This window comes from Pacificimonas pallii, assembly GCF_019204005.1.
Classification (GTDB): domain Bacteria; phylum Pseudomonadota; class Alphaproteobacteria; order Sphingomonadales; family Sphingomonadaceae; genus Pacificimonas; species Pacificimonas pallii.
The window spans coordinates 1-113,914 of record NZ_JAGSPA010000001.1; the positions used below are offsets into that span (position 1 = coordinate 1).

The following is a 113,914-nucleotide window of genomic DNA, read 5'->3' on the forward strand; positions in this document are numbered from 1 at the left end:
GCGGAATGATCTCGCCATAGCCATTCGATGCCGTCAGCGGAATGATCTCGCCATAGCCATTCGACGCCGTCAGCGGAATGATCTCGCCATAGCCATTCGACGCCGTCAGCGGAATGATCTCGCCATAACCATTCGACGCCGTCAGCGGAATGATCTCGCCGTAACCATTCGACGCCGTCAGCGGAATGATCTCGCCATAGCCGTTCGATGCCGTCAGCGGAATGATCTCGCCATAACCGTTCGATGCCGTCAGCGGAATGATCTCGCCATAACCGTTCGATGCCGTCAGCGGAATGATCTCGCCATAACCGTTCGATGCCGTCAGCGGAATGATCTCGCCATAACCATTATTATCTAGTGGAATAATTTCGCCGTATTCATTCATATTTAGTGGAATAATTTCACCATAAGCCGCAGCGGAAGTGGCGAAGAGAGCTGCGGTCGCAGCAGTAACAATTTTAGCAAGTTTACGCATGACAGACGTCCCCGATTAGAGTTAACGGATAATTAACTCAACAACGTCTTAATGGCAAGAGGGGTTCCGAGTCGCTCCCGGTTAACCATTTGAGGTATTTGGAAGCGGCGGCTTTCTCTGCAGGAATCCGCTGGACTTCAGCCGCTTAGAAGAGACCGAGTATTTCGCTGGTGCAAATTGGCACGCGATTCACAAGCGCTCCCCAATTGTCTTGTCTCTGAATGGCCTATTCTTGCTACCAGAAGTTGGCGGCGCGCGTGAAGCCGGCACCATGTCCATCCAGGGCTTTCAAATGGCGCTGCTCGCGGACATGCTCGACAAGCTCTTCGAGTGGCATCGGCCGGCCGGTCAGGTAACCCTGCACGCGGTCGCAGCCCATGACACGCAGCAGCGCGAGCGCCGCCTCCGTTTCGATGCCTTCGGCAGTGACTTCCATGCCGAGACCGTGTGCCAGGTCGATCGACGAACGCATGAGCATGGGGTCATTGTGGCTTTTCGTTAATTCTGCCGAGAAAAGCCGGTCGATCTTCAGCTCCTTGGCCGGCACGCGTTTCAGATATGTCAGCGACGACATGCCCACGCCGTAATCATCGATGGACAGGTTGATACCGGCATCGACAAGCCGTTCCAGCCCCTCAAGAGCCGCATCGGGATCTTCGATAATGGCCGTTTCGGTAATTTCGAAAGCGACATTCCCGTGCCGGGTTTCAAGCCGCTTGATCGCCTCGGCGATGAACCTGGGATCTGAAATCAGGCCAGCGCTGATATTGACGCTCATGTCGACGTGCAGACCCAATTGCATCATCCTGCGCTGATCGATGACAGCGCGTTCGAGCGTCCACCAGGTCAGCGTCAGAATGTCGCCGCTGCGCTCCGCCAGCGGGATGAACTGGGCGGGACCAACCGCACCGCGCACCGGATGCGTCCAGCGGATCAAGGCCTCGACACTATCGACTTCATTCGTGCGGCATTTCATCTTGGGCTGATAGTGAAGCGAGACTTCGCCATTATCGAATCCGTGCCTGAGGTCCGCCAGCAGATCGCGCTCCGACCTGCGGAGCATCGCGGGCATCAAAGACGCGAAGGGCGCCATCCCCGCTTTCCTTCCCGCGCGCCGACCCGCGGCTTTCGCGATGGCGGCGTCGCTCAGCGGCAGCATCGCCGTTACCTCTTCCGCACCGATATCCTCTACATATCTTCCACCCGAAACGAGATGGACACCCGATGAAATGATTTTCCGCTCCACGTCCGCATCATCGATGGAAGCACACATGACGCGGCGACCGAGCAACGCATTGGCGTCGGCGCGCCATGCCAGCTTCGCCGCGGTCCATCCGGCAGGCAGCATCACGGCATCGGCATGGGCGCGCCGTCCAAGATCGCCATTGACGCGGATGAGAATGCCCTCACGGCGCAAAAGCGAAAGGCCCGCAGCCGTGCGCGACCAGGGGCGCAGGGCAGAGAGCGGAACAATGATCTCCAGCCGTGGAAACAGATCCCGGTCTACCCCCGAAAGCCACCTGCCCAGAAGTTTCGGCCTGCGCAGAAGGGCGCGCGGCAATCGCATGCCCAGCCGCAGCGCTGTCCAGCCAGCGGCGTCGGCAAAGGCGCGGCGCGAGGTCGCGGAAAAGGTGCGGAAACTGCTGTTCGCGGGAACAATGATGTCGACGCCCGCCAGGCCGCCATTGCGCGCATCCAGCCAGGGCCGGTAATTCAGCGGCGCGATGTCCGCGCCGACATCCTTGAAAAGCAGGGACGCACGGTGGTCGTCATGATAGTGCAGAACGAGACAGATCGCCGATCCCGCGGCGATAAACGCGCTGATTTCCGGATAGCCCGTCAAGGCCGCCATGATGATTGCGAGATTGGCAACCAGTGTCAGCACAAGATAAGCGCGCGGGATGGACGAGACGAGCGTCATGAAAACTCGCTACGACGTGCAGGTTAAAGAGAGGTAAGGATTCGCCCGCGGATGGCCCCGGGCAGTGGAGTTCGTTTGGGCAGGCAAAGGCAGCACTGGATGCGTGCGTTCAAAATGGTAGGAGCATGAGCCATGGAAAACCAATTCGACCTTACCGACGAACAGCGCGCCATTCAGGAAACGGCGCGCAAGTTCACAGCTGACATGATCACGCCGAGCGCGGCGGAATGGGATGAAACCCATCACTTCCCCCGAGAGGTGGTGAAGGCCGCCGCGGAGCTTGGCTTTGCCGCGATCTATGTGTCCGAAGATTCGGGCGGAATCGGCCTTGGGCGACTCGAGGCCGCGCTGATCATGGAGGCGATGTCATATGGCTGCGCCTCGACCAGTGCGTTCATATCCATCCACAATATGGCATCGTGGATGATCGACCGCTTCGGCAGCGATATCGTGAAGGAGAAATATCTTCCCGACCTTATCGGCTGCGACCGAATCGCCTCTTACTGCCTGACGGAGCCGGGATCTGGCTCCGATGCCTCGGCGCTGAAAACCACCGCCGTGAAAGACGGCGATCACTACATCCTGAATGGTTCCAAGCAGTTTATTTCCGGCGCCGGCGAGAATGAGGTTTATGTCTGCATGGTCCGCACGGGCGAAGCCGGGCCGAAAGGCATTAGCTGCGTCGTCGTGGAAAAGGACATGCCCGGCGTCAGTTTCGGTGCGAATGAGAAAAAACTTGGCTGGCATTCGCAGCCGACCCGGCAGGTGATTTTCGAGGATGTGCGGGTGTCGGCGGAAAATCTGGTCGGGGCGGAGGGCGAAGGCTTTCGCATCGCCATGATGGGTCTGGACGGCGGGCGGCTCAACATCGGTGCCTGCTCGCTGGGCGGGGCGCAGCGCTGCCTGGACGAAGCCATCAATTATACCAGGGAGCGCCAGCAATTTGGCAGGCCCATCGCCGAATTCCAGAACACGCAGTTCATGCTGGCCGATATGGAAACCGAATTGCAGGCCGCCCGCATGCTGCTCTACGTCGCCGCCGCAAAGGTCACCGCAAACGCCCCCGACAAGACCCGCTTCGCCGCCATGGCCAAGCGCCTGGCGACTGACACAGGGTCAAAAGTCGTCAATGACGCACTGCAGCTGTTCGGCGGCTATGGCTATTTGCAGGATTACCCCATCGAACGCTTCTGGCGCGACCTGCGTGTCCACTCGATCCTTGAGGGCACCAACCAGATCATGCGCATGATCGTCGGGCGGGACATGTTGCGGCAATAATCGAAGACCCTGATAATGACATCCGGCGCCATGTGCGGTTTCTTGTCTTCGCGACCCGCGTTTCGGCACATGCCGCTCGATCACATATATTCATTCCCGTTCCTTGTTTTAGAGAAGTCAAGATTATGACCTATGACACGATCAAGGTAGAGCGGCGCGGTGCCGTCACGCTCGTTACGTTCGACAGGCCCAAGGCGCTGAATGCGCTTTCCAGCGCGGTGCTGGCCGACCTGACGGAAGCCTTTGCCGCCTGTGATGCGGATGACAGCCAGCGCTGTCTGGTCCTGACGGGCAGCGAGAAGGCTTTCGCGGCAGGGGCGGACATCAAGGAGATGGCCCCGCAGTCGTTCGGTGACATGTACGGGTCGAATTTCTTCGCGGGCTGGGAGGCCGTGACCCGCACGCGCAAACCGTGGATCGCCGCGGTCGCGGGCTATGCGCTTGGCGGCGGCTGTGAAGTCGCGATGATGGCGGACATTCTGATCGCCGCCGACACCGCCGTCTTCGGCCAGCCGGAAATCAAGCTGGGCGTTATTCCGGGCATGGGCGGATCACAGCGCCTGACGCATGCCATTGGCAAGGCGAAGGCGATGGAGATGATCCTGACGGGCCGCAACATGAAGGCGGCCGAGGCGGAAGCCTCCGGCTTGGTCGCGAAAGTCGTTCCCGCGGATTCGCTGATCGACGAAGCGATGAAGATGGCGGAGACCATCGCCGCGATGCCGCCGCTGGCCGCGATGGCCGCGAAAGAAGCGGTGAACGGCACCTATGAGATGACGCTGGCGCAGGGCATCAATTTCGAACGCCGCGTTTTCCACGGCCTGTTCGGCACGGAAGACCAGAAAGAGGGCATGGCGGCGTTCAGCGAAAAACGCGCCGGAGACTTCAAGGGACGGTGAAGGGAAGCGTCCCCCATGTCACGGGGGAACTGGGGATGCCGCTGCGGCCTAGACCGCGCAGGGCGCGCTCCTGATCGTATAGTCGCTGCCCCAGCGGCGATACCCGCGCAGGCCGACGTCGATGTGGAATTTCTTCAGCTGGTAGATACCAAGACCGGCAGAGAGGTCGGCACCGCGCGCGTCGTGCCAGGCACAGAGGTGTTCGATCATATCGTCGCGGCTGAGCGCACCGATAGCAAAGACGTCGAATGCCCCGAATTCGCGGTGAACGCTGCGCGCCGCGCCGCCCGCACATTCGTTGAGCGTCGCATGGCGATAGCCCGATACGATCGACACCGGACCGATGCGCGGCACGATTTCGGTCTTCAGCACTTTGAGGCTGCGGAAAGCGCCGTCCCAAAGCTGCCTGTCAGGCAAGGCAAAGGGACTGGCCCGACATGAACGCCATGACAGCGCGGTCCGCAGGATTTGATAGGTGGGCACGACGCCCAGAAGGTCGCGTTTCGCCAGTTCCTCCTCGAACAAGCGGACCCGTTCCCGGTTGCCCGGTTCGCGCAGCCAGACGGCATATTCGTCCGCGCCCGGCTCCGCCGCCTGGGCCGCGCCCGACAGGCGCGCGCCGGAAATATCGCTGAAAGGCTGGCAGAGCGCCATCACCAGGCCTATTGTCATCAAAAGCCGTTTCATGTCGCATATTCATAGCGACCAAAGCTGAATGGGACAGGAACAAATGACAATAATCGCTTTCATCGGACTGGGGAACATGGGCGGCGGCATGGCCGCGAACCTGGTGAAGGCGGGTCATGACGTCCGGGCTTTCGACCTGTCGGACGATGCCCTGGCGGTGGCCGCCGCCGCCGGGTGCACGCGCGCCGCATCGGCGGCGGAGGCGGTGCGCGGTGCGGACGCCGTCGTCACCATGCTGCCAGCGGGCAGCCATGTGGCGGCTGTCTACAAGCATGACGTCTTTCCGGCGGCGAACCCGGACACGCTGCTCCTCGACTGCTCGACCATCGATGTCGGGACCGCGCGCAGTGTCGCGGGCGCGGCCGGGACAGCAGGCTTTCCGATGGTGGATGCCCCGGTGTCGGGCGGCATCGCGGCGGCGGCGGCGGGCACGCTGACCTTCATGGTCGGCGGCAGTCCGGGCGCGTTCGCGCGGGCGGAGCCGATCCTGTCCGCCATGGGAAAGGCCGTCATTCACGCCGGCGATGCCGGTGCGGGCCAGGCGGCGAAGATCTGCAACAATATGCTGCTGGGCGCGACCATGGCGGCAACCTGCGAGACGCTGGCGCTGGCGCAGAAGCTTGGTCTCGACCCGCAGACATTTTATGACATCGCCAGTGTGTCATCGGGGCAGAGCTGGTCGCTGACCTCCTATTGCCCGCTACCCGGCGTTGGCCCGGACAGTCCGGCGGACAGGGGCTATGCGGGCGGCTTTGCGGCTGCGCTGATGCTGAAAGACCTGAAGCTGGCGGCGGAAGCGGCACGGTCGGCCGACGCGGCGACGCCGATGGGCGGCCTGGCCAAGGAACTGTATCAGATACTGGTGTCCGCAGGCGAAGGCGCGCGCGATTTTTCCGCCATCATCGAAATGCTGAACGGTAGGCCCGCCGGACGGAAGCACGACTAGCGCGGCGATGTGAAGGTCGCGACGCGCCACAGATAGAAGGCCACCATCGCCGCGATCACGGCGAGCGACACCGGTCCCAGATACTGCTCGATCGCCTGATATTCGCCGCCCAGCTGATATCCGAGCCATGCGAGCGCCGCGTTCCAGGCGGATACGCCGATGAAGGTCAGCGGCAGAAACACCCTGAGCGGCATCGCGAAAATGCCCGCCGGGACGGATATGAGCGTCCGGATGGTCGGCACGCAGCGGCCGATCATGATGGCCCAGCGGCCGCCATGTTCGAACCAATAGTCGATGCGGTCGAGCTCTCGCACACCAATGGTGAGCCAGCGTCCGTGGCGCAGGACCAGTTCCCGCAGGCGCTCCTGACTGAACCAGCGGCCGACATAATACCAGAAGGTCATGCCGATCAGGGACCCGAGACTGCCCGAGACGATCACACCGGTGAGCGACAGGCCATTGCCCTGCGCCGCCGCATACCCCGCCAGTGACATGATGACCTCTGATGGAATGGGCGGGAACAGGTTTTCCAGAAACATCAGAAAGGCGATGCCGGAATATCCCGCCTGCGCGATAAGCTGTTCGATCCAGTCGGTCATTGCATGTCTCTTATGCTGGCGAAACCGGTGCGGCGGCGCCGACCTCGGGCCGTACTTCTAGCGATTGGCCTTTTGCCGCGATATCATTAACATGTGCGCGGTGTGCGTTTGGCTTCCCCCGGTAAAATGACACGGACCGCAGTGCCGCCCGGCGCGTCGGCGGTTCACCCTGTGCGCTTTCCCTGGGCCGCGCCCCTGATCGACTCGCTCGTGCGGGTGGACGGTGACCGCCTGCTGTATCGCGAGCCATTTTTTGGCGGCGACGTTGACGAAGCCGCATTCGCCGAGCTGGTCGCCTTCTGGCGCCGTTTGCAGAATCAAAACCGCGATATTGCGAAGACGGCGGGCATCCGCGCGTGGAAGCGCGAAACCATAAGCCGTTTTCTCTGGCATGACGGTGCCAAGGCAGGTGGCCGCCGCGCCATATGGCCAAGCCGGGCCGATGCTGAACCGGGTGACATACAGATCGAGGACGGCTTCATCCGCTCGCGCGGCCTTGGCGCGGAATTGAATGCGCCGCTGTCCATCGTGGTCGACGGGCGCGGCATCTATTACGATCCCTCCGGCCCGAGTGACCTGGAATATCTGCTGGAGCATGAGGACATCGGCGCGGCGCTCCGCACGCGGGCTGCGCAGCTGGCGGCGCGGATCGTCAGGGCCGACATCATCAAATATGGCGCGCGGGGGGAACCCGTGGATCTGCCGAAAGGCCGCCGTCTGATCCTGGTGCCGGGGCAGGTCGAGGATGACCGCTCGGTCAGGCTGGGCGGCGGGCCCCTCCAGAGCAATGCGGCGCTGCTGGCCGCCGTCAGAAACGCGCGGCCGGATGCCTGCATCGTCTTCAAACCGCATCCGGACGTCGAGGCCGGGCTGAGGTCAGGCGGGCCAGCACCCGGAGAGGCTGCGCAGCTTGCCGATATCGTCGTGCGCGATGCGCGGCTGACGTCGCTGTTCGCTGCCGTCGATGAAGTGCACACACTGACCAGCCTGACGGGGTTCGAGGCGCTGCTGCGCGGCCTGCCGGTGACGACATATGGCGTGCCATTCTACGCGGGCTGGGGGCTGACCGAGGACAGGGGCGCGGTGCCCGCACGCCGGACGCGGCGGCGCAGCTTGAACGAACTGATCGCGGCCACATTGATCCTGTATCCCCGCTATCTTGACCCCGTCAGCGGCCTGCCCTGCCCGCCCGAAGTGCTCGTCTCCCGGCTGGAGGGACAGGTGCCGACGCCGGTGACGGCCCTGACGCGCATCCGCCGCGCGCAGGGCAGGGTCACGGCGGCACTGAGGAAGCGGGCATGAGCGGGCGGCGTTTCCTGTTCCTGCAGGGGCCGCAGGGCGCGTTCTTTCGCAGGCTGGGCGCGCGCCTGTCGGCGGAGGGGCACAGGGTGCTGCGCATCAACCTGAATGCGGGCGACCGGCATGACTGGCCGCAGGGCCGCAGCGTCAGGTCCCGGCCTGAACGCTGGCCCGAAGAGGTCGCGGCGATCATGGCCGAACAGGGAACCACCGACCTTGTCCTCTACGGCGATTGCCGCCCCGATCACCGGCACGCCATCGAGGCGGCAAGGCGCAGAAATGCAGCCATCCATGTCTTCGAGGAAGGCTATTTCCGCCCCGGATTCATGACGCTGGAACAGGGCGGCGTGAACGGGTATTCGCCGCTGCCGCGCACGCCCTATGCCCTGCGTGCCCGCGCCGTTCAGCTATCCGCAATGCCCGCTGCGCCAGACCTGCCACCCTCGGGGCGAGAGAAGAGCTGGGGTACGTTCATGTATTATGCGCGCGCGCATATCGGGGCCGCGTTCCGGCGCTATCCATATCGCGGCTGGCACCGGGGCTGTGCGCCGCTGACCGAAGCGGCGGGATATTCGCGCCGCTGGCTGCGCCGGAAACGGGATGCGCACCTGACCGCGCAGGCGCGCGCGGCATGTGCGGGAAAGCGCTATTTCGTGCTGCCAATGCAGATGGATATGGACTTCACGCTGCGCACCCATTCGCCTTATGGCGGAATGACGGCGGCGCTGGCGGCGATCCTTCAGGATTTCGCCGCGAATGCGCCCGCAGACACATATCTGATCGTGAAGGTCCACCCCCATGACAATGGCCGCGTCGACTGGCTGCCGCAGGTGAAGGGCGCACGGATATTCTATTCCGCCGGCGGCGACCTGTCCGCCATGCTGGCACATGCGGCGGGGCTGGTGACAGTCAACAGCACGTCGGCGCTTGAGGCGCTTCAGCGCGGCGTTCCGGTGAAAGCCATGGGTACGGCGATTTACGATATTGCGGGCCTGACGCATGGCGGGGACCTGGCCAGTTTCTGGCAGGCGCCGGAGACGCCGGATGCCGGGCTGTACCGCGCCTTCGAAACGGTCGTGAAACACGATGCGCTCGTCGCGGGCGACCATGGCAGCGAGGCCGGGCTGGCGATCCTTGTCGAGGGGTCCGCCCGGAAAATCCTTGCCCCCGCGCGCGCATTCCCCGGCGATGAGAGGCTGTCGGCATGACGCAGCGGACCCTGAAGCGGCTGGGACCGGGCAGCAACGTCCTGACCCTGCCCGGTGCGCCCGGGCGCATGCGGGCCGCCCTGGCGCCTGCCCGTGGCGGGCCGCGCTTTCACCTGGACCTGTCCCGGCTGATGTCGCGCGTGCACCACCCGGCGCCGACCGGCGTCGACCGGGTCGAAATGGCCTATGCGACGCACCTGCCGCAGCTTCTTGGCAGTGATCTTGGCTATGTCGCGCGCCATCCGACGGGACTGTTCGGTGCCCTGCGCCCTGACGATGTCGCGCGCTTCCTCGACCGTGAGCAGGCGAAATGGGCGGGTGTGAGGGCTGCGGGATCGGGACACACGCTGAAAACACTGGCGGGTGCCGTGCCGCGCCTGGCCCCGCCCGGGCGCGGCGGGACGATGATCCTCGCCTCGCCCAGCAATCTGCACAATCGCGCACGTTTTCGCGCCATGAAGCGCAGCCTGGATGCGCGGCTGGTGGCGCTGGTGCATGACCTGATCCCGCTGACACATCCGGAATATGCCCGGCCCGACGGCGCAGCGAAACATGCCGCGCGCATGGAGACATTGCGGCTGGAAGCGGACGCGCTGGTAACGAACAGCGCATCGACGGCCGCAGCGCTTCACGCCTTCTGGGAAGCCGCGGATCACCCACCCATTCATGCGTCCCGGCTGGGCGTGGACATCCCCCGCCCCGGCGAGCCGACCACACGTGCCCGGCCCTATTTCCTGTGCGTCAGCACAATTGAGCCGCGGAAGAATCACCTGCTGCTGTTACAGGTCTGGCGGCATTTCGCGGAAACCCGCGCGCCCGAGGATATTCCCGAACTGCTGGTCGTGGGTCGCCGGGGGTGGGAGAATGAGCACATTCTGGACCTGCTGGAGCGCGGCCCCGCAACGCGTCCGCACGTGCGGGAGCTTGGGCCGCTGGCGGAGCCGGAACTGACGGCTCTGATGCGCGGCGCGCGCGCGCTGTTGATGCCCAGCTTTGCCGAGGGGTTCGGCCTGCCCGTCGCCGAAGCGCTGGCCGTGGGCACGCCGGTCATCGCCAGCAACCTGGCCGCGCATCACGATGCCGGCGGCGAGGTGCCGGAGTTCCTGAGCCCGCTGGACGGCGACGGCTGGGGCAGGGCGATCCTGGACTATATGACGGACGGCCCGCGCCGCGAAGCGCAGCGGGCGCGCATGGCGGACTGGCAGGCCCCGGCATGGGACGCGCATCTTGACACTGTCATCGCCGCCGCAGAGGCCGTGATGGCATGAATGTGATGACCCTGAACGACGCCTTCTCGATCCAGCGCAGCGTCGTTGGCGCGCTGATCATGCGGGAATTGCACACCCGCTATGGCCGCGACAATGTCGGCTATTTGTGGCTGTTCCTGGAGCCTGCGCTGCTGTCGCTGCTGGTGGCGCTTATCCACGTGGGCAACCCGAACAGCCCGGCAACGTCGATCGATCCCGTCCCCTTCGGCCTGATCGGCTATACCACCTTCATCATGTTCCGCGCCCTGTTCACGCGCGCCGATGCCGTGATCGAAACCAACACGCCGCTGCTATATCACCGGCAGGTGACGATCTTCGACATGGTGCTGGCACGCGGCCTGCTGGAGCTGGCGGCGACGATTGTCGTGCTCGCGGTGCTGCTGGGCGCGGCGACGCTGGCGGGAGCGGCGATGCCGCCTGCCCGGCCGCTGGCGCTGCTGGCGGGACTTGCCTGTCTGTGGATATGGTCGTTCGGCCTGTCCCTGCTGGTGTGCGCGGCCACGAACGAGAACCGCCTCGTGACCAAGTTCGTCCATCCGATCAGCTATATATTGCTGCCGCTTTCCGGCGCGTTCTACATGCTGGAATGGCTGCCGCAGCCATATCGGGACATCATGTCATGGTTCCCGATGACGCAGATGTTCGAGCTGATCCGGCATGGCCAGTTCGCGGGCGCGGAGGCGACCTATGTGCAGCCGGTCTATCTGGTGTTTTCCTGCATGGTCGTGCTGTTCCTGGGCCTCCTCGCCGTTCGCGCGGTTCGCAGACATGTGCATATCGGTTAAGGGCAGACGCGATGGACACGCAGACCCCGCCCTATTTGCTGACCGAAACCGAGGCACCGCCGCGGCGCAGCTGGGCGCGGCGCAACCGCTGGTTCATCGCGCTGGTGCTGGCGCCGACCGCCCTGGTCGCCGCGTGGCTGTTCCTGTTCGCGGCGGACCAGTATCGAAGCGAAACGCATTTCCTGATCCGTTCGTCGGACCCCGGCGGTTCGGGCATCGAAGTCGGCGGCCTTGCGCAGATGATCGGCATGGGCGGTGTTGGCGGACTGGGCGGCGGCAGCGGCGATGCGATCAGTGTCGCCGACTATCTCGATTCCCACGACGCCGTGGCCGCCGCTGATGAAAAGCTGGATCTGGTGAGCATTTTCCGCGCGCCGGAAGCCGACATGATCTCGCGCCTGTGGTCCGCCGACCCGGAAGCCGAAACACTGCTGCGGCACTATCGCCGAAAGGTGGGCGTCGATTACGATGTCGACACGGGCATCACGACGCTGACGGTGCAGGCCTACAGGCCAGAACATGCGCAAACGCTGGCCGCGACGCTGCTGGAACTTGGCGAAGAGCGCGTCAATGCGCTGAATGGCGCGCGCGAGACCGAACTGGTTGAGAGCACGCGTGCGCGGCTGGACGAGGCGAAGGCCGAGCTTGCCGCTGTCAATGGCCGCATGGCGCAATATCGCCGCGACGAACGCCAGATCGACCCGGCCCTGTCCGGGAAGGCAGGCACGGAACTGGTCGCGGCACTGCGCGGAGAACTGGCGTCGCTGCGCGCGCAGGAAGCAGCGATGGCGGGCGTGTCCCGCGACAGTCCGCAGCGCGTCGCCATGCGCCGCCGCATCGCCTCTGTATCGGGCGCGGTCACCGCCGCCGAAGCGCGCCTCAGCGGTACGGCACAGGGCGCAGTCGCCGCCGGAATCGGCATATTCGAAACGCTGCGCATGGAGCAGGAACTGGCAGCGCGGCGCTACGAGATGACAGCCGCCATGTATGACAAGGCGCGCGCCGATGCGCTGCGGCAGAATCTGTTCCTGGAGCGCGTTGTGCAGCCGAACCTGCCGGAACGCGCGCTCTATCCGGAGCGGTTCACCATCACGCTGACGCTCCTCTTCGGGCTCGCGCTGGCCTATGGAATTGGCTGGCTGATCCTGGCGGGCGTCCGCGAACACGCCGCCTGATTGCCGGCGCGGACAGGCGAATCTTGCCAAATGAGCGCGTCGTCGCCATATGCGCTGACGGAAGTCGGGCGGGTGCGGCACTCGCCAACCCGGTCAGGTCCGGAAGGAAGCAGCCGTAACGAATTCGTCGCAGGTCGTTCCGGCTTCCACCCAAAACGCAGCATGAGGCGATTGGCCCGCTGCACCTCCGGCTCCGCCGGTAGCGCTTGCCAAACCTGTACCCCGATCATCCTGAGCGCAGTCGAGGGACGCACCATGGTATCGCAGCAGCCTGAGTGCGTCCTTCGACTGCGCTCAGGATGATCAGGTTTTTTTTGGGGGGGGGTGCCTCATATGCCTAATCGGCCAACGAAGCGCTGACATTCCCGCGCCAAGCGCCTACACTCTTGCCATGTCCGACTTCAGTCTCGAATCGCCGCCCGCAGACGACGCGCCGCAGGAATATCGCGTCCTGGCGCGGAAATACCGCCCGACGCGTTTCGCCGACCTGATCGGGCAGGATGCGATGGTACAGACGCTGGGCAATGCGATTGCCAAGGACCGCATCGCGCATGCTTTTTTGATGACCGGCGTCCGCGGGGTCGGGAAGACCTCGACAGCGCGCCTGATCGCAAAGGCGCTCAACTGTATCGGCCCGGACGGTCGCGGCGGCCCCACCATCGATCCGTGCGGTGTCTGTGAACCCTGCAAGGCGATCACCGAGGGCCGCTTCATCGACGTCGTTGAAATGGACGCCGCCAGCCATACCGGCGTCGACGACATGCGCGATGTCATCGATTCGGTACGCTATGCCGCCGTTTCCGGCCGCTACAAGATCCATATTATCGACGAAGTCCACATGCTGTCGAAAAGCGCGTTCAATGCGCTTCTGAAAACGCTCGAAGAGCCGCCCGACCATGTGAAATTCATCTTCGCCACGACCGAGCTCAACAAGGTGCCCGTCACTGTCCTGTCGCGCACTCAGCGCTTCGACCTGAAGCGCATTCCCGCCGACCTGCTTGTCAGCCATTTCGCCGGCATCGCGGAAAAGGAAGGCGCCGGGATCGAGGAAGACGCGCTGCGCCTGATCGCCGCCGCTGCCGAAGGCTCGGTGCGCGACGGACTGTCGCTGCTGGACCAGGCGATTGCGCATGGAGCCGGGGAAATTACCGCCGAGGCCGTGCGCGCCATGCTGGGCCTTAGCGACCGGGGCCGCACGCGCGCTTTGCTTGCCGCGGTCCTGACGGGCGATTCGCAGGCGGCCTTGACCGAACTGAATGCGCAATATGAGCTGGGCGTCGCGCCGGATATGGCGATCGAATCCCTGCTGGAAACCGTGCACGCCATTACGCGCGTGCAAGTGGGCGCGCAGGTCGATCTCGTCATGTCGGCGGAGGGCCAAGAACAGCTTGGCGTGTGGGCGAACGAAATGAGCGCGGCGACGCTGCACCGGTTCTGGCAGCTGCTGCTGAAGGGCCTGGAAGAAGTGAAGCGCGGGACGATGGCCCTGCAGACGGCGGAAATGGTGCTGCTGCGCCTCATCCACGCCGCCGGCATGCCCGATCCCGGCGCCCTGATGCGCGCGCTCGAAGAAAAAACGGTGGATGTGCCGCTGGTCCGGAGCGAGCCGCCTTTGCCTGACGCGACACCGGCGCGCGCGTCGGCAAGCGCACCGGTCAGCGGGGCGACGGCTGACGACCTGAGCGTTTCCCCAGCGCCGCCGGAATATTCACCGCCGCTGGAAGCTTCCCTGTCCGCGCCAGCCCAGACCGCGATGATCAGCGGGAAACCGGTACCGGCGGACTACACGGCGCTGGTCGCGGCGGTCGAGATCGACGAGCCCATGCTGGGGGCCTGGTTATATGATGACGCCGCGCCGGTGACATTTGCGGGCGGCGAACTGGTGCTGACCGGCAAGCGCAATCCGGGGTGCATGGCCAGCCTCAACGCCTGGATGACCACCCATTTCGGTGACAGGCTGACCGCGCGTTTCGAGGATGGCGGCGACGCGATGACACTGCATCAGCAGGATGAGGCGCGCAGGGAAGCGGAGACGGCCGCCGTCCTGGCCGATCCCAATGTCCAGCGTGTGTTTGCCGCGTTTCCGGATGCCGAACTTACCGACTATACGCTACAGGACACCAATTCCCGCGGGGACGAACGAAGGACAGCCCGATGAAAAACATGGACGACATCATGCGCGCTGCGCAGAATGTGCAGGAAGAACTGCAAAAGGCGCAGGCGAAACTGGATGATATCCATGTCGAGGGACAGTCCGGCGGCGGGATGGTCATCGTCAAGGCGACCGCGAAGGGCCGCATCACCGGCGTTACCATCGACCCGTCCCTGATCGTTCCCGGCGACAAGGAAATGCTGGAAGACCTGATTGCCGCCGCGTTCAACGACGCGAAGGAGAAGGCCGACCGCGCCGGTCAGGCGGAAATGGAGAAGATGTCGAGTGCCCTGCCACTGCCGCCGGGCTTCAAGCTGCCATTCTGAGGGTCAGCGGGCGCGTCGATACTGCACCCGCATGAATTCGCGCCAGCCGTCCTCGGTCAAAACCCAGTCGGTGACGATCAGCGTGCCGTCCTCCCCCATACGGTATTCCGAACGGCCACGCTCGGTTTGCGCCTCGCCCCAGTGCGTTATGAGGGTGCGATCCTGCCAGACCGCGTGTAGCGGGTGAAGTGAACCGTTGGTGTCGATCCAATATCCGGACAGATCGTCATCGCCCATCCGGTAGACGCCCTGTCCCATGAAAAGCCTGGCGCCGCCGTCCGCCGCGCGCACGTCATATTCGAGGTTCATCTGCGTTTCGTGGAGGCCCGGCATCCAGCGAAGCGTGCATTTCGCGGGCGTCCCCCACGCGTCGCAGTCCGAATGCCAGTCTCCCGTCAGTGCTTTCGGGCCGTCTTCCGCCGTCTGGGCGACACCCGGGACCGCCGCCCCCAGAACGAGCGCGAAAGCGACTGCGCGAGCCGTGTGAAGAATTGTCATTTCGATTCCTTTTCCTTCGGTGATGCGATGCGGCAAATCGGGACATGTATGTCCGTCCTTAGCGAGGCTTCGGCGGTTTCGCCGGGGTCGTCGACATAGTGAAACACCGTCGGACGATCGGCGAGGATCAGGTCGCTGCGACCGAGAATCATGCGGTAGATGATGTCGACTGTACCCGGGAGCGCCCGGTAGCTACCGATGTGCCGGGCGCGCAGATGCTCGCCGCCCGCGACAGTCATGGCCTCCGCGCCTGCCGGAACGGCCGCGTCACCCGCGCGCAGCCGAAACCCGCAATCGAAGACGGGCCTGCCGTCGACGCCGCCCTCCAGATCGTCATGCGCGCGGCCGATAATTGCGGTAACGCCTTGCGTGCCGCCAAGCGCGCTCGCCAGCGCGGAGAAAGTGCCGGCGACATCGGGATAGAGCGCCTCGGTCCTGACGGCGACGATTTCAAATGGATCGAAGCGTGCAATTTCAATCGCCAGCAGGCGTGGCCCCGCTTCACCGCCTGCCATCTCGACATGCGCGAGCCGTTCGACGAGCCGGGCGAGGATATGAGGTTCGTTTCGCAATTCGCTTGCCGTCTTGCCCGTCTGCATCTTCAGCGCCTTCGCAAAAGACTGGCTGGAGCCATAGCCCGCCAGAAAGGCGGCGTCGGTAACGCTCCGCTCCCGCCGCTGCAGCGCGTTTGTGCCGCGTGCCAGCCTTAATCGCGCGAGAGCCTGGGCGCAGGTCTCGCCCGTCACAATGCGAAAAACGCGGTGAAAGTGGAATTTCGAAAAGGCCGCCGCGCCGGCAAGTTCGTCGAGGCTGGGCGGCGCATCCTCGTCAGCCATCCGTGTCGACATCAAATCGACAGCACGTTCGATCCTGTCCCTGACGTCGCTGCGCATAGCCGTGCCTACCTTACCATCCTGCCGAAGGGCAGCATAACACCCGTTCGCACCGCGCGGCGTGTCCGGTCTTGCGCTTTGGCTTACATGCCCAGGCAGCTGTCCTGCCCGTCGCCATCGACGATCGGGATCCAGCGTTCGATGCGGCTGGCGTAGCGCGTCGTATAGGGGCCGGGGTTCGACGCACTGCGGCCGACGGGGTCGGGCAGGATGGCAGCCAGGCGCGCGGCTTCGCGGCGGGTCAGATCCTTCGCGCTCTTGCTGAAATAATGACGGCTGGCGGCCTCGACCCCGTACACGCCGGCATCGAATTCCGCGACATTCAGGTACACTTCCATGATGCGGTGTTTGCCCCAGGCCAGCTCGATCAGTCCGGTGAAATAGGCTTCCAACCCCTTGCGGACCATATTGCGCCCGGGCCAGAGGAAGACGTTCTTCGCGGTCTGCTGGGATATTGTCGAGGCACCGCGCAGCCGGCCGCCCTGCTCGTTCTTCTGCATGGCCTTTTCGATGGCCTCGACATCGAAACCCCAATGTTCACAGAATTTCGCATCCTCCGCGCCGATGACGGCGCGCGGCATATTGGGGCTGATCCGGGACATGGGCACCCAGTCCTTCGTCACGCCGGTGCCGCTGGTCCAGTCCCGGACCATGATGCTGGTCGCCGGAACGGGGACGAACCGGTAAATTCCGGCCCAGACAAGCGTGAGGAGAAAGACAGTGAGGATCATCTTGCCGAGGAAACGAAACGGCCGGAAGCCGCGCTTTCTGGCACGCTTGCCCGCCGATCGCCGTTTACGTTTTGCCATTGAAACTCTGTCCCTGCCCACCCGTCATTCCCGCGCACGCGGGAATCCAGTCAGGGGGGTGTCGCCTCTTGGGATCGATTCCGCAACTGGATTTCCGCGTGCGCGGGAATAAGTGCAACACTCCGAGCTAAATCATCCTGAGCGCAGTCGAAGGATGATTGGGGCTGGAATTTTGCGGCTGGGCATTCCCCGCCGGAACAACAAGAAGCCCCGCCGGTGCGTTTTGCACCGACGGGGCGTTTTCGTTCACGTCAATCGCGGTCTATGCGACCTCGAGCAGATTCCGTTCCTCGGCCAGCTCGGTCATCGCTTTCTGAAGCTTTTCAAACGCACGCACCTCGATCTGGCGCACACGCTCGCGGCTGATGTCGTAAACCTGGCTCAGTTCCTCGAGCGTCTGCGGGTTTTCCGTCAGGCGCCGCTCCGTGATGATATGCTTTTCGCGGTCATTCAGCGTGTCGAGCGATTCGGCCAGCAGGGCGGAGCGCACATCGGCTTCCTGGGCATCGGCGACAATCGCGTCCTGTAACGGCTCGTCATCTTCCAGCCAGTCCTGCCATTCCGAATCGCCTTCGTCGGCGCGCAGCGGGGCATTCAGGCTGGTGTCGCCGCCGCGCATCATGCGGCGGTTCATGGAAATGACCTCTTCTTCCGTGACCTTCAGATCAGTGGCGATCTGCTTCACGTCATCAGGGTGCATGTCGCCATCTTCAAAGGCGTCGATCTGGCTTTTCATACGGCGCAGGTTGAAGAACAGTTTCTTCTGCGCGGCGGTTGTGCCGATCTTCACCAGGCTCCACGAGCGCAGGATGAATTCCTGGATAGAGGCGCGGATCCACCACATCGCATAGGTCGACAGGCGGAAGCCCTTGTCGGGCTCGAATTTCTTGACGCCCTGCATCAACCCGACATTCCCCTCGGAAATCAGGTCGGCCGTCGGCAGGCCGTAACCACGATAGCCCATTGCGATCTTCGCAACGAGACGCAGATGGCTGGTCACCATGCGGTGCGCCGCCTCGCGGTCGCCATGTTCCTTGTAGCGCTTGGCGAGCATATACTCTTCCTCTGGCGAAAGCACCGGGAATTTCTTGATCTCGCTCATGTAGCGATTGAGCGACGTGCCGCTGCCGATGGCAGGGATGGTCGCGGGGACAGTTTTGTTCGCCATATTGGCCTAACTCCTATTTTGCGGACCCTATCAGGCATCCGCGCCTAATTTCACGTTCGTCCCAAGATACGGCGACGATACATGGTCTCACTCATATTAATGAACGGATAGCGCCGCCACGAGTTCCTGCATATCGCGGGGAAGCGGGCTTTCGAAAGACAGTATTTCTTTACTTGAGGGATGCTCAAATTGCAAGGATTTTGCGTGAAGGGCCTGCCGCTCAAAGCGCAGCGCAGACAATAGCTTTCCCTGAGAACCGCCACCTTTTCCACCATATAGCGGGTCACCAAGCAGCGGAAAGCCTTTCGCCGACAGGTGGACGCGGACCTGATGCGTGCGGCCCGTTTCCAGCCGGCATTCGATCAGTGCGGCATTCCGTAGCGGCTGGATGGTGCGGTAATGCGTCACCGCGTGCTTGCCGCGGCCATCTTCAAGCACCGCCATCTTCTTACGATTCTTTGGCGAGCGGCCTATATTTCCCTCGATCCTGCCCGCGGGCGGCACCGGACGATCGCGCGTGATCGCAGCGTAGAAACGGCCAACGCTATGCGCGGCGAACTGCGCGGCAAGCGCCATGTGCGTCGGTTCCGTTTTCGCGGCGACCAGCAATCCCGACGTATTCTTGTCGATCCGGTGCACGATGCCGGGCCTGCTGACACCGCCAATGCCGCTCAGCGTTCCGCCGCAATGGTGCAGCAGAGCATTGACCAGCGTACCATCGGGATTGCCCGCAGCGGGGTGAACCACAAGTCCCGCCGGCTTGTCGATGACGATCAGGTCGTCATCTTCATAGACCACTGTCAGGGGGATATCCTGCGGCCGCGCGCGCGCCGGCGTCGGCGCGGGGATCGCGATGTGGAAGCGTTCCCCGACCTGCACCTTTCGCGAGGCGCTGCGCTCCGGCCCGGACGCCCCGGTGACCGCGCCTTCCTTCAAAAGGGCCTTTAGCCGTTCACGGGACAGTTCGGGCACGGCAGCGGCCAATGCCCGATCGAGCCGTTCCCCGGCGCTGCCCAGGGGGATGGTGATTTCCAGGTTCGACTTGTCAGATGGCATAGGGCAGGACTTCGGGCATGGAATGGCAAATCGCAAGGGAAGCTCTGCAGGTCGCGCGCGATCATGCCGTCAGTGCGTACCCTGACGAGGCGTGCGGCCTGCTGCTGGGGCGCGTTGGAGACGCCGAAGGGGTTCAGGTCATTGTGGAAACACGGCCCGCGCAAAACATCTCTCCCACGCCCCGCCGGGCATTCGAGATCGATCCTGCGGCCCTGTTCCAGGCTCAGCGCGGTGCGCGGCAGGGCGGACCGCGGCTTTTGGGATATTATCATTCCCATCCTGACGGCGACCTGCAGCCATCGCCGCGCGATGCCGACGGCGCCGCGCCCGACGGCATGCTATGGCTGATCCTTGCAGGCGAAAAACATGCCGCATATCTTGCCGGACCTGCCGGGTTGCATAACAGGTTCTTAACCATCAGCCTGCATGAAACAGAGGGATAAGTCAGCTGGCACAGGGCATCGTCAAATGGTTTGATCGCAAAAAGGGCTTCGGTTTCATCAGACCCGATCTCGGCGCGATCGATGTATTCGTACATGTATCGTCCCTGTCCAGCGGAGACGCCGAAGCCCTGAAAGAAGGCGATCGCGTCCAGTTCGAACTGACCCAGGCACGCGATGGGCGGGTCAGCGCGTTTGACGTTACCATGGTCGCCGCCGCCTGAGCTTCGTATAGCCGGTGAGGGATAAAAACCGTTTCGAGTGCGTTTTGATGAAGTAGGACCGCCCTTGCTTCCTCCCCCGGGAGCAGGGTTCTTGAGGAGAAACCGACATGAACGCAGCTGAATTTGCCAGTCTGCTCTGTTCTCGACTGTGCCATGATCTGGTGAGCCCCGTGGGCTCGCTTTACAATGGCGTCGAACTGCTGGCGGACGAAACCGATCCGGACATGCGGGCCCGCTGCATGGAAATGCTGGCGGACAGCGCGCGGCAGACAGCGAACAAGCTGAAATTCTTTCGCCTGGCATTTGGCGCTGCGGGCGGCTTTGGCGACAATATCGACACGCGCGAGGCACAGGCCGCGCTTGAGGGCCTGTACGCCTCCGACAAGCGGGTCGAGGTGAACTGGTTGATGGAAGGCCACGCGCTGCCCAAGGGCGCCGTGAAAATGCTGCTCAACCTCGCCATGATGGCGGGCGATGCGCTGCTGCGCGGCGGCACGTTGCAGATCGCCAGCGAAGCCCAGGGGGACAGGATTGAAGTCGCCGTCCGCGCCGAGGGGCCGCGGATTCTCCTGGATGAAAGCCTGAAAGCCGTGCTGACCGGAGACAGCGATGTCGATAATCTGACGCCGCGCGCAGCCGGAGCCTATCTGGTGCACCTGCTGGCGCAGGAGTCGGGTACGGCCGTGCAGATTTCGGAGACCGAAGGCTCGCTGGTGTTCGGTGTGACGCTATCCGCCTGACGATCATCGCCGCTTGAGCGGACAGGCCAAAGAGGTCGCCGTCTCCTAACTTCATCTTAACCATCCCTTGCGCAAGACGACCTGGCAAAGACTGGGACAAACATGCGAAATGGATGATCTGTTACCTGACTTCCTGGTAGAGACGGCGGAAAACCTTCAGCAGGTCGATAATGAGATCGTGCGCTTCGAGCGCGAGCCGTCGGACGTGGAGGTACTCGCCAATATTTTCCGCATGGTGCACACCGTGAAGGGATCGTGCGGCTTCATCGGCCTTCCGCGTCTGGAACAGCTCGCCCATGCCGCCGAAACGCTGCTTGGAAAGCTGCGTGACGGTACCCTGAAGGCAAATCCGGCCATCGTTACCGAAACGCTGGCTGCCATTGATGCGATCCGCATCATCACAGCGGCGCTTGCAGAAACCGGCAAAGAGCCTGAGACCGACAACGCCGAACTGATCAACCGACTGGAAGCCCTCGCGCGGGGCGAGACTGTGGATGGGGCACCAGCCGAGGCACCGACCGCCGCCGCCAGCAATGACATGGCATCGCAAAGCATACGCGTATCCGTCAGCCTGCTCGAGGAACTGATGACCAGCGTGTCGGAACTGGTGCTGACGCGCAACCAGCTCATGCAGGAACACAAGCAGGCCGGTCATGACGAAATGGACCCGCCGCTTCAACGGCTGTCGGCGCAGATCTATCGCCTGCAGGACAGCGTGATGCGCACGCGCATGCAGCCGATATCTGGGGCGTGGAATGTCCTGCCGCGTATTGTGCGGCAACTTGGCATCGACCTCGACAAGTCCATCGACCTGGTAATGGAGGGCGGCGAAACCGAGCTCGACCGGCAGATGCTGGAAATGATCAAGGACCCCCTGACCCATATGGTCAGGAATTCGGGCGATCATGGCATAGAAACGCGTACCGCGCGTCTTGCCGCCGGCAAGCCGCCCGCAGGGACCATCCACCTGTCCGCGGCGCAGGAGGGCGGACATATCACGATTGACCTGTCGGACGATGGCTGCGGCCTCAATCTTCCGAAGCTGAAGGAAAAGGCCGTCGAGCATGGCGTCCTGACATCGGCGCAGGCGGACGAAGCGTCCGACATGCAGCTGGCGCGCCTCATCTTCATGCCCGGCATGTCGACGGCGAAGGAAGTCACGCAGATCTCCGGGCGCGGCGTCGGCATGGACATCGTCCGCGCGAATATCGAAAAGATCGGCGGCACCATCGAGGTCGATACCAAGATGGGCGAAGGCACGCGGTTTCGTATCCGGATCCCGCTTACCCTCGCCATCATGCCCGCGCTGATCATCGGCGTGGGGCCTGAAAAGGCGCGCGCGCATTTCGCCATTCCCCAGATCGCGGTGGCGGAGCTGGTGCGGACGGACGCCGACAGCGAGCACAGGGTCGAGACGGTCGCGGGTGCCCGCGTGATACGCCTGCGCGGCCGGCTGCTTCCCCTGATCGATCTTGGCCACACGCTCGGCATGCCGGGCGGGGCGACCGATCACGTTCTCATCATCCGCGGGGCCGGTAATGAATATGGCGTCCTGGTCGATGAGGTCTTCGATACCGAAGAGCTGGTGGTGAAGCCGGTTTCCCACCCCCTCGCTGGTCTTAGCCTTTATGCGGGCAACGCGATCCTGGGCGATGGTCAGGTGATCATGATCCTTGACGCCAACGGTCTCGCCGAGGAGCTTGGCAGCGAAACGCAGCGCGAAGCGGATGCGCTGGCGAATATGGATCAGGAATCCAAGGCGCCGCTGCCGATCGCGAAGGACGCGATCCTTATTTTCAAAGCCGGCGGAAGGCCGCATCCGCGCGCCGTGCCGCTGGCGCTGGTTTCACGCATTGAGGAAATTCCGGCGGACGCGATCGAATGGTCCGGGAAACATGCCGTTGTCCAGCTGCGTGACGAGCTGGTGCCCGTCGTCTGTCTCAATGGCCGGTACACGCCAATTGAATCTGGAAAGCAGGCCGCACTGATCTTCGCGGATCATGGCGAAATTATTGCCCTGGCCGTCGATGAGGTCGTGGATATCATCGAAGCCAATGTCGCACTCGAACTCTGCTCGGACGACCCCGAACGGCTCGGTACAGCCGTGGTCGCGGGCAAGGCCACCGAACTGATCGACGTCGCGCACCTTTTCACGGTCGACATGCCAAAACGCGGCGCGTCGACAAGGCGCGATGGCGCGGCAACCGGCGCGCGGGTCCTTGTCATCGACGACAGCCCTTTTTTCCGCAACATGCTCACCCCGCTGCTGAGCGCGGCCGGATATCAGGTCAAGGCCGCCGCGTCGGTGGATGACGCGCTTTCGCTGCGCGCCGCCGGGGAGACGTTCGATCTCATCCTGAGTGACATCGAAATGCCCGGCAAAAGCGGTCTCGATTTCGCCAGAAATATCCGTTCCGGCGGCAGCTGGTCGGACCTGCCCCTCGTCGCGCTGTCCTCGCTCAGCGACGAACAGGATATGGAGGCCGGGCTACAGGCCGGCTTTGACCGTTACGTGGCGAAATTCGATCGCAAGCGTCTGCTTGAACTCCTCGAAGAAAGTGTGAAACTTGACGAGGAGGCAGCCGCATGAGCCAGCTTGTCAATATGAAACTGGCCGGTACCAGCCTTGGCATCGACGTGAAAGCCGTTCAGGATGTGGTGCGCCTGGGCAGCATCACGCCCGTGCCCCGTGCAGCCGACTGGATTGCCGGGATGATGAACCTGCGGGGGCATATCGTGACGGCGATCAACATGCGCGCGCGCATGAACCTGCCTCCCGCCGACCCCGATGCACGGCAAATGTGCGTCGTCGTCAATCTGGGGCCGGAAGCCTATAGCCTGATCGTCGATTCCGTCGGAGAGGTAATCTCCGTGACCGAGGATCAGCGTGAACCGGAACCCGCCACGCTCGATTCCCACTGGCGCAGCGTATCGCGCGGTGTGGTGCGTCTGCCCACACAGCTTCTGATCGAAATCGATATCGAACATCTGATCCGGGGAAAGTTCAATGAAGCCGCTTAACCGCCCGGAAACCATCTGCTGTCAAACAAGTGTTTCAACGAAAGAAAGTCCAGATTCATGAGTTCCTGCCTGATTGTCGACGACTCCAAGGTCATCCGCAAGGTGGCCCGCCGTATCCTGGAAGATTTCCAACTGGACATCGATGAGGCGGGTGACGGTCAGGAGGCGCTGGATCGCTGCGGCACGTCGATGCCCGATGTCATCTTCCTGGACTGGAACATGCCGGTCATGGGCGGCATGCAGTTTCTGAAGAACCTGCGCGCGCAGGACGTCGAAAAACAGCCTACCGTCATTTTCTGTACAACCGAAAACGACATGTCCCATATTCGCGAAGCCATGGAAGCGGGCGCGGACGAATATATCATGAAGCCGTTCGACCGTGACATTATCGAAGCCAAGCTGAACCAGGTCGGCGTCATCTGATTTCCCTTCCTCCACCGGGAAGGGCAGCACCCCCCGTGAAGAATATCGCAACAAAATCGCCCGGTAGCGAGCGACACAAGACGATACATCCCCCCGCGCCGCGCGTCATGCTGGTGGACGACAGCGGCATTTCACGCGTCCTGATGGCAAGATGGCTGGACGAATCGGGCGCACAGGTGGTGAGCCAGGCGAGCAACGGCAGGGAAGCGCTTGCCAACATCGCATCCGCCCGTCCAGATATCGTCCTGCTGGATATCGAAATGCCAGGAAAAAGCGGCATTGAAATCCTGCCGCTTCTTCGCGAGGCAAGCCCGCAAAGCCGGATCGTCATGGTCTCCACGCTTACCCAGCGAAACGCGGCGATCACCATGGAGGCGCTAAGCGCGGGTGCCGTCGAGGCGCTCGCCAAACCGAATAGCGACTGGTCGGGGTCGTCGGTGGCGGAGTTCCGCAGGCGGCTTGTGGAAACGGTCTGGGGGATCTGCCAGGGCAGCGAGGCCGCATGGCCGGTCGGCGCGGCCGCAGAGGTACGCAGCGCCGGCCGGGCGGGAACGCGCCGGGCCCGGCCTTCAATTGTCGCGATCGGCGCCTCGACAGGCGGGCCGGCAGCGCTTTTCTCCCTTCTTAAACATCTCCCCAAGGCCCCCCGGGTGCCGATCCTGATCGCGCAGCACATGCCGCCCATGTTCACGGGTTTGTTGGGGACGCATCTGACACGGCAGACCGGGATCTCCTCTGCGGAAGCCGTGCACGATGACGCCATCACGCAGGGACAGATCTATATCGCGCCGGGCGCCCATCATATGTCGGTGAGACGGGCTGCGGACGGCACGCCCCGGATTCGGATTACGGATGATCCACCGGAAAATTTCTGCCGCCCGTCGGTCAATCCGCTATTCCGTTCCGTCGCCGATATCTATGGTTCGGCGGCGCTCGCGATCATGCTGACCGGCATGGGAAAAGATGGCCTGGAAGGGACGAAGGCCATGCGGGCGGCCGGTGCGCACATTCTTGCCCAGGACGCTGTCAGCTCGATCGTCTGGGGCATGCCCGGCGCCATTGTCCATGAGGGGCTGGCCGACGATGTGCTGTCGATTGAGGATATGGGGCCGTTTGTCGCCGATCTGGTCGGCGGCTCGTGAGGGCCGTACCGGCCAGTTTCGATTGTTTTGCCCACCTCCTGCGGTGCGAAGCGGGCATGGAACTCACGCGGGACAAGGCATATCTATTGCCGTCGCGCCTCGGGCCCATTCTCAGGCGGGAGGGCTGCGCTACAATCGATGTGCTGGCGTCGCGGTTAAGGCCCGGGTCGGCGCTCGCCCGTGATGTGGTCGAGGCAATGCTGAACCATGAGAGCTTCTTCTTCCGCGATGGCATCCCGTTTGCCCAGCTGGAGCAGGCACTTCTGCCGGACTTCAAGGAAAAACGCGCGGATGGACGGCGCATATCGATCTGGTGCGCCGCATCGTCCCACGGCCAGGAGCCCTATTCGCTCGCCATGCTATTCGCCGAAAACCAGGCGGAATGGGCGGGCTGGGAAATCGATATTCTTGCCAGCGACCTGAGCAGCGTCGCCGTCGACCGCGCCCGCAGCGCCTGCTATACGCAGTTCGAGGTCCAGCGCGGACTTTCGACACATCGGCTGTTGCAGCATTTCGTCAAGACCGGCGACGACTGGACGCTTGTCGACAATATTCGCGACAGGGTGACGTTTCGGACGCACAGCCTGCTTGCGCCGCCGCCGCGCCGGGCGGCTTTCGATATCATCTTCGCGCGCAACGTATTATTTTACCTTGGTGCGGAGGAAAAGCGCCGGGCGCTTGTCAACCTTCGCGACGCGATGGCTGACGATGGTGTCCTGGCACTTGGCGCGGCGGAAACCACGTTTGGGCATCAGGACCTTTTCGCACGGTCGCCCATTCACCGCGGTTTTTATAAATCCGCGCCAGCCATGATGGCCGATGCGCCTGATACCGGGCAAATCCCCGCCCGTCCCGCGGTATTTTCGCAGCCCGGGCACGCCGCAGGTCAACAGCCGAGCCGGACGGTGTAACCGCCGCCTGCGGGACCGCCGATATCCGCTTTCACGCATCCCGGGTGCAGGACAATACCGCCAATGTCTTCAAACCGGTATCGCGCACGCACGTGCCGACAGCGATGCCTCGCCAGCCGCGCCGTCCCCAATATGGCGTTTCCGATTCCCAAATTGTCACGCTGCCGATAGGCCGCTTGCACCATGCGCCCCCTTCATCTCGCTTTCATCCTGTTTATCGACCTGTGCTGGGCGCTGAATATCGTCGCGGTGAAACTGGCGGTCGAAGCGACTGAACCGCTGGCGGCGGTGACGCTTCGCTATGTGATCGCACTGCTCGTCTGCCTGCCCTTCATCCGCTGGGTTCCGGGGCGTATGCGCCGCATTCTGATCACGGGCCTGATTGCGGGTGCGGGTTTCATGACATTGGTGAACCTGTCGATGGCGGTGACGGAGAATGTCGCCGCGCTGGCGATCACCGGGCAGCTCGGGGTGCCATTCAGCCTGATCCTCGCCGTCATATTCTTCAAGGAACGCATCAGGTGGCTGCGCATTGGCGGCGTCAGCCTGGCATTTCTGGGAATCGCGATCATGGGATTCGATCCGGCGATACTGCAGGAATGGCCGGGCGTCTCGCTGACCGTTATCTCCAGCTTTATCTGGGCCGTGGGTTCGCTGCTCTTTCGCCAGTTGCAGGGGATCGGCGTGATGAACATTCATGGCTGGCTGGCGCTGGTCAGCGTTCCTGTTCTGGCCGGAGCATCGCTGATCTTCGAGCCTGGCGCGCTTGCCGGCGCGGCATCACTTCCCGCGGACATCTGGGGCTGGATCGCCTTCTCGGCGATCCTCTCCTCCATCGTTGGCCATGCGGGAATGAGCTGGCTTTTGCAGCGTTACGAAGTTTCGACCATCGTTCCGCTCACACTGCCGACGCCGCTGATTTCCGCGGGCGCCGCGGTCCTTGCTTTTGACACACCGGTCAGTTCCAGCTTCATCGCCGGTGCCCTTGTAAGTTTCCTCGGCGTCGCCATCATTACATTCAGAAGTGCAGCAAAACAGCCGGAGCTGACGACGGCAATGATCAGCGGGAGCAAGCGATGATCGAAAGCCCTTCCCCCAATTTCGACACGCGGCGCGCGGACATTTCGATGGTGGTCATCCATTATACCGGCATGAAAAGCGCCGCCGCGGCGCTGGAACGCCTGCGTGATCCGGAGGCGAAGGTCAGTGCGCATTATCTGATCGCGGAGGACGGCACGCCCGTCCGGCTGGTCGCCGAAGAAAGCCGCGCCTGGCATGCGGGCCGGGCCTATTGGCGCGGCATCCGCGATGTGAATTCGGCAAGCATCGGCATCGAGCTTGCCAATCCAGGCCATGATCATGGTTATGTGGATTTTCCGGAACCGCAAATGGCCGCTTTGGAAGGGCTGCTCCGGGACATTCTTCAGCGCCATGACATCGACCCGCGCAACGTGGTCGGTCATTCCGATATCGCGCCGGACCGCAAGATCGACCCTGGCGAGCTCTTTCCCTGGGACCGTTTCGCCGCGCTGGGCCTTGCCGAGACGAAACCCGAATTCGATTATGACCCGCTATGGATTGATGAAGGCACGCTGGTCGCAATGCAGCGCTTTGGCTATGAGATACGGCTGCCGAAAGAAACCGTGAGCGCGTTCCAGCGGCGCTGGCGGCCCGGCAAGTTCGATGGCGTGATCGATGCGGAGACCCGCAAGATCCTGCTCGCGCTGCTGAAGCGGCATCCGCCGGAAGGCTTCATTCTCGGTACGCATCTGCCGCGGACGTAGGAAACGGGACTGGCTTTGTGCGGCCTGGGCCTTAAATACATATGGGCCAGAGGGTCGGGTGATCGCGATATGGGTTGCCATATCGAGGAAAGTCCGGGCTCCACGATATCACGGTGCCGGGTAACGCCCGGCGGGGGCGACCCCAGGGATAGTGCCACAGAGAGCAGACCGCCCGGCGCTTCGGCGAAGGGTAAGGGTGAAAGGGTGCGGTAAGAGCGCACCGGGGCGATGGTAACACCGCCCGTCATGGTAAACCCCACCGGGAGCAAGACCGAATAGGGACGGCACGTCTTCAATGGCAGGGGCTGATATCGCCCTCGCGCGTCCGGGTTGGTTGCTTGAGGGCGCGGGCAACCGCGTTCCCAGATGAATGATCGCCGATAACAGAACCCGGCTTACAGACCCTCTGGCAATTTAACCGAGTGAGTGTCGGAATTTCTTACAGTTTCGAACTGTATCAAAATTGTGCATTCGGCTTCCTGTTGAAATAGCCGAAAAATTTGTTTCTGGCCCGTAACTTGCTTCGTCTCACATATTGTAAGTTTAAGTTATCATAAGTTAAATGGGGGATTATCATGATCAAGACCGCACTTCTGGCCGCGACGACCGCACTCGTTGCCCTGCCTGCCGTGGCTGCTCCGGTGAACGGAACGGGCAATGTCACGCCGGACGTCATTTTCGGCAGTGGGAACGCGAACGGCTCGTTTACCGGTACCGTGAACGATGGCGTAGAGCTCGCCCTGCGCGGCAAGCTGCGTTACGACTCGAATGGCCAGCCGCAGAACACGTTCAATTATGACGGCGATAGCAGCTATTTCTTTACCAATATCGGCAACGCCGTTCCCGCGAACCGCGCCGTGTTCAACTTCGAGTTTTCCATCAATACCGACGTTGACGGCCTTAGCGGTCGCACGCTTGACGATCTGACATACGCACTGTCGGTCGATACCGATGCCGGTGCCGGCACCAACTTTTTTACCTTTGATCCCTGTGCGCTGCTCGTCGACAATGCACTTGGTAATAATTCGACCGGGAACGGCGATGGCACGCCTGGTGCCTGCGCGGGTAGCGGACTGAACGTCGCGCAGAATTCGCAGAATCTTGGCTTTGGTTATACGCCGAACGATCCGCGGGCTGCGGGTCAGTATACGTTCTCACTGTCGGCATTTGACGGCCAGCAGCTGATCGGAACGACGACGATCGACGTCTTCGTCGATGCGAGCCCGGTTCCGGCACCGGCGGCACTCGGCCTGCTCGGTTTTGGCCTTCTTGGTCTCGGCGCCGCCCGCAAGCGCGCCTAAGCGTTCTCATCACGAACGATGAAAAGGGGATGCCTGCGGGTATCCCCTTTTTTATGTCGTCAGGCGGGCCAGCAGGGCCGTGATCCCCGCGTCGATCTGGACATACATGTCCTCAAAGGCGCTTTCGTCCATGCCGTAGGGGTCCAGCACATCCTCTTCACCCCCTTCGACATCCTGCAGGAGCAGCAGCACTTCGGCCGTGGCACCGTCTGGCCGGGCCGCCTGAAGATCATTGAGGTTCGCCGTGTCGAGCGCGACAATATGCGAGCGTTCAAACCAGTCGCGCGCCTGCACCTGCCGCGCCCGCTGCGCGGAAATGTCGAGACCGTGCGCCTTCGCCACGGCGCGTGACCCCGGGTGCGGCATCTCGCCAATGTGCCAGTTCCCGGTGCCCGCGGAATCGACCTCCGCATCGACACCCGCATCGGCCGCGCGAACACGAAACAGCCCCTCCGCAACCGGAGACCGGCAGATATTCCCCAGACAGACGAACAGAATGCTGACGTTAGACATAGGGTGATGACGCTTTCTAATCGGACGCCGCGCTGCTAGCCCTTTCGCCGAAGTACCGCAAATGCGGGAACGTCTGGGGAGGACAGTGAATGACCGACGAGGAACTGCTCGCGTCGCGGGAAAAAGACGTGGGAAGCGGCTATGCCTATTATGTCCTTGGCGTTCTCGTCCTGGTGTACATTCTGAACTTCGTCGACCGGCAGATCCTCTCCATCCTGGCGGAAGACATCAAGGCCGACCTTGGCATTGACGATGGCCAGATGGGCTTTCTGTACGGCACCGCCTTCGCGGTTTTCTATGCGCTGTTCGGCATTCCGCTTGGTCGCCTTGCCGACATGTGGGTCAGGAAGCGGCTGATGGCGATCGGCCTGACGGTGTGGTCATCGATGACCGCCCTTTCCGGTCTCGCGTCGAGCTTTGCGCAGATCGCGGGCGCACGCATCGGCGTCGGCATTGGCGAGGCAACCGCCAGTCCCGCCGCCTTCTCCATGATCTCAGATTACTTCCCGAAGGAAAGCCGCGCCACCGCGCTCGCGATTTATTCGGGGGGGCTCTACATTGGCGGCGGCGTATCGCTGTTCATTGGCGGTGCGGTCGCAGGCAATTGGAATGAAGCCTTCCCTGGCGGATATGATCTGGCCGGGTTCAACGTCGTCGGCTGGCAGGCCGCATTCATGGCCGTCGGCATCCCCGGCATTCTGGTCGCCCTGTGGGTTGCGACGCTGCGCGAGCCGCTGCGCGGCATGTCGGAGGGCACTTATCAGCCGCCCGAGCCCAACCCATGGCCGAAGTTTTTCGCGGAGTTATGCAGCGTCATTCCGCCGCTGACCCTGATCGATGCCGCCCGCGGGGGCAGCAGAAGCCTCATCAACAATATCGTCGCCGCCGTCGTCATCGCCGCGGGCGCTTACGGCATCGTCATGCTGGTCGGTGTATCGTCGGGCAATGTTCTACAGTTCAGCGCGCTCGGTATTGGCGCTTACGCCGTGTTCAGCTGGTCGCAGTCGATCAAGCGCCGTGACCCCGCGACATATGCGCTGATCTGGGGCACGCCGAGCTTTCTGCTGACCCTTGTCGGGTTTGGCACCATTGCCTTCAACACCTATGCCGCGACCTTCTGGGCGGCCCCTTATGTATTGAGGACCTTTGCCGACCAGGTCGATCCCGCAATGGTCGGCCTGATCCTGGGCGGCCTTGGCGCTGGCGGCGGCTTTGTCGGCGTCATTCTGGGCGGCAAGATTTCCGATATCCTGAAGCGCAGAAATCCGGCCGGACGTATCCTGGTGGGTATCTTCGCCATTGTCGCCATGGCACCGCTTCTCCTGATCCTCTACACGACTGACAGTCTGACAATATTCTACCTGGTCAGCGCACCGTCCAATATCGTCGCGAGCATGTGGGTCGGTGTCGCCGCCGCGACCAGTCAGGACCTTGTCCAGCCGCGCATGCGCGGCGCGGCAACGGCGACTTATTTTCTTGGCACGACACTGATTGGCCTTGGCCTTGGCCCCTGGTTCGCGGGCACTGTGTCAGCCGAAACCGGCGACCTTGCCATCGGCGTCATGAGCCTGCTCTTAATGGTGCCCGTGACCCTTCTCTGCCTCTTCATCCTGTACAAAAAACTTCCAGAGGCGGAAGCGACGAAGGATGCCCGCGCAGCGGCGGCGGTTTCCACGGCAAGCTTATCGAATTGACGGGCTTGTCCAGTGCGGCGGAAGCGGTGATCCTGTTCCCCACACAAACGTCATTCCGGCGAAATCCGGAGGCTGTCTCATATCATCGCGTGGCAAAGCCGCATGCCAGGGACAGCTTCCGGCCTTTCTGTGAATGACGGTTTATTCGAGGAGGATCGTGCATGTCCGATTATGACTACATCATCATTGGCGCTGGCAGCGCCGGCTGTGTGCTGGCCAACAGGCTAAGTGCCGACCCTGGGAACCGCGTCCTGCTGCTGGAAGCGGGGAAGCCGGACAAGTCCATGTTCATCCATTTTCCCGCAGGCGTGGGAAAACTGATCAGCCCCGACAAGATCGCACCGGAAAACTGGGGATACTGGACCGAGCCGCAGCAGCATCTGAACAACCGCCGACTGTACTGGCCGCGCGGCAAGACGCTTGGCGGATCCTCATCCATCAACGGCATGGTCTACATTCGCGGCCATGCGTCCGATTACGACCGCTGGGCGCAAACAGGCTGCACCGGCTGGAGCTGGGACGATGTCCTGCCCTATTTCAAGAAATCGGAGAGTTCCGACCGCGGTGCGACCGACTTCCACGGTTCCGGGGGGCCACTGCACACGACCAAGCGGGCGCGGCCCGACAGGATCACGGATCTGTTCATCGCGGCCGCCCATGAGGCTGGTCATCCCCTCACCGACGATTTCAACGGCCCGCAGTTCGAAGGAGCCGGGCGTTATGATGCCACCTGCAAGGACGGCGAACGGATGAGCGCGGCAAAGGCATATCTGACGCCAGTCCTGAACCGGCCGAACCTGGAGGTCAGGACAGGTGTCCTCGCCGACCGGATCATGTTCAAGGGCAAGCGCGCACAGGGCGTCGGCATTCGCCAGAACGGCAAGGCGGATGTCGTCTTTGGCCGTGAGATTATTTTGTCAGGCGGCGCGATCAACAGCCCGCAAACGCTGATGCTGTCCGGTATTGGTCCAGCCGAACATTTGAGATCGCTCGGCATTGATGTCGTCCATGACGCGCCCGATGTCGGCGGCAACATGCAGGACCATCTCGACCTGATCGTCCAATGGTCCATCGAGGAACCGATCAGCCTGAACAGCAATGCCAAGTTCCACAATCAGCTTAAGGCGCTTGGCATGTGGCTTTGGAAACGCGAGGGGCCGGGAAGCTATATTCCGACCCCCGGAGGCGCCTTCCTGTCCACGCGTGAGGGGCTTGCCGCACCCGACGTGCAGCTGCACCTGCTGCCTGGTCTTGGGCAGGCGCACGGCGCCGGAAAGCTACCGGATCAGCACGGTTTCTCCAGCCATATCTGCCAACTGAGGCCGGAAAGCCGCGGCACCATCCGCCTCGCCAGCGCCGATCCCGACGATCATCCCCGCATCGACCCGAATTACCTCAGCACGCAAAACGACGTCGAGGTCATGCTGGCCGGACTGGAAATGACGCGTGAGATCGGACGCCGTGCCGCGCTGCAACCGCTCAGCCCGCGCGAGATATGGCCCGGCGAAGACATCACGGATCGCGACACATTGCTGAACATGGTGCGGGACAGCGCGGAAACCATCTATCATCCCGTCGGCACCTGCCGCATGGGCGCGGACGATAGCGCGGTGCTCGATACGCATCTGCGGGTGCGCGGCATAGAGGGCCTGCGCGTCGTCGACGCTTCCATCATGCCCAACCTCGTCAGCGGCAATACGAATGCGCCGACGATCATGATCGCGGAGAAAGCCAGCGACCTGATCCTGGCCGAACAACGCGCGGCAATCGCGGCTTAGGGAAAATTCATGACCATCGAAAAGTTCAGCATCCCGATCGAAGCTGATGAGGTCAGCTGGATCCGGTCCCGTGTGGAGGCGTTTCGTTTCTTTGAGGAACCGGAAAATGCCGGCTGGCGCTACGGTGCCAATCGCGCATATCTGGAGAAGCTGCGCCGCTACTGGCTGGATGAATATGACTGGGAAGCGGCAGTCTTCTCGCTCAATCGGCACCCGCATTTCCGTGTGGAGGTTGAACCGGGCCTGCGCCTCCACGCCATCCACAAGCAAAGTTCACGTGCGGACGCCCGCCCGCTATTGATCGCTCATGGCTGGCCGGGGTCGGTACTGGAATTCGATGCCATTATCGAACGCCTCGCCGAGCCAGAGGACGCCGATCATCCCGCGTTTCATGTGGTGGCACCGTCCCTGCCCGGCTACGCCTGGTCCGATAAGCCGAAGACCCCGATTGGCCCGCGTCAGACAGCACGCCTTTACGACGCGCTGATGCCAGCGCTCGGCTATGATCGCTATCTATATCAGGGCGGCGACTGGGGCAGCGTGATCGGCGGCTGGACCGGTCTGGAGTCTTCCCGTGTCGAGGCGGTGCACCTGAACGGCTACGGCCTGCGTGCCCACGATATGACACCGCATACCGAAGCGGATAGGAAATGGATGAAATGGGCGCTGAAAATCCGCGACGAAGAAACCGCATATCTGCATCTGCAGGGCACCAAGCCGCAAAGCCTCGCCTATGCGATGATGGACTCCCCCATGGGCGTCGCGGCCTGGCTCGCCGAGAAATTCTGCGGCTGGAGCGAAGTTGGCGACCAGAATGCACAGCCTCCGTTCACGATGGATCAGATGCTGACGAATATCATGATCTATCTGACCACACGCAGCTTCCACACTGCCACATGGATATATCGGGGTATGTTCGACGAGGGAGGGTTCTCCATGCCGGAAGGAAAGCGCGTCGAAGTGCCCGTCGGCATCGCATGTTTTCCCGCAGACCTGCTCGCCTTCCCGCCCCGTTCCATGGTCGAGCGCGGCTATAATGTCGTCCACTGGTCGGAAATGGCTGAGGGCGGACACTTCGCCAGCCTGGAAAAGCCGGACGCGTTTCTGGCCGATGTCAGGAAGTTTGTATCGGGACTCACTTGATATTCTGGCCGCCGCGGCCGATTTCACCCGCTGACGGACAGGATTTTGGGGTGCAATATCATGACCGAGTGGCAGGTGCGCGAGGGTCTTACACCCTATCAGGCCGCGCTCGACGAAATGGACGTGCAGGCTGCCGGTATTCATGACGGCAGTCTTGAAGAACGCGTATTATTGGTCGAGCATCCCCCTCTTTACACCGCGGGCACCAGCGCCAAGCGCGAAGACCTGACGGACCCGGATCGTTTTCCCGTCTACATGACGGGCCGCGGTGGGCAATATACATATCACGGCCCGGGTCAGCGTGTTGTGTATCCTGCCATCGACCTGACCAGGCATGGCCGCGATATTCGCGCCTATGTCGCACGGCTTGAAGGCTGGATCATCGACGCGCTGAGAACATTCGGCATTCACGGGCGCGCAATCGACGGCCGGGTGGGCGTCTGGGTCGACACGAAATCCGGGGAAGCGAAAATCGCTGCCATTGGCGTACGCGTGCGAAAGTGGGTCACCCTGCATGGCTTCGCGGTGAATGTGACACCCGACCTGTCGCACTATGGCGGCATTGTCCCCTGCGGCCTTGCCGAATTCCCGGTGACAAGCCTCTCCGCTCTTGGAATTGACGCTGACATGAAGGTATTCGATGCAGCGCTGCGCGCTGCGCGGCCATTCTAGGCGCCGGTTAGGCCGCCAGTTTTGTGAGGGATGGCCGCCTTATGGTTCTGGCGGCACCGAATATCTCACCCTCACCAAGGGAGACGCCAAGCTGGCTCAAACCGGAAACAACACTTTCAGTCACGATATCCGTGGCGATCAGGGTGATGCCGCAGCGTCGCTGGGCCAGAACGCCCCCCTTCGTCAGCATCAGCATTCGATGGGCCGTCAGCTTACGCAATGTGCCAACGAAATTTTCGTGCACCTGCTCTGCTGCGTTGAGGCGTACGCAAAGCGCGAAACCAAGCTTGACGAGAGCCGCCAGATCCGTCGCCGCCGGATTTGTCAGCGCGGCCATTTCGGCGTCCACTTCGAAGACGAGGCGCTCGGCAAGCTCAGGTACTTTTGACAAAACTTCAACGAGATCTCTGCGAAACGATTCGTCTTCGAGTGTTCCGGGTGAGATACCACAAAAAATACGGGCTTCGGGAGTGGCCTCACCCAGATGGCTGGCAAGTGCGATCACCTCCGCAATCTTCAGCGTGTCTGAGAAGGTGTCGGCCCGCTCCCTATCCTGCGCAGCCATACATATGTCAGCCCTGGCCATATAGTGACGCGGCTTGCCGTCCTTCAGACTGACGATGGGCTGAAGTGAGAGGTCGAGATTAACCGCTTCCGGCGCGGGAGCCGGTACCGGCTTCCCTGTGGCATCGCCTTCATCAATGCGGGGCACAATGGGATCAGCCGGTGATATTGACGCATGGGCAGAAGGAGTAAGGACACGCCGCCGCCTCGCCAGAAAATTACGGCTGAAGCGCCAGAGAAAATGCGCGACGCAAAATGTTGCAGAGGTCCCAAATGCGGCCGCAGCCGCAAATATCGTCGGCAGGCCCCATAAATCAGGGCCGAATACTGAGAGGACGCAGCCCCCCAGCAAATAGGAGGCGATTACGACCCAGTCATCTCGTGACATGGCAACGCATCTCCATTTGTGCATCACGGCCTCGCCGCAACATGTTATCAAATGGTATGCGCAATTCGTTAACGACCTCCTAACAGAAGCGCCGTGCCATGAGGTCATCTCTTGAGGGCATCCAGGTTTCCGGCTAGGTCTATGGGCAGTTCATCCAACAGGAGTTCACCACGATGATGCGTAATCTTGGCTATCTTCCCGCCACCCTCGCGGGAATCGCGCTTCTTACGCTATCCGCCTGCGGAGATAGCGATGGCGCCGAAGGCGGCGATGGCGGTGTTACTCAAACCGGCACCGTGGAAATCGAGAGCGACTTTGATGCATCGACGATGGATGTCATGAATGTGGATGTCGCCGCTGGCGGTATCGAGCCGGTCATCGATCCTGTAAATGCCGATGCCGGTATCGATATGCTGGGCCGCGCGCAGACCGACAATGTCACTGATATGCCGCCGAGCCTGCCTTCACCAGCGCTCGAGGATGAGGGCGAGTCTGAATAGCGCAATATTGATCGAAAAATGCCATATGTGGCGAAACTGGCGAGATATAGGGAGCGCCGCACTCTCGCGGTCTGCCTGAAAGGAGCAAGATCATGACCCTTGAAGAAATTACCCAGAATATGCGCGAGCGCGTAGGTGCCAATGCCGATCTTAACAAGAGCGTCAAATTCGATTTCGGCGACGAAGGAACCGTGCGCATAGATGACACGGCATCGCCCGCTATTGTTGATAATGAAGACGTTGCCACCGACTGCACGATCAAGGTCTCCAAAGACGATTTTGAAAGCATCGCCGCTGGCGATACGAACGCGCAAATGGCCTTCATGCAGGGCAAGCTGAAAGTCGAAGGCGACATGTCCGTTGCGATGCAGCTCGGCAAAGTATTCGGCTGAGCACAGTTTTACTTACTGGTATATTTGCGGGTGCCGTGTGAGAATACGGCGCCCGTTTTTATATCCGCAATTGCTTGGGAACTACCGTCCTCTGCATTCATTCTGGGTAAGATCGTGATCCACGAGCGAGCTGCATCTGCCACATATTCTTTCGGCAGCCATTGAACGAGTCCGGCACGCGCACTGCTGGACGATTTACTGATTTCGGACGCTGAAATGTGCTTACAATTCGCGAAAGATGCCCTGTTTGGAGGCAGTCCAAGCAGGGCTTAGCTCATGGGCGTGCACTTTGCGCATTTCCCCACAGATTCTGCGATAGCAATTCCCGGTCCAACAGGGCTGTAACTCAAAAACACGATCGACGACCCTGAGTAGCGTGCCGCGCCATAACCGCCAACACTGGTTTCGACCGCTGTCCCTATTTCGTGGGTTCACCACAACGTCTGGTCCAATCGCCCATCCATGCAGCACTCAGAATTTGCAGCTACAAAGAAAAAGGGCCGCCCTCGAAAGGACGACCCCATTTTCCCGAACCGTTCGGATCTGGCCGAAGCCGGATCCGAAGGAAGACTACATTCCGGCACCGCCGAAATTGATCTCCACGCGGCGATTCTGTGGCTCGCGCACACCGTCGGCAGTTTCGACGAGCGGCTTGCTTTCACCGAAAGCCTCCGTTGAAATCGCGCTTTCAGCGACGTTCTTTGCGACCATGTAGTCACGCACGGCGTCAGCACGACGCTGCGAGAGACCAACGTTATACGCATCGCCACCCGACTTGTCGGCGTGACCGGCAAGCGTGATGCTCGTTTTGCCGCCAGCTGCATAGGCAGCAGCCGCACGATCCAGCGTTTCCGCAGCTTCAGGCGTGATGTCCGACTGATCCCAATCGAAGAACACGATGAAGTTCTCAACCGCTGGCGCCGCTGGAGGCGGTGGCGGAGGAGGCGGAGGGGGTGGCGGTGGTGGGGGCGGAGGAGGTGGCGGAGGCGGGGGCGCTTCCGGCGCACCGAAGTTGAGGATCAGGCTTGCAAGCAGCGAGTGGCTGGTGAACTTGCTGTCCAGATTCTGCCCCTGCACGTCAACATATTCATTGCCGTTGGCTACAAAGTAACGATACTTGAGCCCGAGGTCCACTTTATCGGAAAGCTCGCGACGCACGCCAGCAAGAAGCTGCCAAGCGAAGCCGGTGTCGCTATCATCGACAAATGCCGCGCCACCTTCCGCGAGTTGATAGATATTCGCCTTAACACGGGCAATACCGACACCACCGCCGACAGACGCCGCCCACGGAGAATCTTCGCCAGAGAAATCAAGCATGCCGTTAAGCATGAAGCTTAAAACCTGGGTAGAGCCGTCGCCGTCTTCGAACTGACCATCGCGATAGTTACCGGCCGCAAGTGCAGAGGCCGTACCACCACCAAGGATGCCGCTACCGCCAACACTGTTCAACCCCACTTCATCAAGATGGGCTTGCTTCCAAGCGAGTTCAAATTCCGTGCGAAAGCCGCCGAAATCATAACCTACAATGCCGCCGACATCGTAGCCGATCTTGTGATCGACATTAATGCCACTGCTAATGACGTCTCCGTCACCGTCGACAATATCGATACCGACATCTTGGGCGAGCAGTGCACCGGCCTCGAGACCGATATACCAAGCATCATCTTTGGCGAGCGATGGGCTAGCCATGGCAGTACCGGCGAGCGCCGCTACGAGGGCCAATCTACGCATTGAATTCCCCTTTCTTAAATCAAACGAATTCCAGCAAGAATACGCAGGAGGTCGTGTATAGTTCATTTATTTCTGGCGCAAGCGAGGAAACTTTCAACATTGTTGCAAAAAAGACGCACTCCCCGGGGCGGAAAATGCCGGATTTCAGCCGCTCGCCAAGCCCATCCCCCTAAGGGAAGCCAGTAATGCAGCGATAGCCGCGCGCGCCTCGACGTCGATCACACCCCCTCCAGCGGGGTCGACCACAGGTTGCGGGTCTGCGGCGAACAGTTTCGTTCCCCGCAATGAAATCGCATCGACCGGTAGTCCGTCGTCACGCCACACGCCGTTCTTGCGCATCAAAAGAGCGTCCTCATCCTCAATCCAGATAAGCAGACCATCCGGCGGGGACAGATACATCCATCGGCCCCGCCACTCGGCGATTCTGCCGTCATGCCCTGCCCATTGCGCGGCACCACCAGCTGCCACGACCCATGCATCGCCAATATCCGGGGCGGCGGGCGGAACGGCCAGCGAACGGCTTTTGACACGCGGCGCAAGCCAGCGCTCAAGCCGTAGCACCGCTTCATTATGGGTAACGTCTTTCTGCGCCTGGCCCGCCTGCAAAAGGGGAATGGAAAAAGAATCGGTCTGGTCGGTCATCTGCGGCCTCCTATACTCAAAATGAAAGTTCAGCTGCGTCGCCCGCGCCAACACTCTGGCTCACCTGACGCACCGTCAGTATCGCCGAACCGAGGGATCCGCCGAAATCTGCCTGCTGCTGCGATAGCGTATATGTGAACTCCTCGCGGTCGACATGAAACGTCCTTACGTCTCCTGAGGCGGCGATTTCCACGCGATAGACCTCGTTTTCCTCGGCAAGGGGCACATCTGACCCGTCCGGCCATCCGAAACCGCGTCGGCTTCGACGGATCCAGTGTACGGTCAAATCGCCATCTGCCGACCTTAACACCGACAGATGTACCGGCGATAACGGCCTTAGCGATCGCCCGCTTATCGCCAGCGAGACTTCTGGAGCCGTCGGCAAACTGTCCGCTGGCCCCACCGCCTTTACCAGCAGGGTTCGGCCGATATCGGAGAGCGCGAAGTCGAGCGGAAACAGAACCTCCGGTTCCAGAAGCACGAACCGTTCATTGGCCGCATGCGACGCCGCGGCGGCCTCGGTACCGCGCCGCCCGCGCAACAATCCAGAAAGTTCCCAAAGCTTTGGCCCGGTTTGCACGGCGTCGCGAAATTGCACCAGTTCTTCACCGACAAGCGCCAGATTTTGCCCGCCCAGTACAGCTGATGCGGTTGTACCGGTCAGAACCTGATCGTCCAGCAACTCAACCGTCAGACGGCTTGTTTCGTCCCAGCCTGCCGTGGCCGCAGCGGGCAGCGCTGAAGCGGCGGTCCCCATAAGCGACGGGGTGCTCACAACGCCAATGGAACGCCAGCTTTCGCCGCCGTCTCCGCTAATCCATATTTCCGCACGTCGCCAGCCGGCACTCGCCCCGCCTGCGGCGATCCAGACGCGCGGATCGGCATCGCCTTCGCCGCCAATTGGCGGCAATTCCATCACATGCGACATGGTTGCGCCTTGGGGTACGTCCAGCTGCGGCAGGGAATCCCCGGCGTCCGCATTGGGAAGCGCGAGCATGGTCCCGCGCCTCCGTTCCAGTTGAACGGCAACCGACAAACCCTCGACCTCTACCTGCCGCACGTGCCATTCTCCGTCCCCGGCAATGTTCACGATGTCGCCCGGCATCAGCGAGATATAGCGTATCGGTAAGCGCCGCCGGGCTTCCGAGCGCCGCGCCCACAGATCGGACAGGTGCGCTTCTGCGACCCGCTTGGCTTCGGCGGCGTTCAGGCTTGCGGCGACATCGAAGTGCCGCTCTCCACTTCCCAGTGCCTGCGACCGGATCGCACGCTGCACACTGGGCTGATAATCTCGCTCGGGATCGTTCGCTGCCAGCGTGAACGCCGAGGGAAGGCCGCGCTCGCCAAGCCGCGAACGATCCCCCACATGGACTGCACCCGACTTATCGGCCATTAAACGGTCCGCCGAAACCAGTTCCGTTTGGCCCATCATCCTGCTGGAAAAGCGCAGTCCTTCCGGCATCGCGATAACGGACATGGGCGCGATCACGTCAAGGCTTCCCACCACACCGGCCACATCGGCACTGTTTGCGACAGAGAACCCCGTCACGGCCCGCCCTGATTCCCCGGCAACAACACGGCCATCAACGACGTTCACAAGGTCAGCCGCGATGGCCGCCGCATCAGCGACGCCCTCATCCGCAAATATCTCCGCGCTGATGTTCGGAATGCGGTTCGCGAAGTCCGCGAGTTCGAGCCCATCGAAGACGAGATAGGCCAAACCGCGATATGCCGGTGCCATTCCCGGCCCTAGTGATGCCTCTATCAGCGGGTCCGGTTCCTGTCGTTCCGTCCCCCGGTAGGTCCGGACCGTCCCGCCAGCCAGCAAGTTTCCGGCCGCCCCGCGCAGCAATTTGCCATCGGCCCAGATCCGCCCGACCCGGCCGATTTCACGCGCGGCAATGGCGATCGCAAAGCTGGCTGAGTAACTATAGCTGGTCGTCCGTCCGCCCGAACGCTTTCCTCCGCCGGAGCGATGCGCCGTTTCTTTCAGCCCCGACGTCCAGATTACGGTTCCCGCGCTGCGGACAGTACCATAATGGCGGGCAAGCGGCGCGCCGTAATCGCTGCCTTGAACCGACAGATCGGTAAGCCTCGGCCCTTCCCGCCCCTTTGGCTTGAACAGCACGCGGCGATCGATTTCGCTACCGACGACGGCCCCGATTGCGGCACCGATCGGTCCGCCAATAAAGGCCCCCGCCGCCGTCAGAACTACACTTGCCATCAGCCTTCCCCCTGCCAGCGCCAGATGTTCACGATCGACCATTCCGGCGGCATTCGCGCTTCAACCACCCGTCCCACGCCGAAATCGGCATGGATCACGCCGGCATCGCTCGCGATACCCAGATGATGGTGGCCGGGGGCTACCCGCATTTCCATAACGTCTCCGGCAGCCTGCGCAGCGACGCGCTGCAATCCGCATGCCGCGAGCCCGTTCAGCAGCCGCGCGCGATTGTCCGTCGCGATCGAATAGTCGGCGGGCACATCAAATCTCGCCCCTGCCGCCCGTAATGCCGTCAGCACCAGGCCGACGCAGTCCAGCGCCAGTCCCGGCACACGCCCCTGCACCCTCACCGGCGTTCCCAGCGCTTCCCGCGCCGCTGCGACAATCGCGGCGCCCGTTCCTGTGGTCACATCAAAGCCCCGGATACCGCAGCACAGCATCGCGGCCCGGCACATGGGGCTCGCCGCGAAACCGGTCGCCATTGCCAAAGCGCACCCGGCAGGTCTGCCAGCGCCGGTCACAGCCCTGCGTCAGACGCATGTCATCGCCGACCGACAACCCTGCCACCGCATCGTCGAAGATCAATATGTCGCCGTCGACCCTCGATATGCCAATATCGACCCCGGCAAGCGCGCCGGAAAGCGGACGCGCCACGCCGTATATATAAAGCCTCTCCGGATCGACGTCACTTACGCGCACCTGCGACTGATCGATGATCTCGGCGACAGTCACATTCCGCCGCAGCGGTTTCAGGTCCACGCCGCAGCGTGCATCGCCCAGCCGTGCCCGGCATTCCGGTGTCGTCAGCTCCACCGGCACCCTCGACAGCACGGTTTCGGCGGTTTCAAGCCGCGCCTCGAATGCCGCGCCGCGCTCGACAAGATCAGCCAGCGTCCCCGACATCAGGGTCAGCGCACCAGCTTCAGGGGCCGTCCAGTCGAGCAGCATCAGGCTTGCCCGCGCGCCGTCATAGCGCCCCGCCGCGATATCGACCGCCCGGATGGCGTCAGAGGACAGCACACCCGAAACGTCCAGCCCCTCAACATCCAGGCCGTCGGACTCGATCGTCGCCGATGGCACCATGCCGGGTGCCGGATGATAATCCATCCCGTCCCAGCGCACGGTGCGGTCATGGGTCGTGAAGCCGAGCGCGATGCCGTCGGCACGGACCAGTCGCCACAGCCATGCAAGCGACGTCAGCGGCGCGTCCAGCGCAGCCGCAAGCCCTTCCGGAATGTCACGCATCTATGCCTCGCGAACTTCGACCATGGGGACGGACGGCACTTCGCCAGCCCGCCACGCATTTAGCGAGATTTCCAGTCGGTCTTCGGCAAACCGCACCGGCACATCGAACAGGTAACCCGCCGACACCGCACCAGTCGGCGCATTATCGAAGCGCACGACACCGCCCGCCTCCAGGGTCCAGCCGAACACTTCGCTACCGTCCACCGCCACCCGCGCGGTCCCGGCCTCTGGCCGTGTAATCCGGCGCAGCTCGGCATCCTCGCCGTCGCCATATCGCTTTAACAGTGGAAAATCCGTCCTAACGCCATCGCCAATTCCCAATAGCTGATCGCGCGCATCCAGACCGCCATCATCGCCCGATGAATGATCCAGCAAATCACGCAGACGGAACCCATGCGCCTGCCCTCGCCGCGCACGGTAGAAACGCACCAGCGCGCTCAGATCCGCCTCCGACCGAATGCCAGGGCCCGCATCGTAGCGCAGGCGTCCCTGTGCCCAGACGATCGATCGCTGCTCATGGCCGGAAATGGTTTCTGCCACCTGCGTCAGAAATTCCGGCCCGCCGCTCGCCCCCTCGCCAAGGGCAATCGGAAAGGCAACATCATGAAACGCATCCACATTCGTCTCCCCATCCATCGTGAAATAGGTAAAGCCATCGCGCCTGACCTGCGGCAGCGCCCAGACGAACGTCTCGCGCACATCGCGCGCCAGCGCGCGCTCGGCAGCTTCTGCAATCACGGGCCAGCGGCCCCGCGCCTCTGCGGTCAGCACGAAGCCCGAAAAATAATCCTGCGCCGCCGCTGGATATCCAAGTTCAGCCTCGATTGCCGCCACCGCCCGCCGCGATGCCCCGCGATCCTCCGCTAGCACGAAATCATAATCCTCCAGCTGCAGCACATCGAATGCCGGCGCGGCGAATTCCGCAGGCATATTGGCCATCTTCAGCCACGGCGCGTCTTCACGCAGCACCTGCGGCGCATAAAACAGCATTGCCGTCTTGGTGCCCGGCACGGCCGCCTTCACCGCGTCCATGACAGACAGCACGGACTGCCCCAGCTTCCCGCCGAGCCAGGCCACATAATTTGCCTGCGCCGCTGTCAGCGTCCCGGGCAAGTTCGTCAGCCGTACCGGCTCCGGACTGCCCGTCTCGGCGGTATAGGCGGCAACCGCCGCGTCATCGTAGAAGCAGGGCACCTGCCGGTCGCCAAAACCGGTCCACCACCACGGCTCGCCCACCTGAAACCAGCTTTCGCGGCCAGCAATTTGCGATATGCCCGCAAAGGCCGCCGCTACTGACTGTAACCACGCCATCGCATCACCATTGACCGGCGACAGCAGCGTTGACGGCGGTGCCCAGCCTGTCAGCGCGGGCGATCCGTCATGTGCCCGCTGCTTCCACTCTTCCGGCGCATAGGCATCGAACAGTTCGTAGCTTAGCGAGAAAATAATGGTCACGTCATCCGCAGCGGCCCGCGCCGCCAGGTCTTCCATCCATATTCGGCACGGCCCCACCAGCGGATCGCCCGCCGTGACAACCTTGAACCCCGCACCGCCCGCACGGGGTTCCAGCCGCATGAAGTGCGACATGCCCACATATAGTGTCAGCCATTTGCGATAGCCGAGCGCCTGCACATTTCGCAGCAGCCGCTCCGGCGTCAGATGATAATCATCGTCATACCCCGTCGCGATGCGTAGCTTGTGCGGGGGGATGCAGGCATCGCCGATCCGGATTTTCGACCCCGAGCCTTCGCAGCGTATGCCCTCCAGCCAGACGGTCGCTTCTTCCGGCACGGTCAGCGGCGCATCGCTCCCGTCGAACCCTTCGGGCGTCAGACTGATGAACATCCGGTCGATATCGCCTGCGAAAACCTTATCGCCGCCGGGTTCGAAACCCGATCGCATATCGTCGAAATCAAGGACGATCTGCGCGTCCGTCACGCTTCCCGAGGCGTAATTCCACAAGCGCACATACCAGACCTGCGCTGCACCCTCTGCATCCCGCCCCTCAATCGTCAGCACCGCGCCATTGGGGACGTCCAGCGGTTTGACATCGCCGACCGACCGCCAGCCAAAGGACAGCAGCATCCCGCGATAGTCCCGCCGCGTCTCGTAGCGCAGCAGCGGATGATCGACCTGATCCACACTGTCCCAGATCAGACCGCACAGATCGTCGCGCTTGTAATAGGCCAGATCGACGCGCAGGGAATCCGCCGCCGTCGTCGTTACGCTCGCCATCATTGGCCGCGGAAAATTCAGTGTCCAATGCGCCGCATCGAACCGCGCCATCCAGTCCGTGCGCACCTGGTCACCCGGCCCCGCCAGATAATGCCCCATCCAATATCTCCCAGATAAATCCCCTTCCCGATAGGCAGGGGCAGCGGCGGGATATGGGCGCGAGCGGGCACAAAGCCTACGCGCGCCAGCGCTCCCGCTTCCTATGCCCGGCTCAACGCCCGCTGCACCGCGCGCGCGACCTGCCGGCCGCTTTTCGCCATCAGCTCGGGTGACTGAGCCGCGCCGCCCGTTACGTTGACGTTGATCGTCACCGGCCCCCGCCCCGTTCCGGCGGCCATTCCGGTTTCGATCCGGCCACTCGCCGTCGGTACGAACAGCTCCGGCCCGCGCTCGCCCACCATATAGGCTTGGCCCGGCGCGACCGGTCCGCCCGTCGCACGCCCGGGGGCACCCGCAAAGGCGAGCACCACGCTCGACAACAGGCCGGACAGCCCGCCGCCGCCGGAACCGCCGCCAAAGCCGCCCGACGCCTTCAGCTGCGCCTGCAGGATCGCGTCCAGCACGCCCAGCGCTGTCCGTTTCAGATCTTCAAACCCGAACTTTCCGGTCTGGATGAAACGCGATAATGACCGCTCCATCACGCGTCCGGCACGGTCCGCGCCGGCGGAAAGCGGCCCTTCCAGCGACCCGCGCATCGTCTCGATATCCTGCGCAAAGCCCTGGGTGTCAGCCCTGACTTTCAGGACAAGTACGTCCAGTTCCTCATCCATTCCCGGCCTCCATCAGTGCCCGCATTTCGCTCATGGTCACCGGCCGCTCATCCTCGCGCGGCAGCACCCCCTCCAGCGCCAGGATCAGGTCCGTCGGCGTCGCCTCCCAAAACGCGGACGGCGACCAGCCCAGCCGCCCGCAGGCCAGGCCGCACGCCGTCCGGGCGCTTTTTTGAAATTGCGTCATCGCCCTGCCAGGATCTGCGTCAGCAGCGCCTTCAGCGCAGGCGTCGCACCGGCCAGCCCGCCCTCGATCAGGGCTTCCGAAAACCGGTCACGATCCTCTGCGAACCCGCAGGAGCAATGCCAGAACAGCGCTGCCATTTCGGTCAGCCTCAATTCCCCCGCCGCGGCCCGTTCGACCAGGCCGAATAGCGGCCCCAGTTCCGCCTCCGCCGCACAAAGCGCGGAAAAACTCGGTCGTAACAGGACATCCGTCCCGCCCAGTTCCAGCAGCGCCTCGCCGCGCACCGGATTTGGCGTCATGCCGCGACCACCGGTCCGGCGCTTTCCAGGCTCAGCGTGTAGGTGCGCTCGCCGCCAAAATCCCCGGCATAGTCCAGCCGCGTGACCAGAAACGGGCCCGTCACCGTCTCTCCGCTTTCGAATGACAGCTGATAATCCGCGACCATGCCGCCCAGGGCATGCGCCTTTAACCGCCCCTCGGCGGCCGAGCCATTGAAGACGCCCGCCCCCGATACGCTGATCGCCCGTGTCCCCGCTTCCGACAATATCTCCCGCCAGCCGCCGGAACCCTTATTGGTGGTCACCACGGCATCCGTGGCTATCGACATCTGCGTCGTCCTCAGCCCCGCGACCGTCTCGAAACTGATGGGATCGCCCCCGTCCGACAGTCGCAGCAGAAACGCGCTTCCCTTTTCAGCACCCATGATTTTGTCTCCTCAATTGATTGCTTCGGTGGGTTCCAGCAGCGCCTCGAACTCAAGCTCGCCCCGCAGCATGCCGTCATTCGGCGCGCGCCGCGTGAACCCGCGCAGAAAGCGCAGTGCCACCACACGCGCCAAACCGAGATCGGCGGAAAGTCCAAGCACCGCGCTTTCCGCCGCCGCCATCGCGGCCTTCACCGGCGAAACCGCACTGCCCCGCGCCCACAGCGTCACCGTAAATCTGTGCCGCCGCAGCGCCGCCGCCTTACCGCCCGCCTCCAGGATCAGGTCGGGTCCGATGGAAATATAGGGCGCGGTCTCATTTGCGGTCGGCCCGTCCACGACTGTCCAGTCCGTCAGCGCCGCACTTTCCGACAGTGCCCGCCGCACGGCGACCTGCAACTCATATCCACCGATCATCGCAGCGCCTCCTTTGCCCACGCCGCCAGCCACCGCAGCCGCCCGTCGCGCTGCGCAGCCTCCCGCGATGCCGTCACCCTGACCTCATCATATTCGGCGGCGGCACCAATGCCGCCTTCTCCCAACCGCACGGCGATCCTGCGCGCGATATCGGCTTTGGCCCGTTGCGCCCGGCGCTTTCCGACGTCCAGCAGGGGCGCAAGAACCGGTCCTGCGCCGATCATGACAGCCGCTCCATCAGCAGGTCCTGGCGCTCCATAAGGCGCGGATCCGCTATGACGCTCACCACATCATACGCGGCATCCCGCCAATGCAGTCGGTCCCCGACGTGCACGCCCGCACCGGCGCGCAGGGTGACTTTCCATCTCTCCGCCTGCGCGCGACGTTCGCCCCGAACGCCAATGCGCGGTCGTTCAGGAACGATCGCCGCCCACAGCTCTTCTCCCTCGACAAAAGCGGTCGGTGCGCCCGCCGCGTCCCGGTCACCCGGCAGCAAATGCGTCACCCGCTCCCGCATCGCGCCCGCCAGCTCGTCGCTCATGACAGGCGCATCCGGCGCCACGGACGCCACAGCGCCGCGATGGCCGCGGGCGGGCCCGCATCATCCGCACCGTCGCGATGCGCATAAAGATGCGCGACCAGCCGGATAATCCCCTGCCGCACCGCCTCGGGCAGGTCGTTCCAGTCTGCGGCCAGTCCCGCCTCGATGGTCAGCCGCGCCCTGACGCGCTCCGTATCCGGGGCAACCCGCACCCAGCCATCGCCGCAGAAATCAATCTGCGTTTCAATCTCCTCGACAGGCAGCGGCGTCTCCGTACCCGCGGCGTCAATCGACACACCGGTGACCAGCCGCTTCATCGGCGTCGCCGCAATGCGGTGCCAACAGCCATCGGCGGGCACCTGCTCTGTCCGTTCACTCGCCAGCGCCACCTGCCCGGTAAACTGCTCGCACAGGTTCGTCGCCGTCCGCAGCAGCCCGGCGATCAACGCGTCGTCCGCGATCGTCTCCACGCGCAGATAGGCTTTGACTTCGTTCAGGCTGACAGCCGCCGCCGCATTCCCCGCGCCGCTCATCGCTCTTCAATCCTGATCGTCAGCGTGCGCGTATCCCGCCGCCCATCCGACAGCGTGACGTCGTTCGCCACGCGGTACACATGCCCCTCACAGCCGCCCATAAGGGTCGCTGCCGTGCGCTGCGGTCCCGTCACGGTCACGCCCACGACCAGTCCGTCCGGCTCCTCCGGCTCGATACGCCACGCACTCGCGGTGACCGTTTCTCCGTCCAGATATCCCGCGCTCCAGTCGACCGCATAGTCGATCTCCGACGCCGGACTTTTCAGGTAAAAGCCCATAAACTCGCTCCCGATTTTCGAAAAATTCAGCTGCCGAAAATTCGCAATGTCCGGCGGTCCCGCTCAGGCCGCAGCACACGGCCCGTCCGGCTTCGCGGCAGGCCCGTTCCCCGTGCCGCCACGCGCGCGCCGCGTGTCGCGATGCTCATGCGCAAAGAGGCTGGCGCGATCGCCGCGACCGGCACGGCCGCTTCCGACACACCGACATATTCAGGTTCGGCCGCGAACCCGGCATCATCGACCAGCGCGGCATTGGGATCGGGCGCCCCCGCCATATAGCGCACGCTGCGGACGCCCGCTCCTGCCGCCGCATGCGTCAGCCTTACCGTATCGCCGTCCGTCACCGTGACGTCACTGATCGCCAGTACTGACGCAAAACCGTCCACGGAAACGCCAAAGCCCGTGGCCCCGCCAGCAGGCGACAGCGCCGAGCCAGCGGCATGTGCAAAGGTCACATCCGTCTGCGTTGTGCTGATTCTCGATGTCGCGGCGATTTCAGGTCCCGCATCGACAACCCCCGCGCCGCCCAGAATATTTGCCACCGCCAGACCCGCGCGCGTCCCCATGACTGCGTAGCCAGGCCCATCCAGATGCAGCCCGTCGATCATGTTCGCGGTCAGGTCCGGGCTGTGTGCCGTCACGAAATTCTGCGGATCGTCGGCGATGAATTCATATTGCGCCTGCCGCACCGCGCGCAGCCCGCTTTTGTCCTTGCCCGCGTTTGACGGGTACAGCACCGGTACCGCGATCAGCCTCACGTCCGCACGACCCAGATCGCGCCGCAGGTTCCGCCCCAGATTGGCCAGCGCAGTCCGGTACGCAGGCCCGCCCAGCTCGTCGTCCGCTTCGCCCTGGTTCCACAGCACGCCGATGATCCCGGCATTGCCGCCGAAGACACGCAGCTGGTTGTAATTCGGCGCGGGATCAGCCGGATCATCGCCATTCCAAGCGGAGATCGCGGTTCCCGCCACGGCTCTTGGCATCAGGGTCAGCGGCATGCCCGTCGCTTTCGTGAAGGCGTTCACGAACGCAATCGCGCCGTTCCCCACCACCGGATCCGCGGCGGATGCACTGCCATTCTGCTTCAGCCCGCCCAGCACCGTCAGGGCGGGCGGATCGCCATAGGTTCCTGTCCAGCGCTGCATGTTCGACTGACCGGCCAGCGCCAGAACAGGCCCCACCCCAAAGCCGCCCGTTGTCCCTGTGACGCTGATATCGTTCGAAAAGCGCACTTCCGCCCGGTATGTCCCGGCAATTGCCCGCCCGCCGCCTTCGGGCACATTGGACACATTCGCGCTGAACGTGCCCCCTGTCGGCGCGGCTACTAGTACCTGCCAGTCATGTCCGGCAAGCGCCGCGCCGCCGGGCCCGCCATTGCCATCGTCATCGTCGACCAGCCTGTATTCGATCGCCGGCGGATTGCCGACATAGCTGCCTGCCAGGGCAACCGTCCCCCGCCGCGTGACAGGGTCGGAGCGCACGATGGTGCCGGTTGCCGTCTCATTCGCCACATTGATCTGGTCGGCGGGCGGCGCGGCCGCCACTGGAAACGCGGTCATAGCCATCGCGGCTCGTGCGACACGGATTGGCGACCAGCCCTGCTGCGCGTCACCGCCTGCACCGACATCCGCGGCACCGACACGGTAATCCATGGTATAGACCCGGTCCGCCGCCAGAACCTGCTGACCGTCCATCGGCTGCGGGTCTTCATCGTCGTCAAACTGGACATAAAAGGACAGCGTCTTGCTGTCTTCGGCCAGCCCGGTCAGCGCTGTGGTCAGTTCCGTGCCGCTATCGCCGGGATTGCTCACCGCCGTCGCAAACGGCACCCCGCCGCCCAGTGCGTCCACATCGACGCCGCCCAGCGTAAGGATCGTAAAGCATGGCCGCGATCCACTCGTATTCCCGCGCAGGATCGACACATCGACCGCGCTGGTGCCCGGCGAAGGCAGATAGAAAATGCCCGCAGTGACCTGCGACGCGCTATCATTCTTGGCGACGCCAGCCACGAAAATCGTACTGCCGTCGACAGTCGCGCCCGTGACGCCGCCGTCCACATTCTTGTAGTGCCCGCCGCAGACGACCAGCACGGCACCCGCAACATCGGCGGGATTATAGCTGGTAACCTCAGCGTTACCGTGGACGACATTATGAATGGTGATCGTCATGCGGCGGCACCGCCCAGCTCAATCTCCCACGCGGCAAAATCCACCTTGCCGCCATTGCTGATCGCCGCCGCCGGACAATCCGCCGCAAATAGCAACCTGCCACTGCCTTCATCCAATAGCGCAACATGGTCGGCCGTCCCGCCCGCCAGTGCGTTCACGTCCGCTTTTGCAGCAATCGTGACACGGCGGCGGCCATCGACGCCTGCGCCGATTCCGAAATCCGCGCCCGAGAGCGCCGCCGCCGCCAGCCGCCCGGCATCCGCCTCGGCATAGTCCGCCGGCATTCCTGACAGCGCGACCAGCGCCGTCGCCTCTGCCAGCTCCGCCAGCGCAGCATCCAGCACGCCGTCATCGATGATGAACGCCATCGCTCACTCTCCTCATGATCCTGAATGGAAAAAGGGGCGCCGGAACCGGCCCTCGCTCCCGGCCCCGGCACCCGCCTCCCTCGCGCCGCTAGGCGGAGAAGCGCAGCAGCTTGATCGCTTCGGAATTCACGACGGCACCGCCTACGCGCTTCGTCGCGTAGAAGTGTACGAACGGCTTGTTCGAATAGGGATCGCGCAGGATCCGCGTCGCGGTCCGCTCGGCAATCACATAGCCCGCCTTGAAATTGCCAAAGGCAATCGACAGCGAACCCGTCGCCAGGTCCGGCATGGCTTCCGCCTCGACCACCGGATAGCCGAGCAGCGTCGCCATTGCGCCGCTCTCCAGGCCCGGACGCCACAGGAAATTCCCGTCGCCATCCTTCAGCTTGCGAACCGACGACAGCGTGGCGGAATTCATCACGAATGCCGCGCCCTGCCGGTGCGCCGCCTTCAGGCTGTGCACCAGATCGATCAGCGCATCACCATCGGCCAGCGCGCCGTTCACGCCCGTATCGATATGCTGCAATGTTCCAAAGGTACGCACCGCATCCGGCAGTGCAGAGGTGGCATAGTCCAGAAAGCCCTTCGGCATGTCCGAACCATCGCCGCTGACAAAGGCCGCGCCCTCGGCAAAGGCGAACTCCCGCCCAATCTCGCTCGCCAGCCAGCTTTCGACATCGAACGCCGCGTCATCCAGCATCGTCTGCGAGGCGGCCGGATTGGCATAAAGCTCGCCCATGGGCGGCGCGATCTCGACGAAATCCGGGCTGTCCGTTTCCGGCCTCAGCGCGTCTTCTGACACCCAGCCCGACTGGAACCCGCCCGTCGCGGCCAGCTTGCGATAATCACCCGAACCCACCGACACGACATTCGCAATGCTGCGAATGGGTGACGCTTCCTTCATGACCGTCTCGATCATGCGGTCCAGTTCCTTTGGCACGGCATAGCCGCCCTCGGGCCCCGTCGTCGTCGACAGCGATTTCAGTTCCGGCGCGCTTTCATGCCCCTTGCGCAGATACGCATCGGCAAAGGCCTTGCGTTCACTGCCGTCCTGTCCCTCGGTCTTCACACCCAGCGCTGGACGCCGTACCGCCATCATTTGCGCCGACAGACCCTTGATCTCGTCCTTCAGCGCGGCAATGTCCGCCTGCACCATTTCGGTGGCATCGGCGGCATCCTCGAACGCCGCTTCGACCTCATCCGCCTTCATTTCATAATCCATCATGCATTCACCCTCTCTTCGTCAAACACTCCGATCACCCTTGCGAGCGGCTGCATGGGGAAAGTCACCAGCGACACTTCCACCAGCTCCACATCCAGCAGTTCGCGTACGCCCCGCACGCGGTCAGGCCGCGCACGCTTCGTCCGATATCCAAAGGAAAGCCCTGTCAGCGCGCCGGCCTTGACCAGCGCTGCCGCCTCGCGTGCCGCTGCACTGCCATCCGCAAATTCGCAGACGACCCGCAGCCCCCGTGCATCCTCCTCGGCCTTCACGACCCGTCCGACAGGCCGGTCGGCACCATGTTGCCACAGCAGCGGCACCGGCAGCTTCAACCCGCCAAACGCTCCCGCACGCACGACGTCACGCCCGCGGTCAGGGACGTCGAACACAGCCGCATATCCGGCCAGACGCACCGCGCCCTCCGCATCAGTCATAAATTTTCCTTTGTCTTGTTCCCCTCCCTTCAAGGGAGGGGCTAGGGGAGGGTCGCGGCGCGTCAGCGCCGCACGCAGCACCGCTGCGTATCCGTCTAACCGGCTAACTCGAAACCAGCCCCCGCAGCCCCAGCGACCAGGCCAGCCCGATCAGCAGCCCCACCGTCACCAGTTTCACGATCCATCCGAGCACGGCCTTCGCCGCAGACCGCTTGGCATCCCGCCACGCCGCCAGCAGCTGACGCAGCTCCTGGACATCACCGCCCGCCCGCAGATCCGAAAGCCCGACCCGTGTCAGCGCCCGCGATGCCCCTGCGTCACTCGCCTCTTCCACCAGAGCGCGCAGCGTCGCGACATCGCAGCCCTTCGCATTCGCCTGTGCAATCAGACCTGCCAGGATCATGTCATTCGTCACGCACCCCTCCTTTCCAGGGAGGGGTTAGGCGGAAGGTTGCGATGCCCTGGGCGAGCCTGCGCGATAACTGTTTTCATCACGCAATCCCCAGCACTCGCTTCTTCTCATCCGCCGTCAGGAAATCCGCCGCCGATACCCGCTTCCACATCTCGGCGCGGTCCGCGCTCAGCGCATGAACCTTGTCCAGATCGACGCGCACCGCCGCATCCGCCCACCAGAATTTCAGCCATTCCGTCAAGGCCTCGCAAATCCGCCCGGCCAGCGGCAGCACCGTCAGTCGCCACAGGGCCCGGTTCGCCTCTGCATAATTTGCATAGGTATTGTCGCCTGGCAGCCCCAGCAGCATCGGCGGCACCCCCAGCGCCAGCGCAATGTCCCGCGCAGCCGCTGCCTGCCCGGCTGCGAAGTCCATATCCGCCGGCGACATCGCCATTGCCTGCCACTTCAATCCGCCTTCCAGCAGCAGCGGACGCCCGGCCCGGCGCGCGCCCGCAAAGCCTTCATCCAGCTCGCCGCGCAGCCGCGAAAGCTGCTCTGCGGACAATTCGTGCCCGCCGTCTTTCGGCTCGAACACCAGCGCTCCCGAAGGCCGCGCCGAGTTTGCCAGCAAGGCCCGGTTCCACCGCGCCGCTTCATTATGCGCGGCAACCGCGCCGCTCGCAGCCTCCAGCGCGCCGAGACCATATAGATCATCGCACGGCGACAATGACCGGAGGTGCAGCACACCCGCCGCATCATCCACCGGCGCCGATAGACGGACTTCACTCGTCCCGGTCTGGTAAAGAAACGCCGCGGGCCACCCCTGTGCATCGGTTTCGATCCGCACCCGCTCTGGCGCCAATGTGTAAAGCTCCGCAGCCTTGCCGGTGCCGCCTTCGGCCGCCTCGACATAGGCATTGCCGTGCAGCACCAGATGCGCGGCCAGCCGTTCCAGAAACGCACTTCCCGACGCGCGCGGATTTGGCGCGCTCAGCAGTGCGGACACGTCGCCATCGCCGCCTTCGATCACCAGCGGCGCGGCGCCCACCGCTTCTGCCACCAGTCGCAAGGCCCGCGCGGCCACGGGATTCTCATGCATCGCTGCCCACACACGTGCTTCATAGGATCGCGGCACATCCGCCCCGCGCCCCCGCACATCCTGCAGGAACGCCAGCGGCACGCGCGCAGGCGCATTCGCCTCGCCCTTGCGGGCCAGCCAGTCAAACATCGCTATCTCCTGTATATCCGCTGCGCTGACACGGCAGCAAAGGTGTCGTGAACCACGCAAAACTGTCGGAATATTTTACAATTTCTGAAACGCGAAAATGCGCAATCCAATATATTCAGCGACTTGCGAAATTGGCATTGTACTTGCTGGGGATCAGCTCGAGTTCGTCATGCGCCGCCGCTCATCCCGGTCGGCAGCATCAGGGGCGTGCATTCTGGGGGGAATGCACGCCCCTTTTACTTTCTAGAGCGCGTGAACTTTCGGCACACCAGACTTGGCGCCCAGCATCAATTCCGTCAGCGCCCAGACAAGCGCGTCCGCCCGGTCGGGCGAACCACCCGGGCCGGCATAATCTCCGCCCATCAAAAGGCCGCACATCTGGTCTTCCAGCTCTGGCATCGCCCCCACATGATGCACCTGTCCAGCCTCATATAGCGCAGCGACCGGCTCGGCGCGGGCGACCTTGCCCCGGCTTGCGCGCACGGGCCGTACCGGCAGATGCGGTGCCACGCCGCGCAGCACCGCCGTTACCATGTCGCCGCCATTGTTCACTTCCGCGATCACCCGGTCGGCGGCCCAGCGCTCCGCCGCCAGCACCACTTGCCGCGCCCAGCCTTCGGGCGACTGGCCGCCAATCGACATATCGGCCAGCACATAGGCACGGTCACGCCCGTCACGCCCGGCGCTTGCCAGTCCGACGACCACAATCCCGCACATTGCCGCTTCCGGCCCCGCACCGCCCGCAGGCGGGTCAACTCCGACAACCACGCGCCGTAGCTCTGCCGACCCTTGACGCACACGCAGCGCCTCCAGCATCGCGCGCGTCCACAGCGCGCCTTCCTGTTCGGACAGCAACTCCCCCTCCAGCTCCTGCCGCCCGCGCTGTGTGCCGCCATAATCCCGCTGCATCGCGGCAATGAAACCATCCGGCAGCGCATGATTCTCAAATGTCGACCCGCGCGTAATGACGACCGCCGGATCCTCCACCAGTGCCGCCAGCAATCGTGACGGTTTCGGCGTCGTCGTCAGCAACAGCCGCGGCTCATCGCCCAGCCGCAGGCCCATGCGCAGATTCGCCAGCGTTTCCTCAGGCTGCGCCCATTTCGCGAATTCGTCGCCCCAGGCAGCATGGTGCTCCGGTCCGCGCAGGCCATCGGGCGCCTCGGCGGTGTAGACCTTTGCCACCGCTCCTGTCTGCGACCATTTCAGCTCTCCGCGAGAGGGATAGAAAGTCGGCCGAAACCGGGGATCGCCCAGCGCCATCAGGCCGGACGCGCCTTCGATCATCACGCTGCGCACGTCCGCCGCCGTCGCGCCGACCAGCGCGATGCGGGCACCAAACACCGTCTCTGCGACATTGCGCACCCATTCGGCACCCGCGCGCGTCTTGCCGAACCCGCGTCCCGCCAGCATCAGCCATATCGTCTTGACCTCATCCGGCCATAGCTGACCGCGCCGCGCCCAGCTGGGCCAGCTCGTCAGCAGATGGTCACGGACCTCCGGGCGCAGCATCCGCACCAATTGCAGCGCCTCGATCACATTCAGCGCCTTCAACCGCGCCATCAGCGCCCGATCTGTCACATCGGTCATTCTTCTCGACCCCACTTTCACACCGCAGGGCCTGCTTCCGCTGGGCCTGTTCACGCTGGATATCCGCCTCGATCAGATACCGTTCCAGCTCGCTATGCGCCTCTGCCTGCCCCGCCCGCAGCGCGACCAGCGCTTCGTAGGAATTGTCCTCCTGCGCGCTTTTTGCGGCACCCGCCCCATCCCCGCCGGGGGGATCGCCAATCACATCCCGCGCCGCCATGTCTTTCAAAAGCTGGATGACCACGCCATCGGGAAACACCCGGTACTCATCCCGCCGCTGACCGCCATGGTGGTAAGGCTTCAGATCACCGACCCTCGCCCGCTCCAGTTGCGCCAGATACGCATCCAGCTCAGCCTCTTCGATCTTCCGCCGCTTCGCCTCGATCCGCTTCCGATGCGCCCGTGCTGCATCCCGACCGGCTCGCGGCATGACATATCCTCCCAAACGAAAACAGGCGCCCCTCACCGGAACGCCCGTTTCGCTTGATCCCCGTGGGGACAAATTCGCACTGTGTCCTCCTTATACAAAACATCGGTTCGCTGGTCAAGACGAAAAGTGCGCTATAGGTTATTTTTATACCAATCAGCAATGTTGTTCTCCAGGAACTCCTGCTAAAGGCGCGCGCATGCTTACGCTTCAGAACATCACGGTCCGCCTGGGCGGCCGCACGATCATTGATCGCGCCTCTGCCGCCATCCCCCCCGGCGGCAAGGTCGGCCTGATTGGCCGCAATGGCGCGGGCAAGTCGACGATCATGAAGGTGATGACGGGCGAGATCGAGCCCGATGACGGCGAATTCGGCATGCCCACCGGCGCCCGCATCGGCTATCTTCAGCAGGAGGCGCCGCACGGCACCGGCACGCCGCTCGAAACCGTCCTCGCCGCCGATACGGAGCGGGCGGAACTTCTGCTCGCCGCCGAAGACGATTCGGACCCTGAAAAGCTTGGCGAGGTCCACGAACGCCTGCTCGCCATCGACGCCTGGACAGCGGAGGCCCGCGCCGCCCGCATTCTCGTCGGCCTCGGCTTTGACGAGGAGATGCAGGGCCGGCCGCTCGACAGTTATTCCGGCGGCTGGAAAATGCGCGTTGCCCTTGCCGGGCTGCTGTTCACCCGCCCCGACCTGCTGCTGCTCGATGAGCCTTCGAACCACCTCGACCTTGAGGCGACGCTGTGGCTGGAGGATTTCCTGCGGGCCTACCCGCACACGGTTGTGGTGATCAGCCATGAACGCGATCTGCTGAACCGCGTCGTCAGCCATATTCTCCATCTGGAGGGCGGCAAGCCGACGCTTTACACCGGCGGCTATGATGCGTTCGAGAAACAGCGCCGCGAACGCCTCGCGCAGCAGGCCGCCACCGCCGTCAAACAGCAGGCACAGCGCGATAAGCTTCAGGCTTTCGTGGACCGCTGGCGCACCAAGGCGCACAGCGCGAAACAGGCGCAGAGCCGCCTGAAGGCCCTTGCGCGCATGAAGCCCGTCGCCGCTGCCATCGAGGATCCGACACTCAGCTTCGATTTTCCATCGCCCGCCGAATTGAAACCGCCGCTGATCACGATGGACGGTGCCGCGACCGGCTATGGCGACAAGATTATTCTCGACGGGCTTGGGCTGCGCATCGATCCCGATGACCGCATCGCGCTTCTCGGTCAGAACGGCAATGGCAAGACGACGCTCGCGCGGCTGCTCGCTTCGCAGCTGCCCGCGATGAAGGGCGAGATCAGCGCCTCATCGAAGCTCAACGTCGGTTATTTCACGCAGTATCAGGTCGAGGAGCTTGAGGTGGATGCCACCCCGCTCGAGCACATGACCCGGCAGATGGAGGGTGCAAAGCCCGGCGCCGTCCGCGCGCAGCTTGGCCGCTTCGGTTTTTCCGGCGACCGTGCCTTGCAGAAGGTGGAGACGCTGTCGGGCGGTGAACGCGCCCGCCTCGCCCTCGCCCTCATCACCCGCGACGCACCCCACATGCTCATCCTCGATGAGCCGACGAACCATCTTGACGTCGACACGCGCGAAGCGCTCGTCCAGGCCTTGGGCCAATATGATGGCGCGGTCATCATCGTCAGCCATGACCGTCATATGGTTGAGGCCGCCGCCGACCGCCTGATCCTCGTCAATAATGGCACCGCGCAGCCTTATGATGGCAGCCTCGATGACTATACCGACTTCGTCCTGGGCCGGAATCAGCCGAGGGGAGAGGACGCGAAACAGGCCACCGCCACGCCGTCCGCCCGCAAGCAGGACCGCAAGGCCGCCGCCCGGCAGCGCAATCTGGAAAAAGCCATCCGCCTCGAAATCCGCGAAGCGGAAAAAGACGTTGAGCGCCTGACCAGGAAGCGCAAGGCGATCGACACCGCCCTCCTCGATCCCGCCATAACGGTAGATGGCACCGCGACCGCCGACCTGATGAAGCAGCGCGGCCAGATCGAAACGGCACTGGAGGCCGCCGAAGCCGTCTGGATGCAAAAGGCAGACGAGCTGGACGCGGTCAGCGCCTGACCTGGGTGACGTCCGGGCTTCAGGCGCTCCCACCCGCCCGAATATATAAATCCCATCGCAAAATATCACGCCGGTTCCCGCGCTCATTTCCGCGGCGCGCGGTTCCACTTCCCGCTAAAGCCGGTAGAATGCCGCCGCCCGGTCCAGCGCCAGGCACAGCACGACCTTCCCCGATCGCGCCGGCCAGCCCATGGACCGCTCCGCCGTCTCCAGCCCCTCGCCCATACAAACGATCCGCGTGAGAACATCCGACAGTCCGGCACCCGCCGCGGCCAGTGCGCCTTCCAGCCTCTCTTTCGCCGCCACCTGCCGCTCACCGGGTGACAGGGCCGCTTCCTGCCAGCCGCCTGCGCCGCGCTTTCCGCGCGCGACCGGCGCGGGGTCCCAGGCCATCGTGACCCGCGGCGACTGCCCGGCGGCCATGAAATCCCCGCGCAGCCGTTCTCCGGCCTCGAACTGACGATCACTGATCTTGCCGCGCGCATGCAGCCATGCCAGCGGTTCCTCGGCCCGGTTGACCTGCCGCGCCCCTGCCCGCGCGGCATCCCTGGTCCGCGCATGATCCGCCGCATCCTCCAGCATGCGGTTTGGCGCATCGGGAGTTGCCCGCCGCCGCAAATGCGCCATGCCCGGCCCGCTGATCCGGAACCCTTCGCCTGCGCTTTCCACCAGGTCATGTCGTCTGAGCCGGTCCAGCAGGTCGACCTGGCACGCCCGTGTGCCCACCCGCCAGCCGCTCCGCGCGTCCCGCACAAGCGCCCGCCCCCGCGCCATTTCCGCCAGCACCTTGCGCTCACCGCCCGTCAGTCGCACCGCTTCTGTCATCAATATCGCTCCGATTCCGTCATGTGGAAAACAGAACTTGCCATGAGCGCGTGGGTGTAGGAAAGAACCAAATAGGCGATGGAGAGATAATAATGATAACCCGTATACGCGAAATCCGAAAAGGGAAAGAGATGACGCTGGCCGATGTGGCCGCCGCATGTGCGCCCCCGACGACGCCGCAAACGATTGGCCGCCTGGAAACCGGCACGCGCACGGTCAGCATCGACTGGCTGAACCGTATCGCCGCGGCGCTTGGCGTGCTGCCAGCGGATCTCGTGAAGCTCGACGACCGCCCCGATATCCCCATCGCCGCCCGTCTGACGGGCGACGGCGCGGAACCATTGCAGGCAAGAAAGAACTTCGCCCCGCCGCAGCCCAATACCGACCTCGTTGGGATGGAAATCGAATATCCGTACGGGGATTATCGCCCTCGCGACCAGCTCTGGCTGGAAAAGCTCGCCCCGGACCGCTTCAACGAGGCCGCCAATCGCGACATTCTCGCCCCGCGCAGTGCGGGCCGTTATGCATTCGGGCGTCTTGTCGACATGTTTGGTGCCCGACTCAGCCTGCTGCCGCCGCAGCACGGGGCGCGCCAGATCATTTTGCAGGACGTGCCCTGGATCGCTGTGGTCCGCACCCTTATCCGCGCGCTTTAGATGCTGCCGCCGGAACCCGGCGCCGCGCTCAATGTCTCAAAGCGCGCGATTTACCACGCGGTCCGCAACATATTCGGCGATTCTGCCGCGCCGGTGATCACCCGCCCCGGCGTTTCGCGCCCTAGATCGTCCGTTCGTAAATCCGGTATATTTTCGATACGGGGCTTTCCAGTGCCTCTGCGATGGCCGTCATACCCTGATTATCGTCCAGCACCCAGCCAAACTCACCTACTCTGGTGTCATATTTCGCCACCGCGTCACGGCGGATCAGTTCAATCATCAGAAACGCCATGAACGTTGCCATCCGCCCCGACTGATGCGATTTTCTCACGCCCATCAGGGGAACGCGCATGCGCGATACTTTCGGGTTCCTCAGGCGCCACAAAAGCTTGGCCCAGCCAAACGGAAATAGCGACCCGTTCAGATCGGCCGTCAACTCGTTAATATCGGGCAAGGTCATCATGAACGCGACCGGCTGACCGTCCACTTCGCAGATGCGGATCAGGTCCTCGTAAACGATAGGCTTCAGTTTTTTCCCGACATGCGCCACTTCCTCGTCGGTCAGCGGGACGAACCCCCAATTCGCCGACCAGGCGTCGTTCAGAATGTCGAGGATCAGCGCGGCCTCCTGATCGAAGCATGACTTATCGACCCTGCGCACGGACAGGCGTTTGTTTTTTTCCGCCATTGCCACCATGCGATTGGCCGTTTCAGAGAAGCCGTCCGCGATGGGCAGTTCATAGGTCATCAGGTCTTTGATCTGCCGGTGACCGGCATTGACCAGCAACGCTTCATAATAGGGCAGATGATGCCCCATCATGACGGTCGGCGGAATCTCGTGCCCCTTCACCAGCAGGCCGGGTTCGTCCCAGATGGACAGGCTGAACGGGCCCAGCATGCGCGTCATACCTGCCGCCCGCAGCCATTCCGTCGCCGTTGCCAGGAGGGCGTCGGCGACCCGCTGATCATCAATACATTCGAACATACCCCATTGTCCGGTCCCCGCACCCATATACTGCAGCACCAGATCATCGACCTGCGCGGAGATCCGCCCCACCACCTCCTGACCGCGCATCGCGATCCAGAACGCGGCGCGCGCGTGCAGGAACCAGGGGTTTGTCTTCGGCCCATTGATCAGGGCGTGGACCTCTGACTTCAGCGGCGGCCGCCAGGCCGGATCGTTCCGATACAGCCGAAAAGGTAGATCCACGAAAGTCTTCCGATCCGCGCGGCTTTCGGCCCGGCGGATGACGATAGGCTGTGACTTCGGGGCGGCGATTTCAGAAGTGATGGCGGGCTCCAGCCAGAAAAAGGGTTCCGGACGGTCATTTTCAATAAGGAACGACCGTCCGGAACCCCGATTGCCGTCCAGCGGCTTTGCGTGTCAACTTGTGACTGCTCAGGCGGCCTCGACCTGCTCGATCCGCTGCTTCGTCTTGGCGCGGCGCTCGGGCTTCTCGACCGTACCGCCCGACTGATCGGCGACCCATGGATAGCGCTTCGCCTCGTCTTCGTCATAGCCGAGGTTGAACACCGTCGGGCTCTTCTCCGGGCGGTCGGCGCGCTCGTAAAACGTCCCGAACAACCTGTCCCAGCTAAAGTCTGTAATGCCGAAATTGCCGGTCTCGTCGTGAAAATGATGCGCCATGTGCCGCGCTTTCATCTTTTTGAGAAACTCATATTTCGGTTTATAGGCAAGATGCTGAATGCAATGCACAAACTCGTAAAAACAGGTCATCAGAAGACCCGACGCCATCGCCACCGCAATCCCGCCGGCGCCGCCGATCAGATAACCGATCGGGATCATCGTCGCCGCGATCGCCGGCAGCGTGGTGTAGAGCGCGCCGAACAGCACCTCCAGATGATTGGGGTCCTGATGATGGTCGAAATGAATACGCTTCCACGTGCGCGCCGTCAGCGGGGATTTGTACATCCACTTTCCGTGCAGCACGAACCGATGCAGCAGATACCAGACCAGCGGATAGGCGACGACACCAATGCCAGCCGCCGCAAAGCCTTGAAACAGGGTGGGGGGATATATGAAGGCCGCACCAATCGAGACTGCGGCCAGCAGCAAATAGCCCTGTATCGCATAATATTGGAAATAGGCTTTTACCAAACCGCGAAAATCCATCTTGTCGAGATGGTGCGATTTGTCCCACATGCCAAGGCGTAAGCCGCTGAGTATGTTAGAAATTGTAGCCACGAATATAGACCTTCATTACGCGATTCATTGTCCCTCAAACGCAATATCGTGCTGCAATGCGGCAAAGATGGGGCGAGGAGACGTTACTGTGGTGGCAATGCCCGTCTCATGGCTCGGGCGCATTGCCGCGCGGACGTGTCGGCTTCGCCGCGATTATTCCTCGGTTCGGAAAAGCAGGGCCTCGCCCACCAGAAAAAACAGCACAAAAGGGCCCCACGCCGCAAGAAGCGGCGGCGCGGCTCCGAATTCACCCATGGCAAGCATGGCGTTATCCGCAACGAAATAGGCGAATCCCAGCACCATTCCCACCACCGCGCGCAGGAAAAGCCGCCCGGACCTTGCCAGACCAAAACCCGCGACTGCGCCCAGCAGCGGCATCAGGATCGCCGATAGCGGCGCGCAGTATTTCTGGAACAGTGCCGTTTCCAGGCCGTCGGTCGCCTTTCCGCTCGCCTTCATCCTCTCGATGGCGGCCGCGAGCTGGCGGCTGTTCACTTCATCGGGATCAGGCACCTCGATGGAAAAATGCGTCGGTGCGATCCCCTTGCCGACGCGCACGCTGCCGACTTCCCGCATCGTTCCCCGCGCCACGTCGAAACGCCGCGCATCCGACAGCACCCAGCCATCGCCGTCGGGAACGGCTCTGGCGCCTTCGAAAATTTCCTTGAGCGCCTTGTCTTCCCGGCGGAAAACCTCGACGTCGGACAGGATCATGTCCGCACCTTCGCCCTCGACGCGCCCCGCAAGCAGCATGTCACCGCCTGCCGTTTGCCATTTGCCGAACTGCGCCTTTACCGGGTCGTCCGGCATGCGCGCATAGTCCGCCTTCTGCCACGCATCCAGCTCGGCATTTGTGCGCGGCAATACCGTCTCGGCAAAGACGAAATGTCCGATCGCGACGATCAGCGCCGTCCCCATCATCGGCCACAATATCTGGTGCGGTGACATGCCCGCCCCCTTCATGATGACAATCTCGCTGGAACTCGACAGGCTCGACCAGGTCACGATGGCCCCAAGCAGGACAGAGAAGGGCAGAAATGTGTCCGCAAGCTGCGGCACGCGCAGCTTCACATATGTCCACAAATCGGCATTGCCATTTGTGGGAATGGCCAGGATTTTTTCCGATTCCGACAGCAGGTCCAGCATCTGCAGCATGCCAATCAGCACGAAGGCGAAGGCAATGATACGCAGCCCCAGCATCTTCGCCTGATATAGCGCAAGCGTGTTTGACGGCCAGAGCGCGCGCATCAGACCGCCGCCTTTCGCGCGCGCCGCATCCGCATTCTCATCCAGCGCGCCAGTTTCTTCACCGGCTTGGCAAATTGTGCGAATGCCGTTTCCAGCATGCCAATCGGCTGTCCGGCGGGCTTGAACGCAAGCACGTAGAAGAACCACAGGCACATGATCGTAAAAACGGCGAAACTGCCCCATTGGCTCCACGCGATGGGCACGTCTCCTGACGCGCCCGCGCGCTCTGCGGTTTCCGATATTTCATTGTAAACGACCAGGATAATCAGGCCTGCAAACACACCCAGGGCGCTTGATGACCGCTTCGCCGGCACCGCCAGTGAAATCGCCAGCAGCGGGATCACGAACACGACGATGACCTGGACCAGTCGGCGGTGCAGATTCGCCTCGATCGCCCGCTGGTTCGCGGCTGCCAGTTCCGGTGCGGGCGCCCCCGACGCCTGCCAAAGTTCGGGCAGCGTGAATTCCTGATCGTCCTCGCCGTCGCCCCGCGACCGGAAGACATCGATTTTCGGCAACGGCACCGCCAGATCGTAATTCTCGAACGACAATACCCGCGGTTCGCGGAATTCAGGCCCGTCATGCACCAGCACGCCCTCGGCAAGGCGCAGCAGGATGATGTCGGGGTCATCCGTCGACATGAACTGGCCGGCCGCGGCCGTGGCCGTCGCGGTGCGCCCGTCCTCTCGGTCCGTATGCAGGAAAATCCCGCGCAGGTCGCGGCCACTGTCATGGCTCTCCTCCACGCGCAGCGTCGTATCCTCGGCCACCTTGACGAACTCGCCAACGTCCACCGTGGCGCCCAGCGCGCCTGACCTCAGCTCGAACTCAAGCGCTTCATATGTGTAGCGTGACATCGGCTGGACGAAGCCGACGATCACGAACGTCAGCGCGGCAAGGGCGGCGGCGTAAAGATAGGGCACGCGGAGCAGCCGGACATAGGAAATCCCCACCGCGCGCATCGCGTCCAGCTCGCTCGACATCGCAAGGCTCCGAAATGCGAGCAAAACCCCCAGCAGCAGCCCCACGGGAATGCCAAGGCCCAGATATTGCGGAAAGCTGTTGCCCAGCATGCGCCATACAACGCTGATCGGCCCGCCTTCGTTGACTACAAAGTCAAACAGTCGCAACATCTTATCAAGAAGCAGCAGCATCGCAGCGATCAAAAGTGTGCCGATCAGCGGCAGCGCGATCTTGCGCGCAATATATCTATCGAAGCGGGCGGCAAGCATCGCGTTTCCTCTAAGATGCCCAATCCTGCCAAGTTTTGCCCGCCGCCTGCCCAACTTTGGCCGCAAGCAAAGCAAATATACAAATCAACGCTGGTCAGACGCCTCATCGCCTGTGCCAGCTCGCATCCCTTGTCCTAGCGGCGTGCAGGATGTCTCGTAAAGGTCATAAGAGGTGTGAACAGGGTTATGGTACGCAGTAGGGTTTCATTCGCAGTGGGGACTGCAATCGCGGTGATGGCGACACTCGCCGCATCGCAAGGGGCGACGGCGGCATCCGCGCGCACGCTTCTCGGACCGGACCCCAGTGCGTGCGTGGCCAATGTCACGAAGCCTGCGGCGCTTGTACGTATCACGGGTCTGAAGGATCGTGCGGGACAGGTCCGGGTCCAGCTTTATCCAAATGATCCCGATAAATTTCTGGAAAGCGGCGAGTGGATCCAGCGTGTCGATGTGCCTGTCACGGCATCCGGCGACATGGATATCTGCGTGAAGCTGCCTTATGTCGGCGAAATGGCCATGGTCGTGATGCACGATCGCGAAAAGAACGGCAAACTCGACCCTTTTGAGGATGGCGCGGGCCTGCCCGGCAATCCGAAGATGAAGCTCGCAAAACCGAAATATAAGGTCGCGGCCTTCAATGCGAAGGCCGGCGTCACGCCGATGACGATAGTCATGAACTACCACCGCGGCCTGTTCGGCTTCGGCCCGGTAAAGGATAAATAGAGACCGCAATGGGGACTGTCGCACTTCTGTCCAACCCCTGCTCGACGGGAAACCGCGCGCATCTGCCGCGCGTGCGCGATTTCACCGCGCGGTCGCCCGATATCTTTCATTATGAGGTGAACGACGTCAGTGAAATTCGTGTCGCGCTGAAAACCATCGCACGCACCCGGCCGCGTATTCTGGTTATCAATGGCGGCGATGGCACCGTGCAGGCCACCCTTACGGAAATGCATCATGGCAAGCCGTTCGGCGACACGCCGCCGCCTGTCGCGGTGCTTCCGAATGGGAAGACAAATCTGATCGCGGCGGACCTGGGCAGTGGCACCGACCCGCTAAAGGCGCTTCAGCGTATTCTCGAAATCGCCGAAACGGGCCTTGAAGATTATGTTACGCCGCGCAAGCTGATCTCGCTTAGCGACGGCACCATGAACCGCCCTGTCATGGGCATGTTCCTGGGCGGTGCGGGTCTTGCCTCGTCGATCCTGTTCTGCCGGCATAAGCTTTATCCGCTTGGCCTGCCAAACTGGGTGGCACATGTACTGACGTCGATCATGGCGTTCGGCGCGATTTTTCTTGGTCTGCCGGACCGCTTCGGCCCCGGCAGCGGCGAGCGGCTGAGCGTCTCGGTCCGGCGCGCTGGTAAGCTTGAGGGGAAGTTCTGCCTGTTGATGGTGACCACATTGGAAAAAGTGCTGCTGAACATTCCAGGCGGCGCCGCGAATGACAGCCGCCTTGGCCTAATGCTGATTGAGCGGTCGCGCGGCGCAATCCTGAAGGCGGCGTTCATGGCGCTGTTCCAGCGTTTCGATCGCGCAAAGTTCAACGGGCTGCATCTCGACCGCGGCGACGAAATCCGTATCTCCGGATCGAGTTCGGACGTGATTCTGGACGGCGAGCATTTCCGCGCGGCAAAGGGGGGAGCCATCGTATTGACGCCCACGAAGCCGGTAAATTTTCTGAAACTCGCGGCCTAATCTCCGCGCATCGCACCGGATGTGCGATAGGATTGTCGTGCCGCTAACCGATATCTACCGCCAGGAACTCGCACGGCCCGTCGATCCGCGCATAACGGCCTTCGCTGCCGACATCGCGGCGCATTATGACGGCGCGCTTGGCGTGCTGTTTTATGGCTCCTGCCTGCGGGAATCCCGGCTCGACGGGCTCATGCTTGATTTCTACCTGATCGTGGAAAGCTATGACCGCGCCTATGACAAGGCGTGGCTGGCCCGGGCCAACCGTCTGATCCCGCCCAATGTGTTCCACGCACAGCATGACCGCCTTGCGGCGAAATACGCCGTGCTCAGCCTTGATGATTTCCGCCGCCAATGCGCGGGAAAAAGCCGCAGTGTTTCCGTCTGGGCCCGCTTTGCGCAGCCGTCGCGCCTGGTATGGCAGTGCGGCGATGCGGCGGCGGAAACGATCGCGGCGGCAGCCGCGGCGGCGCCCGCGGCCTTGATCGGCGCGGCGCGGCCGCTCCTCCCGGACCTGCTTCAGGTGAACGATCTCTGGTCCGGCGCCTTCGCGCTCACCTATGCCGCGGAACTGCGCGCCGAGCGCAGGACCCGCTCCAATATCATCTTCGACGCCGCGCCGGGATGGTACGAAGCGCTCACGATCCCGGCGCTGGCGGCCGCGGACATTCCCGCCAGGATTGACGGCAAATCCATCCATCTCACCGCCCCCGCCGACCGCAAGGCTGGCGAACGCCGCTGGTCGCGCTACCGCCGCGACGGCAAATTCATTTCCCTTGCCCGCCTGGCCAAGGCGACCGCCACGTTCGACGGCGGCATCGACTATCTCGCGTGGAAGATAAACCGCCATGCCGAAACCGACATAAAGATCACCGATTGGCAGCGGCGCCACCCCATACTCGCTGGCATCGGCCTGCTGCCCAGGCTGCTCGCCAGTGGTGCAATCAAATAGGCACATCCCGGCAAAGGCGACGACCTTGCGGAGACACCCCCCTGCTCGCTAAAGCCAGCCCTATGAACATCCTCCTGATCGGCGGCGGCGGGCGTGAACATGCGCTCGCGTGGAAGCTCGCCCAGTCGCCCTTGCTGACGACACTTTATGCCGCGCCCGGCAATCCCGGCATGGCGGATGACGGCGCGACATGCGTATCGCTGGACGTCACCGACCATCAGGCGGTGGTCGACTTCATCCATCAGAACAATGTCGAACTGACTGTAATCGGCCCCGAACAGCCTCTGGTCGACGGCCTTGCCGATACACTCTCAAAGCACGGCAAGAAGGTCTTCGGACCTTCCGCGCGCGCCGCCCGTCTGGAGGGGTCGAAGGGTTTCACGAAGGATCTGTGCGCGAAATACGGCATCCCGACAGCCGCCTATGGGCGGTTCCGGCAGGCTGCCGACGCGAAGGCGTTTCTCGGCGGCCGGGAACCGCCCTTCGTGGTCAAGGCGGACGGGCTGGCGGCAGGCAAGGGTGTCGTTATCGCCGCCAGCCGGGAAGAGGCGCATGCCGCCATTGACGATATGCTCGGCGGCAGCTTTGGCGAGGCGGGCGCGGAGCTCGTCATCGAGGAGTTTCTGGAGGGCGAGGAAGCCAGCTTCTTCGCGCTCTGCGACGGCGAGACGGTCCTCCCGCTCATCGGCGCGCAGGATCACAAGCGTGCCCATGATGGCGACAAGGGTCCGAACACCGGCGGCATGGGGGCCTATTCGCCCGCGCCCATTCTGGACGATGCGATGCAGGCGCGCGTCATGACAGAGATTGTCGAGCCGACGGCGCGCGCAATGGCGGCGGAGGGGTCTCCCTTCACTGGCGTGCTTTACGCAGGGCTGATGATCGGACCCAGGGGCCCGCAGCTTATCGAGTATAATGCGCGCTTCGGCGATCCGGAATGTCAGGTGCTGATGATGCGCATGAAATCCGATCTCCTGCCCGCGCTTTTGGCGGCAGTTGATGGCGAACTCGCGCATTTTGCGGTGCAGTGGCACGACGATGCCGCGATGACGGTCGTGATGGCGGCGGAGGGTTATCCGTCAACGCCCAGAAAGGGCGGCACCATAACGGGCATTTCCGATGCCGAGGCGACAGGCGCGAAGGTTTTCCATGCAGGCACGAAGCGGGATGGTGCAACGCTGGTTGCCAATGGCGGCCGCGTCCTGAATATAACGGCGATGGCCCCGTCGCTGCGGGATGCCGCGGACACGGCCTATGCGGCCATCGAACGGATCAACTGGCCGGATGCGTTCTGGCGCAGGGATATTGGTGCCCGAGCGCTGAACCGCTAGGTTTCATCCAGGACGCGAGCACCATTTCCGACCGGGAGACTCCAATGCGCATCTTTCTTCTCGCCCTATCTGCCATCACGTTTTCGGCCGCGACAGCCGCGGCGAAACATCACGGAGAGAACCAGCACATGGCAACCAGCGACCTTCCCTCGCCCCCCGTGGCCGAGGTCCGGCCATCCAGTTTTACCCGGCACGGCATTACGGTGCAGGACCCCTATGCATGGCTGCGTGACCGCAAATATCCCGAGGTCGATGATGCGGGCGTATTGGCCTATCTAAACGCCGAAAACGCCTATTTCGAAGCCGCGATGGCCCCTCATGACGCGCTGGTCGAGACGCTGTTCGAGGAGCTGAAAGGGCGCGTCAAAAAAGATGACGCGTCCGTCCCGCAAAAGGACGGCGACTATGAATATTGGTGGGCGTTTCAGGAGGGTGCGCAGTACCGCACATGGTACCGCCGTCCCGTGGGTACCGAACAAAGCGACGTCCTCCTCGACGAACCCGCTTTGGCCGCCGGGAAGGATTATTTCCGTATCGGCATGTTCTCGGTCAGCCCGGATGGAAAGCTGCTCGCCTATGCCAGCGATGATAATGGTTCGGAACGCTACACGCTGCATATCAAGAATCTGGAAACCGGGGAACTTCTGCCGGACCGCATCGAGAATGTCTTCAACATCGTCTGGGCGGCGGATTCGGCCGGTTTCATCTACACGATCGCTGATGAGAACTGGCGGTCCAAGGTCGTGCTGCACCATGAATTGGGCGGCGGCGACCCTCGCGAAATCTACCGCGAATCGGACCCCGAATTCAGCGTTGGCATCGGGTTGTCGCAATCGAGAAGCTGGGCCATCCTGAGTACCGGCACCAATACGACCAGCGAAGTGCGGTTGCTGCCCGCAGCCGACTTCACCGCCGCGCCCATGCTGGTTTCCGCCCGCGACGAGGGCCGTGAATATGACCTCGACGAGCGCGACGGTACCCTCTTTATTCGCGTCAACGACACACATCCCAATTTCCGGCTCGTGACGGCTCCCGCCGCCACCCCCGGCGAATGGTCGGAGCTCATTGCCGGGTCCGACGACCATTACCTGCGCAGCGTGACCAGCTTTCGCGACATATTGGTCATCGAGGAGCGTATCGGCGGTCTCAGTCATATTCGCCTGCGTGACTATGATGGCGGCGGCGAAACCCGCGTGCGGTTTCCAGAGGCCAGCTATGATGCGAGCCTCGGCAACAATCCCGAATATGCGCAGACCAAATTGCGCATCGACTATGAATCGATGGTCACGCCAGACACCGTCTATGATTACGATCTTGCTTCGGGCGCGCTCGAAGTGCTGAAAGTACAGGAAATTCCATCGGGATATGACGCCGACAATTACGTCACCGAGCGTCTTACCGCCACGGCCCGCGACGGCACGAAGGTGCCGCTGTCGATCGTTTACCGAAAGGATTTTCCAAAGGACGGCAGCCGCCCCGTTCACCTTTATGCCTATGGCGCCTATGGCTATGCGGTCCCGCCGGGCTTCTCTTCGGCACGGCTGTCGCTCCTTGATCGCGGCTACGGCTTTGCGATCGCGCATGTGCGCGGCGGAGACGATCTTGGTTATGAATGGTATCTGGACGGCAAGCTGAAAAAGCGGACGAATACGTTCAATGATTTCATCGACGTAGCCCGGCATCTTGTCAAGGAAGGCTATACTTCGGAAGGCCGGATCGCCGCGTCCGGCGGGTCTGCTGGCGGGGAATTGATGGGCGCGGTCATCAATCAGGCACCCGAACTGTTCGGCGCGGTCGCGGCGCATGTTCCCTTCGTGGATGTGCTCAACACCATGCTCGACGACACATTGCCGCTGACCCCGGGCGAGTGGCAGGAATGGGGCAATCCGATCGAGGATGCAGAGGCGTTTAAATTGCTGCTGTCCTATTCCCCCTACGATCAGGTCAGCGCGCAGGATTATCCGCCGCTCCTCATCACCGCCGGTCTTAACGACCCGCGCGTCACTTATTGGGAACCCGCCAAATGGGCCGCCCGCCTGCGCGCGACAAAGACGGACGACAATATCCTGCTTTTGAAAACCAATATGGGCGCAGGCCATGGCGGCAAATCGGGTCGCTTCGATTCACTACGCGAAAAAGCGGAGGAGCAGGCGTTCTTCCTGACGCAGATCAAAACGGGGGAGTAGCCGAGAGGCTTTCCCTCCGTTCCCGTTACGCACGCCGCTGACGCCGCCTCACCCCACCTCGGCCCGCAGCTCCGCGATCAGTTCGGGCACGCGCGTCAAACGGCCTTCCTCCGCATTCAGGATCGCCCGGAAGGCATTTCGCTTCATGACATATATTTCATCGTCATAGAGCTGATGCTCGGTTGGCAATGTCGACAGCACGATGTCGACCAGGCGCTCCGCCCCATGCAGGCGGCCCCATAGATAATCGTTTTCGCGGTACGCCCTGCTGAAGAAGGCGCCGAAACTGTTGAACCGAATGCCCTTCAGCGTTGTTTCCGCCCCTCCGGCGCGCAGGCTCGTCGCATCGTCGGGGGAAATCCTGTCGACCTTGATCTCGTCATATTCATCCAGGCCCTCGCCCTGCAGCAACGGAAATGTTGCGATATCATAGAAGGAAAAACCCAGCCACGCCCGCGATATGACCCGCCGCACGGCGGGCGGCAGGTCCGCCTGCCGCAGCATTTTCGAAAACCGCTCGTCCGCGCGCTGGTCGCAATCGACAAGCGCAAGCGCATTCCCATATGCCCTTACCGCTGCGCCGGTATCCTTAAGGATATCAGTCGCCGCCGACCGCACATTGTCACCAAAAAAACTGCGATTGCGCCGGTCGAGAAACGGCGCGAGCATCTCGTACAGGACGGCCTTGGCGCCTTCCGCCACGTCCCGGTCCTCACCCGTCAGCGTATCAATAAGCGTACCGAGCTGACGCATCGCATAGCGCACGCGGCGTGTCCGGTAACCCAGGTCGTAACTTCTCAGAAACCCGACATATTTATCGGCGGCCGCCAGTTTCGGTTTCACCGTTCGCGTGATCTCGTCAATATTATTGTGGTGCACCCACGCCCATAGCGCGCGGCGCACATCCTCGCCCGGTCCCGGATCGCCATGGCCGCCCAGGTCGACCATCGTCACCGCCATCGTTTCGACGATCTGCGACAGCTTCAGATGTGCGTAGCCGGGATAGGCATAGCCTGCCCGCGCGACGGCGGCGGCATTGGCCTTGTCCCGCAGCGCCGACAATCTGGCCACGCTCGGCTTCAGTGTGAATGTACGCAGGCCCAAGGCTTCATTGATCTCCGCATCCGTCGAACGCGCGATCCCCGCCAGCACATGCTGCATGCGCCGTACCCGCCTGCTCATCCCCTGCAGCGCATCCAGATCGTCGCGGATTGGCTGTTCGCGCGGAATATCGCTCAGGGATTTCAGGATCGTCGTGAAGAACCCCGGTGGCTCTTCACTGACGGCATCGTCATTGCCGCTCCTGCCCCCGATCGAACGAATTCCGGGTTTCGGGTCGATATAGACAAATCGCCGGTCGACTTCCCGCGTCGCCGGGCGGTTCTTGAGCGCGGCAATGGCCGGACGAAAGGGGGCGTTGTTCAGAATGGAACCGTCCAGCAGCGATGCGGTTTCCCGCACCCGCTTTTCGGCCCGGTGCGGAAAGACCTTGCGCAGAAACGCGTCGCGATCACCCCAGCTGCCGCCGCGGGCACTGACGACCTCATCCATCTCCAGCGTCCGGAATGGCGGGAAGGCACCTGGAAAACTCGCCGTCGCGCGCGCTGCAAAGGCAAGACTGGGCAGCGCGGCAAGGTGTCGGTTGGCGCCATTATGGCCGCTGTCGCGAAACGCGATGATCTTGCGATGTTCCGTCTCGACGATCCGCTTCGGGCTGTGCAGTCTTAACTTTTCCGGATGTCCGGCAAAGTCCGTCACCGTCACGAACAGATCAAGCGGCTGGCCGTTCGGCAGCAGCGGCGGCCCGTCAGGACTGTTATGGATCGCCTCAAGCGCATCAAGCAGGAAGCCCGAAAAGGTGCTGCCTGAAAAGGGCGGGCTGAACCAGCGCGACCGGATGAAGCGGGCAAGCTTTTCCTCGACTTCCCTGCGGGTGTCCGGTTCCTCGATCTCGCCTATGAAATCCGCGCTCCGGCGGCGGCGCAGATACATCATCAGCGGCCCGGACATCAATTTGGTCAGCTTCGATCCCAACCGCGCTTCTTCGTCCAGCAGTTCGTCGATATCGGCCTTTTCCAGCCACAGGTCGACCAGCGGGTCGAGCGAACGGCCTGACGAAATCGCCTCTGCCAGAAAGATGCCGTTGATCCCGCCCGCCGACGCCCCCGCGATAATGTCGGCCATCACGCGCAAACGGATATGTTTGCCCACGCGCGCGAGGAGGTCGTAATAGACCGCCTCGGTATCGTCTGCGGGCCGGGGCTCGCCCGCCGTCAGTGCCCGCGATGCGCGCAGCAGCTTCCAGGCTTCACGGGTGATGCCATGCATGTAGACGGCCAGACTGATTCCGCCATAGCAGACCAGCGCGAGGCGAAGTTCTTTCTCCTGCATGGCGCAGAAGTTAGTCGGACGATCCGGGCAGCGCAATCGCCGCGCGGTTCATGTCACTCCGCCGCTACGACTTCGTCTTCGTCCAGCGGGGCCTCCAGCGTGTGCAGGATCTCTTTCGGCACGACCTGTACGAATTTCGGCAGTGCGTCGGTCCAGTCGTCCAATATGGCCTTGGCCCATTTCGACTCTGTCGCGTGCCAGTGACTTTCAATGGCGAAGCGCAGATGCGCCTCCCAATGCGCGGAGCGTACCGGGCCATGAACGACACTTTCAGGGTTCAGGCGCGTTTCGAAATCGCCGGCCTCGTCATAGATATAGGCCATGCCGCCCGTCATGCCCGCGCCGAAATTGTCGCCGACCGGTCCCAGGATCACGGCAAGTCCGCCCGTCATATATTCGCACGCATTCGCGCCGGCGCCTTCCACCACGACGGTCGCGCCGGAATTCCGCACGGCAAAGCGCTCGCCCGCAATCCCCGCCGCGAACAGTTCACCCGACGTCGCGCCGTAAAGAACGGTATTGCCGATAATCACATTCTCGTTCGATTTCAGCGGCGAGGATACCAGCGGACGCACCACGATGCGCGCGCCGGACAGGCCCTTTCCGACATAGTCATTGGCATCGCCCAGCACCTCCAGCGTCAGGCCCTGCACCGCAAAGGCACCGAGCGACTGCCCGGCACTCCCGCGCAGACGTACATGCACGTGCCCCGGATCCAGGCCGTCCATCCCGTAGGTCTTGACGATGTGATGGGACAGGCGCGTGCCGACGGCGCGGTGCGTGTTTCTGACCGCGTAGGTCAGCTGCATTTTTTCCCGCCGTTCAAAAACGGCCGCGGCGTCCGCCATAATCTGCGCATCGAGCGTGTCGGCGACTTCGTTTCTGTGCCCCTCTATGTTGAAACGCCTTTGCGCGTTTTCGCGCACATCGGGCTTTGCCAAAATCGGGTTCAGGTCGAGATCGTCAAGATGCTCGGCGCCGCGTGAGACCTGCCGTAGCAGCTCGGTACGGCCGATGACTTCGTCCAGGCTGCGCATACCGAGCGAGGCAAGGATTTCGCGCACTTCCTCGGCGATGAAGCTGATCAGGTTGATGACCTTTTCCGGTGTACCGGTGAACTTCGCCCGCAGTGCCTCATCCTGCGTACAGATGCCCACCGGACAGGTGTTCGAATGACACTGACGCACCATGATGCAGCCCATCGCCACCAGGTTCAGCGTCCCGATCCCGAATTCCTCAGCACCCAGGATCGCGGCGATCACGACATCGCGTCCGGTCTTGATCCCGCCATCGGTGCGCAGTTTCACACGGCTTCTCAGGCCATTTAGCGACAGCACCTGATTGACCTCGCTAAGGCCCATTTCCCACGGCGTACCGGCATATTTGATGCTGGTCTGCGGACTGGCACCGGTACCGCCGGTATGGCCAGCGACCAGAATGACGTCCGCATGTGCCTTTGCCACTCCCGCCGCGACGGTACCGATGCCTGCCGAGCTCACCAGTTTCACGCAGACACGCGCGGTCGGGTTGATCTGTTTCAGGTCGTAAATCAGCTGCGCCAGATCCTCGATCGAATAAATATCATGATGCGGCGGCGGGCTGATCAGCGTGACGCCCGGCGTGGAATGCCGCAGTTTCGCGATCAGGTCGGTGACCTTGAACCCTGGCAGCTGACCGCCTTCCCCTGGCTTTGCCCCCTGTGCCACCTTGATCTCGATCTCGGTGCAGGCATTCAGATACTCCGCCGTCACGCCAAAGCGGCCCGACGCGATCTGCTTGATTGTCGAGTTCGCATTGTCGCCGTTCGCATAGGGCGTAAAGCGCTTCTTGTCCTCGCCGCCCTCGCCCGACACGGCCTTTGCGCCGATGCGATTCATGGCAATGGCGAGCGTTTCATGTGCCTCCGGGCTCAGCGCGCCCATCGACATGCCGGGCGACACGAAGCGCTTGCGGATTTCCGAGATACTTTCGACCTCATCGACGGGCACCGGCTTCGCGGCACTGGTGAAGCCCATCAGGTCGCGCAGATAGATGGGGTCCAGGTCCGCGCATCCCCGGCTGAACTGCTGATAGGCTGAATAGGACCCCCGCGCGACCGCCTCCTGCAACAGGTGGATCAGATTCGCCTGATAGGCGTGCGGCTCCGCGCCCGACCGATAGCGATACATACCGCCCACGGGCAGCGCGGTGACATCTTCGTCAAACGCCTCTTCATGCCGGTCGCAGGCCGACTGGTGCAGGCTGGCAAAACCCTCGCCCGAAATCTTTGACGGCATGCCGGGAAAGAATTCCTGCACCAGACTGCGGGAGATCCCCACCGCCTCGAAATTATAGCCGCCGCGATATGAGGAGATGATGGAAATCCCCATCTTCGACATGATCTTCAAAAGACCGCCGTCGATTGCTGTCTTGAAGCGCTGCACCGCCTGATCCAGCGACACATCCCCGAACAGGCCGCGCGCATGCCGGGCCGCGATGGCCTCCTGCGCCAGATAGGCGTTCACGGTCGTTGTCCCGACGCCGATCAGGACGGCGAAATAATGTGTGTCGAGGCATTCCGCCGAACGCACATTGATGCTGGCATATGACCGCAGACCTTTTCTGACCAGGTGCGTATGCACGCCCGCCGCCGCCAGGATCATGGTGATTCCCATACGGTCCGGTCCGACATGCTCGTCGGTCAGGAACAGCTGCGACTTGCCGGAACGGACAGCATGTTCCGCCTCTTCGCGCACGCGTTTGATGGCGTCGCGCAGATCGTTCTGATCGCCGCCGACAGGAAACGTACAGTCGATTTCCGCGGACATGCCATTTTCGTCGCCACAGCCGAAATGGCGCTTCAGCACGTGCCAGTCGCGGTTGGTCAGGACGGGCGATTTCGCGACCATCACGCCGCGCTGATCGGCCTTTTCATCCAGCACGTTGGTAAAGTTGGAAAACCGTGTCTTCAGCGACATCACCCGCGATTCGCGCAGGGAGTCGATGGGCGGATTCGTGACCTGGCTGAAATTCTGCCGGAAAAAATGGCTGAACGTGCGCGGATTGGGACTGACCACACCCAGCGGCGTATCGTCACCCATCGATCCGATGGCTTCCTTCCCCTCCTCGACCATCGGCGACAGGATCAGCTCCATGTCCTCCATGGTCATACCGGCCGCCACCAAACGCCGGCGCAGTTCCGCGCGTTCATATTCCGGCTGCGGTTCCGGCGCATCGGCGCCTGGCAGCGTCTCGAACGTCGTGAAATTCGCGATCAGTTCAGCGTAATTCTTCGCGCCCGCGACCCGGTCCTTGATCTCCCGGTCATGATAAAGCCGCGTTTCTTCCAGATCGACGGCGATCAGCTGTCCAGGGCCAAGCGCGCCCTTCTCAACCACATTCGCCTCGGCGACGGGGACCATGCCGGTCTCCGACCCGACGAGCAGCAGATTGTCGCCCGTAATCGTGTAGCGCATGGGGCGCAGCGCATTCCTGTCGACACTCGCGACCATCCAGCGGCCATCGGTCATGGCGACGGCGGCGGGGCCGTCCCAGGGCTCCATGACCGAGGCGAAAAAGGCGTACATCGAACGGTGCTCATCGGGCAGCGTCGAATCTTTCGACCACGCCTCCGGGATCAGCATCAGTTTCGCCGTCGGCGCATCGCGGCCCGAACGCACCATCACCTCGAACGTCGCATCGAGCGCCGCCGTGTCCGACGCGCCCGCCGGAATGACCGGCTTCACTTCCGCCGAATGGTCGCCAAACGCCTCGGCGGCCATCAGCATTTCGTGGCTCTTCATCCAGTTCTTATTGCCGCGCACCGTGTTGATTTCGCCATTATGGGCCAGCGTGCGAAACGGCTGTGCCAGCCACCATTCCGGGAAGGTATTTGTGGAATAGCGCTGATGGAAAATCGCAAAGCGGCTGGTGAACCGGTCATCGTTCAGATCGGGATAGAAGTCCGCTAGGCTCTCCGCCAGGAACAGCCCCTTGTAGATGATGGAGCGCGACGACAGAGAACAGAAGTAGAAATCCTTGATCTGCGCCGCGATGACGCGCTTTTCGATGCGGCGGCGGACCAGATAGAGGTCCTTTTCGAACTTCGCCTGATGCGAGTAGTCCGGTCCGGGGTTGGGGCCCGCGATCATGATCTGTTCGATCTCGGGCCGCGTCATGCGCGCCTTCTCGCCAATCACACTGGTGTTCACCGGCACCTGCCGCCAGCCATAGATCTGATAGCCGAAATCGAGAATCTCGGACTCGACGATCGCGCGGCACGTCTCCTGATCCGCCAGTGACGTGCGCGGCAGGAACACCTGGCCAACCGCCAGCAGGCTATCCCGGCGCGGCCGGTGGCCGGTACGCTCGATATGCTGGTTGAAGAACGCCACCGGCAGTTCGACATGGATGCCCGCGCCGTCGCCGGTTTTGCCGTCGGCATCCACCGCACCGCGATGATAGACCGCCTTCAGCGCATCGATCCCCAGTTGCACGACCCGCCGCGACGCCTTGCCGTCCGTCGCCGCGATCATGCCGACACCGCACGCATCGCCCTCCATATCGGGACGATACATGCCCTCGGCGGCAAGACGTTCGCGTTCGCTGTGGATGTCGGTCATCTTCATGCTTTCATTTCATCTCTCTCCCATCTGAGGGAGTGGACACGACGACTCGGCGGCTGGTTTGCCTCGCCAAACTGCGCCGAGCTTCTCCCCTCAAGCGGGAAGAGGACCTACTCGCCCGGCTTCTTCACAGGCGGCAGATGCGCGGTCGCCTCCTGCACCTTCACCATGATCCCCGGCATCGCCTGCATGATCTCCGGAACGAAGGCCTGCATTGCCTGCATCATTTCCGGGTCGGTAAAGGTCGCCATATAGGCCGCCGCGAATTTCCCGCCCGATGGCGTGTCGAAGAAACCGGCAATGTCGGTCAGCTCATCGGCGCTAAAGCGCCGCGCATAGCTTTGTGACAGGGCCGATTTCACGCTTGGTTCGATTTTCTCCATCAGGTTGGCCATTTCGGCGTTCATGATCTTCATGGTGATCTGCATGCGTTCTTCAAAGGCGGGGTCAGCCGCAGTAGCGACCTCACGCATGGACTTGCCTTCGGTCGCCGCGCGCGCCTCCTCGGACATCGACGCATCGACGCCCATATCGGCGGGCGTCATGTCCATCATGGAGCCCATCACCTGGTTCATCATCTGATCCATCGTGTCCTCCATCATCTTGCGATAGAAGCCATCCGGCAGCAGGTCGTCGACAACCTCCGTCGCAAGGGCGAGGCGGGCGTCCGCGCCATCATTTACCTGCGCATTTGCGGCACTTCCGGCCGACATCAGAACCATGCAGATCGCGGCCGTTCCCGCCTGGAATACAGTCTTCATGCTATTGTCTCCGTTCATCGGTGATGATTGTCACATCTTTCACGCCGCCACCTTCTCCGCGGCATCCTTCGCCATCAAATAGCTGTGCATGGTCTTCGCCACGTCGCGGCCATCGCGGATCGCCCAAACGACCAGCGATGCGCCGCGCACGATGTCGCCAGCGGCGAAGACACCGTCCAGGCTGGTCATCATGGTTTTGTGATCGGTGCGCAGTGTGCCCCAGCGGGTGGTGCCGAGTTCGGGTGTGCCGAACATCTGTGGCAGGTCTTCGGGCGAAAAACCGAGCGCCATGATGACAAGGTCGGCGGTTTCGCGGAAATCCTCGCCGCCGGGTTCGGGCTGGCGGCGGCCATCGGGGCCGGGCTGGCCCAGCTTCATGCGCGTGCCGCGCACGGCGGAGACGGAACCATCCCTATCCTCAAACGCGGACGGCGCCGTCAGCCAGACGAATTCGACGCCTTCATCCTCGGCGTTTTTCACTTCGCTGGCGCTACCCGGCATGTTGGCGCGGTCGCGGCGGTACAGGCATTTCACGCTTTTCGCGCCCTGCCGGACCGCGGTGCGCACACAGTCCATGGCCGTGTCGCCGCCGCCAATCACGACGACCCGCTTTCCGGCGGCATTGAATGTGCCGTCATCGAAGCCCGGCACGTCGTCGCCAAAACCCTTGCGGTTCGATGCGATCAGATAGTCGAGCGCCTTTACGATACCGCCCGTGCCGACGCCCGGCGCCTGTAGCGCGCGCGCCTTATAGACACCTGTGGCGATCAGGATCGCATCATGCTCGGCGCGCAGCTGCTCCATCGTCGCGTCGGTGCCGACCTCGAACTCATATTTGAAGACAATACCCGCCTCCTCCAGCCGTTTCAGACGGCGGCCGACGACATATTTTTCCAGCTTGAAACCCGGAATGCCGTAGGTCAGCAGCCCGCCGCCGCGGTCATGCCGGTCATAGACGGTGACCTTATAGCCTTTGCGGCGCAGCAATTCTGCCGCTGTCAAACCGGCGGGGCCGGAACCGATGATGCCGACGCTACGGTGCGAACGATCGCGCAGAATGCCGATCGGCTTTACCCAGCCATTTTCCCACGCATTGTCAGTGATATATTTTTCGACTGCGCCGATGGTGACCGCACCATGCCCGGAAGTCTCGATAACGCAATTGCCTTCACACAGGCGGTCCTGCGGGCAGATACGGCCGCAGATTTCCGGCATGGTCGAGGTGGACGCGGCCATCTCATAGGCTTCTTCAAGCCGCCCTTCCGCCGTCAGGCGCAGCCAGTCGGGAATGTTGTTGTGCAGCGGGCAGTGAACCTGACAGAAGGGCACGCCGCACTGGGAACAGCGCGACGACTGCTCTTCGGCCTTGTCCGTGATATAGGGTCGGCTGATTTCCAGAAAATCGTCGTCACGTTCCTCCGCGTCGCGCTTGACGGGATAGTCCTGCGCGATCTTCGTGAATTTCAGCATATCCGATGCCGCCATAGGTTCCCGCCCGTCCTGCAATGGGTTTCATCATGCTGATTAATCGGGAAAACGCTGAAAGTCACGTCATTTATCAGGTTTATGACAGTTACACTGCCCTTTTAGAAGAGTATTTCAAGATTTATCCAACCGACTCCTAAACGACCCTGCAAATTAGTCTCAATTTCGTACTATTGGAATCGTGGCACGCAGCGATCTCAAACGCCGACCACGCAAAGTTGTGCAAATGGATTGCTCACGTGTAAGCGCGCGCTCAACGGTATCTTCTTATAGGACACGCGCGCGCCATGGACTTCATCCAGTTGCTTATCATCGCCATCGTTCAGGGTGTGACAGAGTTCCTGCCGATCAGTTCGTCAGGCCATCTGATCCTGATCCCGAAACTGACCGACCTGCCCGATCAGGGTCCTCTGATCGATGTCGCCGTCCATGTCGGCACGCTGGCCGCAATCATCGTCTATTTCTGGCGGGACGTGCAGGGTTTGGCCAAAGGCGGTCTGGCCAGCGTCGGCATAGGCAGTGCGCCCGCGGAAAGGCGGCTGTTCTGGTACATCGTGGCGGGCACCATCCCCGCGGTCGTCCTGGGCCTGTTCCTGAAGACGGGCGGCTATCTGGAGGGCTTTCGCTCGGCGCAGCTGGTCGCGGTCAATCTGATATTCTGGGGCGTGGTGCTCGGTCTTGCCGATCATTTCGGCAAACATGTGAAGACCTTCGAGCAGGCGACCTTAAAGGACACGGTCATCATCGGCCTGTTTCAGGCGCTCGCGCTGATCCCGGGCACCAGCCGTAGCGGCATCACCATGTCCGCGGCGCGTGTCCTTGGCTATGGCCGGGTCGAGTCGGCGCGGTTCAGCTTCCTTCTGTCCATTCCGGCCATTGCAGGCGCGGGTCTTCTTGCCGTTCTCGACCTCGCCGATGCCACGGCGGACATGCAGCGGGACGCGCTCATTGCGGGAGCGCTGACCTTCGTGGCCGCGATCCTGACGATGGTGTTCCTGATGCGCTTCCTGAAGAAAGCGTCGATGATGGTGTTCGTCGTGTACCGGGTCGCGATGGGCGTCGCACTACTGGCGCTGGTCGCCTAGCGGACGCCTTGCGTGTCTCGGAGATATTGGCGGGGCTGACGTCCGCTCTCCCCTGCCGCCCGTCTGCGCACACCGGAACACGCCCGGAGCCACGCTCCGCCGCCTCAGCTATGCGCGAAAATGTCGGTTTCGGCCCAGCCGAGCAGGTCAAGTTCGGCGCGTATCGGTAGAAAGTCGAAACAGGCCTGCGCGAGTTCCACGCGGCCCTCGCGTGCCAGACGCTCGTCCAGAACCATCTTAATCTCGTGCAGATAACGAACGTCCGACGCCGCATATTCGACCTGCGCGTCGGTCAGGCGCGGGGCACCCCAGTCACTGGACTGCTGCCGCTTCGACATGTCCTGGCCGATCGTTTCGCGTGACAGTTCGGCAAGACCATGCCTGTCAGTGTAGGTCCGGATCAGCTTCGACACGATCTTGGTGCAGTAAACCGGTGCCATCGTCACACCCAGCCACCGTTTGACAGCCGCAATGTCAAAGCGCGCAAAGTGCAGGATCTTCAGGCGGTTGGTATCCGCCAGCAACGCTTTTAGCACGGGCGCGTCATAATGCCCCTTGTCCAGGCGGACGAGATGCTCGTCCGGACCGCCATCCGACAGCTGAACGACGCAAAGGCGATCGCGATGGGGATGCAGCCCCATCGCTTCGCAATCGACCGCAATTGGACCCGTATGGCCGAGGGCGCCTACGGGCAGGTCGCCCTCGTGAACATGTGCTACCAAATTATCAGTCCAAACAGTCAGCTTCAGACGGTCAGATGGAACCGCCAGTTTCAAAAGATCGGTCTCAGACCGTTACTCTTAGACGATGTCGATACGATCAACGGACACCCGGCCACGACGATCGCGTGCCAGCTCGAAGGTCACCTTCTGACCTTCAGCCAGCGTCTGCAGACCGGACCGTTCGACGGCGCTGATATGCACGAACGCATCGGGCTGCCCATCATCACGCGATACGAATCCAAAGCCTTTCATCGCGTTGAAGAACTTCACGGTACCGTCGACGCCTTCGCCGGGCGTGAACTCGACATCCTCATCGCGGTTGCTCGGGCGGTCTTCCCGCTCGGGGCGCGCGGCGACCGCCATGGGTTCTCCGTCGATCTGCAGATTGGCGGCGCTAAGCCGGCCGCCCTTGTCGATCAGCTCGAAGTTGAGCGGCTGACCCTCGGCGAGCGCCGTCAGGCCTGCGCCCTCGACGGCGCTGATATGGACAAACACATCCTCGCCCTCGTCACGCGCGATGAAACCAAAACCCTTTGTGGGATTGAACCATTTGACGGTACCGCTGGCCTGGCCAAGCGACATGCCCGCATCGCGGCCTCCGCCGCCACCGCCGCCGTAACCGCCGCCACGATTATTGCCGCCGCCGCCATAACCGCCGCCCTGGTTGAAGCCGCCGCCGCCATAGCCGCCGCGGTCATAACCGCCGCCGCCACCGCCGCCATAACCACCGCGATCATTTCCACCGCCGCCATAGCCGCCGCCACGATCATTGCCGCCGCCGTAAGAATCGCCGCCGTACAAATCTCCGCCACCACCGTGGCGATCACCCCGGCCGCGCCGGCGTCCCTCGTAACCCATTTAATTCAGTCCATCTTATTCACTGTGCCGGCGGGCGCGTCTTGCCGGTTAACCTCAGAATTCATGCCCAATGGCGACCCCGAAAGCATATCACATTTCCTATCGACGGCCCGCGCGCCGCAGACCCCGACTCATGCTTTTTGGCACGAGCACAGTCCTGGCATAGCGCGAATCGACGCGGGCGAACAGGGTTTTATGGCCGGGACCCGCCCTGATCCCTTGCGGCTGCCCGCCCGCTTATGTGCCGCTCCTGATCCGCACGGTAACGGAACTGCAGGATGATTGCCGGCAGCAGCAGGATCGGCGATGCGATCAACCAGATCAGTTCAAGCGCACGGATCGCTTCGGGACTGTTGCCGCCCGCCACGCCCGGGTCGAAACCCGCGAGCGACAGGATCGGAAACAGCACCGCGACCGGAATGACATAACCAACCTTCTGCGCCGTGGTCAGGGCGGCATTGTAAAGTCCGACACGATCCGGACGTCCAGCGGCCCGCTCCACCTCTGACAGATCGGCAAGCATCGCACGCAGCAGGAAGCCGGGCGCCGCATAGGCCAGTCCGGCGAACATGATCGCAATCACGCTGATCAGCAGATTGTCCGCGTCGAACATGAACGCGGCGATGATATGGGCAACCGCACCGTACAGCGCGGCATAGGCCCCTGCCTTCGCCTTGCCGATGCGTTTCGCGATTTTCAGCCAAAGCGGCAGGGCAAGCAGCCCCGATACAAAATAGAACAGCAGGCCGAGCGATGCGACCTCGACCGTGAAACCACGTGCATCTTCGGCAAAAAACCTGAAGAGCGTGCCCGTCGCTCCGGCCGCCAAATTCACCGAGACATCCGCGATCAGCAGCAGCCGCAGCCCCGGATCCTGCACCATGCGCCTGAAGTCGCTCCAGCCGAAGCGCTGCCGTTCAAGGCTGGCATTGGTCCGCGGCACCAGCACCAGCGCGGCGACGATCGTGATCGGGATGGCGATCAGAATGAATGCGCCCATGCCATGAACCGCAGGCGGGGCATCCGCGCCCATAACCCCGCTCAGGATCGCGGGCAAAGCGAGGACCAGCACAAGTCCCAATATATGCCCGCCCTGCCAATAGCTGTAGACCCGGCTTCGTTCGTGATAATCATTCGAAAGGGTCGCGCCCCAGCTGACATGGGGAACATTTGCCAGCGAATATCCGCAATACAGAAACAGCAGGCCCACGATCAGCCAGCTAATCCCGATCCCCTCTGGCGGAAAGAACACCGCGCCGACCGACGCCATCAGCAGCAGCCCGCCGCCCGCGATCCACGGCTTGAACCGGCCAAAGCGCGTCCGGGTATTGTCCGCCCAATGCCCCACAAGCGGGTCGAACGCGGTATCGAGCGCACGCACCAGCCCGAACACCAGTCCGACAAGAGCCAGGTCGAACCCCAGCTCGGTCGCGTAATATGGCGGCAGGAAAACAACGAGCGGCAGGCCCATCGCGGCGATGGGAACCCCCGGGCCCGCATAGGCGAGCAGGCGTCTGGCTGGAATTGTCATAGGCGGCAGACCCTATGACAGCGGCGGTCATTCGCAAGCCTGCCCTTGCAGATAGGCAGTCCATTCCATAGCGGTCGGATAAATCGCATTGCCGTGAATTTGTCTGGGAGGACGATCAATGTTCCGTATTGCCGCCGCGGCCGTCGCCGCGCTTTCATTTATGACACCCGCGAATGCCGAGACGATCGTCATTCACGCCGGAACGCTCATCACCGATGCGGCCAAGGCGGCCAGCGGACCGTCGACAATCACCGTCACGGACAGCAGGATCACAGCCATCGATGCGGGCCTGAACCCGGCGCCTGAGGGGACACGCCTGATCGACCTTTCGCAGCACACCGTCATGCCGGGCCTGATCGATGCGCATGTTCACCTGACCGGCGACCATGACTCCGCGTTCTGGAAGGGCTTTATCGATACCACCGAATATGGCGTCGCCGTCGGTCTGAAGAATGCGAAACTGACTCTCGACGCAGGCGTCACCACCGTGCGCGACCTTGGCAGCGAACCACAGACAATGTTCGCGATCCGGCGCGCCATATCGGAGGGGATGCATGCCGGGCCCCGCATCATCGCCGCCGGCCCGGCGATTTCGATCATCGGCGGCCATGGCGACGTTTCGAACGTCCGCCCCGAAATCATCGCCGCCACCAGCGGATATAATACCTGCACCGGGCCGAAGGAATGCAGCCAGCGGGTCCGCGAGTTCAGCCGCGCAGGCGCCGACCTCATCAAGATTACCGCGACCGGCGGCGTGCTGTCGCAGCAGGGCCGCGGACTGGAAGCGCATTTCACGCCGGAAGAAATGACGGCGATCACCGGCACTGCGCGGTCGCTCGGCCTGAAGGTCGCTGCCCACGCCCATGGCGCCCGCGGGATCGAAGCGGCCACGCGGGCGGGCGTGAGTTCCATCGAGCATGGCACATTCATCGACGATGCCGGCGTGCGGGCGATGAAGGAGAACGGAACCTGGTACGTCGCCACCTTAATGGCCTATCGCGGTATCGAGGAACAGCTCGGTACCGGCATCTATACGCCGGTGGTCGAAGGCAAGATCCGCGAAACGCTGGCATTTGTCGGCAAGGGTCTTGGCGCGGCATCGCGGGCGGGCGTTCCCATCGCCTTTGGCACGGACGCGGGCGTCTTTGCCCATGGCCGCAACAATGAAGAGGCCGCCATGATGGTCGAGCGCGGCGGCATGGAACCCCGCGATGTGCTGATCGCGGCGACAAAGGGATCGGCGGAGCTTCTCGGCGTCAGCGCGGAAACCGGCACGCTTGAAATCGGCAAGTCCGCCGACCTGATCGCCGTCGAGGGCGATCCCGTGCGGGATATCGGCGCACTGGAGCGCATTCGCTTCGTCATGGCGGGGGGCCGGGAACATCCCGTTGCGCAATGAACATTCACTGTTATATATGAATAACACACATACGTCTGGAATTTTCTATGGTCGCCCGCATATCCCTCATTGCCCTTGCCGCTGGCCTCGCGGCCTGTGCGCCGTCCAGTCCGGACAGCGCGTCGCTCCGTACAGCGTCGGAGGTCGCGCCGCCCGAAGCGCAAGCCCCTGATATGACACGGGCAGAGGCGCATGAAACGATGTATGCGCTATTTGCGAAAAGCGACGAGGACAGCCTGAGGCGCAACCCCATTACGGGAATGTTCCGCGGCGACATGCGCTATGCTGATCGTCTGGGCGACTATATCACCGATGAATATTTCGCCGCCGAGAAAGCCGCCGCCCAGGCCGAACTCGATGCCCTGCGCGCGGTACCGCGCGATGCCCTGTCCGAGGCGGACCAGATCGCCTATGACGTCTTTGAACATAACAGGCTGTCGGCGCTGAAGGGACTGTCCGACGAGATTCTGGCGCTGACCATCGTGCGGCCAATTTCCGGCTTTCAGGGACTGCACACTTTTTATCCGGTGCTTGCCAGCGGCCAGAGCGCCGCACCGTTCAAGACGGTGAAGGACTATGAGGATAATCTAACGCGTCACGAGGATTTTATCGTTCTGCTCGACCGCGCCATTGGCCGCTTTCGTGAGGGACAGGCATCCGGCGTATATGAATCACAGCTCAGCATCCGCAACGTGATCAGCCAGCTTGACGCGCAGCTTGCCGACGAACCGAAAATGTCGCCCTTCTTCGCGCCCATCCTCGCTTTCCCCGAAGATTTTTCAAAAGCGGACAAGGATCGGCTTGCCGCCGCCTATGAAAGCGCGATCGTCGACGGTATTTTTCCGGCATATCAACGCCTGCGTGACTATCTGCAAAATGAGTATCTTCCCGAAGCCCGCACCGATGTCGGCGTCGGCGGCATGAAGGGTGGCAAGAGGCTTTACGACCATTTGCTGGAAGGCACGACGACGCTGCCGCTGACGGCTGAGGAGATCCACACGCTCGGCCTTGGTGAGGTCGCGCGCATTACGCAGGAGATGGAACTCATCAAGGCCGAGACGGGCTTTGACGGCACGCTCGCCGAATTCTTCGAGTTCATCCGCACCGATCCGCAGTTCAAGCCGAAATCCCGTGAGTGGCTGGGCGAAGAATATTATCGCATCGGCGCCAAGGTGGACGAAAGGATAGCCGAACAATTCTCGGTCCTCCCCCAGAGCCCGCTTGAAATCCGCGCTGTCGAACCGTTCCGGGAAAAGAACGCCGCCAGCGGGTCCTATAATGGCGGCACGCCGGACGGGTCGCGCCCCGGCGTCTTCTATTACAACGCCTATAATCTGGACGAGCGGCTGACGCCCGGTATGGAAACGCTCTACCTGCATGAAGGCGCACCGGGCCATCACTTTCAGATCAGCCTGGCGCAGGAGCAGGAAAGCCTGCCGAGCTTCATGCGTTTCGGCGGCAACACCGCCTATGTCGAGGGCTGGGCGCTTTATGCCGAAACGCTCGGCGAGGAACTTGGCCTCTTTAGCGATCCCTATCAGCGCTTCGGGCATCTGAATGACGAGATGCTGCGCGCCATGCGCCTGGTCGTTGATACGGGCCTGCATTCAAAGGGCTGGACCCGCGATCAAAGCATTAAATACATGCTCGACAATAGCGGCATGACGAACACCGAGGTCATCGCCGAGGTGGAGCGTTATATCGCCATCCCCAGCCAGGCCGTCGCCTACAAGGTGGGCGCGCTGAAGATCATGGAGCTGAAGGCGCGCGCCATGACCGCGCTTGGCGACCGTTTCGATCCGCGCGAATTCCACGCGCAGGTGCTGATGACAGGCGCCCTGCGTCTGCCCGTACTTGAACGCAAGATCGACAATTGGATCGCGTCGAAGGGCTGATCTCAAAAATGGCCCTCTCCCGAACCTTCGGGAGAGGGCACGAGCCTTGCCTAAAGCATCGCATCCGAGATCGAACAGGCCGCCGGGCCAAGGATCACCACGAACAGGACCGGCAGGATGAACAGGATCAGGGGAATGGTCATGATGGCCGGAAGGCGCGCGGCCTTCTCCTCTGCCTTCATCATTCGCTCATTGCGGAATTCGGCGGACAGGACGCGCAGCGCGCTGGCCAGCGGCGTACCGTATTTTTCGGTCTGGATCAGCGTTGTCACCACGCCGCGCAGCGCCTCCAGATCAACGCGCCGGGCGAGATTTTCATAGGCTTCGCGGCGGTCGGTCAGAAACCCCAACTCGATGGCGGTCAGCGCGAACTCGTCGGCCAGTTCCGGAAACCCCTTGCCCAGTTCCTTGGCAACGCGGTTGAAGGCGGCATCGACCGTCAGGCCGGCTTCGGCGCAGATCACAAGCAGGTCGAGCGCATCGGGCAGGCCTTTTCGGATCTCGTCGGTACGCTTCTTGACGAGGTTGGTGATGAAGATGTCGGGCGCCTTATACCCCAGCAGCAGAGCGGCGCAGAACATGCCGGTCTTCATGGTCTGCGAATAGTCGGCACCGACACCCATGCCGAACACCAGAAATGCGGTGAATCCGGCGAACACGAACGGTGAGACGAGACGCGCGAACAACAATTTGATGACGGCATCCTTTGACCGGATACCGGCCTGGGCCAGGCGGATGGACGCTTCCTTTGCCTGCTCATCCTGCAGGACTTTGAGTTTTTTCAGTACCGACCGCATCTGGTCGGTGGCTTCGGCGCTCTTCGCAACTTTCGTCCGTTTGCGCGAAGCGGTAATGCCCGCCTTCAGCTGTTCCCGGCGATCCTGCAACGCCTTCACACGTCCGCGCATCGGATCCTTCACGGTGGCGACGGACCATACCGCCGTCAGCATTGCGAGCGCGCCCACGATAACGAGTATGGTGACAAGGTCGATCGCCGTCAGCCCCATGAAAAGGGCATCATTGGCGAGGTCCATATTCTTGTCCATGATGGCCGTCCCGCTAGATTTCGAAGCTGACCATCTTGGCCATGATAAAGGCCCCGATGCTCATCCATGTGAGGCCGCCGGCGCCGATGATCATCAGGCGCGGGTCGACGAAAAAGGACCCGAGATAGGTCGGGTCCATCGCGTAGATCATCGCGAAAACGATGAAGGGCAGCGAGCCGACGATATAAGCGGATGCCTTCGATTCCGATGACATCGCCTTGATCTTCAGCTTCATCTGATGGCGCTTTCTCAGTACGTCCGCCAGATTGCTCAGGGTTTCCGCCAGATTGCCGCCCGTCTCGCGCTGAATGGCGAGCGTGATGACGAAGAACTGGAATTCGGGTGTTCCGATCCGGTCCGCGGTTTCCTGCAGCGCCTGGTCCATAGTCCGCCCGATACGCACCTTGTCGGATACGCGGCGGAATTCCTCGCCAACGACGCCCGGGATCTCCTGGCCGACGACCGAGACGGATTCGCCAACAGGCAGACCCGAACGCAGACCGCGCGTCAGCAGCTCGATCGCATCGGGAAAATTGGAATTGAAGTTCTTCAGCCGCTTCTTGATCAGGAAATTCACGACCACATGCGGCAGCGCCAGGCCGACCAGGATACCCCCGGCACTGGCAATGTAGGGCGGCGCACCCGCGGCGAACAGCGACGCCATCATCATGGCGGCCGTGGCGATCGTCGCAATCGCATAATGGGCAACGCCCCAGCTCTTGCCGGTCTTCTGCAGCCTGACCCTCAAAGCGTCCTTGCGCGGCATGAAGCCTGCGAACACGGAGTCGAGTTTCGTTTCACGCGCCGCCAGAATCTGGCGCATCTTGGCTTCCGCCTTGACATTCTTTGAATCCGAATGGCGTTCCCGCAGCTTGCGCAGCCGCGTCTCGCCTTTCTTATCGCCGCCGTCGCTGGAAAAAACCATGACGAGCATGGCAAGGCTCAGAAACACGGCGCCGCCGAGAATGAGAATGATCAGGTCGCGGCTCATCCGATACACTCCATCAATACGCGGCCAAGCCCGAAATATTCCGCGCGCTCGAAACAGGCCGGGCGCATGCCGGTGGATTCGAATGTGCCCTGCAACTTCCCGTCGTCGCCCTCGCCCGTGTAATTATAGGTGAACAGGTCCTGCATGGTGATCACGTCCCCTTCCATGCCGACGACCTCGGTGATGTGCGTGATGCGGCGACCGCCGTCGCGCATGCGGCTGATCTGCACGACAAGATTCAGCGCGTCGGCGATCTGCGTTTTTATGGCCTTTGCCGACAGGTTGAGGCCTGCCATGTTGATCATGTTCTCCAGGCGTGTCAGCGCCTCACGCGGGCGGTTCGCGTGCAGCGTGCCCAGCGAGCCGTCATGACCCGTGTTCATGGCGGCGAGCAGTTCGAAAGCTTCCGGGCCGCGAACCTCGCCCAGAATGATGCGATCGGGACGCATGCGAAGGGCGTTCTTCACGAGATCGCGCATGTCGACCTCGCCCTTGCCTTCCAGGTTCGCAGGGCGCGTTTCCAGGCGCACGACGTGCGGCTGTTGCAGCTGCAGCTCCGCCGCATCCTCGATCGTGACAATGCGTTCGCCGGGGTCGATATTGCGCGAAATCGCATTCAGCATCGTCGTCTTGCCCGAGCCGGTACCGCCCGAGATCAGGATGTTCAGCTTGATCCGCCCGGCGATATTCAGAAATTTCGACATGGCCGGACTGAACGATCCAAAGCCGAGCATCTTCTCGAGGGTCAGCTTATCCTTGGCGAATTTACGAATGGAAATCGACGCGCCGTCAATCGCAAGCGGCGGGATCACGACGTTCACGCGGCTGCCGTCAAGCAGTCGCGCATCGCAGATCGGCGAGGTTTCATCGACGCGCCGTCCGACCGCGCTGACGATGCGCTGGGCGATGTTCAAAAGATGCTGGTCGTCACGGAACGTGACGCCGGATACGGTGAGCTTACCGGCCTTCTCGATATAGACCGTCTTGGGGCCATTCACCATGATCTCGCTGACGTCATCGTCGCTCAGCAGTGGCTCCAGCGGACCGAGCCCCAGCATGTCGTTCAGGAGCAGCGTCACCAGATCGCGCTGCTCACGGGTATTCAGGTTCATTTTTTCCTGAATCAGAAGGGCGGACACCACATCGGATACCTGTTCGGCGAGTTCGCCGCGTTCCATTTCCGCGATCACGCTCGCGTCGATCTGTTCCATCAGCAGCGGCTGAATATGCTCTTTCGCCGAAGTCACGGATTTCGCACTGGCTGAAGATGCGGCGGTTTTCTTCTGGGCCGCCTGCGTTTCCAGTCCGCCGACCCTGTTGATCAGTTCATTGAGGAGTACCGTGACGGTGTCACGAACCTCAACATCGTCCATGTCGCGACCTTCGCTCGCGGCCATCTGGCGGATATGGTCCTCCATGCGTGCGGCAAGTTCGCCGCGCGCGGTGACCCGCGTCGCTTCGCGTGGAAACAGGTCGCCGAGCTGCGGGGACAGCATCGCGTGAATATCCCATACGCAATTATCGGTGCTGCGCCCACGTTGCTGAGGCTTTTCGGTATCTTTCTCGATGGCGGGGGCTGGACTGTTTTCAGCGACGGACACCAGCGGACGGCGGCCGGAATCGGTCGACGTCTGTGCCTGACCGAACGTCTCGCTCGGTTGCTTCAGACCCGCGCCGCTGCGCTTGCCAAATCCAGTGGCCGCCATCGCTGTTTATCGCCCTATTTCTTGCGCAATGTCTTTGCCGTTCCCTTGGTAGGGAGCAGCGCACGCATCTTGCCCATGAAGCTATCGTCGGCCCCGTCATCATCCTCCGCAGCGCCCGTCGAAACCGCGCTCAGGATCTGCCCAAGCGCAGCCTGCAGGCGTCCGGTCGCGATCGCCGACAGGGCCTTGCCCTGCTTCGCGGCCATGATGGCCTGCTTCGCGTCGAAGGGGACGATGATGTCCACGCCTCGTTCGATGCTGGCTTCGAAATCCTTTTTGGCGACTTCGGGCGGCGGCGACGTTGTCACGCGATTGGCAACAACGGTGATCTTCGCCTGCGGCGCATTGGTGCGCAAAAAGCCGAGAAGACGGATCGCATCGCGCGTGGCGGCGAGCGACTGCTCTGTGACCACCACAAGGTGATGCAGGTCGGCGACAAGGTGCGGGTGCTGCACAGCCACGGATCGCGGCATGTCCACCACCGTGGCCTCGAATGCGCCGACGAGTTCCTCCTGCAGTTGATGCAATGCGGTTCCATCCGCCAATAGCGGCTGGTTGATCGGTGCCTCCGCCGACAGCACTGCCAGCTTTTCGTTCACACGCGTCATGGCGCGCTCGATGAAAAGACCGTCGATCCGGCTGGGATTTTCCAGTGCGTCGACAAGGCCGCGTCCCGGCTCCAGATCGAAACTGAGCGCGCCCGTACCGAACTGTACGTCGAGATCAAGAAGTGCGGTCGAGCGCCGGTCAGTGTCCGAAAGCATCCATGCGAGCGATGTCGATACAAGCGACGCGCCGACGCCGCCGCGCGTACCGATCACGCCGATGGAAACGTGCGGTTTTTCCTCGGCGTTCGCATTGGCATCGCCGCGGGGGCCCTGCAACACGATCTGCGCCTGTATCAGGCTTTCGCGCAGGGCATCGGGCGTGACCGGCTTCAGCAGATAATCCTGAATGCCGCTTGCCACCAGGTCGCGGTAAAGATGCACGTCGTTGACGGCGCCCGTTGCGATCACGATCGTTCCCGGCTCACAAACCTCCGCGAGCGAATTTATGTCGTTCAGCGGATCGGAAGCTTCAGACAGATCGACAAACAGGACAGTGGGCGATGAGGAAACGCTAAGCGTCTGCACGGCATTGTGCAGGCCGCCCATGTTCACCTTGTCCGCCGACCAGCCGAGCTCGGGTACGATTTCCTTAACGGTCGCCGCCAGCTCTTCGTCACACACAAAGGCCGTGAACAGCTCGCGCGTGCTCGCGCTCGAAGGATTAAAGGGTGCGTTCATGGTTTCATGTCTTCCTATTTGACAGTCCCGACGCTGGAGTTGACACTGTCCCGGGTCGCCTTCTTGAGAGCAGCGTCGACTGCCTTCACGGCGCGTTCCGCGGTCACACCCGCATGGGTCTTGCCGCTGACAAGATCGTTCGGATCAGCAACCATGGCTGCAAGGTTCGAGATTGTGGCGCAGCTATAGTTCGACATTTTCGACGCCGAATATTCCGGGTTCGACCTGCGGCTGAAATCCGGACATTCCGGTACACTTGCAACGGCGCGGACCAATACGAAGCGCGCGGTTCCGGCTGTCAGGGCCGGGCTTGTCGGCGGCGCGTGGCGTACCAGCATAAGTCCTCTCTGTGCCAGGACCTCGCTCACCATCTTCTCACGCAGGGCAGCCCCAGAGCCGGTCGGGCCATCCACGCTTAGCTGATCGCCATATCGAACGCCGACGCTATCGAGCCACTGCTTGAGGCGATCGACTTCCTGCGCGGAAAAAGCGCCATTTTGCATATATGGCATGTCATGGGTCATGATTGTCCGCGTGACGGTCGGAACGTGGTTCGACGCGACTTCGGGCGATGGTGTGCTCCCGCCCTGACATGCGGTGAGCAGACCAAGCGATGCCGCTGCTACGATAGTGAGCCTCTTCATATTCTGCTTCCTTCGCATCACTGAACCGAGAAACCAGGCTTCGCCGAGGCCGTGCCCGCCGGGCCTTCAGGCGTTACAATCTTCGCGTCGCTGGAGAGTGCGCGGCCTTTGGAATATGTGCGGCCAAGCAGCCAGCGTTCCGCATCGGACGGCGCGGCAAGGCCGTCCGTGGGAAGCGCCAGGCGCTGCGATACCGGCTTCACCAGATAGGGCGTGATCACGATGACAAGCTCGGTCTCGTCGCGCCGGAAGGTGTCCGATTTGAACAGTGCGCCCAGGATGGGAATATCCCCGAGAAACGGAATCTTCTCCGTCGAGGTCGTGAAGCTGTTGCGCGTCAGGCCGCCGATCATGAAACTCTGCCCGGAACCGAGCTCGACGGACGTTTCCGCCTTCCGTGTGGTCAGGGCGGGAATGGAGATGTCGTTCAACCGAACGGACCCTGCCTCTGTCAGCTCGCTCACTTCGGGGCGTACCCGCATGGAGATGCGATTGTCCGCCAGAACCGTGGGCGAGAACGCGATGGAAACGCCATATTCCTTGAACTGGACGTTCGGCCCATCGCGGCCATAGGTCACGATTGGAAATTCGCCGCCCGCGAGGAAGCTCGCCGTCTCGCCAGAAAGCGCAGTGAGGTTGGGTTCGGCAAGCAGGGTGAGCAGACCGTCATTTTCAAGCGCGTCGACTGTCGCGTTGAAATCCACGCCAAAAAGCGAGCCGACACCGAATAGGGATGACGTTGCGTCGTTAGTAACGAACTTGGTGTCGCCCACCAGTTCGGGTCTCGTGGTAAAGATGTTTTTGGGACCCGTGATCCCTTTCCTGCCGCGGGCAATGCCAAGAAGGAGATCGCTTGAGCCGTCAAAGGCCGTGAAGCTCACACCGAGCTGTTTGAGCACATTGCGGCTAACCTCGGCGAAACGGACGCGCAGATTAACCTGCGCGGGGATTGCCGCCTGCAGCTTGTTCACCACGACGGTCGAACCGCCGGTGAAGGCGTTGATCAGCCGGGTCGCTTCCCCAATCTCTTCGGGGCTTGCGACGGTTCCGGTCAGCAGCGTCATGCCATTCATGGTCATGACGTTGACGTCGGAGGCGGGCATGGCGAGCCGCAGCATCTCGCGAAGCTGGTCGATATTCTGACTGACCCGGATGGTCGCCGAATAGATCGTCTGTCCGCGCGCGTCGGTCGCATAGAGGCTGGTTTCACCAGGTCCCTGGGCGAATACATATACCTGCCGCTGCGACTTCACCTGTACGTCAGCAACACCCTGATTTACGACGAAAATATCGCTGATTGCCTTGGGCAGGGTCACCAGCGTGCCCTTCCCCTGCGAAAGCTCGATGACGGAATCCGGCGTCGTCAGGATCGTCTGCGCGGTCTGCGCGCCCGCCGTCATCGGCATGGCCGTCATCGTCAGGCTCGCGGCGACGGCCGCCGTTGCCAGAAACGTCTTTTTCAGGATTGCGTGCCCCATGATTACTCATTCCCCTCAGGGCGGACCGGAATGTCGGATCCGCGCGGTTCAGTGCTGCCATTGCCGACCTGCGGTCCGGGCTGCGGACGACCCGAGGCGGTGTTTGCCCCGGCCTGCGCAAGGCCGGCGAGGAGCGAGGACGGCACGTTCATCTCACCGTGATCCGTCTTGATCGTCACACTCTGCGTGTTCATGCCCCGGGTGACGCGCACCAGCGGCATCACCTTGCCCTCGACATTGCGCCTGCGCGGGGTCGCGGCACCCGGAGGGCCGTTCGGACCCACTGCGAAGCGCGAGACTTCGCTGCCGGGTGTAAATGTCGAGCCGCTATCGTCGATAACCTGAAGCGCGGCCATTTCCATTGCGGAATCCTCGTCCGGCGTCTGGTCGTCGCCCACGGTGATATCGCCGCGGGCAATCGCGGCCTCCAGCTGCGCGCGGCTATCGGCCATGGCACGAAGCGAGAAGGACAGTTTGCCGAGCGATTGCGCAACGGCGATCTTCTCGACCATCTTGGGCGAGACTTCAAAGGTGATGCTGCGCCCTGTCTGCGCACCGTCACCGCCGGTTTCGTCGAGGCGCTGATCAATGGCCAGAACGCGGACGTTCCGTACGATCGTCTCCGCGACGTTGTAGTCGTACATCTTGTCGCCCTGCGTACCATCGTCATTGATCTTTGTGACGGCGACTTCACCGTGCAGCAGAACATCGACGCGGTCGCCCGGAAAAATGAAGCCGGCAACGCCGGTTATATTATCGAGGGGAACCGTGACGGCGCGCTGTCCGGGCTGCAATGCGGCAGCCAGAAAGCCGCGCTCGCCAGGGCCGACGACGGCGCGCTTCGTAACGGGTTGTCCGGCGGGGATTGCGAGGCGGACGACTTTGCCGGTCAGCTTTTCCACACCGCCCTGCTCTTCCGTGAAATAGGCACCCTGCACGAGATCGGACGGCCACGGCTGGTATGCGAAATGCTCGGCGGTGATGATGGTCCCGAGCGGCAGCATTTCCTGCGCCACCAGGACTTTCGGCCCGTCCGGCTGCTCCACCTGCATCACGGGCGCGGCAACGGCGCTGTCGGTATTCGAGCCCAGCAGCACCCGCACCGCAAATGCCGAAATACCCGCGATAACCAGCGCGCCGACCAGCAGAATGATCTTCTTAATGTCCATGGCACCTATGCCCCTGATCTGGAGGTAGTTCGCAATGTCTATGCCAAGAACTGGTTAATAATCGGTTCGCCAGTAACGATGGCCGCCCCAATGGCGATCGCGACCCCATAGGGCGTGCGCACGGGGCCTTTAGCGCGCTGCCTGCGGTGCACGCCCCAGGCGATCAGCGTCACGAAGAATCCCACCACCGCAATCCAGACGAACATTTCGAGAAGCGGTGCGAGAGGAAGCCAGAGGGCGAGGGCGGCCTGCAGCTTCCAGTCCCCGCCTCCCATCCAGCCAAGCCACCAGAAGGGAAAGAAAATGACCGCCACGGCGATTGCGAGCAGCAGCTGCATGCCCATCATGTCCGGAAAGGGGACAGGCTGGGCCGCCCAGAACACAATGGCGAGGCCGGCAACCGCGAGGGTCAGCCAGTTCGGAATACGGCGCGACCGGATGTCACTGATGACGGTCCAGCCAAGCAGCGCCATCAGCGCCGCGAGCGATATCCAGTAGAAGAAATCCTGCATGTCTGCTGGGGATAGACGGGAAGGTTGAAAAATCGGTAACCATGGCTGGCAAATGATCGCCCATCCCCACCCTGAAGACCGCGTCCGCCTGCCTGCGGATGGCGAAACCCGGTACGAAACCGCGGCGGATGGCGCGCGGCTGCGCGTGATGTCGTGGCCGCCGCCCGCGGGCGCCGCGGCACCCGCGCATATCCTGTTCGCGGGAGGGAAGCGCGACTTCATCGAGCGGCATGCCGAAACCTATCACCGGCTACGCGGTGCGGGCTACGCACTGACGGCGATGGACTGGCGCGATCAGGGCCTTTCGGCACGCAATTCGGTGCCCGACGAACGGCTTTTCGATGCGATGGCTGACGATGCGAAGCGTGTCATCACATCGCTCGCGCTACCGGCCGGCGTGCCGCTGATCCTGATGGCTCACAGCATGGGCGGGCATATGATGCTGCGCGTGCTGGCCGAAGAGCCGGACCTGCGACACCGCGTCACCTCCTGCGTTTGCTTCGCGCCGATGCTGGCGATTGGCGCAGGTCCGCCGCCATGGGTGCTGGGATCGCTGGCGAAAATACAGGTGATGCTCGGCAATGGCCGTGGGCGTCCGCCCGGTCAGCCGGCCTATGGCCCCATTTACAAATCAGAGGAACGGCGGGCTCGCCTCACAGGCGACCGGGTTCGGTTCGAGGAGGGCTTTACCTTCATCGACAATGAAGCGGGACTTGCCGCTGGCGGTGCGACGTGGGGGTGGCTGGCGGGTGCCCATGAATCGATGGCGAAGCTGCGGCGGCCGGGCGTCCTTGAGCGGATCGATGTGCCGGTTCTCCTGCTGGTCGGAACAGATGAACATGTCGTCGATGCTGATGCGATAATGCGCGCGGCCGTCAGGCTGCCGCAGGGACACGTCGACATCATCGCGCGCGGCCATCACGAGCTGCAGCTGGACAGCGATGATGTGCAGGCGCGGCTTTGGGCACTTGTCCACGAATTCTTCGCCAGGACAGGCGGCCAGCATGACCGCTGATATCGTCATCGTCGGAGCCGGTATCGCCGGTGCAAGCCTTGCCTGGCATCTGGCGCCGCACCAGCGCGTGGTCATGCTGGAAAGCGAAAGCCAGCCGGGCGTTCATTCCACGGGCAGGTCCGCGGCATTTTATGCGGAAACCTATGGCGGACCGATGGTTCAGCCGCTGACGACGGCGTCCAAGTCATTCTTTCTGACGCCGCCCGCGGATTTTTCCCGGGTACCATTGGTGGGACCCAGGGGTGCCCTGCACGTTGCAGGGCCGGGAAGCGCGGCCCTTGCCGCACTCAAGCAGCAATTCGCGGGCAGCGACGTCAGCGTTACGCACGAAGACCGCGCCGATGTTGCGCGGCATATGCCGATACTGGCCGAAACCTGGCGGTCAGCGGGGCTTTGGGACGCGGAATGCCGCGACATTGACGTCGCGGCGCTGCACAGCGCCTACCTGACCGGTGCGAGACGCCGCGGGGCCACGCTGCTGACGGATAGCGAACTGATGGCGGCGCGGCGTGACGGTACGCGCTGGATTGTCGATACGAGAACGGGACCGCTTGAAACCAATATTTTGGTCAACGCAGCCGGTGCATGGGCGGACGAGGTCGCCAGAAGGGCCGGCGTCCCGCCAATCGGTATCATCCCGCAGCGGCGCACAATGGTCGTTGCGGCCATTGACGCGGTGGTCGACAATAAGTGGCCGCTCACCGTCGATGCGGACGGCGCGCTCTATTTCAAGCCGGATGCCGGACATATGTGGATCAGCCCGCATGATGAGATTCCGGATATCGCGCGAGATGCGCGGCCCGAAGAATTGGACGTCGCGACTGCCATCCACCGGTTCGAGCAGGCCACGACCGCCCGTGTGACACGCGTCGTCAGGAGCTGGGCGGGGCTGCGAAGCTTCGCGCCGGATCGACTTCCGGTTTACGGCGTCGATCCGCAGAACCCCGGCTTCTTCTGGTGTGCCGGTCAGGGCGGCTTTGGTATACAGACAGCGCCCGCCGCAGCCGAAATGGCTGCAGCGGGCGTATTGGGTCAATCTGCGCGGATACCGGTAGATCCGGCGCTCTACGCACCGGACAGATTCCGGTAATTCAGCCTAGCGCGCGGCGCGGCGGCGTGCTGCCGCAAGGCCAGCGACACCAAGGCCAAGCAGAGCCAGTGCGCCCGGCGCGGGAACCTGATTACCAGGCCCCATTTCGAACACGTCGAAGTAGAGATACTTTAGCTTCATGGCGTCATGGTAGCTGCCATGGCCAAACAGGTCTGCGGAAAGCACGACCGTATTGCCAAAGACATTCGCACCGAAATTGAAGGCATCCGTATCGTTAATGGCGAACGAACCGGTGCTCCTGCCATTGCCCGAAGAGCCACCCGCATATCCATCGCGGCGGGTCAGACCCGTATCGATGTTACCCAGCGCGGCGAGGGGGTCCATGAAATTCCAGAAGCCGGTCTGCGCATCGCCGATCATAACGTTAGTGTCGCCATCGGCCGTTCCGTACGACGTGTTGTACAGCGCGGAGGTCAGAGAGGAGATGCGAACCTGCTGGTCGAACTGAAGGACGATATATTCGTTATCGCCAATATTATCGAGCGCATGCTGCGGCGAACCCCGGTCCGGATCGCCATTGGATGTCACGCCAAGACCGTTGCTGTAATTGTTGATCTGCGCGCGTTCATGCTGAAGGCCGTTCCAGCCATTCTGATTATTTGCAACCGACCACGCCGTCGCCGTCACATTGACGGTGCGCGAGCTGTTGTCGAACGCGCTGAACTGCCGTGTGAAGCTGCATGTCGCGCCGTTATTCGCGCAAGAGCCGCCGGTCAGGTTCAGCTTGATATTCGACGCGATCTGCGTGGGCGCGGCGCTTGCCGAGCTGGCGATGCCAAATGATGCGAGGCCGAGGGCCGCCCCCGTCACGATCAGGCTGGAAGTACGTTTTTTCATCTCGAAACCCTGTTTCATATAAATTAACTTATGTGGCCATCGCCAAGCAACTCTCGTACCAGTTTCACATCACTTTGATTTCGCATGGAAAACGAAATTCACTCTTTCCAAAGTGTAAAGTTTACCGACTCTTTTGGTCCGTACAGACCTCACATGCTGACTGAAAATAGTTACCAAAACCGCACCCTTAGCGCAATGCAACGCGAAAGGCCCCGCGCCCCGGTCAGGCAAGCGCCTCTTCGATACCGCGATTTGCGAGCAAGTCGGCACGCTCATTATCGGGGTCGCCCGCATGACCCTTCACCCATTGCCAGTCGATATCGTGCCGCGCTGACGCCTTTACCAGCGCGCGCCAGAGATCGGCATTCTTAACCGGCTTTTTCGCCGCCGTCTTCCAGCCGTTGCGCTGCCAGCCCGCGACCCATTTCGTGATGCCGTCGCGAACATATACGCTGTCGGTCGTCAGGCGCACCTTGCAGGGCCGCGTCAGCGCATTCAGCGCCTCGATCGCCGCCATCAGTTCCATACGGTTGTTCGTGGTGTCGGGTTCATAACCATAAAGTTCGCGCTCATGCGCGCCCATGCGGAGGAGTGCGCCCCAGCCGCCTGGGCCGGGATTGCCCTTGCAGGCGCCGTCCGTTGCAATCTCTACGTCGTTCATGACGCAAGCTGATAGTGCCGCAGCCTGCGCGCAAAGGCCATCGGGTCCTTGCGCGTCACCATCGCGCCTGGCGGCGTGTTGATCCAGTCATATGCCCGGGTCAGCAGGAAGCGCAGCGCCGCGCCGCGCTGCAGCCCTGGCAGGGCCGCGTGTTCAGCCGCGGTGAGCGGGCGCACATTGCGGTATCCCTCCAGCAGAGCCTCCGCGACAGGGTCGCCGCGATACAGGCCATCATCGTCGAACGCCCAGGCGGCATGCGTTATCGCCAGATCGTAAGCCAGCCTGTCGTGACACGCGAAATAGAAATCAATGAGGCCGCTGATCTCACCGCCCTGTATCAGCACATTATCCGGAAACAGGTCGGCGTGAATGATTCCGGCCGGAATGTCGGCGGGAAGCGTCTGGCGTTGCCACGCCAGCTCTTCCGCGACCAGCGCGGGAAGCGCCGGGTCGATCGCGGAAAGCTGCGCCTTGCAGGCATACGCCAGTTCCTCCCATCCCGCCAGACCGAGCGTGTTCGGGCGCGTGCCTGAAAATCCCTCCACCCCGAGATGCAGCCGCGCCAGCGCGTCACCCGCCGCCCGGGCGAGCGCGGGCGTCACCTCGCTGACCGACACGCCGGGCAGGAATTCGATCAGGCAGGCGGGCCGCCCCTCCAACTGCTGCAGCGCGGCGCCGTCACGGTCCGGAATTGGCGCGGGAACCGGCAGGCCCTGATGTGAAAGATGCGCCGTCAGCCCGAGAAAAAACGGCAGATCGGCAATATCCACGCGTTTTTCATAGAGAGTAAGAATGAAGCGGGTTCGCGAATGTTCGCCAGCAGGCCCGAGGCCGCCGACAGCAGCGCCCGTCGTTTCCACGAAATAGTTCGAATTCTCGACGCCCTCCGCAATGCCCTTCATGCTCACCAACTCGCCGACGTCATAGCGCGCCAGAAAAGCCGAAAGCGCCTCTGCGGAGACTTTTGTATAGACCGCCATCCGCCTGCCGCTCTCAGTCTACGGTGAGGATGCGCGGCATTTTGAAGATCACATTTTCTTCCGCCGTCGTGACCGGCTCGATCTCGACATCGCGGCCAGAGGAAATCAGGGCGATCAGTTCCTGTACCAGCACTTCGGGCGCGGACGCCCCGGCCGTGATCCCGACCGTGCGCGCGCCTTCCAGGAACGTCGAATCAAGCGAAGACGCCCGCTCCACCAACGTCGCGCGCGCACCGCCGCGCTCTGCAACTTCAACCAGGCGAAGGGAATTCGATGAATTCGGCGCGCCTATGACCAGCACGACATCGGATTTCGCCGCCAGCGCCTTCACGGCCTCCTGCCGATTCGACGTGGCGTAACAAATATCTTCGCCGCGCGGTGCCTGGATATTCGGGAAGCGCGCCTGCAGCGCCGTGACAATTTCCGCCGTGTCATCGACCGAAAGCGTCGTCTGCGTCAGAAATGCCAGATTGCCATCATCTTCGATCGTCAGTGCGCCGACATGCTCGACCGTTTCGACCAATGTCATGCGGCCCGCCGGTACCTGCCCAAACGTACCAATGACTTCGGGATGGCCATTATGGCCGATGAACAGGATATGCGCGCCCTTTTCAATAAGGCGTTCCGCCTGGCGATGCACTTTCGACACCAGCGGGCAGGTCGCGTCGACATAAAGCAATTCGCGCCGTTCCGCCTCGGCCGGGACCGACTTCGGCACACCATGGGCGGAAAAGATCACCGGCACGCCGTCCGGGACATCATCGAGTTCCTCCACGAAAACCGCGCCCTGCGCGCGCAGGCTGTCCACGACAAATCGGTTATGGACGATCTCGTGGCGCACATAGACCGGCGCGCCATATTTCCTGAGTGCGGTCTCGACGATCTGGATCGCGCGGTCGACGCCGGCGCAGAAGCCGCGCGGATTGGCGACCAGAATCTTCAGGGGAGCCGAGGCGGCTGGCGACGTAGGGGATGAGGAAGACATGTCGACAGAGTAAGGGTTTTCTTGCCGCTCCGAAAGGCGCTTCCTATAGCGGAACGCAAATCACCAACTTCCGATAAAGGTTTCGGTCCATGAAACGCGCCCTCCCCCTCCTCGTCATCACCAGTGCCCTGGCGCTGGCCGCCTGCGGAGACAGAAACCCGCTGCAGGTCGCGCGCAGCGCCTGTCCGGCGGTTGGCATCCTTGATTATACCGGCGATACGACGCTGTTCAGCCCCGCCACCAGCCGGGACGCGGATGCGATTGACCTGACCGCGACGATCACGAATTTGCGGGCCCAATGCTATGCGGAAAACGGCCGTGTGATCAGCCAGGCGAGCTATGATGTGATCGCGATGCGCACGAACGCGGCGGCTGCGCGGACCGTCACGCTCCCCGTTTTCAGCGCGGTCATGCGCGCCGGAGACCGGATCGTTTCGAAGCAGGTCGGCGGGGTGACGCTCACCTTCCCGGCCGGATCGCTGCGCGCCCAGACGAGCGCTTCGGCCCGCGCCGACATCGCCGAATCGGCGGCCACGCTGCCCGATGCCATCAACAGGGAAATCGACAAGCGCCGCAAGCCGGGCGATCCCGATGCCGCGCTCGACCCGCTGAGCCGTCCTTCGGTCCGCGATGCCGTGCGCGAGGCAAGCTTTGAACTTCTCGTCGGCTTTAATCTCGACGAGCGCGCGCTGGCTTACAATGTCGCGAAATAGGCATGCGGGAGTCACCGAAATCATGTTGATGTCGTAAGGTCTCGGGGGACACCTGCATGTCGCTGATTGAGACGTTTCTATCGCGCCAGATCACACGGGGCGAGCTTGAGATCACCTTTGCGGACGGCACCGTGCGGACGTTCGGCGCGCCCGATGCCGAAATCGACAAGGTGCGTATCCGGTTCATGGACAGGCATGTTCCGGGCTTCATCGCGCGCCATCCGCGCCTGGGACTTGGCGAGGCCTATATGGACCACCGCGTGGAGGTCGAGGATCACGACATCCGGCGGCTGATCACGCTCGCCCGGCGGCAAAAGCCGTTCGAGGCGGCGGAACGCGATGGCCTCGCCCCCAGCTGGCTGCGGCGCAAGGCGCGCGATATTTCCGACCTGCTGCCGCGGCCCAACGACCTTGTGCGCGCGCGCCGCAATGTGCAGCATCACTATGACATTGGCGACGATCTCTACGCGCTGTTTCTGGATTCGGAATGGCAGTATAGCTGCGCCTATTTCACCGATCCCGGCAACAGCCTGGAACAGGCGCAGCGGGACAAGATGGCGCATATCGCCGCGAAGCTGGATCTGAAGCCCGGGCAGCGTGTCCTCGACATCGGCTGCGGCTGGGGCGGCCTCGGCCTGTACCTGAACCGCGTGGCGGGTGTCGAGGTCGTGGGTGTCACGCTGTCGAACGAACAGCACGCCCGCGCCCGGATGCGGGCCGAGCAGGCCGGGGTCGCGGACAAAGTCGATTTCCGCCTGATGGACTACCGCGATGTCGAAGGGCCGTTCGACCGCATCGTCTCAATTGGCATGTTCGAACATGTCGGCAGTGACCAGTTCGAAACCTTCTTTCGCAAATGCCGGTCGCTGCTGACGCCTGACGGTGTGATGCTGCTCCACACCATCGGCCGTTACGGCAGGCCGGGCCGCACGGACGCGTTCACCGACAAATATATCTTCCCCGGTGGCTACATCCCGGCCATGTCGGAAATCACCAGCGCCTATGAGCATAGCCGCCTGTTCATGACGGACACCGAGACGCTGCGTGTTCATTACGGCCACACGATCAGGCACTGGTACGACCGCTGTCTGGCCGCGCGCGAGAAGATCATCGAGCTGTACGACGAGCGCTTCTTCCGCATGTGGACATTCTACCTCGCCGGCGCCGAAACGGTATTCCGCTATGGCGGCATGGGCAACTACCAGCTGCAGTTCAGCCGCAACCGCTACACATTACCGCTGACCCGCGATTACATCGCAGAGGCCGAAGCAAAGTACCGCGCACTGGGCTGAGCGGCTATTCCGCGCTGGCCGCAACGCCCTTTTCGCGCATCATTTCGGCAAGCTCGCCAGCCTCGAACATTTCCATCATGATGTCGCTGCCGCCGACGAATTCACCTTTGACGTAAAGCTGCGGAATGGTTGGCCAGTCGGAATATGTCTTGATGCCCGCACGGATTTCGGGGTCCTGCAGCACGTCGGTCGAACCGAATTCGACGCCAAGATGCTCCAGGATCGCGACGGCACGGCTGGAAAAGCCGCACTGCGGAAACAGCGGCGTGCCCTTCATGAACAGATGGACATCGCTGCCCTCGACAAGAGTCTTGATACGGGCTGTGGGCGCGGCTTCTGTCATACTGATTACTCCGGTACTGATGTCGTCAATTGCAGGGCATGAAGTTCACCGCCCATGCGGCTGCCAAGCGCGGCGTAGACCATCTGATGCTGCTTCACCCGGGTCAGCCCGGCAAAGGCGGGCGCGGTCACGGTCGCGGCATAGTGGTCGCCGTCACCGGCAAGATCGGTGATATCCACAACCGCGCCTTCGATCGTCTCTTCGATAAGCTGCTTGATATCGGCGGCGGCCATGGGCACGGCGTTACACCTGGTCCATGAACTGGCGGCGCGCTTCGACCATCTTGTCGTCCATGGCCTTGCGCACGTCCGCTTCGCTGACATCGATTTCGTCATGCGCGGCCAGGTCGCCGTGAACCTTGCGAAAGACGTCCTCGTCGCCGACCTCTTCAAAGTCAGCGGCGACGACTTCGCGGGCGTATACGTCGCGTTCTTCCGGCGTCAGGCCGAGCTTTTCCGCCGCCCACTCGCCAAGCAGGCGATTGCGGCGCGCCGTTACCTTGAACTGCAACTCCGCGTCGGCGGCGAACTTCGCCTCAAAAGCCTTCTTGCGGTCGTTCATGTCAGCCATTGTTGGTCCCTCATCATTCGGTTTCCGCCTAGATAGGTGCACGCGCGCGCCGCTGCAATTGCAGAAGTCGCCGCTTGATATGCCGCCGTCGCCGCTTCAATAGTGTGCGGGTGGACTAATACAGGGGCAAACGCAGGATGGACGTGCAGGAAGCGGCGGGCGCGATATTCGGTGCCGGTATTGCCAGCCGGTTCACGGGCCGGAGCAAGGGCAGGCACGCGGCACATTCCGGCGAGCATCATGGCGATTGCCAAAATTGCGGCACGCCAACGCCCGGGCATTATTGCCCCGAATGCGGTCAGCACGCGCATGTCCACCGCAGTGTCGGCCATGTGCTGCATGAGCTGGTGCACGGCGTTCTGCACCTTGACGGCAAATTCTGGCGCACGCTCCCCATGATGATCTTTCGGCCAGGCCGGCTGACGCGCAACTATATCGACGGCAAGCGCGCGCGTTACGTCGCGCCGTTCGGGATGTTTCTGTTCACGATTTTCGCCGTCTACTTCACCTTCGCCTTTGTCAGCCCGGATGACCTGTTCCCGGATGATATCGCGGAAATCCGCGCCAGCATGGACGCCGATCTCGACACGCCCGGCCAGCAAATGACGCTTGAGGACGCTCGCGACCAGCGGGATGCGTTACAGGTGGAAATCGACCAGTTGAAAAAGGATTCTGAGACCGGCGGCATATCGGGGATTGGGCCGACGGTGTCGGCGCTGGTCGCCCTGGAACGCACCGCCGAAGCTTTCGACACCGCGATCGCCGAGGCGGAAACGCGCGATATTGCCGACGGCGAAACCCGGATGGTCGATGTGGAGGTCGATGCCGCAGGGATGATCACCGACATCGGATCGGTCCTGAAACAGCAGGGAGACGCAGGCGGCTTCACGGTCTCAGGCGGCGGCGAAGACTGGAAGTGGATCGACGAGCCCTTGCAGCGGATGTTCAAGGACCCTGAACACGCCGCCTACCGGATCAAGCAATCAGCTTATAAATTCTCCTTTTTGCTTTTGCCGCTGTCGCTGCCCTTCGTATGGCTGCTCTTCTTCTGGCGCCGGGATATACATCTTTACGATCATACGGTGTTCATTCTTTATGGCCTGAGCTTCGCCAGTCTGCTGGGAATAGCGCTTTGGGTCGCGGGCGTTGCGGGCTGGATAGCCTGGGGGCTCGGCATTCCGCTCGCCATTCTCGCGCACCAGGTGCACATGTTCGTTCAACTGAAGGGGACATATCGTCTCGGCTTGTTCGGCGCGCTGGTGCGGACGTTTCTGCTCACAATGGCTGCCGGCATCGTCCTTTTGCTTTACAGCCTGATTGTCGTTGGCCTCGGTGCCTTTATCTAGCGCTGGGGAGCGGGCTGCGTTACACAGGCACTGATTCCCGCCCCGGCATGCACCGCCGGGGCGTTCTTCTTTTGAAAAGAGAGGCACGCCGATGTCCCGCCGCCGCCAGATCTACGAGGGTAAGGCCAAGATTCTGTATGAAGGCCCCGAACCCGGCACCATCATCCAGTATTTCAAGGACGATGCCACCGCCTTCAACAATCAGAAGAAGGGGACCATTAACGGCAAGGGCGTTCTCAATAACCGCATTTCAGAGCATATCTTCACACTGCTCGGCGGCATCGGCATCCCCAACCACTTCATTCGCCGTCTGAACATGCGCGAACAGCTGGTCAGGCAGGCGGAGATCGTCCCGATCGAGGTTATTGTCAGGAACGTCGCCGCAGGATCGCTGACCAAGCGCCTTGGCATTGAGGAAGGGACGCCGCTTCCCCGGACGATCCTGGAATATTGTTATAAGGACGATGCGCTGGGCGATCCCATGATCACCGAAGAGCATATCGCCTGTTTCGGCTGGGCCAGCCAGGAAGAGATGCACGAGATTTCCGATATGGCGATCCGCATCAACGATTTCATGTGCGGGCTGTTTGCGGCGATCGGCATCCGTCTGGTCGATTTCAAGCTGGAGTTCGGCCGGGTCTGGGAAAATGAGTTTTCCCGCATCATTCTGGCGGACGAAATCAGCCCTGACGGCTGCCGCCTCTGGGACATGAAGACGGAAGAGAAGCTCGACAAGGACCGTTTCCGCCGCGATCTTGGCGGCGAAGTCGAGGCCTATCAGGAAGTCGCGCGCCGCCTTGGGTTGATGCCCGAGGACGGCGCAGGCATCGAAAAGGTCGCCGACCTCGCCGAAGCCCGCAAGGCGCGTTCGAAGGACTAGCGCCCGCGCCTCCCGCCTCAGTTGACCAGCATCGAGACCCGGTTGTTCTGGAAGGCCCTGGGTGCGGGACTGATGATCTTCGTGCCGCCGGGGCCGACCTCCTGAACCTCAAGGCCGCGCTGGGCGACGCCGTTCGCGCCAAAGCGGAAAATGCCGTCAAGGCCGACAAAACCGTCGGGATCGCTGAGCGACTTCATGGGGAATGGCGCATTCAGCTGCCAGTTCGCCGCCTGGCCCTGCACCAGCAGCACCGAATCATAGGCGAGGCTGGAAAGGCGCGACGGCGCACCGCCGAATTTGGCGCGATACCGCCCGGCAAACTGGTTGAAGCGGGCATCGGGCACGCTGGCATACCAGCTGCCCCGCAATCCGCGCGCACTGGCGATGCGGCCATCGGCGTTCCACAGTTCGGTGCCCAGATACCGCACCTTGCCGGGGCCAGCGCCGTAGCGCTGCAGGCTTTGCAGGAATTCGGACGCGATGGCACCGCCATCGGCGATTAGCAGCGTTTCGAAGCTGACGGGCGCGATGCGCTCCTCCACCGGCGCAACAGTGCCGTCGGCGCGGACAATGCCGCCCTGAGCGGCGCGTGCGGTACGCGCCTCGAAATCAGTGAGACGCCGCACACTCGCAGGCAGCGCGGATTTTTTGCGCTCATAGGTTTCCATGGCGGTGACACGCCCGCCCGCGCCGTTCACCGAGGCCATGAAGGCATCGCTGGCACGGCGGCCATAGGTGCCCGAGGGAATCAGCGCGGCGAAACGGTCAATGCCGCGGGACCGCGCGAAATTGACAACGCGTTCAATCGACTGCGCGGGCTGGAAGCCCATGACATATACCCCATTTCCCGCGACCTCCGCATCGTTCGAATAGCTGATCACGGGAATATCCCTGGACCGGGCAAACGCGCGGATCGCGCGGACATTTTCCGCCATTAGCGGCCCCAGAAACACCAGCGCGCCGTCGTCGACCGCGCGCTGCGCAGCGCGCTCGGGGCCGTTTGCGGCGGTGTCATAGACTTCGAGTTCGATATCGCCGCCGCCAAGATCGAGCAGCGCCATATTGGCCGCATTGGCAAGCGAACGACCGACACGGGCATTGGGACCTGTCGTCGGGAGAAGAAGTGCCACACGGTTCTTCACCGCCGGAAGCGCGATGTCCGTGTTCGTGTCCTCGACTTCCTGTTCGACGGGGGCGGCGATGACCGGCCCCTCGTCCTCCACCGCAGTCGTCGTGCAGGCGCCCGCAAGCATAAGCGCGCAAATCGCGAAGGCGGCGCTGCCCTTTTTGAAAGAGCCCTGTTTCAAACTGGCAAGGATCTTCAACATGGCTTAGCTCTCTCTCATGACGGCAGAATCACTTGATCCCGGAATTTATATCGTTGCCACACCCATCGGCAACCTAAACGATCTTACGTTTCGTGCGGCGGACATCCTCAAACGAGCGGATGTGATTGCCGCGGAAGATACACGAATTACGGGGAAACTCCTAAAACATATCGGGTCGGCCGTGCACATGGTGAGCCATCATGAACATAATGCCCACATCGTCAGGCCGGAGCTGCTGGCGCGCGCGCAGAAAGAGGCGGTGGCGCTGGTGACGGACGCCGGGACGCCGCTGATTTCCGATCCCGGATACCGGCTGGTACGGGCGGCCAGGGACGCGGGCGTTACCGTGACGAGCATTCCCGGCGCCTGCGCGGCGATTACGGCGCTGACGCTGGCGGGGCTGCCGACGGACCGCTTCCTGTTCGCAGGCTTCGCGCCGCCCAAGGAGAAAGGCCTGCGCGACGTGCTGGCTGAACTGGGGACGGTGCAGGCGACGCTGGTATTTTATGAGACGGGACCGCGGCTGGCGCGGTTCCTGTCCGCCGCCGCCGACATTCTGGGCATGCGAGAGGCGGCCGTCACGCGCGAACTGACCAAGATGTACGAAGAGGTGGTGCCTGGCACGCTGCCCGCGCTTGCGGCGCACTATGACGCCGCGGGCGCGCCCAAAGGCGAGATCGTCGTGGTGATCGGGCCGCCGCTCGTGATCGAGACGAGTGAAGCCGATCTGGACGCCGCCCTGCGCGCGGCGATGGACACGCAGACGCTAAAGATGGCGGTGAAAGAGGTCGCCGCCACGCTCGGCATTGCGCGCGGAACGGTGTATCAGCGCGCGCTGGAACTGAAGGCCGAATGACGACGCGGGAAGCGGCGGAGCAGCGGGGACGCCGCGCCGAGACACTGGCAGGCTGGTGGCTGCGGCTGAAGGGCTACCGCATCCTGGGCGCGCGTGTGCGGGTCAGGGGCGGCGAAATCGATCTGGTGGCCCAGCGCGGCCGCACCATCGTCTTTGTCGAGGTAAAGGCGCGCACCGATGCGATTTCCGGAGATGCCGCGCTGGAAGGCCCGCGGCTGAACCGTGTGCGGTCGGCGGCGGCGCAATTGTGGCCGCGCTATGCGGACCGCGCCGACGGTTACCGGATCGATGCCGTCGTGATGATCCCGAAGCGCCTGCCTCTGCACGTGAAAGGGCTGGACTAAGCCCGCGCGGCGCGGGAATGACGTGCCGTTCATCCCGTATTTCGCATTCACCGCGCGCATCGAAAGGCCCCTGCCCCATGACCCTGAATATCGCCGTTCAGATGGACCCGATGGAAACCGTCAAGATCGCGGGCGATTCCACCTTTGCCCTGATGGTACGGGCGCAGGATCGCGGCCATAAATTGTGGCACTATCCGGTGGAGAGCCTGGCCTGGAATGACGGGCGCGTCACCGCCGCCGCCCGCCCGGTAGAGGTCCGGTATGACGCGGGCAACCATTTCACCGCGGGCGAAACGCGGACCATCGATCTGGGCGCGGATATCGACGTTGTGCTGATGCGGCAGGACCCGCCGTTCGACATCGGCTACATCACCGCCACGCACATATTGGAGATGATCCGCGACCGGACGCTGATCGTGAATGATCCCGTGGAAGTCAGGAATGCGCCCGAGAAGTTATATGTCCTGAACTACCGCGACCTGATGCCCGCCACCCTGATTACCCGCAATCTGGACGAAGTGCGGGCGTTTCGCGACGAATATGGCGCGGTGGTGATCAAGCCGCTGCACGGCAAAGGCGGCGAGGCCGTCTTCAAGATGGACGGCGACGACGGCAATCTGGGCGCGCTGGTGGAGATGTTCGGCGCGATTTTCGAAGAACCGTTTATCTGCCAGCAATTCCTGCCCGACGTTTCCGCCGGCGACAAACGCATCATCCTGGTGGACGGCGTGCCCACGGGGGCGGTGAACCGCCTGCCCAAGACAGGTGAGATCCGGTCGAACTTCGCCGCGGGCGGATCCGGCGAAGCGTCGGAACTGACGGCGCGGGAACAGGCGATCTGCGCGCGGATCGGTCCGGACCTGAAGGCCAGGGGGCTGATCTTTGTCGGCATCGACGTGATCGGCGGCCTGCTGACCGAGATCAACGTGACCAGCCCCACAGGAATCGTGGCGATTGACCGGTTTAACGGCACCGACACGCCCGGGATGATCTGGGACGCGATCGAAGCGCGGCTGAAATAGCGGCCTTATTCGCCCAGCAAGGAACGCCCCAAAAACCGCCGAAGTTGGCGAAGGTGACACGGGGAATGCCGATTTGCTGCGGACTTCATGTTGATTTCGATGAGAAAGAGCGCGGGGCACATGGCTGTGCGCGGCCAGTGTGCACGGTTGCGATGGGTGTAGGACAGGCGTTTCTGCAGGCACCTGGCGTTGCTGGGGAATTTGTGACCGGGGAGCGAATCGCTGGGTCCGCGGCATTGTGTGGGCGAAGTTGCCGGGGTGTCTGGGATAGGTGCCAGGGGATGTCGCAAAAGGTGGTGTCGGGGGGCTGCTAAGGTAATGCCGTGCACCCGGTTTGCCGCAAAACCGTGGTGCGTCCCTCGACTGCGCTCGGGATGACCAGATTCAGGGGACCGCATTTGCAGATTGGCGATGTGCGCGCCCCTCCCCGAAAGGGAGAGCGATGTTCGCTCCCTACTCCACCAGTTCGAACTTCATCAGCAGGGTGCGCTGCAAGGGCGAGAAATTATCATCGCTGACGATGTAGATGAAGGTCCGGCCGCGCTGGCGGCGCACGGCGATGCCCTCCATATTGTCGACGCTGAGGGGCGGGCGCAGTTCGGCGAGCAGGACCTCCTTGCCGCCGCGCGATTCGTAGAGGCGCGCGGCGACGCCCTGTAGCGGGGAATAGCTGCGGGCGAGGATGAGGAGGCTGTCGCCAATCGCAACCGCATCGGTGGGCTTGAAGGGCGGCGCTATGGCAAAGCCCTCGGGCTGGCCGGGGCCATGCGAAAGCGCGAAGCGGATGCCGTCGGCATTGCCGTCCTCGGTCCGGCCATCCTCTGAAATCAGCAGCATCCGGTCGCCGGTCCAGGCGATGGCTTCCGCCCCGCCATTGTCGGCCTGCCCCGCAAACCATGCGGTCGGCGCATTCACCACCTCGGACGCGGCCCCGCCGGGCCAGCCGGTCGCGCCGAGATCATAGGACCAGATACGATGGCTGCGTTCGAAGGTCACGAAGGCGGTATCGCCCACGACCTCAACCCCTTCCGTATCGGCCAGCGCCTTGTCCGTGCCCAGCGGCGTACCATCGAGGCCTGCCAGCGCGCCGATGCGCGCGGCGGCGATGCCGGTGAGGGTGACGCCGCTTTCGCGCGGTGTCAGCGATACCCAATGGCCCTGGTCCGTGATCGCCAGAAAGCCTTCCCGATCCGTGCGCCAGCGCAGACCGGAAAGTCCGCCGAACCGGGCATCATCGGCGCTGAGTTCGATGCCGCCGCGCCACAGGAGCCGCCCGGTGCGCGTCCTGGCGGCATCCTCCTCGTCAAACGGGATGGGCGCGGTTCTGATATCCACGTCGCGGTCCCCGGTCGCCGCGGGCATTGTGTCCGGCAATATGGCGCATGCCGCGCCCACCAGCATCGCGGCGCCCAGCGGATACACCAGCCATCTCGTCATCGACATTTTTCCGTTCTTCCCCGGTGGCATGCATACCCGGCCCGCGTTACACGCCATCGCCATGTCCCGCGACCCCCTCGATATCCTGCAGACCGTTTTTGGTTATCCGGCGTTCCGCCCGCTACAGGGGGAAATTATCGCGGCGGTGACGGCGGGCGAGGACCGGCTGGCGATCATGCCGACGGGCGCCGGCAAATCGCTATGCTATCAGATCCCGGCGATCGCGCGGCCGGGCACAGGGCTGGTGATTTCGCCGCTGGTCGCCCTGATGCACGATCAGGTGCGCGCGCTGAAGGCCGCGGGCGTCAGCTGTGCGGCGGTGACCGGGGACACCTCGGTCGATGAGCGCATGGCTGCGTTTCGGGCGCTGGATGACGGCACGCTCGACCTGCTGTACGTCGCGCCCGAACGCGCGACGATGCCGGAGTTCCAGGACCGGATTTCGCGTGCGCAGCTGGCGCTGATCGCGATTGACGAGGCGCACTGCGTGTCGGAATGGGGGCATGATTTCCGTCCGGATTACCGCCAGTTGCGGCCGCTGGCGGACCGGTTTCCAGGCGTGCCGCGCATTGGCCTGACGGCGACGGCGGACAAGGTCACGCAGGAAGACATCGCGCACCAGCTGGGCATATCGGAGGCGCAGGTGGTGGTCGCGGGCTTTGACCGGCCAAACATCATCTATACCGTACAGGAGGGCGCAGCGCGGACCAACCAGATGCTGAACTGGCTGGAGGACCGGCGCGGGCGCAGCGGCATCGTCTATGCGCCCACGCGGGCGAAGGTGGACGCGTTTTCCGCCCAGCTGGTGAAGCAGGGGTTCAATGCCCGTGCCTATCATGCCGGGCTGACGCATCCGGAGCGCCGCGACGCGCAGGAAATGTTCGTTACAGCCGACGACCTGATCATGGTGGCAACGGTCGCGTTCGGCATGGGCATCGACAAGCCGGACGTCCGCTTCGTCGCGCATATGGCGCTGCCGAAATCGATCGAGGCCTATTATCAGGAGACCGGCCGCGCGGGGCGCGACGGGGCGCCCGCGGAGACGTTGATGCTGTGGGGCGCAGCGGATGTCGCCCGCGCACGGTCGCAGATCGACGAGGGCTATGCCGAGGGCGCGGAGAGCGACAAGCAGCGCGTCGACCATCAGAAGCTGAGCGCGCTGACCGCCTTCGCCGCGTCGGCCGCGTGCCGCCGCATCGCGCTGCTGACCTATTTCGGCGAGCCTGCCCCTGCCCCCTGCGGAAATTGCGACAATTGCCTGAACCCGCCGGAGCTGACCGATGTGTCGGAGGACGCGGTAAAGCTGCTGTCCGCCGTGTACCGGACCGGGCAGCGGTTCGGGCTGGGGCATGTGGCGGCGGTGCTGGCCGGGGATGCCAATGACCGGGCGGTAAATCTGGGCCATACCGATCTGGGCGTCTTTGGCCTGACACCCGACAAGGACATGAAGGACTGGCGGCCGGTGCAGCAGCAACTGGTCGCGATGGACGCCCTGCGCGCGGATGCGCGCCACGGCGGTATCTCGCTGGGGCCCGCGGCGCGCGACATCCTGCGCGGTGAAACGAAGGTGACGGTCGGGCCGCAGCCGGAAACGCGCAAGCGCAGGCGGCGCAGGGGCGGCGCGGACCTGCCAAGCCTGTCCGCGGCGGATGGCGCGCTGTTCGAAGCCCTGCGCGGGCTGCGGAAGGAAATCGCGGCGGCGCAGAACGTGCCCGCCTATGTGGTGTTCAACGACGCGACCCTGCAGGAAATGGCCGCGGCGCAACCTGCGGACCTGGACGCGATGGGGCGGATCAGCGGTGTCGGCGCGATGAAGCT

The 113,914-nt window shown here is 62.6% G+C and carries 110 protein-coding genes and 2 other RNA genes (1 of these 112 cut by a window edge); 49 read left to right on the forward strand and 63 right to left on the reverse strand.

Annotated elements, in window-relative coordinates; all coding sequences use genetic code 11:
* A partial coding sequence (locus tag KCG44_RS00005) for a hypothetical protein (protein ID WP_218443417.1) occupies window positions 1-385 on the reverse strand: 385 nt, incomplete at its 3' end.
* A 325-nt stretch (window positions 386-710) separates the two neighbouring features.
* Window positions 711-2,396 (reverse strand): EAL domain-containing protein, encoded by a 1,686-nt coding sequence (locus tag KCG44_RS00010; protein WP_218443418.1) that lies wholly within the window; start codon window positions 2,394-2,396, stop codon window positions 711-713.
* Between the two features lie 132 nt (window positions 2,397-2,528).
* Here KCG44_RS00010 and KCG44_RS00015 point away from each other — a divergent pair, with 132 nt between their 5' ends.
* Window positions 2,529-3,674 (forward strand): acyl-CoA dehydrogenase family protein, encoded by a 1,146-nt coding sequence (locus KCG44_RS00015; protein ID WP_218443419.1) that lies wholly within the window; start codon window positions 2,529-2,531, stop codon window positions 3,672-3,674.
* A 125-nt stretch (window positions 3,675-3,799) separates the two neighbouring features.
* Window positions 3,800-4,573, forward strand: coding sequence for an enoyl-CoA hydratase-related protein (locus KCG44_RS00020; RefSeq protein WP_218443421.1), 774 nt, complete (start codon window positions 3,800-3,802; stop codon window positions 4,571-4,573).
* Window positions 4,574-4,621: 48 nt separating this feature from the next.
* Here KCG44_RS00020 and KCG44_RS00025 read toward each other — a convergent pair whose 3' ends face one another.
* Window positions 4,622-5,260, reverse strand: a complete 639-nt coding sequence (locus KCG44_RS00025; protein WP_218443422.1) for a D-Ala-D-Ala carboxypeptidase family metallohydrolase — start codon at window positions 5,258-5,260, stop codon at window positions 4,622-4,624.
* A gap of 43 nt (window positions 5,261-5,303) precedes the next feature.
* Between KCG44_RS00025 and mmsB the strand changes: the two genes are divergently transcribed.
* Complete coding sequence (gene mmsB, locus KCG44_RS00030; protein WP_218443423.1) at window positions 5,304-6,206, forward strand: 3-hydroxyisobutyrate dehydrogenase; 903 nt, start codon at window positions 5,304-5,306, stop codon at window positions 6,204-6,206.
* Here the strand turns inward: mmsB and KCG44_RS00035 are convergent.
* Window positions 6,203-6,805, reverse strand: a complete 603-nt coding sequence (locus tag KCG44_RS00035; RefSeq protein WP_218443424.1) for a DedA family protein — start codon at window positions 6,803-6,805, stop codon at window positions 6,203-6,205. The genes mmsB and KCG44_RS00035 overlap by 4 nt on opposite strands.
* A 126-nt stretch (window positions 6,806-6,931) precedes the next feature.
* On the opposite strand from KCG44_RS00035, the gene KCG44_RS00040 reads away from it, so the two are divergent.
* The 8 genes from KCG44_RS00040 to KCG44_RS00075 all read left to right on the forward strand — a co-directional run bounded on the left by KCG44_RS00040 (window position 6,932) and on the right by KCG44_RS00075 (window position 15,018).
* The gene (locus KCG44_RS00040; protein ID WP_218443425.1) at window positions 6,932-8,107 is read left to right on the forward strand and encodes a capsular polysaccharide export protein, LipB/KpsS family; all 1,176 of its coding nucleotides are present in this window, start codon (window positions 6,932-6,934) and stop codon (window positions 8,105-8,107) included.
* On the forward strand, window positions 8,104-9,312 hold the full coding sequence (locus KCG44_RS00045; RefSeq protein ID WP_218443427.1) for a capsule polysaccharide biogenesis protein: 1,209 nt from the start codon (window positions 8,104-8,106) through the stop codon (window positions 9,310-9,312). The genes KCG44_RS00040 and KCG44_RS00045 overlap by 4 nt, the downstream gene beginning before the upstream one ends.
* Window positions 9,309-10,580 (forward strand): glycosyltransferase family 4 protein, encoded by a 1,272-nt coding sequence (locus KCG44_RS00050; protein ID WP_255536231.1) that lies wholly within the window; start codon window positions 9,309-9,311, stop codon window positions 10,578-10,580. Before KCG44_RS00045 ends, KCG44_RS00050 begins: the two co-directional genes overlap by 4 nt.
* Window positions 10,577-11,365, forward strand: coding sequence for an ABC transporter permease (locus KCG44_RS00055; protein ID WP_218443428.1), 789 nt, complete (start codon window positions 10,577-10,579; stop codon window positions 11,363-11,365). Before KCG44_RS00050 ends, KCG44_RS00055 begins: the two co-directional genes overlap by 4 nt.
* An 11-nt stretch (window positions 11,366-11,376) precedes the next feature.
* Complete coding sequence (locus KCG44_RS00060) at window positions 11,377-12,540, forward strand: KpsE/RkpR family capsule polysaccharide export protein (RefSeq protein ID WP_218443429.1); 1,164 nt, start codon at window positions 11,377-11,379, stop codon at window positions 12,538-12,540.
* Between the two features lie 56 nt (window positions 12,541-12,596).
* Window positions 12,597-12,694: signal recognition particle sRNA small type (gene ffs / locus KCG44_RS00065), an RNA gene on the forward strand.
* A 237-nt stretch (window positions 12,695-12,931) separates the two neighbouring features.
* Complete coding sequence (locus KCG44_RS00070; protein WP_218443431.1) at window positions 12,932-14,698, forward strand: DNA polymerase III subunit gamma/tau; 1,767 nt, start codon at window positions 12,932-12,934, stop codon at window positions 14,696-14,698.
* Window positions 14,695-15,018 (forward strand): YbaB/EbfC family nucleoid-associated protein, encoded by a 324-nt coding sequence (locus KCG44_RS00075; RefSeq protein ID WP_218443433.1) that lies wholly within the window; start codon window positions 14,695-14,697, stop codon window positions 15,016-15,018. The genes KCG44_RS00070 and KCG44_RS00075 overlap by 4 nt, the downstream gene beginning before the upstream one ends.
* 3 nt (window positions 15,019-15,021) lie before the next feature.
* On the opposite strand, the gene KCG44_RS00080 is transcribed toward KCG44_RS00075, so the two are convergent.
* The 5 genes from KCG44_RS00080 to KCG44_RS00100 all read right to left on the reverse strand — a co-directional run bounded on the left by KCG44_RS00080 (window position 15,022) and on the right by KCG44_RS00100 (window position 19,442).
* Window positions 15,022-15,516 carry a hypothetical protein gene (locus KCG44_RS00080; RefSeq protein WP_218443434.1) on the reverse strand — a complete coding sequence of 165 codons (495 nt, stop codon included), beginning with the start codon at window positions 15,514-15,516 and terminating at the stop codon, window positions 15,022-15,024.
* Window positions 15,513-16,409, reverse strand: a complete 897-nt coding sequence (locus KCG44_RS00085) for an AraC family transcriptional regulator (RefSeq protein WP_218443436.1) — start codon at window positions 16,407-16,409, stop codon at window positions 15,513-15,515. Before KCG44_RS00085 ends, KCG44_RS00080 begins: the two co-directional genes overlap by 4 nt.
* A gap of 83 nt (window positions 16,410-16,492) precedes the next feature.
* Window positions 16,493-17,218, reverse strand: coding sequence for a monofunctional biosynthetic peptidoglycan transglycosylase (gene mtgA, locus KCG44_RS00090; protein WP_218443438.1), 726 nt, complete (start codon window positions 17,216-17,218; stop codon window positions 16,493-16,495).
* A 262-nt stretch (window positions 17,219-17,480) separates the two neighbouring features.
* Window positions 17,481-18,386 (reverse strand): RNA polymerase sigma factor RpoH, encoded by a 906-nt coding sequence (gene rpoH / locus KCG44_RS00095; RefSeq protein ID WP_218443439.1) that lies wholly within the window; start codon window positions 18,384-18,386, stop codon window positions 17,481-17,483.
* 96 nt (window positions 18,387-18,482) lie between these two features.
* Window positions 18,483-19,442 carry an RluA family pseudouridine synthase gene (locus KCG44_RS00100; RefSeq protein WP_218443440.1) on the reverse strand — a complete coding sequence of 320 codons (960 nt, stop codon included), beginning with the start codon at window positions 19,440-19,442 and terminating at the stop codon, window positions 18,483-18,485.
* A gap of 17 nt (window positions 19,443-19,459) precedes the next feature.
* On the opposite strand from KCG44_RS00100, the gene KCG44_RS00105 reads away from it, so the two are divergent.
* The 12 genes from KCG44_RS00105 (at window position 19,460) to KCG44_RS00160 (ending at window position 29,428) form a co-directional block, all read left to right on the forward strand.
* A complete protein-coding gene (locus KCG44_RS00105; RefSeq protein ID WP_218443441.1) occupies window positions 19,460-19,885 on the forward strand; it encodes a M67 family metallopeptidase in 426 nt (141 codons plus the stop codon).
* A gap of 17 nt (window positions 19,886-19,902) precedes the next feature.
* The gene (locus tag KCG44_RS00110; protein ID WP_369411924.1) at window positions 19,903-20,106 is read left to right on the forward strand and encodes a cold shock domain-containing protein; all 204 of its coding nucleotides are present in this window, start codon (window positions 19,903-19,905) and stop codon (window positions 20,104-20,106) included.
* 107 nt (window positions 20,107-20,213) lie between these two features.
* Window positions 20,214-20,846 (forward strand): histidine phosphotransferase family protein, encoded by a 633-nt coding sequence (locus KCG44_RS00115; RefSeq protein ID WP_218443443.1) that lies wholly within the window; start codon window positions 20,214-20,216, stop codon window positions 20,844-20,846.
* Window positions 20,847-20,955: 109 nt separating this feature from the next.
* Window positions 20,956-23,436 carry a hybrid sensor histidine kinase/response regulator gene (locus tag KCG44_RS00120; RefSeq protein ID WP_218443444.1) on the forward strand — a complete coding sequence of 827 codons (2,481 nt, stop codon included), beginning with the start codon at window positions 20,956-20,958 and terminating at the stop codon, window positions 23,434-23,436.
* Window positions 23,433-23,867: a chemotaxis protein CheW gene (locus KCG44_RS00125; protein ID WP_218443445.1), complete on the forward strand. Its 435-nt coding sequence runs from the start codon at window positions 23,433-23,435 to the stop codon at window positions 23,865-23,867. Before KCG44_RS00120 ends, KCG44_RS00125 begins: the two co-directional genes overlap by 4 nt.
* 57 nt (window positions 23,868-23,924) lie before the next feature.
* Window positions 23,925-24,290, forward strand: a complete 366-nt coding sequence (locus tag KCG44_RS00130; protein WP_218443446.1) for a response regulator — start codon at window positions 23,925-23,927, stop codon at window positions 24,288-24,290.
* Between the two features lie 35 nt (window positions 24,291-24,325).
* Window positions 24,326-25,432 (forward strand): chemotaxis-specific protein-glutamate methyltransferase CheB, encoded by a 1,107-nt coding sequence (gene cheB, locus KCG44_RS00135; RefSeq protein WP_218443448.1) that lies wholly within the window; start codon window positions 24,326-24,328, stop codon window positions 25,430-25,432.
* On the forward strand, window positions 25,429-26,343 hold the full coding sequence (locus tag KCG44_RS00140) for a CheR family methyltransferase (protein WP_500797175.1): 915 nt from the start codon (window positions 25,429-25,431) through the stop codon (window positions 26,341-26,343). Before cheB ends, KCG44_RS00140 begins: the two co-directional genes overlap by 4 nt.
* Before the next feature lie 183 nt (window positions 26,344-26,526).
* Window positions 26,527-27,423 (forward strand): DMT family transporter, encoded by an 897-nt coding sequence (locus KCG44_RS00145; RefSeq protein ID WP_218443450.1) that lies wholly within the window; start codon window positions 26,527-26,529, stop codon window positions 27,421-27,423.
* On the forward strand, window positions 27,420-28,127 hold the full coding sequence (locus tag KCG44_RS00150; protein WP_218443451.1) for an N-acetylmuramoyl-L-alanine amidase: 708 nt from the start codon (window positions 27,420-27,422) through the stop codon (window positions 28,125-28,127). The genes KCG44_RS00145 and KCG44_RS00150 overlap by 4 nt, the downstream gene beginning before the upstream one ends.
* Before the next feature lie 46 nt (window positions 28,128-28,173).
* Window positions 28,174-28,541, forward strand: an RNA gene (gene rnpB, locus KCG44_RS00155) — RNase P RNA component class A.
* Between the two features lie 161 nt (window positions 28,542-28,702).
* Window positions 28,703-29,428, forward strand: a complete 726-nt coding sequence (locus tag KCG44_RS00160; protein WP_218443452.1) for a hypothetical protein — start codon at window positions 28,703-28,705, stop codon at window positions 29,426-29,428.
* 51 nt (window positions 29,429-29,479) lie between these two features.
* Here KCG44_RS00160 and KCG44_RS00165 read toward each other — a convergent pair whose 3' ends face one another.
* Complete coding sequence (locus KCG44_RS00165; RefSeq protein ID WP_218443454.1) at window positions 29,480-29,941, reverse strand: low molecular weight protein-tyrosine-phosphatase; 462 nt, start codon at window positions 29,939-29,941, stop codon at window positions 29,480-29,482.
* Window positions 29,942-30,030: 89 nt separating this feature from the next.
* Here KCG44_RS00165 and KCG44_RS00170 point away from each other — a divergent pair, with 89 nt between their 5' ends.
* The 4 genes from KCG44_RS00170 to lipB all read left to right on the forward strand — a co-directional run bounded on the left by KCG44_RS00170 (window position 30,031) and on the right by lipB (window position 35,228).
* Window positions 30,031-31,635, forward strand: coding sequence for a spinster family MFS transporter (locus KCG44_RS00170; RefSeq protein ID WP_218443455.1), 1,605 nt, complete (start codon window positions 30,031-30,033; stop codon window positions 31,633-31,635).
* 161 nt (window positions 31,636-31,796) lie between these two features.
* Complete coding sequence (locus KCG44_RS00175; RefSeq protein ID WP_218443456.1) at window positions 31,797-33,413, forward strand: GMC family oxidoreductase; 1,617 nt, start codon at window positions 31,797-31,799, stop codon at window positions 33,411-33,413.
* A 9-nt stretch (window positions 33,414-33,422) separates the two neighbouring features.
* A complete protein-coding gene (locus tag KCG44_RS00180; protein WP_218443458.1) occupies window positions 33,423-34,556 on the forward strand; it encodes an epoxide hydrolase family protein in 1,134 nt (377 codons plus the stop codon).
* A gap of 60 nt (window positions 34,557-34,616) precedes the next feature.
* Window positions 34,617-35,228: a lipoyl(octanoyl) transferase LipB gene (lipB, locus tag KCG44_RS00185; protein ID WP_218443459.1), complete on the forward strand. Its 612-nt coding sequence runs from the start codon at window positions 34,617-34,619 to the stop codon at window positions 35,226-35,228.
* 7 nt (window positions 35,229-35,235) lie between these two features.
* Here the strand turns inward: lipB and KCG44_RS00190 are convergent, their stop codons facing one another.
* Complete coding sequence (locus tag KCG44_RS00190; protein ID WP_218443460.1) at window positions 35,236-35,940, reverse strand: EAL domain-containing protein; 705 nt, start codon at window positions 35,938-35,940, stop codon at window positions 35,236-35,238.
* Between the two features lie 413 nt (window positions 35,941-36,353).
* Here KCG44_RS00190 and KCG44_RS00195 point away from each other — a divergent pair, with 413 nt between their 5' ends.
* Both KCG44_RS00195 and KCG44_RS00200 read left to right on the forward strand, forming a co-directional pair.
* Window positions 36,354-36,680, forward strand: a complete 327-nt coding sequence (locus KCG44_RS00195) for a hypothetical protein (protein WP_218443461.1) — start codon at window positions 36,354-36,356, stop codon at window positions 36,678-36,680.
* 92 nt (window positions 36,681-36,772) lie between these two features.
* Entirely contained in the window at window positions 36,773-37,072 is a 300-nt protein-coding gene (locus KCG44_RS00200; protein WP_218443463.1) for an SCP2 sterol-binding domain-containing protein, read from the forward strand.
* Between the two features lie 570 nt (window positions 37,073-37,642).
* Here the strand turns inward: KCG44_RS00200 and KCG44_RS00205 are convergent.
* The 23 genes from KCG44_RS00205 to KCG44_RS00315 all read right to left on the reverse strand — a co-directional run bounded on the left by KCG44_RS00205 (window position 37,643) and on the right by KCG44_RS00315 (window position 56,412).
* Window positions 37,643-38,803: an OmpA family protein gene (locus tag KCG44_RS00205; protein WP_218443464.1), complete on the reverse strand. Its 1,161-nt coding sequence runs from the start codon at window positions 38,801-38,803 to the stop codon at window positions 37,643-37,645.
* Between the two features lie 144 nt (window positions 38,804-38,947).
* Window positions 38,948-39,445, reverse strand: a complete 498-nt coding sequence (locus KCG44_RS00210) for a DUF2793 domain-containing protein (RefSeq protein WP_218443465.1) — start codon at window positions 39,443-39,445, stop codon at window positions 38,948-38,950.
* A gap of 16 nt (window positions 39,446-39,461) precedes the next feature.
* A complete protein-coding gene (locus KCG44_RS00215; protein WP_218443466.1) occupies window positions 39,462-41,669 on the reverse strand; it encodes a phage tail protein in 2,208 nt (735 codons plus the stop codon).
* Window positions 41,669-42,079, reverse strand: a complete 411-nt coding sequence (locus KCG44_RS00220; RefSeq protein WP_218443467.1) for a peptidoglycan endopeptidase — start codon at window positions 42,077-42,079, stop codon at window positions 41,669-41,671. Before KCG44_RS00220 ends, KCG44_RS00215 begins: the two co-directional genes overlap by 1 nt.
* A 1-nt stretch (window position 42,080) precedes the next feature.
* On the reverse strand, window positions 42,081-42,914 hold the full coding sequence (locus tag KCG44_RS00225; RefSeq protein WP_218443469.1) for a phage/gene transfer agent baseplate hub protein: 834 nt from the start codon (window positions 42,912-42,914) through the stop codon (window positions 42,081-42,083).
* Window positions 42,915-45,248 (reverse strand): DUF2460 domain-containing protein, encoded by a 2,334-nt coding sequence (locus KCG44_RS00230; RefSeq protein ID WP_218443470.1) that lies wholly within the window; start codon window positions 45,246-45,248, stop codon window positions 42,915-42,917.
* Window positions 45,249-45,349: 101 nt separating this feature from the next.
* On the reverse strand, window positions 45,350-45,919 hold the full coding sequence (locus KCG44_RS00235) for a tail tape measure protein (RefSeq protein WP_218443471.1): 570 nt from the start codon (window positions 45,917-45,919) through the stop codon (window positions 45,350-45,352).
* The gene (locus KCG44_RS00240) at window positions 45,912-46,106 is read right to left on the reverse strand and encodes a phage tail assembly chaperone (protein WP_218443473.1); all 195 of its coding nucleotides are present in this window, start codon (window positions 46,104-46,106) and stop codon (window positions 45,912-45,914) included. Before KCG44_RS00240 ends, KCG44_RS00235 begins: the two co-directional genes overlap by 8 nt.
* Complete coding sequence (locus KCG44_RS00245) at window positions 46,103-46,405, reverse strand: gene transfer agent family protein (protein WP_218443474.1); 303 nt, start codon at window positions 46,403-46,405, stop codon at window positions 46,103-46,105. The genes KCG44_RS00240 and KCG44_RS00245 overlap by 4 nt, the downstream gene beginning before the upstream one ends.
* Window positions 46,402-46,809, reverse strand: coding sequence for a phage tail tube protein (locus KCG44_RS00250; protein ID WP_218443475.1), 408 nt, complete (start codon window positions 46,807-46,809; stop codon window positions 46,402-46,404). The genes KCG44_RS00245 and KCG44_RS00250 overlap by 4 nt, the downstream gene beginning before the upstream one ends.
* Before the next feature lie 12 nt (window positions 46,810-46,821).
* Window positions 46,822-47,226 carry a DUF3168 domain-containing protein gene (locus tag KCG44_RS00255; protein WP_218443476.1) on the reverse strand — a complete coding sequence of 135 codons (405 nt, stop codon included), beginning with the start codon at window positions 47,224-47,226 and terminating at the stop codon, window positions 46,822-46,824.
* Entirely contained in the window at window positions 47,223-47,450 is a 228-nt protein-coding gene (locus tag KCG44_RS00260) for a hypothetical protein (protein WP_218443477.1), read from the reverse strand. Before KCG44_RS00260 ends, KCG44_RS00255 begins: the two co-directional genes overlap by 4 nt.
* Window positions 47,447-47,767 (reverse strand): phage head completion protein, encoded by a 321-nt coding sequence (locus tag KCG44_RS00265; protein WP_218443478.1) that lies wholly within the window; start codon window positions 47,765-47,767, stop codon window positions 47,447-47,449. Before KCG44_RS00265 ends, KCG44_RS00260 begins: the two co-directional genes overlap by 4 nt.
* A complete protein-coding gene (locus tag KCG44_RS00270; protein WP_218443479.1) occupies window positions 47,764-48,300 on the reverse strand; it encodes a head-tail connector protein in 537 nt (178 codons plus the stop codon). The genes KCG44_RS00265 and KCG44_RS00270 overlap by 4 nt, the downstream gene beginning before the upstream one ends.
* Window positions 48,297-48,578, reverse strand: a complete 282-nt coding sequence (locus KCG44_RS00275) for a phage fiber-tail adaptor protein (RefSeq protein ID WP_218443481.1) — start codon at window positions 48,576-48,578, stop codon at window positions 48,297-48,299. The genes KCG44_RS00270 and KCG44_RS00275 overlap by 4 nt, the downstream gene beginning before the upstream one ends.
* A gap of 26 nt (window positions 48,579-48,604) precedes the next feature.
* Complete coding sequence (locus KCG44_RS00280; RefSeq protein ID WP_218443482.1) at window positions 48,605-50,746, reverse strand: sialate O-acetylesterase; 2,142 nt, start codon at window positions 50,744-50,746, stop codon at window positions 48,605-48,607.
* The gene (locus KCG44_RS00285; RefSeq protein WP_218443483.1) at window positions 50,743-51,114 is read right to left on the reverse strand and encodes a hypothetical protein; all 372 of its coding nucleotides are present in this window, start codon (window positions 51,112-51,114) and stop codon (window positions 50,743-50,745) included. Before KCG44_RS00285 ends, KCG44_RS00280 begins: the two co-directional genes overlap by 4 nt.
* Window positions 51,115-51,202: 88 nt before the next feature.
* The gene (locus KCG44_RS00290; protein WP_218443484.1) at window positions 51,203-52,339 is read right to left on the reverse strand and encodes a phage major capsid protein; all 1,137 of its coding nucleotides are present in this window, start codon (window positions 52,337-52,339) and stop codon (window positions 51,203-51,205) included.
* Window positions 52,336-52,770, reverse strand: a complete 435-nt coding sequence (locus KCG44_RS00295) for an HK97 family phage prohead protease (protein WP_218443485.1) — start codon at window positions 52,768-52,770, stop codon at window positions 52,336-52,338. The genes KCG44_RS00290 and KCG44_RS00295 overlap by 4 nt, the downstream gene beginning before the upstream one ends.
* A gap of 103 nt (window positions 52,771-52,873) precedes the next feature.
* Window positions 52,874-53,185 carry a DUF6127 family protein gene (locus tag KCG44_RS00300; protein ID WP_218443487.1) on the reverse strand — a complete coding sequence of 104 codons (312 nt, stop codon included), beginning with the start codon at window positions 53,183-53,185 and terminating at the stop codon, window positions 52,874-52,876.
* 76 nt (window positions 53,186-53,261) lie between these two features.
* On the reverse strand, window positions 53,262-54,392 hold the full coding sequence (locus KCG44_RS00305; protein WP_218443488.1) for a phage portal protein: 1,131 nt from the start codon (window positions 54,390-54,392) through the stop codon (window positions 53,262-53,264).
* Between the two features lie 243 nt (window positions 54,393-54,635).
* Complete coding sequence (locus KCG44_RS00310) at window positions 54,636-55,982, reverse strand: DNA-packaging protein (RefSeq protein ID WP_255536232.1); 1,347 nt, start codon at window positions 55,980-55,982, stop codon at window positions 54,636-54,638.
* The gene (locus KCG44_RS00315; protein ID WP_218443489.1) at window positions 55,882-56,412 is read right to left on the reverse strand and encodes a hypothetical protein; all 531 of its coding nucleotides are present in this window, start codon (window positions 56,410-56,412) and stop codon (window positions 55,882-55,884) included. The genes KCG44_RS00310 and KCG44_RS00315 overlap by 101 nt, the downstream gene beginning before the upstream one ends.
* 196 nt (window positions 56,413-56,608) lie before the next feature.
* Between KCG44_RS00315 and KCG44_RS00320 the strand changes: the two genes are divergently transcribed.
* Complete coding sequence (locus KCG44_RS00320; RefSeq protein WP_218443490.1) at window positions 56,609-58,483, forward strand: ABC-F family ATP-binding cassette domain-containing protein; 1,875 nt, start codon at window positions 56,609-56,611, stop codon at window positions 58,481-58,483.
* 114 nt (window positions 58,484-58,597) lie between these two features.
* Here KCG44_RS00320 and KCG44_RS00325 read toward each other — a convergent pair whose 3' ends face one another.
* Window positions 58,598-59,308 carry a DUF6456 domain-containing protein gene (locus tag KCG44_RS00325; protein ID WP_369411904.1) on the reverse strand — a complete coding sequence of 237 codons (711 nt, stop codon included), beginning with the start codon at window positions 59,306-59,308 and terminating at the stop codon, window positions 58,598-58,600.
* A gap of 92 nt (window positions 59,309-59,400) precedes the next feature.
* Between KCG44_RS00325 and KCG44_RS00330 the strand changes: the two genes are divergently transcribed.
* Window positions 59,401-59,964 carry a helix-turn-helix domain-containing protein gene (locus KCG44_RS00330; protein ID WP_218443492.1) on the forward strand — a complete coding sequence of 188 codons (564 nt, stop codon included), beginning with the start codon at window positions 59,401-59,403 and terminating at the stop codon, window positions 59,962-59,964.
* A 121-nt stretch (window positions 59,965-60,085) separates the two neighbouring features.
* Here KCG44_RS00330 and KCG44_RS00335 read toward each other — a convergent pair whose 3' ends face one another.
* From KCG44_RS00335 to lptF, 4 genes are all read right to left on the reverse strand, one after another.
* Window positions 60,086-61,174, reverse strand: coding sequence for an N-acetyltransferase (locus KCG44_RS00335; RefSeq protein ID WP_369411905.1), 1,089 nt, complete (start codon window positions 61,172-61,174; stop codon window positions 60,086-60,088).
* Window positions 61,175-61,363: 189 nt separating this feature from the next.
* Complete coding sequence (locus KCG44_RS00340; RefSeq protein WP_218444601.1) at window positions 61,364-62,128, reverse strand: sterol desaturase family protein; 765 nt, start codon at window positions 62,126-62,128, stop codon at window positions 61,364-61,366.
* Between the two features lie 195 nt (window positions 62,129-62,323).
* The gene (gene lptG, locus KCG44_RS00345; RefSeq protein WP_255536234.1) at window positions 62,324-63,418 is read right to left on the reverse strand and encodes an LPS export ABC transporter permease LptG; all 1,095 of its coding nucleotides are present in this window, start codon (window positions 63,416-63,418) and stop codon (window positions 62,324-62,326) included.
* Window positions 63,418-64,650, reverse strand: a complete 1,233-nt coding sequence (gene lptF / locus KCG44_RS00350; protein ID WP_218443493.1) for an LPS export ABC transporter permease LptF — start codon at window positions 64,648-64,650, stop codon at window positions 63,418-63,420. Before lptF ends, lptG begins: the two co-directional genes overlap by 1 nt.
* A gap of 213 nt (window positions 64,651-64,863) precedes the next feature.
* On the opposite strand from lptF, the gene KCG44_RS00355 reads away from it, so the two are divergent.
* The 5 genes from KCG44_RS00355 to KCG44_RS00375 all read left to right on the forward strand — a co-directional run bounded on the left by KCG44_RS00355 (window position 64,864) and on the right by KCG44_RS00375 (window position 70,813).
* Window positions 64,864-65,373, forward strand: coding sequence for a DUF2141 domain-containing protein (locus tag KCG44_RS00355; RefSeq protein WP_218443494.1), 510 nt, complete (start codon window positions 64,864-64,866; stop codon window positions 65,371-65,373).
* A gap of 8 nt (window positions 65,374-65,381) precedes the next feature.
* The gene (locus KCG44_RS00360) at window positions 65,382-66,347 is read left to right on the forward strand and encodes a diacylglycerol/lipid kinase family protein (RefSeq protein ID WP_218443496.1); all 966 of its coding nucleotides are present in this window, start codon (window positions 65,382-65,384) and stop codon (window positions 66,345-66,347) included.
* A gap of 31 nt (window positions 66,348-66,378) precedes the next feature.
* Window positions 66,379-67,296, forward strand: coding sequence for a hypothetical protein (locus KCG44_RS00365; protein ID WP_439651411.1), 918 nt, complete (start codon window positions 66,379-66,381; stop codon window positions 67,294-67,296).
* A gap of 62 nt (window positions 67,297-67,358) precedes the next feature.
* A complete protein-coding gene (gene purD / locus KCG44_RS00370; RefSeq protein WP_218443499.1) occupies window positions 67,359-68,627 on the forward strand; it encodes a phosphoribosylamine--glycine ligase in 1,269 nt (422 codons plus the stop codon).
* Between the two features lie 128 nt (window positions 68,628-68,755).
* Entirely contained in the window at window positions 68,756-70,813 is a 2,058-nt protein-coding gene (locus KCG44_RS00375; protein ID WP_218443500.1) for a S9 family peptidase, read from the forward strand.
* A 48-nt stretch (window positions 70,814-70,861) separates the two neighbouring features.
* On the opposite strand, the gene KCG44_RS00380 is transcribed toward KCG44_RS00375, so the two are convergent.
* From KCG44_RS00380 to KCG44_RS00395, 4 genes are all read right to left on the reverse strand, one after another.
* Window positions 70,862-73,204 (reverse strand): patatin-like protein, encoded by a 2,343-nt coding sequence (locus tag KCG44_RS00380; RefSeq protein WP_218443501.1) that lies wholly within the window; start codon window positions 73,202-73,204, stop codon window positions 70,862-70,864.
* A 53-nt stretch (window positions 73,205-73,257) separates the two neighbouring features.
* Window positions 73,258-77,811, reverse strand: coding sequence for a glutamate synthase large subunit (gene gltB, locus KCG44_RS00385; RefSeq protein ID WP_439651398.1), 4,554 nt, complete (start codon window positions 77,809-77,811; stop codon window positions 73,258-73,260).
* A gap of 107 nt (window positions 77,812-77,918) precedes the next feature.
* Window positions 77,919-78,569 (reverse strand): DUF2059 domain-containing protein, encoded by a 651-nt coding sequence (locus KCG44_RS00390; protein ID WP_218443503.1) that lies wholly within the window; start codon window positions 78,567-78,569, stop codon window positions 77,919-77,921.
* Between the two features lie 39 nt (window positions 78,570-78,608).
* Entirely contained in the window at window positions 78,609-80,054 is a 1,446-nt protein-coding gene (locus tag KCG44_RS00395) for an NAD(P)-dependent oxidoreductase (RefSeq protein ID WP_218443504.1), read from the reverse strand.
* A gap of 287 nt (window positions 80,055-80,341) precedes the next feature.
* Between KCG44_RS00395 and KCG44_RS00400 the strand changes: the two genes are divergently transcribed.
* Window positions 80,342-81,139, forward strand: a complete 798-nt coding sequence (locus KCG44_RS00400; protein ID WP_218443505.1) for an undecaprenyl-diphosphate phosphatase — start codon at window positions 80,342-80,344, stop codon at window positions 81,137-81,139.
* Window positions 81,140-81,243: 104 nt separating this feature from the next.
* Here the strand turns inward: KCG44_RS00400 and KCG44_RS00405 are convergent, their stop codons facing one another.
* From KCG44_RS00405 to KCG44_RS00415, 3 genes are all read right to left on the reverse strand, one after another.
* A complete protein-coding gene (locus KCG44_RS00405; RefSeq protein ID WP_218443506.1) occupies window positions 81,244-81,861 on the reverse strand; it encodes a ribonuclease D in 618 nt (205 codons plus the stop codon).
* Between the two features lie 78 nt (window positions 81,862-81,939).
* Window positions 81,940-82,719 (reverse strand): cold-shock protein, encoded by a 780-nt coding sequence (locus tag KCG44_RS14470; protein WP_218443508.1) that lies wholly within the window; start codon window positions 82,717-82,719, stop codon window positions 81,940-81,942.
* A 193-nt stretch (window positions 82,720-82,912) separates the two neighbouring features.
* The gene (locus KCG44_RS00415; protein ID WP_218443509.1) at window positions 82,913-84,250 is read right to left on the reverse strand and encodes an MFS transporter; all 1,338 of its coding nucleotides are present in this window, start codon (window positions 84,248-84,250) and stop codon (window positions 82,913-82,915) included.
* A 118-nt stretch (window positions 84,251-84,368) separates the two neighbouring features.
* On the opposite strand from KCG44_RS00415, the gene KCG44_RS00420 reads away from it, so the two are divergent.
* Both KCG44_RS00420 and KCG44_RS00425 read left to right on the forward strand, forming a co-directional pair.
* Window positions 84,369-85,649 carry a metal-dependent hydrolase family protein gene (locus KCG44_RS00420; protein WP_218443510.1) on the forward strand — a complete coding sequence of 427 codons (1,281 nt, stop codon included), beginning with the start codon at window positions 84,369-84,371 and terminating at the stop codon, window positions 85,647-85,649.
* A 47-nt stretch (window positions 85,650-85,696) separates the two neighbouring features.
* Window positions 85,697-87,544 carry a DUF885 domain-containing protein gene (locus tag KCG44_RS00425; RefSeq protein WP_218443511.1) on the forward strand — a complete coding sequence of 616 codons (1,848 nt, stop codon included), beginning with the start codon at window positions 85,697-85,699 and terminating at the stop codon, window positions 87,542-87,544.
* Window positions 87,545-87,594: 50 nt separating this feature from the next.
* Here KCG44_RS00425 and KCG44_RS00430 read toward each other — a convergent pair whose 3' ends face one another.
* The 8 genes from KCG44_RS00430 to KCG44_RS00465 are packed head-to-tail and all read right to left on the reverse strand — an operon-like array spanning window position 87,595 to window position 96,376.
* Entirely contained in the window at window positions 87,595-88,590 is a 996-nt protein-coding gene (locus tag KCG44_RS00430; protein ID WP_218443512.1) for a type II secretion system F family protein, read from the reverse strand.
* A gap of 13 nt (window positions 88,591-88,603) precedes the next feature.
* Entirely contained in the window at window positions 88,604-89,581 is a 978-nt protein-coding gene (locus KCG44_RS00435) for a type II secretion system F family protein (RefSeq protein WP_218443514.1), read from the reverse strand.
* Window positions 89,578-91,287: a TadA family conjugal transfer-associated ATPase gene (locus KCG44_RS00440; RefSeq protein WP_218443515.1), complete on the reverse strand. Its 1,710-nt coding sequence runs from the start codon at window positions 91,285-91,287 to the stop codon at window positions 89,578-89,580. Before KCG44_RS00440 ends, KCG44_RS00435 begins: the two co-directional genes overlap by 4 nt.
* A 14-nt stretch (window positions 91,288-91,301) precedes the next feature.
* Entirely contained in the window at window positions 91,302-92,573 is a 1,272-nt protein-coding gene (locus KCG44_RS00445; protein ID WP_218443516.1) for a pilus assembly protein CpaE, read from the reverse strand.
* A gap of 14 nt (window positions 92,574-92,587) precedes the next feature.
* Window positions 92,588-93,217, reverse strand: a complete 630-nt coding sequence (locus KCG44_RS00450) for a CpaD family pilus assembly lipoprotein (protein WP_218443517.1) — start codon at window positions 93,215-93,217, stop codon at window positions 92,588-92,590.
* 17 nt (window positions 93,218-93,234) lie between these two features.
* Window positions 93,235-94,695, reverse strand: coding sequence for a type II and III secretion system protein family protein (locus KCG44_RS00455; RefSeq protein ID WP_218443518.1), 1,461 nt, complete (start codon window positions 94,693-94,695; stop codon window positions 93,235-93,237).
* Between the two features lie 2 nt (window positions 94,696-94,697).
* Entirely contained in the window at window positions 94,698-95,864 is a 1,167-nt protein-coding gene (gene cpaB / locus KCG44_RS00460) for a Flp pilus assembly protein CpaB (protein WP_218443519.1), read from the reverse strand.
* A 38-nt stretch (window positions 95,865-95,902) separates the two neighbouring features.
* Window positions 95,903-96,376 (reverse strand): A24 family peptidase, encoded by a 474-nt coding sequence (locus tag KCG44_RS00465; RefSeq protein ID WP_218443521.1) that lies wholly within the window; start codon window positions 96,374-96,376, stop codon window positions 95,903-95,905.
* A 52-nt stretch (window positions 96,377-96,428) separates the two neighbouring features.
* Here KCG44_RS00465 and KCG44_RS00470 point away from each other — a divergent pair, with 52 nt between their 5' ends.
* Entirely contained in the window at window positions 96,429-97,391 is a 963-nt protein-coding gene (locus KCG44_RS00470; RefSeq protein ID WP_218443522.1) for an alpha/beta fold hydrolase, read from the forward strand.
* A complete protein-coding gene (locus KCG44_RS00475) occupies window positions 97,381-98,481 on the forward strand; it encodes an NAD(P)/FAD-dependent oxidoreductase (RefSeq protein ID WP_218443523.1) in 1,101 nt (366 codons plus the stop codon). The genes KCG44_RS00470 and KCG44_RS00475 overlap by 11 nt, the downstream gene beginning before the upstream one ends.
* 6 nt (window positions 98,482-98,487) lie before the next feature.
* Here KCG44_RS00475 and KCG44_RS00480 read toward each other — a convergent pair whose 3' ends face one another.
* From KCG44_RS00480 to ispH, 4 genes are all read right to left on the reverse strand, one after another.
* On the reverse strand, window positions 98,488-99,339 hold the full coding sequence (locus KCG44_RS00480; RefSeq protein WP_218443524.1) for a PEP-CTERM sorting domain-containing protein: 852 nt from the start codon (window positions 99,337-99,339) through the stop codon (window positions 98,488-98,490).
* Window positions 99,340-99,562: 223 nt separating this feature from the next.
* Window positions 99,563-100,000, reverse strand: a complete 438-nt coding sequence (gene rnhA / locus KCG44_RS00485; RefSeq protein ID WP_218443525.1) for a ribonuclease HI — start codon at window positions 99,998-100,000, stop codon at window positions 99,563-99,565.
* On the reverse strand, window positions 99,997-100,980 hold the full coding sequence (gene thrB / locus KCG44_RS00490) for a homoserine kinase (protein ID WP_218443526.1): 984 nt from the start codon (window positions 100,978-100,980) through the stop codon (window positions 99,997-99,999). Before thrB ends, rnhA begins: the two co-directional genes overlap by 4 nt.
* Before the next feature lie 13 nt (window positions 100,981-100,993).
* Window positions 100,994-101,965 (reverse strand): 4-hydroxy-3-methylbut-2-enyl diphosphate reductase, encoded by a 972-nt coding sequence (gene ispH / locus KCG44_RS00495; protein ID WP_218443527.1) that lies wholly within the window; start codon window positions 101,963-101,965, stop codon window positions 100,994-100,996.
* A gap of 89 nt (window positions 101,966-102,054) precedes the next feature.
* Between ispH and KCG44_RS00500 the strand changes: the two genes are divergently transcribed.
* Both KCG44_RS00500 and KCG44_RS00505 read left to right on the forward strand, forming a co-directional pair.
* Window positions 102,055-102,678: a hypothetical protein gene (locus KCG44_RS00500; RefSeq protein WP_218443528.1), complete on the forward strand. Its 624-nt coding sequence runs from the start codon at window positions 102,055-102,057 to the stop codon at window positions 102,676-102,678.
* Window positions 102,679-102,734: 56 nt separating this feature from the next.
* A complete protein-coding gene (locus KCG44_RS00505) occupies window positions 102,735-103,970 on the forward strand; it encodes an SAM-dependent methyltransferase (protein WP_218443529.1) in 1,236 nt (411 codons plus the stop codon).
* A 4-nt stretch (window positions 103,971-103,974) separates the two neighbouring features.
* Here KCG44_RS00505 and grxD read toward each other — a convergent pair whose 3' ends face one another.
* The 3 genes from grxD to KCG44_RS00520 are packed head-to-tail and all read right to left on the reverse strand — an operon-like array spanning window position 103,975 to window position 104,883.
* Window positions 103,975-104,313: a Grx4 family monothiol glutaredoxin gene (gene grxD, locus KCG44_RS00510; RefSeq protein ID WP_218443531.1), complete on the reverse strand. Its 339-nt coding sequence runs from the start codon at window positions 104,311-104,313 to the stop codon at window positions 103,975-103,977.
* Between the two features lie 5 nt (window positions 104,314-104,318).
* Window positions 104,319-104,552, reverse strand: a complete 234-nt coding sequence (locus KCG44_RS00515; protein WP_218443532.1) for a BolA family protein — start codon at window positions 104,550-104,552, stop codon at window positions 104,319-104,321.
* Between the two features lie 4 nt (window positions 104,553-104,556).
* Window positions 104,557-104,883 carry a DUF1476 domain-containing protein gene (locus KCG44_RS00520; protein WP_218443533.1) on the reverse strand — a complete coding sequence of 109 codons (327 nt, stop codon included), beginning with the start codon at window positions 104,881-104,883 and terminating at the stop codon, window positions 104,557-104,559.
* Window positions 104,884-105,020: 137 nt separating this feature from the next.
* Here KCG44_RS00520 and KCG44_RS00525 point away from each other — a divergent pair, with 137 nt between their 5' ends.
* Together KCG44_RS00525 and purC are read left to right on the forward strand one after the other, a co-directional pair.
* A complete protein-coding gene (locus tag KCG44_RS00525; RefSeq protein WP_218443534.1) occupies window positions 105,021-106,229 on the forward strand; it encodes a DUF3667 domain-containing protein in 1,209 nt (402 codons plus the stop codon).
* A 91-nt stretch (window positions 106,230-106,320) separates the two neighbouring features.
* Window positions 106,321-107,109, forward strand: coding sequence for a phosphoribosylaminoimidazolesuccinocarboxamide synthase (gene purC, locus KCG44_RS00530; protein WP_218443535.1), 789 nt, complete (start codon window positions 106,321-106,323; stop codon window positions 107,107-107,109).
* A 17-nt stretch (window positions 107,110-107,126) separates the two neighbouring features.
* On the opposite strand, the gene KCG44_RS00535 is transcribed toward purC, so the two are convergent.
* A complete protein-coding gene (locus KCG44_RS00535; protein WP_218443536.1) occupies window positions 107,127-108,437 on the reverse strand; it encodes a penicillin-binding protein activator in 1,311 nt (436 codons plus the stop codon).
* Between the two features lie 16 nt (window positions 108,438-108,453).
* Between KCG44_RS00535 and rsmI the strand changes: the two genes are divergently transcribed.
* From rsmI to gshB, 3 genes are all read left to right on the forward strand, one after another.
* Window positions 108,454-109,293 carry a 16S rRNA (cytidine(1402)-2'-O)-methyltransferase gene (gene rsmI / locus KCG44_RS00540; RefSeq protein ID WP_218443537.1) on the forward strand — a complete coding sequence of 280 codons (840 nt, stop codon included), beginning with the start codon at window positions 108,454-108,456 and terminating at the stop codon, window positions 109,291-109,293.
* Complete coding sequence (locus tag KCG44_RS00545; RefSeq protein ID WP_218443538.1) at window positions 109,290-109,637, forward strand: YraN family protein; 348 nt, start codon at window positions 109,290-109,292, stop codon at window positions 109,635-109,637. Before rsmI ends, KCG44_RS00545 begins: the two co-directional genes overlap by 4 nt.
* 77 nt (window positions 109,638-109,714) lie before the next feature.
* Complete coding sequence (gene gshB, locus KCG44_RS00550) at window positions 109,715-110,659, forward strand: glutathione synthase (RefSeq protein ID WP_218443539.1); 945 nt, start codon at window positions 109,715-109,717, stop codon at window positions 110,657-110,659.
* A gap of 453 nt (window positions 110,660-111,112) precedes the next feature.
* Here the strand turns inward: gshB and KCG44_RS00555 are convergent, their stop codons facing one another.
* On the reverse strand, window positions 111,113-112,102 hold the full coding sequence (locus tag KCG44_RS00555) for an esterase-like activity of phytase family protein (protein WP_218443540.1): 990 nt from the start codon (window positions 112,100-112,102) through the stop codon (window positions 111,113-111,115).
* Between the two features lie 55 nt (window positions 112,103-112,157).
* On the opposite strand from KCG44_RS00555, the gene recQ reads away from it, so the two are divergent.
* Window positions 112,158-113,914, forward strand: partial view of a DNA helicase RecQ gene (gene recQ / locus KCG44_RS00560; RefSeq protein WP_218443542.1) — the 5' portion only. The gene runs 55 nt beyond the window's last position; 1,757 of the gene's 1,812 nt are visible here — the first part of the coding sequence; the start codon lies at window positions 112,158-112,160; its stop codon lies off the right edge, out of view.

Coding starts and splice junctions, on each gene's coding strand:
- KCG44_RS00010 (WP_218443418.1), bottom strand. CDS start 2,396: ATGACGCTCGTCTCGTCCATCCCGCGCGCTTATCTTGTGCTGACACTG.
- KCG44_RS00015 (WP_218443419.1), top strand. CDS start 2,529: ATGGAAAACCAATTCGACCTTACCGACGAACAGCGCGCCATTCAGGAA.
- KCG44_RS00020 (WP_218443421.1), top strand. CDS start 3,800: ATGACCTATGACACGATCAAGGTAGAGCGGCGCGGTGCCGTCACGCTC.
- KCG44_RS00025 (WP_218443422.1), bottom strand. CDS start 5,260: ATGAAACGGCTTTTGATGACAATAGGCCTGGTGATGGCGCTCTGCCAG.
- mmsB (WP_218443423.1), top strand. CDS start 5,304: ATGACAATAATCGCTTTCATCGGACTGGGGAACATGGGCGGCGGCATG.
- KCG44_RS00035 (WP_218443424.1), bottom strand. CDS start 6,805: ATGACCGACTGGATCGAACAGCTTATCGCGCAGGCGGGATATTCCGGC.
- KCG44_RS00040 (WP_218443425.1), top strand. CDS start 6,932: ATGACACGGACCGCAGTGCCGCCCGGCGCGTCGGCGGTTCACCCTGTG.
- KCG44_RS00045 (WP_218443427.1), top strand. CDS start 8,104: ATGAGCGGGCGGCGTTTCCTGTTCCTGCAGGGGCCGCAGGGCGCGTTC.
- KCG44_RS00050 (WP_255536231.1), top strand. CDS start 9,309: ATGACGCAGCGGACCCTGAAGCGGCTGGGACCGGGCAGCAACGTCCTG.
- KCG44_RS00055 (WP_218443428.1), top strand. CDS start 10,577: ATGAATGTGATGACCCTGAACGACGCCTTCTCGATCCAGCGCAGCGTC.
- KCG44_RS00060 (WP_218443429.1), top strand. CDS start 11,377: ATGGACACGCAGACCCCGCCCTATTTGCTGACCGAAACCGAGGCACCG.
- KCG44_RS00070 (WP_218443431.1), top strand. CDS start 12,932: ATGTCCGACTTCAGTCTCGAATCGCCGCCCGCAGACGACGCGCCGCAG.
- KCG44_RS00075 (WP_218443433.1), top strand. CDS start 14,695: ATGAAAAACATGGACGACATCATGCGCGCTGCGCAGAATGTGCAGGAA.
- KCG44_RS00080 (WP_218443434.1), bottom strand. CDS start 15,516: ATGACAATTCTTCACACGGCTCGCGCAGTCGCTTTCGCGCTCGTTCTG.
- KCG44_RS00085 (WP_218443436.1), bottom strand. CDS start 16,409: ATGCGCAGCGACGTCAGGGACAGGATCGAACGTGCTGTCGATTTGATG.
- mtgA (WP_218443438.1), bottom strand. CDS start 17,218: ATGGCAAAACGTAAACGGCGATCGGCGGGCAAGCGTGCCAGAAAGCGC.
- rpoH (WP_218443439.1), bottom strand. CDS start 18,386: ATGGCGAACAAAACTGTCCCCGCGACCATCCCTGCCATCGGCAGCGGC.
- KCG44_RS00100 (WP_218443440.1), bottom strand. CDS start 19,442: ATGCCATCTGACAAGTCGAACCTGGAAATCACCATCCCCCTGGGCAGC.
- KCG44_RS00105 (WP_218443441.1), top strand. CDS start 19,460: ATGGAATGGCAAATCGCAAGGGAAGCTCTGCAGGTCGCGCGCGATCAT.
- KCG44_RS00115 (WP_218443443.1), top strand. CDS start 20,214: ATGAACGCAGCTGAATTTGCCAGTCTGCTCTGTTCTCGACTGTGCCAT.
- KCG44_RS00120 (WP_218443444.1), top strand. CDS start 20,956: ATGGATGATCTGTTACCTGACTTCCTGGTAGAGACGGCGGAAAACCTT.
- KCG44_RS00125 (WP_218443445.1), top strand. CDS start 23,433: ATGAGCCAGCTTGTCAATATGAAACTGGCCGGTACCAGCCTTGGCATC.
- KCG44_RS00130 (WP_218443446.1), top strand. CDS start 23,925: ATGAGTTCCTGCCTGATTGTCGACGACTCCAAGGTCATCCGCAAGGTG.
- KCG44_RS00145 (WP_218443450.1), top strand. CDS start 26,527: ATGCGCCCCCTTCATCTCGCTTTCATCCTGTTTATCGACCTGTGCTGG.
- KCG44_RS00150 (WP_218443451.1), top strand. CDS start 27,420: ATGATCGAAAGCCCTTCCCCCAATTTCGACACGCGGCGCGCGGACATT.
- KCG44_RS00160 (WP_218443452.1), top strand. CDS start 28,703: ATGATCAAGACCGCACTTCTGGCCGCGACGACCGCACTCGTTGCCCTG.
- KCG44_RS00165 (WP_218443454.1), bottom strand. CDS start 29,941: ATGTCTAACGTCAGCATTCTGTTCGTCTGTCTGGGGAATATCTGCCGG.
- KCG44_RS00170 (WP_218443455.1), top strand. CDS start 30,031: ATGACCGACGAGGAACTGCTCGCGTCGCGGGAAAAAGACGTGGGAAGC.
- KCG44_RS00175 (WP_218443456.1), top strand. CDS start 31,797: ATGTCCGATTATGACTACATCATCATTGGCGCTGGCAGCGCCGGCTGT.
- KCG44_RS00180 (WP_218443458.1), top strand. CDS start 33,423: ATGACCATCGAAAAGTTCAGCATCCCGATCGAAGCTGATGAGGTCAGC.
- lipB (WP_218443459.1), top strand. CDS start 34,617: ATGACCGAGTGGCAGGTGCGCGAGGGTCTTACACCCTATCAGGCCGCG.
- KCG44_RS00195 (WP_218443461.1), top strand. CDS start 36,354: ATGATGCGTAATCTTGGCTATCTTCCCGCCACCCTCGCGGGAATCGCG.
- KCG44_RS00200 (WP_218443463.1), top strand. CDS start 36,773: ATGACCCTTGAAGAAATTACCCAGAATATGCGCGAGCGCGTAGGTGCC.
- KCG44_RS00205 (WP_218443464.1), bottom strand. CDS start 38,803: ATGCGTAGATTGGCCCTCGTAGCGGCGCTCGCCGGTACTGCCATGGCT.
- KCG44_RS00210 (WP_218443465.1), bottom strand. CDS start 39,445: ATGACCGACCAGACCGATTCTTTTTCCATTCCCCTTTTGCAGGCGGGC.
- KCG44_RS00215 (WP_218443466.1), bottom strand. CDS start 41,669: ATGGCAAGTGTAGTTCTGACGGCGGCGGGGGCCTTTATTGGCGGACCG.
- KCG44_RS00225 (WP_218443469.1), bottom strand. CDS start 42,914: ATGCGTGACATTCCGGAAGGGCTTGCGGCTGCGCTGGACGCGCCGCTG.
- KCG44_RS00230 (WP_218443470.1), bottom strand. CDS start 45,248: ATGGGGCATTATCTGGCGGGGCCGGGTGACCAGGTGCGCACGGACTGG.
- KCG44_RS00235 (WP_218443471.1), bottom strand. CDS start 45,919: ATGGATGAGGAACTGGACGTACTTGTCCTGAAAGTCAGGGCTGACACC.
- KCG44_RS00240 (WP_218443473.1), bottom strand. CDS start 46,106: ATGACGCAATTTCAAAAAAGCGCCCGGACGGCGTGCGGCCTGGCCTGC.
- KCG44_RS00245 (WP_218443474.1), bottom strand. CDS start 46,405: ATGACGCCAAATCCGGTGCGCGGCGAGGCGCTGCTGGAACTGGGCGGG.
- KCG44_RS00250 (WP_218443475.1), bottom strand. CDS start 46,809: ATGGGTGCTGAAAAGGGAAGCGCGTTTCTGCTGCGACTGTCGGACGGG.
- KCG44_RS00255 (WP_218443476.1), bottom strand. CDS start 47,226: ATGATCGGTGGATATGAGTTGCAGGTCGCCGTGCGGCGGGCACTGTCG.
- KCG44_RS00260 (WP_218443477.1), bottom strand. CDS start 47,450: ATGATCGGCGCAGGACCGGTTCTTGCGCCCCTGCTGGACGTCGGAAAG.
- KCG44_RS00265 (WP_218443478.1), bottom strand. CDS start 47,767: ATGAGCGACGAGCTGGCGGGCGCGATGCGGGAGCGGGTGACGCATTTG.
- KCG44_RS00270 (WP_218443479.1), bottom strand. CDS start 48,300: ATGAGCGGCGCGGGGAATGCGGCGGCGGCTGTCAGCCTGAACGAAGTC.
- KCG44_RS00275 (WP_218443481.1), bottom strand. CDS start 48,578: ATGGGCTTTTACCTGAAAAGTCCGGCGTCGGAGATCGACTATGCGGTC.
- KCG44_RS00280 (WP_218443482.1), bottom strand. CDS start 50,746: ATGACGATCACCATTCATAATGTCGTCCACGGTAACGCTGAGGTTACC.
- KCG44_RS00285 (WP_218443483.1), bottom strand. CDS start 51,114: ATGGCGTTCATCATCGATGACGGCGTGCTGGATGCTGCGCTGGCGGAG.
- KCG44_RS00290 (WP_218443484.1), bottom strand. CDS start 52,339: ATGATGGATTATGAAATGAAGGCGGATGAGGTCGAAGCGGCGTTCGAG.
- KCG44_RS00295 (WP_218443485.1), bottom strand. CDS start 52,770: ATGACTGATGCGGAGGGCGCGGTGCGTCTGGCCGGATATGCGGCTGTG.
- KCG44_RS00305 (WP_218443488.1), bottom strand. CDS start 54,392: ATGTTTGACTGGCTGGCCCGCAAGGGCGAGGCGAATGCGCCTGCGCGC.
- KCG44_RS00310 (WP_255536232.1), bottom strand. CDS start 55,982: ATGACCGATGTGACAGATCGGGCGCTGATGGCGCGGTTGAAGGCGCTG.
- KCG44_RS00315 (WP_218443489.1), bottom strand. CDS start 56,412: ATGCCGCGAGCCGGTCGGGATGCAGCACGGGCGCATCGGAAGCGGATC.
- KCG44_RS00320 (WP_218443490.1), top strand. CDS start 56,609: ATGCTTACGCTTCAGAACATCACGGTCCGCCTGGGCGGCCGCACGATC.
- KCG44_RS00325 (WP_369411904.1), bottom strand. CDS start 59,308: ATGACAGAAGCGGTGCGACTGACGGGCGGTGAGCGCAAGGTGCTGGCG.
- KCG44_RS00330 (WP_218443492.1), top strand. CDS start 59,401: ATGATAACCCGTATACGCGAAATCCGAAAAGGGAAAGAGATGACGCTG.
- KCG44_RS00340 (WP_218444601.1), bottom strand. CDS start 62,128: ATGTGGGACAAATCGCACCATCTCGACAAGATGGATTTTCGCGGTTTG.
- lptG (WP_255536234.1), bottom strand. CDS start 63,418: ATGCGCGCGCTCTGGCCGTCAAACACGCTTGCGCTATATCAGGCGAAG.
- lptF (WP_218443493.1), bottom strand. CDS start 64,650: ATGCTTGCCGCCCGCTTCGATAGATATATTGCGCGCAAGATCGCGCTG.
- KCG44_RS00360 (WP_218443496.1), top strand. CDS start 65,382: ATGGGGACTGTCGCACTTCTGTCCAACCCCTGCTCGACGGGAAACCGC.
- purD (WP_218443499.1), top strand. CDS start 67,359: ATGAACATCCTCCTGATCGGCGGCGGCGGGCGTGAACATGCGCTCGCG.
- KCG44_RS00375 (WP_218443500.1), top strand. CDS start 68,756: ATGGCAACCAGCGACCTTCCCTCGCCCCCCGTGGCCGAGGTCCGGCCA.
- KCG44_RS00380 (WP_218443501.1), bottom strand. CDS start 73,204: ATGCAGGAGAAAGAACTTCGCCTCGCGCTGGTCTGCTATGGCGGAATC.
- gltB (WP_439651398.1), bottom strand. CDS start 77,811: ATGAAGATGACCGACATCCACAGCGAACGCGAACGTCTTGCCGCCGAG.
- KCG44_RS00390 (WP_218443503.1), bottom strand. CDS start 78,569: ATGAAGACTGTATTCCAGGCGGGAACGGCCGCGATCTGCATGGTTCTG.
- KCG44_RS00395 (WP_218443504.1), bottom strand. CDS start 80,054: ATGGCGGCATCGGATATGCTGAAATTCACGAAGATCGCGCAGGACTAT.
- KCG44_RS00400 (WP_218443505.1), top strand. CDS start 80,342: ATGGACTTCATCCAGTTGCTTATCATCGCCATCGTTCAGGGTGTGACA.
- KCG44_RS14470 (WP_218443508.1), bottom strand. CDS start 82,719: ATGGGTTACGAGGGACGCCGGCGCGGCCGGGGTGATCGCCACGGTGGT.
- KCG44_RS00415 (WP_218443509.1), bottom strand. CDS start 84,250: ATGACAATTCCAGCCAGACGCCTGCTCGCCTATGCGGGCCCGGGGGTT.
- KCG44_RS00420 (WP_218443510.1), top strand. CDS start 84,369: ATGTTCCGTATTGCCGCCGCGGCCGTCGCCGCGCTTTCATTTATGACA.
- KCG44_RS00425 (WP_218443511.1), top strand. CDS start 85,697: ATGGTCGCCCGCATATCCCTCATTGCCCTTGCCGCTGGCCTCGCGGCC.
- KCG44_RS00430 (WP_218443512.1), bottom strand. CDS start 88,590: ATGGACAAGAATATGGACCTCGCCAATGATGCCCTTTTCATGGGGCTG.
- KCG44_RS00435 (WP_218443514.1), bottom strand. CDS start 89,581: ATGAGCCGCGACCTGATCATTCTCATTCTCGGCGGCGCCGTGTTTCTG.
- KCG44_RS00440 (WP_218443515.1), bottom strand. CDS start 91,287: ATGGCGGCCACTGGATTTGGCAAGCGCAGCGGCGCGGGTCTGAAGCAA.
- KCG44_RS00445 (WP_218443516.1), bottom strand. CDS start 92,573: ATGAACGCACCCTTTAATCCTTCGAGCGCGAGCACGCGCGAGCTGTTC.
- KCG44_RS00450 (WP_218443517.1), bottom strand. CDS start 93,217: ATGAAGAGGCTCACTATCGTAGCAGCGGCATCGCTTGGTCTGCTCACC.
- KCG44_RS00455 (WP_218443518.1), bottom strand. CDS start 94,695: ATGGGGCACGCAATCCTGAAAAAGACGTTTCTGGCAACGGCGGCCGTC.
- cpaB (WP_218443519.1), bottom strand. CDS start 95,864: ATGGACATTAAGAAGATCATTCTGCTGGTCGGCGCGCTGGTTATCGCG.
- KCG44_RS00465 (WP_218443521.1), bottom strand. CDS start 96,376: ATGCAGGATTTCTTCTACTGGATATCGCTCGCGGCGCTGATGGCGCTG.
- KCG44_RS00470 (WP_218443522.1), top strand. CDS start 96,429: ATGATCGCCCATCCCCACCCTGAAGACCGCGTCCGCCTGCCTGCGGAT.
- KCG44_RS00475 (WP_218443523.1), top strand. CDS start 97,381: ATGACCGCTGATATCGTCATCGTCGGAGCCGGTATCGCCGGTGCAAGC.
- KCG44_RS00480 (WP_218443524.1), bottom strand. CDS start 99,339: ATGAAAAAACGTACTTCCAGCCTGATCGTGACGGGGGCGGCCCTCGGC.
- rnhA (WP_218443525.1), bottom strand. CDS start 100,000: ATGAACGACGTAGAGATTGCAACGGACGGCGCCTGCAAGGGCAATCCC.
- thrB (WP_218443526.1), bottom strand. CDS start 100,980: ATGGCGGTCTATACAAAAGTCTCCGCAGAGGCGCTTTCGGCTTTTCTG.
- ispH (WP_218443527.1), bottom strand. CDS start 101,965: ATGTCTTCCTCATCCCCTACGTCGCCAGCCGCCTCGGCTCCCCTGAAG.
- KCG44_RS00500 (WP_218443528.1), top strand. CDS start 102,055: ATGAAACGCGCCCTCCCCCTCCTCGTCATCACCAGTGCCCTGGCGCTG.
- KCG44_RS00505 (WP_218443529.1), top strand. CDS start 102,735: ATGTCGCTGATTGAGACGTTTCTATCGCGCCAGATCACACGGGGCGAG.
- grxD (WP_218443531.1), bottom strand. CDS start 104,313: ATGACAGAAGCCGCGCCCACAGCCCGTATCAAGACTCTTGTCGAGGGC.
- KCG44_RS00520 (WP_218443533.1), bottom strand. CDS start 104,883: ATGGCTGACATGAACGACCGCAAGAAGGCTTTTGAGGCGAAGTTCGCC.
- KCG44_RS00525 (WP_218443534.1), top strand. CDS start 105,021: ATGGACGTGCAGGAAGCGGCGGGCGCGATATTCGGTGCCGGTATTGCC.
- purC (WP_218443535.1), top strand. CDS start 106,321: ATGTCCCGCCGCCGCCAGATCTACGAGGGTAAGGCCAAGATTCTGTAT.
- KCG44_RS00535 (WP_218443536.1), bottom strand. CDS start 108,437: ATGTTGAAGATCCTTGCCAGTTTGAAACAGGGCTCTTTCAAAAAGGGC.
- rsmI (WP_218443537.1), top strand. CDS start 108,454: ATGACGGCAGAATCACTTGATCCCGGAATTTATATCGTTGCCACACCC.
- KCG44_RS00545 (WP_218443538.1), top strand. CDS start 109,290: ATGACGACGCGGGAAGCGGCGGAGCAGCGGGGACGCCGCGCCGAGACA.
- gshB (WP_218443539.1), top strand. CDS start 109,715: ATGACCCTGAATATCGCCGTTCAGATGGACCCGATGGAAACCGTCAAG.
- KCG44_RS00555 (WP_218443540.1), bottom strand. CDS start 112,102: ATGTCGATGACGAGATGGCTGGTGTATCCGCTGGGCGCCGCGATGCTG.